The sequence below is a fragment of the Rheinheimera soli genome (assembly GCF_021290985.1).
Classification (GTDB): Bacteria; Pseudomonadota; Gammaproteobacteria; order Enterobacterales; family Alteromonadaceae; genus Pararheinheimera; species Pararheinheimera soli.
Window position 1 is genome coordinate 1 of record NZ_JAJOYU010000016.1, and the last position, 110,764, is coordinate 110,764.

The window sequence follows — 110,764 nt, forward strand, 5'->3', positions numbered from 1 at the left end:
AGTGATCGAACGGCTGCAACTGGAAAAACGATACTGGGAAGATAAACAGATACCATGGGCTATCATCACTGAGAAGGAAATCAGCAAAGAGGTGGTGATGAATATTCAGTGGCTTTATCCTGCAGAAAGCGAAAAGGTTGCTGAAGACGAGTTGCACCACCAATTCCAACTGTTTCAAAACCAGTTTGATAAACAACCAAACGACTCAATTATCAAAATAGCTCAGCAGTTGGACCTTGCGTATAACCAGGAATCCGGTCAGGCCCTGTTTTGGTTGCGCCATCTACTGGCCAGACGTTATTTCCAGTTTGATATTAATCTGCCCTACCGAAAGTTAATTGCAGCAAATCTCATCGCTACTACCTTTGAAAAGGAGATCACGGAGGCCAACTATGTTTCCGGTTAATCAGGTTTTTAAACGTGGTGAGTTGTACTACCGGCTGTTGTGGCTGGATGGCGAGCTTTCATTCTGGATTGATCTGTATTCGAAAACTGCATGGCCAGAGCAGATTGCTGTAACTGGTATTGAGCAATTATTAATTCTGCAGGAAATAACCCGGGTTGATGACCCCTGCTTCAGTCTTGTTGCACGCAGCGTAGAAGAAGGCTCGACTGACAGGCAAAAGCGCGAGTATGCCTGGTCTATTATCAAAGATGAAATTGAAAATACTGCCCTGTTTTATCCTCGAGAGCGCGGCGCTGCTGTAAAACGTATGATGGCCGTCAGTGGTGCCACTCACCAGACGATAAACCGTTTTATTCGTCGCTATTGGCAGCGTGGTATGTGTAAAAACGCATTACTACCGGATTACGTAAACTCAGGCGCTAAAGGCAAACCTCGGCAGTCTGAAAAAGCTAAGTTGGGCAGGCCAAGGACTGTACGGTCAGGTGTGGGTACCAACATTACACCTGTGATCGAAAGAGTATTTCACCAGGTTATTACCAGCAAATTACTCATCGAAAAGAATACGGCCGTAAGCCAGGCCTATGCCAGTGCGTTGAATTTGATTGGCGCACTGATGCCAGAGCTCCAACCTGAAGAACTGCCAACACCTGAACAGTTCCGATACTTCTATCAAAGCCGATATGCCAAAACGCTGGTTGTTGAAAAGCAGCATTCAGCGGTTAAATTTGCCAAAGATATCAGGCCATTAAAAAGCACGTCGACAGCAGAAACCTTTGGCCCGGGCCACAGGTACCAGATTGATGCCACCATTGCTGATGTTTATCTTTTGTCTGAGCATGACCGCCGCCGGATTGTTGGCAGGCCAGTGATCTACATAGTGCAGGATGTATTCAGCCGGATGGTTGTTGGCCTCTATATTGGCTTTGAAGGGCCTTCATGGGTTAGCGCGATGATTGCGCTTGCTCATATAGTTGAGGATAAAGTGGCGTATTGTCAGCGGTTTGGTATTGAGATCTCAGAAGAGGATTGGCCCACCAAAGGTTTACCTGCAGTCATTCTGGCTGATAAAGGGGAAATAAACGGTACCAAGGTTGAAAAGTTTGCTGAGGCTTTTGGAGTTCGTATTGAAAACGCTACTGCCCGTCGTGGTGACGCTAAAGGCATTGTCGAACGAGCCTTCAAAACAGTTCAGGACGAATTTAAACCCTACACTCCTGGCGTTGTTGAAGCGGTTATGAGTACGAAACGTGGCGGCCATGATTATCGTCAGGACGCAACGCTGAACCTACCAGAGTTCACCCGAATTATTCTGGCCTGCGTGCTTTACCACAATACCGCTAAAGGTTTGGAAGGATATGACCGTACTGAGAATATGCCGACTGACTTACCCTTAATTCCTATCGAATTGTGGCGCTGGGGTGTGTCGAATCTGACTGGCAGGCTTCGCACTGCGCCAGAGCAGTTGGTCCAGATTAACCTGATGCCGCACTTTGAGGCGACAGTTTCAGAACTTGGCGTCAATTTGTTCAACTGTTTCTATACTTGCCCTGAATTGATTAAAGCCGGCTGGTTACATCGCTCCGGAACCAAAAGGCCTGACAAGGTATTGGTCGCCTACGATCCAAGAACAGCAGATCATATCTATATCAGACCTTCTTCCGATTTAAGTGAATACTGGGTTTGTGACCTTACCGATCGCAGCAGGCGTTTTCGTGGTTTGTCATTTTGGGATGTTTGGCTTATCACCAAAGAAGAGCGAAAAACCGATGCCAAGGTGCGGATGAGTACTGCAGTAGCTAAAGGGAAGTTGATTCAGCAGATTGAAAATATTGTGGCTGAAGCCGATGAAAAACGGACTGAAATTAAGCGGCCAGGAGTTAAAAAACTGGGGCAGCATATCAGGCAAAACAAGCAGTTAGAAAAATCAGTAGAGCGACAGGTGTCAGCGTTCAGACCGGAACGAACTGAAACCAGTACGCCAGCACAAGTGGTGCCTATTCGTAGCAATGCTAATGAAGATTGCCGCTTCCCAGACATGACGGATTTGATTTTTGGGGAAGACACAGGCAATGAATAACCCAGTGCAAGGCCGCATCCCTCATGCTGAATATATAGACCCTGGCTTGCCAGAGTATCGAGATAACCCTCTTATTTCTGCTTTGCCGCCAATATATGATGTCAAACAAGTAGTCGAAAAACTGCGGCTTAAACCTTTGTTTGATGCTGCAGAGCGAAATCTGGATGGACGGCTCAGAGTTCATACCATAGCCCGATTACTGAATCATTTCTTTCAGCCGTTGAATCACCATCTGGAGCTCGAACAAAAAATATCGCTGATATTGCGCCAGGGCTATCTCAGTAGAAATCCTGCGCAGGGTGCTTATCACCTTCACCTGCAAAATGGATACAAACGGGTTCAGGACGAAGACCTGGATGCTTATGTGTTTGACCAGGTTCGTTCCAGTGCAAATAGCTTGTCATTATTTGGTTGCTCAGGATGCGGTAAGTCCGAAACCATCAATCGAATTTTTTCGGTCTATAAGCAAGCCATATTCCATCCCGAATACAACATAACTCAACTGACCTATCTGAAAGTGGAATGTCCGGGGGACGCTGATCTGGATGAACTCTGTCTGAGCTTTTTTAACGAGGTCGACCGGGTTTTGCATACTCAATACAGTATTTCTCACGGGCGGAAAAAACTGGGTACCAAGCGGCTGATGGCCAGCATGTGCCAAATCGCAAATCTGCATGCACTAGGGGTTTTGGTGATTGATGAGGTGCAAAACCTTAATGAAGCCAGGTCGGGTGGTGCAGAGAAGATGCATAACTTCTTTGTGTCCCTGGTGAACACTATTGGTGTGCCGGTGATCCAGATTGGCACTCATCGAGCTCGTAAGTTTTTCCAGCGAACTTTTCGCGCTGCGCGGCGTATTTCAGGGTTTGGCAGTTTGCTTTGGGACAGGTTACCCAAAGACAAGCAGTGGCAGTTGCTCCTAAAGCAACTCTGGGAATACCAGTGGTTGCGCAAGGCCGAGCCATTCACTGATGAACTCGGCAATGTAATGTACGACCTGACACAAGGCGTCATGGACATAGTAGTTAAGCTTTATGTGTTGGCCCAGGTCAGAGCTATTGTGACTGGTATGGAACGTATCACTGTTCAGTTGCTGAAGCAGGTATATGACGACGAGTTTAAACCTGTTCATCCCATGTTAGCCGCGCTTCGCAGCAATGATCCGAGCTCAATAGAGCAGTATGATGATCTGCTGATGCCGGATATTGAAGCACGGATGTTCTCCATGACGTCGTCACTGGAAAAGACAGTTCCTGAAAATATTCGCTCAGAAGTATCTACTGATAAGAGCAAGAAGCTGCTTGCGCTGTTGTTGCAAATGGACATCCCTGAGGATATTGCTATTCCGCTTGTTGATCGGATTGTTCGGCAGCATCCTGAGCTGTCAGTGGCCGCTTTGGTGCATAAAGTCACTGAATACACCGCAGATGTCAGTAAAGAACCACCAAAAATCAACCGGATAAAAAGAACTCAATGGCTGGAATTACCAACCAATGATTTACGTTATTTGTACGCCAGTAGTGATAAAAACAATGTATATCAGCTATTCAAAGAGCAGGGGCTGATTTACGACCTTAAATCAGTCAGGGACAGGACTGGCTAGCTATGCTGGCTTACTTCCCCAAGCCTTATCCGGACGAGCTGTTGTACAGCGTGCTCGCCAGATGTAAGGTTCACATGGGGATAGAGAGCCCTAAGCATTTGCTGGATCTTCTCTACCAAAAACGCACCGTCATTGCTGTACCAGACTTACCAGCTCAACTGCAGTTGTTGTGTAACAGTCTCCAGCATGTACAGCAGCTAAACGCTAAACAACTTCTCTACCAAAGAACCCTGTTCCCGCTGTATGCCTCTTTTATTCCCGAAAGCCGTAAGCAACACCTGACAGATTTGCTGGTCAATAGTGACGGCTCTGCTGTGTATGTGGAGATAGGTATGAGCGCTGGTACGGTAAAGCTACCAGCGTTTTTTCGATATTGTCCTTTGTGTATGAATGAGCTGCAGCAAGAGTATGGCGAGTTTGCCTGGTTACGGCGTTGGCTGGTACCTGGTTATCAGGTGTGCCATATCCACGGTTGCGAGCTTTGTGACTCTATACTGCCGCTGAGATCTATCCATAGGCACGAATATTTGGCAGCATGCCCTCAGTATTGTGAAGAGTTCGCTCTAAACACAAATCGCAGTTCTAAGTTGGTACAACTTTCTTCCAGTATTATGGAGTTGTTGGCCATAACCGAAAACCAGAGCCCTACATATCACCAATGGACGTTGTTCTATCGAGAACTGGCTGCTGAAGCCGGTATGCAAAATGGGATGCAGGTTTCAGGTACTGAGCTTCACAGCAACTTCAGGAGTTACTGGCCGAATTCATTTTTAGTGCCACTGAACCTTGTGCCTGTGGGCCCCAGTTCCTGGTTATTAGCTATGTTTCGCAAACACCGGAAGTCTTTTAGCTACCTGCAGCATTTACTGGTTTGGCAGGTACTGAAACCTCAACTCTCAATATCTCAGGTACTGGCTTGCGTGCACTCATTCCCTGAATCGGCCAGCAACTCACAAAAAGTGGTAACGGAAGGGCCAATTAATCAGGCTGACCGTGATCGCTGGCTTCAGTTGTTGCAATCTGGTCTTAGCGTAAAGCAAGCAAGAATTCTGTATAACAAAGCCTTGTATGCCAGATTGTATCGACATGACCGAACCTGGTTGCTAGAGACTAACAAGGGCTGGTATTTAAAGAGGACAAATCACAGCAATACAAACTGGCATGCCAGAGATAGGCGCTATTTACGCCAGTTGTATCAGGTGTTGGCGTTAAGGGATTTGGAGCTTAAAACGCCAAGGCAGAGCCGGAATTGGTTTTTAAAGCAGCTCACGAGATCATCGACCGCTGAAAAACATTTATCAAAGTTACCCCTTTGCCAATCCTTCTTAAATAGGTACAGTGAGACTGTTGCTGAATTTCAAATACGGCGATTAACCTATCAGGTTTTGTTGGATCGTCAGAATAATCAAAGCCATCTGTGCTGGGAATTAGAGCGGTTGTGTGGATTAGCCACTGGCCGTACTCGACCGCTGACATTGAAGTTTATGGAATTGTTAGAAAGGGAAGTCTTGTAAATCAATGCAGAAAAAGCTCATTAAGAAAATTCCGGTTAATGCCCGATTAGTTGGTTTGGGTAATCAATTCCGCAGAGATGTCCCGTCTGATTTCTGGCATTTTTCTGCATACTTCAACAAAGAAGACGGTACAAGCCACAGCGACAACTTCGATCTGGAGGCGATGTGCTTAATGGGCCTTGGCCGCACTTTTACTCAGAACGAGCACTTGTTTACCTCTGGTGGGTATCGGAAAGCATTAAAACTGCCGCCTGTAGAACAGTGGCAAGAAGCCAGACTTAGCAGCTTTCAGCGATTATCTAAGAAGTTATCAGGCACGAAAGAAGTCGCAAATCAGCGTTGTTTTCTATTCCGGTCAGATGGTTTAAAGGTCTGGTTGCCCAAGCTGGAATTAGCCAGAAAGTTGTTTTTCCACGCAGGCTTTTTGGTCCGGGCAGCTTACCAGCCCAATGCTCTTGATCTGATGTTCAACGTGAAAAGCTGGGAGTTTGATACCACTTATCTTATTGAAACCCTTGATGCAAACGGAGCTCCTGTTGAGTTTATCCGTCAACCTGTCTATCGGTCGTTTTTATCCTGGCTGTTATTAAACAAGGATATTCGTCAGTCCTTTAACTCAATATGGCAATGCCTCAACCAAGAACAGTTCATTGCTAATGGTTATTGCAGATGGGCGTTTAATTTCATTCCGCCAGCAGGTTTGTCAGGCTTGGATATGGATGTTCATGGCGTTTTCAACGAAGAAAAAAATGAGTTGTTGGTTTGGGAAATCAATTCCATCAAGGTATTACCAAATACGGTATTGGGTGAAACCCTTTTTAGCCACCCGAAACTAAAAAATCATGTACGCACTCCAGGTAGCAAGGGCGGTGGCTTTGGCGGCCAAGGAGGAGAAAATCTTTTAATAGATACCGAGCTTGAGCCTTCGACAGATACGACCAAGATTTTGCTGGATTTGCTCTCGGAAGGTTTGCAGATAAACCATCCAATTCAGACGAAGGTGAAGTACGCTGGCGAGAGATCTTCTGGTTATGGTAAACCGAATCAGGACGATGACGACTCTAGTAATACTCAGCAGGTTGTTGGCACCAAAGATGATGTAGAGGGCGGACAGGGCAAAGCTGCTGATTTTGACGCATTACAAGAGTCGGATAATGATACCGAGCGATTCAAAGACCGCTTTAAAGTGTTTATCGACTTAATCAAACAGTTGGCAAACGAACCGGATTTAGAACTTATCAGCCTGGTTGTAAAACCTCTCCCAGAGGTAAAGCGTTGTCACCTTCACCTTATGGCTGACGGAACAGAACGCTGTTATCTACTGGCAAAATTTGTGGTTGGAGAGCAGGTTAGATATGTCTTGGAAGTTGATACATCGGATAACAAAAGGCAGATATCCACGAGAATATTTAGCCTTAGAGATGAGTTTTTTGAAAACGAATTTGTCAAACTGGCATTAGGTCTACTACTAAAGCGTTCGCTTAGCTGGCCAACTAATGTTTTTGATAAACATTGTCTTAAAGTATTTCGCGTAAAGCATCCAAGCTCGAAAGAACACTATTTCGGTCGATGGGTTAAACGTCTAAATCACGGGGTAAGGTTTTTGTTTACAGGCTCGGAGCTATGACATAGTTATATTTAACAGTAGATATCTTTGCAATTGAATGAACGCTCATGTACCTTGTATTTATACAGCCTATACACAGATCCTTGACTTATATAAGGATCTAGAACACACTTGGATAGTGTGTTTTTATACAGTGGTTATGTCATGGATAAACTGAAAAAACAGATTGAAGACATGCTGTCAGCATTCTGGGATGAGCGAGCTTTGGTTGGCGACACGTCTCAACAGGGAGAGGTTGGTATTGAGTCAGTGATTGTTCCGCTTGACTCGTTTTCCGCTGTGGAAATCTTAGCTGAATTGGACGCATTTTTGGGCGTCCATACACCTGATTCGGTTATAAAAAATGGTGGTTACACAACGAAAGAAGAATTCGTTAATAATCTGTCTGATCAGGTTATGTGTTTTCTAGTGAGTATTGACCATGAATAAGCATGTTTCACAGAGACTCAAGGATGGCCGTGAATATCTTGGATATTCGGTCGACGAAATAGCTCAAATCATAGGTATCGATGATTGTTTGCTTCGACAGATTGAAGCTGCTTCAGCTGAGGTAAGCGAAGCTGATCTGGATAGACTTTTAGCGTTTTATGGACTGAGTAAAGAGTGGCTTTTTAATGGCGGGGATATATCTTCAAAGGCTCAATTCTTAGCAAGATCCAAGGTCGGTTTGTCAGCGAAAGATTTTGAGGAAGTGAACCGGTTTGCGAGTTATCTACAAAACTCAAATAAAGGAAGTCGTTGAATCGTGGATAGAAGTACTGCTACAGCGGTAAGAAAAGCTTCTGAATTGATTATTGAGATGGATCTCAAAAATGCTCTTCATAAGAATAATAGGACAAGGATCAATCCTTTCTATATTGCTGCGACGCGTGGAGTAGAGGTTTTATTGAGGCCTTTGGACAAGCTGTTGGGGGCTTTTCTAAACGATTCTGTGCCGGGAATACTGATAAACTCTGAAAGGCCAGCCGGTTTAATAACTATGACATGTGCTCATGAGTTAGGTCATTTTTTCCTAGGCCATGAAGCCGCTTTTGACTTCGAAATAGATTATTCTCCCTCTGCATTAGAGATTGAAAGGCTCGCTGATACTTTTGCATATTCTTTACTAACGCCTTCTTGGTTAATTCCATATATATCTAACATCAAAGGATGGGGTGTTTCTGATTTAAATAATGCAGAACACATTTATCAGTTGTCTCTTCGTTTAGGCATTAGTTACACGGCAACAGTCCTCGCCTTAGTTCGTCAGAAGATAATTACCCAATACTCCGTCAAAGAGTCTTTACTAAAAACTTCTCCCGCATCAATAAAGCAAAGAATCATTTCTGGGTACTCTACAGATGGCTTCAGTGTTAAAGGAGACATTTGGCTTGTTGATGATCAAGATAAGCATTTTGTTATAGAGCCAAAAATTGATGATGTCATTTTGGCAAAATTAAAGAATAAAAGTAGCTCTGGATTCATTTGGAGTTTGGAATGCAGTGTTGATGCCGGTTTTCAAATAGAGCCGTTGCTGATTCCTTTCGACGAAAGTAGAAAAAACCACTTTAACGAAGATTCAGCTGTTGGTGAAGGTGAAGATGTCCTTATGAGGATAAAAACAAACCAACATCCAAATGTCGGAGAGTTGTTTGAGTTTTCAGTGTATGAAGACCGCATATTTCAAAGAAGTGGAAGTGTTACAAATAAAAAAATATACAAAACAGAGTTTCATTCTTTTTATCCGGGTTTAGAAAAATCGTCGAAAGATAGAAAATGTGAAAGGATCTCTCAAAAAAATGATTAATGTTGTAAATAATCTTTCGAAAAGTTTTGGCTATGCAAGAGATCAGGGAGCGCGGCCAACTTGTTTAGCATTTTCAATCTCTGACATTAATATGTTCGCAAATTCATTAAGTGCATACTTAAGTGTGGAATATTTGTGTTTCCACGCAGCTCGAAATATGGTTGGCTGGAAAATTGAGCAACCCTTTACGTGTAACGCCGTTATGAAAGCTGCAAGAGAAGCTGGTCAGCCTGCTGAGGTAAGCTACCCTTATGATCTCAATGACCAAAGCAAACCTTTAATGGAACCTCCGTCGTTTGGAGAGTTAAAAAAAGTAGATTGCCATTATGGGGTGGGTGATGTAAATGATGTTATTGATGCAATAGTTGTTGGAAAACCTATCATCATTATCATATCCCTAACTCAGAAATTTATGAGTCCGGAAGGCGGGGTTGTGGTTGATGAACCGAAGCCTGAGAATGTCTATCCGGGACTTCATGCAGTCCTGGTTGTTGGACACGGCAAGATGGCCAAGAGCAATGAGCAATACTTTTACATAAGAAATAGTTGGGGTACCGAATGGGGTGAAAACGGTCATTCCTGGGTTTCGTATACTTATTTGTGTAGACATCTGGCAGGTGTCATAGGGATATAGAAAATGGCGTTTCTGATTTGCGAAGATGGAATTGTGAGTGCATGGCTTCGGGCTGTAGAGTATTTAAATAAACAACCCAAGAAAGAGTCTAACAACATCATATTAGATGTTTCCAACCCTTGTAAATTAAGCGCATCCGCGAAGTTAACTATAGATACGGTAAGTAGAAAAATTAATGCCGTTGATAGTTCAAAATCAATATCAACGGTAGCAAATACGATTTTCCCTCAGAACTTATATGACCGATATGGGCGTCCAGCTTTTTATAATAAATTTCACCAATGCTTTGATAGAGCAAAGGAGAAGGGTACATGGGGTACTTATTTTGAGAGGATGACTAAAATCGGCCGGGGGAAAAACGGTTCACCAATAAACCAGTTGGAATTAACAATAAGAAAGTTGACGGAGCAACGTAAATATAAAGCCGCGCACGAGGTTTCTATTTTGGACATCGAAAATGACTACTTAGTGGAAGGTAGCGAAATCGCGATTTATGAGCCGTTAAGATTTGGTAATACGTTTATGAATATGCCGTGCTTAAGTCACATATCGTTTAAAGTGTCTTCACAAAAACTGGATATGACAGCAGTGTATAGATCCCATTACTATGCGTCTAAAGCTCTTGGTAATCTAGTTGGACTGGCGCAGCTATTGAACTATGTTGCACGAGAAAGCCATATTGAGTCTGGACGATTAACATGTGTTTCAACACTAGCTAAGCTTGATCCACGTGCTTTAGGTGGCGTCAAACACATACAAGAACTGCTACAGCCACCTTTACCTGTTTAGTTATTGCATTTTAATGGCGTAAAGTTCTTTAATCCCGCTCCTAAATTCATTTACTCCTCCATAACTGGGGTGCCGAACCTTTTCCACACTAATACCAAACCTAGATGCATATACTGCGGCATCATTGCCAATGGCAATTATACGTTTTATACCAAGCCCCTTAATTAAGATTGCATTGATTTCTTCTGCAACACTTAACTCCTTTGCCGTAAATTTCCTGTTTGAAAATTGGTTCCCTGCTTCGTATGGATGAAAAGGAAACACATTCCACAGCAGTGGAGGCAAATTTAGTTTAGGTAGCAAGCTCCAAATTTCGTCAGCTGTTCTTTCTTTAATCGACGGCCCAGTAGTGGATTTCTTGATGACACTACCTGGATAGACTTCGCAAAAGGAAGTTAAGTGTCTCTCATCCGTAAGTGCTAGACCCGTTCTACGACCACCTCTGTACCCCAAATCTCTACCCATCCACATTGTTTCAATACCGAGAAGAGCTGATACTCTGATGAACTCTCTTAAATTATTTCTTCTTATTACAGCAGCATCGACCTCGTCATACTGATCACATTGATCTGCGTATGGGTTGAAGACGTTTGTCAGTTGTACCGAAGAAATATCAGTAACGAAGCTATCGATGTTCATATGGGCTGCCCGTGTTTTGTAAAAGTTATAGTTCTATTGTTCAGATCAACCTTAATTGTTCCTGCTCTGTGCTGGACCAGCGAACGATACATTTTAAAACCATCTAAAATGGCCATTTCCCATTGCCACAATGGACATTTTTCAACCTCACAACCTTTTACTAAATTTGCGACTTGCTTCAAGAGTGAATATTCCAATTTCCCAACTTCAACATTGTCGTAAAAGTTATTTTCACCATCTCGAGCATGGTTGAATATCCATGTGGATATCCCTTCTTCAATGATTATAGCCCTTGCTCCATCCTCATTTTCATCAGTCGCCGGGTTGGACTTTCGTTTAACCTTAAGTAAAGCTCTCAGAACAGGCGACCAACCTAAATGGGTAAGATAGGCAAGATGGAAGACATCATGAAATTTATAGTCATCTTTTTGGTGGTTGTTATCTGTGAGTCGATCACCAATATTGACCCCATTCATCGTAATGAAACAATATACTTTGTTGTTGACAGTTCGTTCTTCAAACACCATTTCGAAACTACGTGAAAATCTCTCGTTCTCAGGGGATGACTCATCAAACAAAGGGATGTAATTTCTGTCCTTTTCTGAGGGCCAGCGGCTTGCATTTTTTGTGAGGTTTTCTTCAGCCACGTCCTCAATCGTTAGATCCAAACTCGCAGAGGTGATTGCCAATTTAGAAAGCGCTTCAGCTAAAATGTCTTCCCTATCATTAGCTTGCGTTGATGGTTTGATTTCCATGATTTTGTTTACAGACGCAATCATCTTTTTGATTACAGATGATCTGTCGTTTATGTCATGTTTCGCGGGGTCGGCCTCGATTTGAGCGTGTATTACTCTAAATGTTGGAGTTCCATTTTTTCTGCCGCCGAGAATTTCCAGGCATTTATTCCCGATGGTTGATGGCGGTATTTCAAACGCCCGGGCTAACGCAAATAAGTACCAAAGTGCATCTCCGAGCTCCTCACCTGATATATGAGCCTCTTTTGGACTTAGGGTATCTCGTTTCACCTTTTTAATAGCTGATAGTAGGCTGCCTATCTCACCGTAGATGCCGTACAACAGCATCTCAAATTCGTGTTCATTTTGCTGCAGGCGGTCAGTCTCCCCGGAGAGCGTTGAGTACTCGTCTAAGGTTTTGGGTTTACTCTTAGTATTTAAAGGTGCCATTTTCTTTCCTTGAATAAGTAAGTACCTAAAACTAGATAACCACTACTTAGATAGCATTTCAAGCTTCATTTTTTTTGCGCACGAAATCATAGTGATCCTGTCTCCTTCCCGTGCACCCAATCTCAGTGCTTTCGTCCTTACCGATTTTGTCACGTCGTAATGAGGGTAACTCGCCTTTGCTTGAAACCATTGCCTTTTAAGCCCTAGCTCAGTAGCAAAACCATGCAATTCGTCTAATGAGTCTGCAACTAAGTGACACCATACCTTCCCTTTCCAAGGGATCTCTACGTTATCAACATACACAGCCATATCTCACCTTGCTTTTTGCAAATTTTATTGCAAAAATATACGTGAAATGAGCAAAAAATTCAAGCAAGATGAGACAGAAATTATAGGTTTGTCTCTCAAGGAATATAGACAATCACGGGGGCTAACACTCCGTGAAGTGTCTGATTTATCAAAAGTTCATACTAGTCAGATCTCCAGGATTGAGAACGGGATTTTTAAATTTGGCTCAAAGAATTTTGATGAAATTTGCAAATTTTATGGTGATGAATTTGCAAAATATCATCAAAGGAAAGACATGATTGCAATTCGAGCTAGTAAGATTGCTGCCCGCTCTCCGAAGCATTTGGAGATTATGTTGAAAATTTTAGATTTGCTGGATGACACAGAGACGCTACGGTCCTAAAAGTCGTTGAGCGGTAGTTGTTTAAAATCGCGATTAGTTCTTGAAGACGTTAACCGATGATGAAACTTTATTTTCGAGTCTGAGCGGGGGGAAATCTAGTCTGGTAACGACATGATGAAACTTTAGTTTTGTCCAAGGCCACCCCGATTTATAAGGATTGGGGTTGCAGGCGGGGTCACGTTAAATCTTTATTTTTAAACGACATTTTTATAAAGCCTGGGTTTTCCCAGGCTTTTTTATTTGGTGCGCCAGGCATGGCGCGTTGCGCGTAAGCGCAGCCAGATTGACTGTGGTAGTCAAACTGGTGACTTGGAGGTGTAAGTCCTCTACACACCCGGCAAGGGGAAGTGTTAGCTGAACGGCAAGGGTGTTCATCGTGAGATGAAATCTGAAGGAAGCTGAAAGCAAAATGCTGGCCTGACGAACAGGAAGCGGCTTAGGCGCTGTAGCAGGGTAAGGTGGCAAATATCACTAAAGCCCAATACTTGCACGGAATGCTACAACGTAAAGTCGACAGGTATAAGCAGGAAGGTCGCGCGAATTACCCTGGGAGGTCTGAACACCTGCCACAGTGCTACTGACATCGGGAGGTGTTGGGATGGAGGTTCAGAAGTCAGCCGAGGCCGTAGTAGTGCTTTTAACCGATAGCATGAAGGGCTGAACATAGTTAACCGTGATTAGGACAGTGGACCTCGATGTTGATTGATGATGCACAAGCGCAGGCGACTGCGGCCATGAACAGAGGACGCGAACAGAATTCGCCGGTGCTGATTGATGGTGTTGAAACCAACACGGCGGCCAGTGGGCGAACGAAAGCGGAAATGTCGTTAACGATAGATGCAGTGATAAGTCGCGAGAACCTGATGCTGGCGTATCAGCGGGTGGTGGAAAACAAAGGTGCGGCGGGGGTGGACAACCTCAGTGTGCTGGAGTTAAAACCATGGCTGAAACAGTATTGGCCGAGCGTCAAAAGTACACTGACGGCAGGCAGTTATCTGCCACGGGCAATCCGCAAAGTGGATATCCCAAAGCCAAATGGCGATGTGAGAACACTGGGCATCCCAACCGTGGCAGACCGATTGATTCAGCAAGCGATAGCACAGGCATTAACACCTTATGTAGAACCGACGTTCTCAAAATCCAGCTACGGCTTCAGACCCAACCGCAATGCGTGGCAAGCGGTGCGCCAAGCACAGCAGTTCATTCAAAGCGGCAAACGTTGGGTTGTGGATATGGACTTAGAGAAATTCTTTGACCGTGTGGACCACGACATTCTGATGTCGAGATTGGCACGGACTATCAAAGATGAGCGGCTCCTCAAACTCATCCGCCGTTATCTGGAAGCAGAAATGGTGGATGGAAAAGAGGTGATAAAACGCGATAAAGGCATGCCGCAAGGTGGCCCATTGTCGCCGCTGTTATCGAATATCCTGCTGGATGAACTGGACAAAGAACTGGAAAGGCGAGGCCACAGCTTCTGCCGCTACGCCGATGACTGCAACATTTATGTCAGCAGCCAAAAGGCGGGTGAACATCTGCTGAAAGACATCAGTGAATTCTTAGTGAAAACACTGAAACTTCAGGTGAATGTGCAAAAGAGTGCAGTGGCAAGACCATCAGAACGGAAGTTCCTTGGTTATAGCTTCACATGGCACAAAGTGGCCCGACTGAAAATTGCAGCCAGTAGCGTGGCGAGACTGAAAGAGAAAATCAGAACGCTCACCACAGGAAATGGTTCAAAATCAGTGGCAAAAGTTATCAGTGAACTGACACCGGTACTGCGCGGGTGGATAAGCTACTTCCGATTGACCGAAATCAAAGGTGTGCTGGAAGAGTTAGATGGCTGGATAAGGCGCAAACTACGTTGCCTCTACTGGCGACAATGGAAACGAGCTTTTACCCGAGCCAAACAACTGATGAAAGCAGGTCTGGATGAAATCAGAGCATGGAGTTCAGCTTGTAACCAACGGGGGCCGTGGTGGAACTCCGGTGCCAGCCATATGAATCAGGCTTTAAAGAAGAACGGGTTCGAGAGGCTGGGACTGGTATCACTGCTGGATTGTCACCGACAGTTCCAGTGTTAACATGAACCGCCGTATGCGGAACCGCACGTACGGTGGTGTGAGAGGACGGCGGGAGTGATCCCGCCTCCTACTCGATCAGCGAAAAGCTCCTTGTCTCTGACTTTTTGCTGTTATCTACTCTTGTTTTTTAGTGTTCACTAATATATCTAAATGGTATATGCTTATATCCATAATTTAGTTTGTTGGTTGCAAAATCAGCAGCTCTATAACTTCAGCACTATTAAGCAAAGAGGGTATTTATGATTGACTGGACCCATTTTACGCCGGAGTCGGCTTTAGTGGGCGGGCTAATGATTGGGCTTGCTTGTGCTTTGTTGTGGTTATTGAATGGTCGTATTGCTGGTATCAGTGGCATTACTGCCGGAACTTTTATCTCCGCAGGTACTGAACGAAACTGGCGGCAGGCTTTTGTTTTGGGTTTGGTGTTGTCGTCCTGGTTGTGGCTGATGATGGCGCCTTTGCCTGTGGCTGAAGTCACGGGCAACTATGGCTTATTGGCCGCTGCCGGTTTATTGGTCGGCATAGGTGCACGTTTAGGTTCGGGCTGCACCAGTGGTCATGGCGTTTGTGGTTTAGCCCGTTTATCTATGCGTTCGCTCGCCGCCACCCTGACGTTTATGGGCGTGGCAGTGGTCACTGTTTTTATCGTCCGTCATCTGCTGTAAGGGGATCATGATGAAAAATTGGCAGGATAGACAATTTTCACAGCCGCAGGCTGCCCTTCAGGGTGCGGCACATGGAGGTGCCGCATGAAAAAACACTGGTTTTTATCCTTAAGCGCTTTTATCTGCGGCTTGTTATTTGGCTTGGGTTTATTAATGGCTGGTATGGCAAATCCGGCCAAAGTGCTGGGGTTTTTAGATATAGCAGGTCTTTGGGATCCGTCTTTGGCTCTGGTGATGATTGGCGCCATAGCCATTGCTTTTGTTGCCTTTTGGTATAGCAAAAAAATGCCACAGAGCCTGTTAAAAACCAAATTCAACTGGCCTGATGCCACTGCTATTACCCGGCCTTTATTGGCTGGTAGTGCGTTGTTTGGTTTAGGTTGGGGTTTAGTCGGGTTATGCCCTGGCCCTGCTTTAGTGCTGGCTGGCACAGGCTCTGTTGAAGGTCTGATTTTTATAGTCTTTATGCTGATTGGTTTTCGATTGGTGGATTACTTTCAGGCGAAGTAGAGTTCTTAGATCTTGCCTGATACTACTTTATTTACAACGCAAATCCGCAGATTAGCGTTGTAAATAGCCTTGAAAGTCTTCCGCCGACAAAGGTTTACTGAAAAAGTAGCCCTGACCCATCTGGCAACCTAACTCCAGCAGTTTGTCTTTTTGTGCTTCGAGTTCGATGCCTTCTGCTATGAGCTGTAAATTCATCGACTGAGCCAGAGAGATCACCGCTTTAACTATTTCCATATCGCCTTTGTCGGTCAGCATTTCATGCACAAAAGATTTGTCGATTTTCAGCACATCGACCTGAAATTTTTTCAGATAAGACAAACTGGAATAACCTGTACCAAAGTCGTCTATTGAAATACAAATACCGGCCGCTTTCAGCTGGCACAACATGCTTTGGGTTTTGCTGACATCCAGCATTAACGCACTTTCGGTCACTTCCAGTTCTAATAAGTCGGCTGGCATCTTCAGTTCAGCCATCAGGCTGTTGATTTGTTTTACTAAACTGGGATCGGCAAACTGAGCTGCGGCAATATTGACCGACACAGGCACCTGATACCCCAGTTGTTGCCAACGCAAACACTCCAGGCAGGCTTGACGCAGCACTTGTTGCCCCAGTTCGCCAATCAAACCCGTTTCTTCAGCCAGCGGAATAAATTCAACAGGTGGTACCCACTGGCCCTGATGGTTTTGCATACGGGCTAAAGCTTCAGCTCCTAATAGCTTACCTGTTTCTAAACAAAGTTTTGGCTGGTAATACACCTGCAGTTGGTGATTGGCTAAGGTTTCGCGCAACAGCAATTCCAACTGATGGCGATGGATAATTTGCTGTTCCAGTTCTTCGGAGAAAAAGCTGGTTCTGTTGCGGCCTTCAGATTTGGCTTTAAACATGGCGACATCGGCATGGCGCATGAACATTTCTATGGTTTGGGCATCGTCCGGATAAATACTGACCCCTATACTCACGGCTATCTGGTACTTTTTGTGTTCCAGTACAAAAGGCTGCTGGAACTGGCTATGCACCTGACTGCTGAACAAACCCACTTCGTCGATAGACCAAAGTTCGGGCAATACCAGCACAAATTCATCTCCGCCTAAACGGGCCAGCGTAGTGTCTGCACCACAAATTGACAGTAAACGCTCTGAAGCTTGTTTGATCAGCAAATCACCGAGGTTATGGCCTATGGAATCATTGACGTATTTAAAGTGGTCCAGATCAATCAGTAACAAGGCCGACTTGTGGCGCAACTGCTCTGCTCTTTTAATGGCTTGTTCGATACGGTCATATAACAGCACGCGATTGGGTAAGTTGGTTAAAGGATCATGATTGGCCAAGTGGCTCATTTTAAGCGCCAGCGCGGTACTTTCACTGACATCATGAAACACCACTATGCTGCCAAGGCACATGCCGCTGCTGTCGATAATAGGAGCTGCTGAATCTTCCACCTGATACAGCTGGCCTGTGCGTGACACCAGCTGACAATTCAGCGCCATAGCTACAACACGTTGTTCTTTTAACGCAAAATAAATAGGGTTCCAGTGTGGCTGCAATGTGTGGGCATCACGTAATTGCATCACTTCTTCTATAGGACGATTCAGGGCATCTTTAGCGAACCAGCCTGTCATTCGTTCGGCTATGGGGTTCATAAAGCTGATTTTTCCACTCAAGTCTGTGGCAATGACGGCGTCACCTATAGAACAGAGCGTCACCCGCAGCCATTCTTTTTCTGCTTCCACTTGCCGGCTGTAACGGCTTAAATCCAGCAGATTTTTGATGCGGATACGGCTGGTTGCCGCATGCAAAGGCTTACGTAAGAAGTCGATGCCTCCTTCGGATAAAGAGGATAATTCGTGTTCTGTATCTATATGGGAGGTAATAAATACTATGGCGATATCACGGGTTGCAGGGTCTGCTTTTAAGGCTCTGCAGACTGCAATGCCATCCATATCAGGCATTTCGATATCCAGTATGATCAGTTCAGGATGGTGTCGACGCGCCAGATCCAAAGCTGTAGCGCCATCTGTTGCAAAATACAAAGTCGCCATGCCTTGCAGCAGTTCGCGAAGCAGCATCAGAGATGAAGCCTGATCATCAACTAATAAAATTTTTGCTGCCGTGAGGTTGGATTGAGTGATATGCATCTGGCACTTCCCTGTTTTTTGCCCACGTTTTTAGTGTAGATGGAAAAATTAACCAGACAAAATTAACTGGATAAAGCGCGGGATTTTTCAGCCAAAGCCTATTATGCTGTGAGAAAGCGTCAGAGTGGCTCAATATGTTGTTTAATTTTAGTGTGCTGGAACAGTTAATGGGCTTTTCTAAAGATGCTTTTTTGCATTTGTCTCCGGCTGTTACTCAATTAATTGCGTCCACCCCTGTTGAAATACAGCAACTTACTCAGGCATACCAGCAACAAAATCATAAAGCTGTGGAGCATACTTTGCACAAGCTGCGGGGAAGCTATGCAACTTTAGGCGCCATAGATTTACCTGAATTATCACGGCCGCTGGAGCAGGCTTTGCATCAGAGTGGCCAGTTGCCCTCTGCCACTGACTTTGCTTTGTATCTGGATTGTCTGGAACAAACGTCAGTCGCATTAAAGTTATGGATAAGCCAGTTTGAACAAAGCACAGACAGCAGTTTGCCTGATGTTCAGCTTTATATTCAGTACCTTGAAAATTGTGATATGCAGGCCTATAGCTTATTTCAGCAACAAAGAGCGGGCTGGATCCGTTATCTGGGGCCAGACGAGTTTGTACTGATGGAGCAGGATATGATGGCGTTGGATTTTACCGCTGTGGCAAAACGCTTAACACATAAAGTAAATCACAAGGAACCCGGATAATGGCATGGCTGAAACGCAACCTGAAACAGCTGATTGCAGCTTTATTGCCGATGCTGTTGTTTGCGGCAACAGGATTTTGGGTTTCTGACTATTTGCAACAGCGTCAGCAAGAGCAAAATCAGCAGCGAATTCAGCAAAGCTTGGAGGTAAAAGCCAATCAGCTTGCAGATGCAATAGTCGAAAAAATGACCATTTACCAATATGGTTTACGTGGGGTACGTGGCGCTGTGCTGAGTGCTGGAGCTGAGCATTTTAGCTACCCGAATATACTGGCGTACAGCCAAAGCCGTGACATGACCACAGAATTTCCGGGAGCTCGTGGTTTTGGCATTATCCGTAAAGTGACACCTGCCGAGCTACCGCAGTTTTTAGTAAAGGCTGAAGCTGAAAATGGCGATGCTTTTAGCTTTCGTCAGCAAAATAGCCATAACCATGATTTGTTTGTGATCCAGTACATAGAACCTATGGCAGAGAACGAAGAAGCCATAGGTTTTGATATTGCCTCAGAACAACTGCGTTACCAGACTGCATTAAAGGCAGTACGGGAAAATAAAGCGGTGATCACGGAACCCGTAACTTTAGTGCAGGCGCAAAACAAAAAATCTCAGGGGATTTTGTTGTTAATGCCCATTTATCTGCAAGGGAAAGCACCTGAAACTGCTGAAGCCCGCTATCAGCAGTTGTATGGTTTGGCTTATGCGCCTTTAACCATAGATGAAATCTTATCCAGTATAAAAATGGTGGGTGCAGAGGAAGTGCAACTGGAGGTGATCGATATTGATTTTGATCCTCTGCAAGCTTTTTATACAAAAACCGTAACAGCTGTTGTTTTACCTGATTATCAGGCTGAGCATAACTTGTCTGTTTTTGGCCGCAACTGGCAAGTGCGGCTGCAGGCAACACAGAATTTTGTCGATGGACTGAAGTTACCAAAGCCACAAAATCTGTATTACATCAGCCTGAGTATCACTGCTTTGCTGATTGTCATCTTTGCTTTTGTGCAGCTCACACTGTCGAGGCGTTTACAGCTTACCAGGCACAGAGCAGTGCTGGCGGCCATAGTAGAAAACGCCAATGAGGCGGTGATCGGAACTGATCCGCATGGTTTGATCAGCAGTTGGAACCCTGCGGCAGAACAAATGTTTGGTTACACCGAATATCAGGCTATGGGCCGCACTATCAGCCAACTTATAGTGCCGGCGACACATCTGGATGAACAACAACATCTGGAACAAGAAGTACGTAAAGGTCAGAAAATCCGTTATATCCAAAGTGTGCGCCAGCATAAATCAGGTCTGTTGTATCCGGTCTCGCTTAATCTTTCGCCTATTCTGGACGAGGCAGGTCAGTTTATAGGCTGCGCGCTGACGGTTAACGATATTAGTCATATCAAACAGGCCGAACAGAAACTGCAACAAGCCAATGAAGAGCTGGAGCATCAGGTTGAATTACGAACCGCTGAAATTGAGCAGGTATCAGCCTTGCAGCGCAGCATTCTGCGTAATGCCAACTATGCCATTATTACCACTGATCTTAATGGCATGATTACCTCCTTTAACCCGGCAGCTGAAACTATGTTGCAGTATAAAGAAGCCGAAATTATTGGTCGCTATGGTCCTGCTATCATCCATGATCCAGTGGAGATGGCGGAGTATTCCCGGCAATTGACCACAGAGGTGGGCCATCAGGTGGACGCTGATTTAACTGTGTTGGTTGAAAAAACCAAACAAGGCCAAACCGATAACAGAGAGTGGACTTATATTCGTAAAGATGGCAGTCGTTGCCCTGTGCAGGTTGCGGTAACTGCTTTATTGGACAAGCAAAATCAGGTGGTAGGTTATTTAGGTATAGCCCGGGATTTAACGCTGCAAAAAGAGCTGGAATTTGAATTGGCGCTGGCAAAAGTGTCGACAGAACAAAGCCCGGACTTAGTGTTCTGGTTAGACGATACATCGCACGTGATCAAAGCTAATCCTGCCGCTTTGGCGTGCTGTGCCGGGCATTTTAGCCTGGCTGATCTGGCGCTGCAGTTAGTGGGAGACCGGCTGCAACAGTTGATCCAAAGTACAGAACGAAAACGCAGTGTGCAGTTTGAAACCCAGTTTGAAGACGCTGGAGGGGACGCCATACCTTTATCTGCGACTTTGTCCTGGATCCGTTTTGAGCAGCAGGATTATTTTTATCTGGTGGCGCGGGACCGCTCTGAACAGCATAAAAGAGAGCTGGAACTGGCACAGGCACGACAACAGGCCGATGCGGCCAATAATGCGAAGTCTGCTTTTTTGGCCACTATGAGCCATGAAATCCGTACGCCGATGAATGCTATTTTGGGCATGTTACAACTGGTGCAGCAAACCAGCTTAACCCGTCGTCAGGAAGATTATATTCGTCAGACCGAAATAGCGGCTAAGTCTTTACTGGCCATTCTGAACGATATTCTGGATTTTTCCAAAGTAGAAGCCGGCAAGCTGGAAATGGATAGCCACAGTTTTGAGCTGGCTATTTTGATGGAAGATTTGGGCACTATTTTATCGGCTAATCTGGGCAGTAAAGATCTGGAAGTTCTGTACCAGTTTGATGAAGATTTACCCCAATTAGTGGTAGGCGACAGCCTGAGGCTGAAGCAGGTGCTGTTGAACCTGACGGGCAATGCCATTAAGTTCACCGAAAAAGGAGAAGTTGTTGTCAGCCTGGAAGTGACAGAGCGCACGGCGGAGGCGGCCAAAATTAAGTTTAAAGTGAAGGACACCGGCATTGGCATGACAGAACAACAACTGTCTTTGATTTTCCAGAGCTTTAGTCAGGCAGAATCTTCGATTAGCCGTCGTTATGGTGGCACAGGTTTAGGTCTGGCGATCAGCAAAGGCCTGGTAGAGCTGATGGGAGGCCAACTGTCGGTAGACAGCAAGTTGGGCTCTGGCAGCAGTTTTGAGTTTGAACTTTGGTTTAACTGTCTGAGCCTGAACGCTGCTCAGGCAGATTTATCTTTATTACAGGATTTAAAAGTGCTGGTGGTGGATGATAACCAGCAATCACGGCAGATCCTTTCTGAAGTGATGCGCCATTATGGCTGTGAGGTTGATTTAGCCCACAGCGGTGAGCAGGCGCTGGAGCTGCTGCAACATAACAACAGCTATAAACTGGTGTTGCTGGATTGGCTGATGCCGGGCTTGGATGGTTGGCAAACGGCAGAAAAAATTCGCCAGATTGTGCAAGGCCCGGATATGCCAGTGGTAATTATGGTCACTGCTCATGGTCGCGAATGTCTGGCGCAAAAACAGCAGGATGAACAAAGTCAGCATCTGCTGAATGGTTTTATTGTCAAACCTGTCACCCCAAGCCGTTTATTGGATGCTGTGCTGGATGCGCTGGCGGGCAAACAAATGTTTTCCAATGCGCTGCAGGATGCTGCGCCACGACAAAGCCGTTTAAACGGATTACAACTGCTGCTGGTGGAAGACAATCCTACCAATCAGATAGTCGCCTCTGAGTTATTGGCCCATGAAGGGGCTTTAGTGGATATAGCGCCTGGTGGCACTTTTGCCCTGGCGATGCTGGAGCAACAGCCTGATAAATACGATCTGGTGCTGATGGATATTCAGATGCCGGATATGGATGGTTATGAAACCACCAGACGTATTCGCAGCAAAGCCACTATGCTGACTTTACCTATAGTGGCCATGACCGCCAATGCGATGCAATCAGACAAGCAGGCTTGTCTGGATGCTGGGATGAACGATCATGTGGCCAAGCCCTTTGCCATAGATACCTTGGTCAATACCATTTTAAAGTGGTCAAAAGCACCGGTCGACGCCAATTTACCTGTCGAAGAAAAACAACTGCAGTTGCTCAACCCGGCTTTGGTTGATGCAGCTTTACAACAAGGTGTGCAACTGACATCGGCATTAAACCGCTTAGGTAATTCGGTGGCTGTGTATCATAAAACGCTGAAATCTTTTGTGATGGAGCTGGATGCCGCGCTGGTCAAACTACAGGCTGAAGCTTCTCCTTTGACAGAAAAAGAGCTGTACTTGCTGGCGCATTCGCTGAAAGGTTCTGCCAGTTCTTTAGGTATTGTTTGTTTATCTGAACCCGCAGCAGCTATTGAGCAATCCATTAAACAAAAAACGGCGCTGGATTTACCCAGAGCGCTGTCGAAGTTTGTTGCTGACGCGCAAGCTTTTGCTGCTTTTGCTCCTGTGTTGTTAGCAGAAACTGCACCAGCAACAGAAACATCTTCAGTTGCTGTGATGCTGACAGAAGCAGAACTGACTGTGCAACTGGAGCAACTGCAACAGTCGCTGCACAGCTTTAATATGAGTGCTTTGGATCAGTTTGCTGTGCTGAAAAATATGCTGCAAAACATCGATCCAAGGCTTTCAACCCAACTGGAAAGCGCTTTAGAACAATTAAATTTTGCCCAGGCGCTGCTGTACACTGAACAGTATTCCGCTCAACTAAAAGGTGTGTCTGATGAGTCCTGAGCCGTTACAACCCAAAGCAAAAGTACTGGTGGTGGATGACCAGCCGGTGAATATTCAGATCATTCATCAGATGCTCAATGCCGACTATCAGATTTTTATGGCCACCTCTGGTGCTCAGGCGATCAGCCTTTGTCAAAGCAATCCTCCGGATTTAATTCTGTTGGATGTGGTGATGCCAGAGCTGGATGGTTTAGCCACCTGCCGCTTGCTGAAACAGCAGCCTGAACTGGCACAAATTCCGGTGATTTTTGTCACTGGCTTACAAAGTCAGGAAGAAGAAACCCAGTGCTGGGAAGCTGGTGGTGCAGATTTTGTGATCAAGCCAGTGAACATAGTCACTTTAAAACACAGAATAAAAACTCAGCTAAAACTGAAACAACAAGACGACCTGTTGCAGCAACTGAAAAACAATACCCCCACTTAAGACAAGCTGGAGTACAAAGCTAAAATGGCCTGACTTTGTTGGCGCATTTCTAGTTTTAGTGCTTCCGGAGCCAACACTTTTGCGGCTATGCCAAGGGACAGCAACCAACAGGCTAATGAAGGCCAGTTGCTGCAGTTCAGCGTCATCACTACGCCTTCCGCGCTTTGTTGCTCTGCGGTTATCCCTTGCCACCACTCTCGCCTGGCTCGGTCTGCTGCTGTATGGGCAAATGCCACTTGTGCAGTCAGTTGGGCTGGAGCTGTGCCGTGCTGCAAAAAGTCTTTGGCATCAAAGTTGGTTCTGGCCTGAAACTTGTCGCTGTGTAATTGCAGGTTCTGCATGCGGTCAGTGCGAAAATCACGGAAGCCTTGTCGTAGCCTGCACCAGGCAATCAGATGCCAGCGGCCAAGGTAAAACACCAAACCCGCCGCTTCTACTTGTCGGCTGCTTGGGGTTTGGCTGACGTTCTGGTAGTCAAAACTCAACAGCTGTTGCCGTGCTATGGCTTGTTGCAACACCGACAAATCTGCCTGTTGTGGATGTTCTGTATGGGGTGTTGCCATGCCTTTGGCCAGAACTTCCAACCTGTGTTTAGCTTCATTAGGTAATACGGCTTTAATTTTATCCAAAGCGGACTGCATTTTTTCGTTATAGCTATGGGTGGTCATGCGTTGCGCCAGCATTACGCCTGTCGACAGTGCATAAGCTTCTTGTTCTGAGAAATTCACCGGTGGCAGCAAATAACCTTTCATCAGGCTATAGCCAACCCCGGCCTCCGCCAGAATAGGCACTCCAGCTTCACCCAAAGCAGCAATATCACGGTAAATAGTACGTACACTTAAACCAAAATGTTCTGCCATGGCTTCGGCTGTGCAGGTACGGCGACTTTGTAAATACAATATCAACGCCAGCAGGCGATCAATTCGGTTCATCAGTTTCTCTTACTATCGGCGCGTTACAGCTATAACTAACGGATCATCAGACGGCTGATTTTGCCATCCTGCAAGGCAAATATATAGTTTAGCTGTATTGGGCTGTCCTGGAACTGGCCTGATACTTGCGTTTTTACCCAGACTTCACCATAACTGCGTTGTGTTGCCAGCACCTGCACCACGGGCTGATATTTTTGTTGGGTATGTTGTAACCAATGCCTGATAGACTCCAGCCCTGTCAATTGCTGGCCTTCGTCAAACACACAAGCGTCTGGATCAAAACACTCAGCCGCCAGTTGATTATTTCTGGTATTAGTCGCTGAAAAATAACGATCAATTGCAGTATCTAACATAGTCATGATGCGCTCCTTTTACTTGACCGCTTGAGGTTAGCAACCCAGACTGACAACTGTATGTCAGTAGCCTGATTGCTGAATGCAGAAAAAATCTGTTAGCAGATACGCCGTTAGCTGTTTGGGGTTAAAAACCTGATGTCAGGAGTTATTCAGTTGATCCTTTTGCCTTTCATCGCAGTAAAAATACTTCTGACCGAATGTCAGGCCATCTTTACTCAATCTTGACATTCACTTCGTTGCAGCGCTTCACAGGCTGAATTAGAGTAGGCGCGTTTTACTAAACCTAAATTTTGTTACAGGGATTTATCGTATGTCTTTGCTTAAAAAGCCTTTTGTTTTAGCTGCTGGTCTGGCTGTTGCCGTTGCTGCTGTGTATTGGTTCTGGCCTGGTGCTGAATCTGCTGCTGCGGGCAAACCTGGCGCTGGGCAAAGACCTGGCGGCGCTCGTCCAGCAGGGGCTGGTGCTGCCAATAATCCCTGGGCTATGCCTGTGCCTGTAAGGGTGATTGAAGCGGGATCCACAGATTTAAAAGTGCAGATTAAAGCCATTGGTACAGTAACCCCACTGAATACTGTGTTGGTGCAAAGCCGGGTGTCTGGGCCATTGCAGCAAGTGTATTTCAAAGAAGGTGAAAAAGTGGAAGCCGGTCAGCTGTTGGCTCAGATTGATCCGGCCGATTACAAGACAGAACTGGCTCAGGTACAAGGTCAGAAAGAGCAAAATGTCGCGCTGCTGAAAAGTGCGGAACAGGATTTAGAGCGTTTTGCCAAACTCAAAGAGCAAAACACCATAGCTGCCCAGCAAATGAATGCGCAGCAAGCCTTAGTGAATCAACTGAAAGGCGCCATTAAATCGAATCAGGCTGCTATTGATGCCGCCGCTTTGCAACTGTCTTATACCCAGATTAAAGCTCCTATCAGTGGCCGTTTAGGTTTACGTGCTGTCGACCCTGGTAATTTAATTCAGGCGAATAGCGCTGAAGGTTTAATCACTATCACTCAAAGCTCGCCTATTGCTGTGGTATTCACTATTCCTGAAACTCAGTTGCAGCAAGTGCGTACAGCATTTCGTGCAGGAGTTGCTTTGTCGGTGGAAGCCTGGGACAGAGCAGAGCAAATGCCGTTGGCCAACGGTACTTTAACCACTTTGGATAACCAGATTGATATAGCCACTGGTACTTTGAAGTTAAAGGCAGAATTTGCCAATCAGAATGAAGAGTTATTCCCGAATCAATTCGTCAATGTGCGTTTAAATGTGGCGGTGCAAAATGCTGCTGTGACCATTCCGCAAGACGCTGTGCAATATGGTGCTCAGGGTACTTATGTGTATATGGTAGACGATAACAACAAAGCGCAAATCCGCGTGCTGAAACTAGGCGCAGTGGATAATGGCTTAGTGGCTGTGGAAGAAGGCTTAAACGCAGGCGATAAGGTGGTGCTGGAAGGTTTAGATCGCTTACGGCCTGACCGTGAAGTTGAGGTGATCCAGGACGCGTCTAAGGGGTAAATGATGAACCTGTCCCAGCCTTTTATATTACGCCCTGTTGCCACCTCATTATTGATGCTGGCTATTTTAATTGCCGGTATTTTAAGCTGGCGTTTATTGCCTGTGGCTGCTTTGCCTCAGGTGGATTACCCTATTATTCAGGTGTTTAGCTTTAACCCTGGGGCAAGTCCAGACATTATGGCGCGTACTGTCACAGCGCCTTTGGAGCGGCGTTTAGGCCAAATTCCCGGCTTAAAACAAATGTCGTCCAACAGCTCTGCTGGTGCTTCTGTGATTACCTTGCAGTTTGCCTTAGTGGTAGACATGGGCGTGGCAGAGCAGGAAGTACAAGCCGCTATTAATACCGCATCTTCATTATTACCCAATGACTTACCTACGCCTCCTGTCTATCGCAAGGTCAATCCGGCCGATGCGCCTATTCTGACTTTAGCTGTCAGCTCCGATACTTTGCCTTTGCCTGCGGTTTACGATTTAGTGGACACCCGCATGGCGCAAAAGTTAGCTCAGCTGACAGGTGTAGGTATGGTGAGCTTAGCGGGTGGCCAGCGTCCGGCTATTCGGATCAAAGCCAATCCCGCGGCTTTAGCCAGTCTGGATTTAAGTGTGGAAAGTTTGCGTTCTGCTATAGCCGCAGCCAATACCAACCAGCCCAAAGGCAGTTTTGATGGTGCATTTCGCTCCACTATGCTTGAAGCCAATGATCAAATTCGCAGTACAGAGGAATACAAAGAACTGATAGTTGCCTACCGCGAAGGTGCGCCTATCCGCTTAAAAGATGTGGCTAAAATCGAAGATGGTGCCGAAGACCGTTTTCTCGCCGCCTGGGCCAATCAGCAAGCTGCGGTATTGGTCAATATTCAGCGCCAACCCGGTGCTAACGTTATTGATGTAGCCGACAGAGTGCAGGAGTTGTTACCACAATTGACCGCCACTATGCCGGCGGCTGTGAAGATCGAAGTTTTAACAGACCGTACCCACAGTATTCGTGCTTCAGTGCGTGACGTACAAAAAGAATTAGTTTTTGCCATAGTGCTGGTGGTCTTGGTTACTTTTGCATTTTTACGCAGTATTCCGGCTACTATTATCCCCAGTCTGGCTGTGCCTTTATCCTTGATTGGTACTTTTGCCGTAATGGTGTTGCTGGATTTCTCCGTCAATAACCTGACCTTAATGGCGCTGACCATAGCCACTGGCTTTGTGGTGGATGACGCCATAGTGATGCTGGAAAACGTGGCGCGGCACCGTGAACAAGGCGCTTCTCCTATGGAGGCAGCACTGAAAGGTGCCAAAGAAATAGGTTTTACGCTGATTTCACTGACCTTTTCGCTGATTGCCGTGCTGATCCCTCTGCTCTTTATGGCCGATGTAGTAGGCCGGTTGTTTTTTGAATTCGCTGTCACCTTGGCAGTCGCTATTTTAATTTCGCTGGTGGTGTCTTTAACGCTGACGCCTATGCTCTGTGCGCGTTTATTAAAAACTCTGCCGGAACATCATGATCAAAATGGTCTGATGGACCGCATTATTGCCTCTTATGGCCGGGGTTTGCAGTGGGTGTTACGCCATCAAACCTTAGCCATGTTCAGCATGCTGGCAACTGTGGCTTTAACAGCTCTGTTGTATCTTGCTGTACCCAAAGGCTTTTTCCCGTTGCAAGACAGTGGTGTGATCCAGGTGGTGACAGAAGCACCGCAGGATATCTCGTTTCAGGCTATGGCTTCACGCCAGCAGGAATTGGCAGAAAATATTCTGCAGCATCCGGATGTCAGCAGTTTGTCGTCTTTTATTGGGGTGGATGGCAGCAATACCAGCATCAATAGTGGCCGTATTCAGATCAATCTGAAACAACATGGTGAACGTGAGTTGTCGGCAATGGAAGTGATCCGCCAGCTGGAGCAACAAGTCTTGGTTGTGCCTGGTATCAAAGGCTGGTTCCAGCCGGTGCAGGAATTGAGTATTGAAGACCGCGTCAGCCGGACTCAGTATCAATTCAGCTTAACCACGCCGGATCAGGAGGTGCTGAATCAGTGGCTACCGGATTTAGTCGAAGCCTTGCAGCAACGGCCGGAATTATCTGAAGTAGCCCATGATTTACAGCAACAGGGCCTGCAGGCCTATATCGACATAGACCGCACAGCCGCTGCCCGTTTAGGTATTAATGTGTCGCAAATCAGTACTGTGCTGCAAAGTGCTTATAGCCAGCGCCAGGTAACCACCTTATTTACTCAGGCCAACCAGTATCGTGTGATTTTGGAAGTAGACCCGGATCAAATTAACGGTGTCGATGCGCTGAATAAACTCTATATCAGCTCAGGCTCTGGTACTCCTGTGCCTTTATCTGCTGTGGCCAAAGTGACACAACGACCTGCTAAGTTACTGATTAACCATCAGGGCCAGTTCCCGTCCGTGACTTTGTCTTTTAATCTGGCAGAAGGTTATTCGCTGGGTGAAGCAGTGGCCGCTATTGAAGAAGTGCAGCAGCAATTGCAACTGCCTGCCGAAGTGGAACTGACTTTCCAGGGCGCTGCTGAAGCCTTTCGGGCGTCGCTGAGTAATACGCTTTGGCTGGTGCTGGCCGCTGTGGTCACTATGTATATAGTGCTGGGCATTTTGTACGAAAGCTTAATTCACCCAGTCACCATATTGTCGACTTTGCCTTCAGCCACTGTGGGCGCTTTGCTGGCGCTGCTGATTGCTGATCAGCCGCTGGATTTAATAGCGGTGATCGGCATAGTGCTGCTGATAGGGTTGGTGAAGAAAAACGGCATTATGATGGTCGACTTTGCGTTGGATGCGCAGCGTAATCAGGGCTTGTCACCTCGAGATGCTATTTACCAGGCGGCTTTAATGCGTTTCCGACCTATTTTAATGACAACTCTGGCTGCGTTGTTTGGTGCAGTGCCATTGTTGTTGGCCAGCGGTTCAGGTGCTGAATTACGCCAGCCTTTAGGTTTGGTGATGGTTGGTGGTTTATTGGTCAGTCAGGTGCTGACACTCTTTACCACTCCTGTGGTGTATTTATGGTTTGATCGCCATTTCAGCGGTACAGAAAATGGCAGAGAAAGTGTGGCGGCAACTGAGGCTAAAGCGCTATGAATTTAGCTCAGCCTTTTATTCAGCGCCCTGTAGCCAGCGGCTTAATTGCCACGGCCATTTTGTTGCTGGGCATGTTGTGCTGGCGCTTATTGCCGGTATCTCCTTTGCCCGCTGTCGATTTCCCTATGATAGTGGTTACCGCCAGTTTGCCCGGTGCCAGCCCTGAGAGTATGGCCTCTACTGTGGCGACTCCACTGGAGCGGGCTTTGGGTAGTATTGCCGGTATCAACCGTATCAGCTCCAGCAGTAATCAAGGCTCAGCCCAGATCCGACTAGAGTTTGATTTGGACCGCAATGTAGATGAAGCTGCCCGTGAAGTGCAGGCGGCTATTAATGCAGCCCGCAGCCAGTTGCCATCCGGTATGCCCCGTAATCCAAGTTACCGTAAATTTAACCCGTCACAAGCTCCTGTGATGGCGCTGGCGTTGAGTTCTGAGCACCTCGCATCCAGCGCTTTATACGATGCCGCTTCTACTGTATTGGCGCAAAAACTGGCCGCTATTAATGGTGTGGGCGAAGTGGAAGTGACAGGGGCTTCATTGCCTGCTGTACGGGTACAGCTCAATCCAGGCATGTTGACTCAATATGGTGTGGCTTTGGATGAGGTGCGCGCTGCTATCAGCGGTGCAAACGCTGCTGTGCCTTTGGGTGTATTGGAAAGCAACGATCAGCGCTGGCAACTGGCAACCAGTCAAACCTTGCGTCAGGCTTCGGATTATCAGTCTTTAGTAGTGAAGTACGTCAACGGCGCTCCTATTCGTTTATCGGATGTGGCTTTGGTCACCGACTCCACCGAAAACCGCTACAGCGCAGGTTTTCATAACGATAAAAACGCGGTGATTTTACTGATCAGTCGTCGCACCGGTGCCAATATTGTTGAAACCATAGATGCCATTTATCAGCAAATGCCGCTGTTGCAGGCGCTGATACCAGCAGACGCTGATTTAGCTGTGGTGATGGACCGAAGTCCGGTGATCCGCGCAACTTTAACTGAAGCTCAAATCAGTTTGCTGATTGCTGTGGTGTTGGTGGTGCTGGTCGTTTGGGCTTTCTTAGGCAGCCTGCGCAGCGCATTAATTCCAAGCCTGGCTATTCCAGTGTCTTTGGTTGGCTCCTTTACCGTGATGTATCTCTGTGATTTTTCACTGAATAATTTGTCGGTGATGGCACTCATTGTTGCGACAGGTTTAGTGGTGGATGACGCCATAGTGGTGGTCGAAAACATTAAGCGCCATATAGAACGCGGTTTAACGCCTCTAGCGGCAGCGAGACTAGGCGCATCTGAAGTGGGTTTTACCCTGCTGGCAATGAATCTGGCTTTAGTGGTTATTTTTCTGTCGATTTTATTTATGGGCGGTTTGGTTGAGCGTTTATTCCGCGAATTCTCTATCACCCTGGCTGCTGCTATGACGATTAGCCTGGTAGTGTCTTTAACTCTGACTCCCAGCCTGTCAGCGCTGTTGCTCAAAGCAAAAAAAACGGGGGAAGGTGAAAGCGGAGCTTTCCATAAATTTCAGCACAAGTACCATCAAAGTGTGAATTGGAGCTTAAGTCATTACCGCTGGTTTTTGGCTGCATTGGTGCTGTTGTTTGCAGCTAATGCCTGGTTGTACAAACAGGTTCCTACAGGTTTACTCCCGAATCAGGATACAGGCCAGTTAAATGGTTTTGTTCGTGGTGACGATGGTTTTTCGTTTCAGATTATGCAGCCCAAAATTGAGGCTTTTCGCCAGCATATTTTAAAAGACCCTGCTATAGCCGACGTAACAGGTTCCAGTGGCGGTGACACAGGTATCAGCAATAGTTGGATGCGGGTGCGGTTAAAACCTTTGGCTGAGCGTAAAATCTCTGCTCAGGAGGTGGTCGACCGGATCCGGGCCACAGCACCTAAAGTACCGGGTGGCATGGTGTTTTTAAATGTCGATCAGGATATTCGATTGTCTTCGCCTTTTGGCCGCAGTGACTACGAACTGATGATGTTATCCGGCGATCTGCAATTGCTGCGTAAATGGAGCAAACAAGTTGCCGAAAAAATGCAGGAACTACCAGAGCTGGTGGATGTAGACACGCCCAGTGGTGAAGATGCGCAGCAAATCTCCTTGACGATAGACCGCGAAGCGGCGCAGCGTTTAGGCGTGGATATGCGTACTATTGCCACCTTGCTGAATAACTCCTTTTCGCAGCGTCAGGTGGCGACTTTGTATGATGAGATGAACCAGTATCGGGTCGTGATGGAATTGACGCCCGGCTACACAGCTCAGCCTGAAGTATTAAAGCAACTGCAACTGGTGACAGCTGATGGCAGCAGGGTGCCCTTGTCCAGTATTGCCAGTTATCAGTACAGTCTGGCCAATGATCGTATTCGCCGCGATGGTCAGTTTGCTTCTGTGGGCATAGGTTATGGCTTAGCGCCAGGCGTGACTTTGCAACAGGCATCAGCCGCTATTGATCGGGTGCTGGCTGTGGCTATGGTACCAAGCGGTATTCATACCATCAATGGCGAAGATCAGCGTAACGCTATGTTTAAAACCGGCGATCAGCTTTGGTTGATTATTGGCGTGATTTTAACTGTTTATCTGCTGCTGGGCGTGTTGTATGAAAGTACGATCCAGCCGATCACCATTTTATCTACCTTGCCTTGTGCTGGTTTAGGCGCTCTGCTGGCACTGTATGTCAGTAATACCGACTTTAACCTTATAGCCTTGCTGGGGCTGTTTTTGCTGATTGGCATAGTGATGAAAAACGCCATCTTGCTGGTCGATTTTGCCTTACATGCTGAACGCGATCTCGGCTTATCACCCAAAGAGGCGGTCGCTTTGGCGGCAGCACAACGTTTGCGTCCTATTTTAATGACCAACTTTGCTGCCTTATTAGGCGCTGTGCCTTTGCTGTTTGGTATGGGCGAAGGCTCAGAGTTACGCCAGCCTTTAGGCATTACCATAGTAGGTGGTTTGCTGGTCAGTCAGTTGCTGACGCTCTACAGCACACCAGCTGTGTATCTGGCATTAAGTAAATTCCGCAGGAAAACAGCAGAAGACCTGTTGATGCCTGAGCATAGCAACGAAAAAAAGGCTGAGGTTTAGCTCAGCCAGAGGCGTTAAAAAAGGCAAGGCCAACCGGGATGCAGTCGCAACAACGTTCCCGACAGTTGCGACATACCGTCCATCCATGGACATATGCCTTGCCCCGGCTTGCGCCTTAACTGGTTACTTTGCGACTGCGTAAACCGAAGTAGCAAATATAGATGTAGCAAAATATCGGCAGAATAAAAGACAGCGCCAGACCATAAGCGTCGGCCAGCATGCCCTGAGCTACCGGCACTAAAGCGCCGCCTACTATGGCCAGACACAATAAACCTGCACCCTGACTGGTGTATTTTCCTAAACCATGTAACGCCAGACTGAAAATAGTCGGGAACATAATAGAGTTGGCGATACCTATGGCCAGCAGTGCCAGTAAGGCCAGTTGACCCTGACCTGTAATGACCAATACCAACAACGCAATAGCGGCCGCAGCGTGAATAGCCAGTAATAAACCTGCGTTAATACGCTGCATTAATAAAGCACCGACAAAACGCCCCACCATAGCTCCACCCCAATACCAGGCGACATAGTGGGCTGCTTCAGCTTCTGCCAGCCCTGTAATTTCAGGCAGAGCAATAAAGTTGACCATCACTGAACCTATAGCCACTTCAGCGCCAACATACATAAATATGCCTAAAGCACCCAGCCATAAATGCTTGTATGGCAGCAGGGCTTTAATGGAGATTTTTTCTGCTGCTGTGGTGTTTTGAACTTCAGGTAGTTTCAAGCGCGCAAATACAAAAGCCACGGCAAATAAGGCTATGGTCAGCACCAGATAAGGCAGTTGTACCGCATCAGCACCTTCAGTACTGTCGAGCTGGCTAAGGATCAACGCTGCACCAATCAGAGGTGCTACAGTAGTACCTAAAGAGTTAAAGGCTTGTGTCATGGTCAGGCGGCTGGCTGCTGTTTTTGGGTTGCCCAGTATGGTGACATAAGGGTTAGCGGCCACTTGCAAAATAGTAATGCCGGATGCCAGCACAAATAAAGCCGCTAAAAACCAGGCATAACTGTGAAAGCTTGCTGCCGGAATAAAGTTCAGTGTGCCAAAGCCAGCAATAGCTAAACCTATCACTATACCTTTCTGGTAACCCAGCTTATTAATCAAGGCTCCTGCAGGTAAAGACACCACAAAATAAGCGCCAAAAAAGCAGAACTGGATCAACATGGCCTGAGTGTAAGTCAGATCGAAGACGGCTTTTAAATGCGGAATTAAAATGTCATTCAGACAAGTAATAAAACCCCAGATAAAAAACAAAAAAGTAAGAGCAGGTAAAGCCCAGCTACTGACTGGTGTGCCGGAACCCTGCACTTCGGCGTTTTGAACAGTTTGCATTCTATCCCTCATCAGGCCGCAGCTTGACGGCCTTTCTTGTTATCAGATTGTGGTTAAAAAACTATTGAGCCGCAGGGCAGCTCAGATCGGCCGTTGCTGTGGCAGGGGTCAGTCGGATATTGGAAATACTTAACTGATAAGCTGCTTCGCTATGTAATACAAAAGGCTGCTGTAGATGATTCAGTGCTGCGCCTTTGGCAGCAAAACAGCTTAAATCAATCACGACTTTGTGCCACTGGCCTGCGGCTTTGCCGCGGATCAGTTCAGCCAAATCCAAAGTGCCACCACAGCCTGAACCACAGGATTGAGCTAAAGTCACAGCTGTTGTAGGTGCTGTATTCCATTTCATATCTACCACCAACTGACCATAAGCACTGGCATCCAGTGGCACTGCAGCCTGCAGCACCAACTTAGCTTTGGAATTCGCAGCCCAGTCGAGCAATAAGGCATCTTCCTGCTTTTGCCAGTTTACTGCGGCTAAGCTCAGGCTTTGGTCGGTACTCTTGGCTTTGTTGCCTGTGACTGTGACCAGACCTTGTTCATCCTGCAGCAACAGGCTGTAACCTGAAGCCGGACGGCGCTCAAATAAACTTAAGCTTTCATTGCTGGCGCCGGTTGCACTGTTGATTTGTTCGGATAAATCATTGGCGATAGTGGTGTTGTCCTGATAGGTCAAGCCATAACCAAAGGAAAAAAGCGGATCGTAGTTGCTATCCCCTTGATTTAACGGTGATTGATCCGCTGTTTTAGGCCAGGAGAATGGCAGTTTGCCCTTAAAATCATACTGAATTTCACCAGCTTGAGTTTTAAATAAAACGTCAGCCACCGCCTGACCTGCGGTACCAGGTAACCAGGCCGCAACAAAGGCATCGGACTGATTCAGCTCAGGGTTCACCCATAAAGGCCGGCCTGTTAAAAATACAGTGACTACAGGAATGCCGTCCGCTTTGAGTTTTTTCAGTAATTCCAGATCGGTATTTTTACCAGCCTGATAATCCAGAGTACGGATATCGCCATCAAATTCGGCATATGGGTTTTCACCTATCACTACAATAGCGACGTCAGGCTTTTGCTGATAACTGCCATCGACGCTCAATTCGACTGTGCCCTGAGCTGCTTCAACCTGTTGTTGTATGCCTGAATAAATGGAGCGCCCATTCGGGAAATCGGTATTGGTGTTGCCTGTACCTTGCCAGGTTAAAGTCCAGCCACCACTTTGTTTACCAATATTGTCGGCACCATCGCCTGTCACCAGCACCTTTTGCTGAGGTGCTAAAGGCAGTAATTGATTGTTGTTTTTCAACAGCACTAAAGATTCACGCACGGCCTGGGCTGCAATAGCCTGATGATCAGCATGACCTATCAGTTCTGATTTACCAGCCAGTTCCGACTGCGCCGGATTGCCGCGTTCAAATAAACCCGCACGGATTTTCACTCTTAAAATACGGCTGACGGCGTCATCCAAACGAGCTGGCGAGATATCACCGGCTTTGGCCTGAGCCAGAGTATTTTGATACAGCAGTTTCCAATCTTCCGGCGCCATTAAAATATCCACACCTGCATTGACTGCAGCGGCGCAGTTATTATTGGTGCAGCCCGGAATTTGGCCGTGACCGTTCCAGTCTCCTACCACTAAACCATCAAACCCCATACGCTCTTTTAAAACAGTAGTAAGCAGGTAGTGACTGCCATGTATTTTCTCGCCATGCCAGCTGTTAAAGGTGGCCATCACGGTTTGCACACCTGCATTCAGGCTACTGATATAACCCTGAGCATGTAAGCGGACTAAATCGGCTTCGGTGTTCAGGTTGTTGCCCTGATCTTTACCATTTTCAGTGCCGCCATCACCCAGATAATGTTTAGCTGTGGCTATTAAGCGGCCGCTGTGCATAAAGTCAGAGCCCACATTGCCCTGAATACCTTTGACCAATGCTGCGCCTAATTCTTTTACAATAGTCGGGTCTTCTGAATAACTTTCATAACTGCGGCCCCAGCGGTCATCCCTGGCTACAGCAACTGTTGGGGCAAATATCCAGTTGATACCAGTGGCAGCCACTTCAGCTGCTGTGGCTTTGCCTATCGCTTCCACCAATTGGATATTGTTGGCGGCACCTAAACCTATATTGTGTGGAAAGACGGTAGCGCCAAATACATTGTTGTGGCCATGCACAGCATCTGTGCCCCAGATAGGTGGAATAGAGCTGCCGTCTTTACTTGAGTCCACGCCTGCATCGTAATAGGCCTGAGCTAAAGCCACCCAATCTGCTGCTGTGGATTTTTTATTGTCCTTTGGATAAGCACCACCACCATTTAAATACGAACCAAAACCATACTGGCGCATATCTTCTGCTGTCATCCAGCGGATATCTGGCTGGATCAACTGAGCTACTTTTTGCTCAATAGTCAGAGTGCTCAGCAGTTGCTGAACTTTTTGTTCAGTATCAGTGTTCGCTAAAGAGCTTTTTAATTCAGGCCACAGAGCAAGGCTTTCGGCAGTTGTTGTTTTAACTTCTGTTGCTGTTTCAGTTGTGGCCTTTTGTTGACCGCAACCAGACAAAGTGGTGAAAAGTGCAGCACTGCACAACAACGCCAATGGGGTGTGTCGAAACATAATTATTATCCTGTTGAGCTCTGTTTGCCTTTGTGTCCGCTTTGGTTGGAAAGTCAGACCTTTACAAAGTATCAACAGAGTTTTTATCGGCGGGGCTGGCAGGCAAATCAGCATTTTTGTTTAAGCAAAAGCATACAAAAACCCTGATGGGTGCTTGGTGTTCTGTCCCCGTGTCCTCCGGGCTTATTAAAAGCTCCGGTATGCAAATCTTTGATTTGCTTATTATTGTTTTAAATTTACATCACATTGTTTCAGCAAAGGAAAACACAACACCTTGATATGCTTGGCTAGAATGCAATTGTAAGCGGTTTCATTTTTAACTGATAAAGTCAGTATTGCCAACTGTTTTTTAACCAAAATGTAAGAATTAGTTTTTCTGTATTGACGAGTTAAAAAAAATCACCTAAGTTTGTGAAAGCGCTTACAGTTAGTTTTGGGGAGTAGTTAAGCTATCTGTCCGGCGTCACAATAATTTTCTTATAAAAGTAAAAAGCCAAAAAACAGTCGACAGGGAACTAAGATGAAATCCAAAACATTCAAAAAGACCAGACTCGCCACCAGTCTGTCATTAGTGCTCGGAGTAGGCGTTGCTATGCCTGCTTTTGCGGATGCCGCACAAGAGCAAAACGCTAAAGCTGAAGAAAAAATTGAAGTGATCAGCGTGACCGGCATTCGCGGTAGTCTGATTAAATCCATGGATACCAAACGCTCTTCTACAGGTATTGTGGATGCTATTTCGGCGGAAGATATAGGTAAATTCCCAGATACCAACCTGGCAGAATCTCTGCAGCGTATCAGCGGTGTTTCTATTGACCGTGTCAACGGTGAAGGCAGTCGGGTTTCAGTCCGTGGTTTTGGTCCGGATTTTAACTTAGTGACACTGAACGGTCGTCAAATGCCTGTGACTACAGGTTCGCGTTCTTTTGATTTCGCTAATATTTCTGCTGACACTATCAGTGGTGTTGAAGTAAACAAAACTAGTTTTGCTTCAAACCCAACAGGTGGTATCGGCTCAGTTATTGATGTGCAAACCTTAAAACCTTTAAGTGCTGGCGGCGAAAAAGCTGTATTTAGTGCGGCCATGGTAGATGACAGATCCACCGAAGAAGGCAGTGCTACTCCGGAATTAGCAGGTTTGTACTCCACAACTTTTAACGATGATAAATTTGGTGTGTTAGTGTCAGCCAGTTATCAGGAGCGTGAAAGTGGTAGTCAACAAGCCAACGTAGGCACAGGTTGGCGCAGCTTCCCAGGTTCTGTCGATATCACTTCTGGTCAGTGGGGTAGTATCCCGAATGATAATCAGGTGAATCGTCCTGGTGCCAATGATGTGTATTCTGTGCCACAAACCACCATTTACAAATTTGAAGAGCAACAACGCGCCCGCACCAACGGCCAGTTAGTGCTGCAATATGCTCCTACTGACAATCTGATCGCATCCTTAGACTATACCTATATGCGCAATGATATCGACACTCAATACAACGATGTGTCTGCCTGGTATACCTATGTTCCTTCACAAAGTGTCTGGACTGATGGCCCTGTATCTTCACCGCTGATTTATTCAGAAGACTATGGTAATAGCTTTGCCGATTTGTCTATGGGTGCTGGTGACTATGGTGTGCGTAACCAAAGCGGTTCTCTGGGTTTGAATCTGGAATGGCAAGCAACAGACAACTTAAAATTGAGTTTTGATGCGCACCAATCAGATGCTGAATTCAAACCAAACCATGCTTTAGGCTCAAACAATACCTTAAGTACAGCCGCCTTTGTTCGTCAGAGTGCTGCAACAGACTTTACCGGTGAAATGCCTTTGCTGGCTGTTGAAGGTGGTAATGCTGTTCGTCCTTCCGACATGATAGTAACAGGCAGCGTATTCGGTAATTCGACCAACAAGTCTGAAATTGATCAGTACCAGTTTGATGGAGAATACGTGCTTGAAAACGCGGGCAGCATAGATTTTGGTATTGCTATCACAGACGTTGATAACCATTCAAAATCAGTGAACGTGCAACGAAATGACTGGGGTGGTGTAGGCCAGGCCGGTGATTTTGACGATTCTTATTTCCCGGCCGGTACTATCCATGACAAATTTAACGCGGGCAAAGGTGATTTCTCCTTAATGCCGGATCGTGATTTTGAAGTTCTGGATACTATTTTCTTCTGGGATTTCAATACAGTACGTGCCCGTGCTGAGCAGCTCTATACCCCAGCTGGTTTTGTTGGCGCCGGTGATTGTGGCACCAACTTCTGCCCTTCCACCGATTACAACAGTGACGTAAACCGTTACACCAAAGAAGAATCGCGTTCTGCTTATGTGCAGTACAACTATGAAAAAGAAATTTCTGGCATGCCGTACGATGTTCATGTCGGTGTACGTTATGAACAAACAGACGTTACTTCAACGTCTGCAGTCGCTGCCTACAATGGTGCTCGTTGGGTAGCGGACACTGAAATTGTATTACAAGCCAGTGGTCAACGTGAGTTTCAAACGAAAAGTGGTGATTACGATTACATCTTGCCTAACTTAAACTTCAATATTGAAGTAGTGGATGACGTGATGTTACGTGCCGCCTACAGTGAAACTATAGGTCGTCCGGACTATGTTGCCATTCAGGGCGGTACTGTAGTGGCTACTATAGCCAACCGTGCCGGTGGTGGTGGTAATGCTGGTAACCCAAGTCTGTTGCCTTTGGAATCCAAAAATATCGACTTGTCGGCTGAATGGTACTATTCACCATCTAGCTACGCCTCTATTGGTTATTTCCGTAAAGACACCAGTAACTTTATCAGCAACTCTATTGTGAAATCGACTATCTACAACATTCCTAACCCGGTAGATGGTAAAAAGTACGATGAAGCAGTGGCGGCTGTTGGTAATGATGCCAGTGCTATTCGGGACTGGATTTTTGCCAACTATCCAAATGCTCCGGGCGTGAATGTAGCGGCTGGAACTATTGATGGTGTTGCTGGTGAAGATGAAGATTTAGTATTTGATATCAATACACCTTCCAACGGTACTGACTCTGAAGTGATTGATGGTTGGGAATTTGCGGTCCAACACGCATTTGGAGAAACAGGTTTTGGTGCTATAGCGAACTACACCATGGTGGATAGTGAAACAGGCTATAACAACTTCCTGTTGCAGGACCAGGCGGCTGTAATTGGTTTAAGTGACACAGCCAACGCCATTTTGTTTTATGAAATGGATGGTTTTCAGGCTCGTATCGCTTATAACTGGCGTGATCAGTTCCTGAACTCCAGAGGCCAGGATACAGGAGCTCATCCAAAATACACTGAGGCTTATCACCAAATTGATATGTCTGTCAGTTATGACTTACCACAAGTGGAAGGTTTAACAGTTTATGTTGAAGCCCTGAACGTGACTGATGAGCATATCCGTGTTCACGGCCGCGCCAAAGAGCAGGTATTAAGTCTGGTTGAATCCGGTGCTCGTTACAGTATCGGTGCTCGCTACAGCTTCTAAGCTGGACCAGGGCCATAAGGATATGGCCCAATCTCTACTGGCATCTTCAATCCGGATTGAAGATGCTATATCTTGATAAATTCTGCCCTATAAAGAAGTAATAAACAGCAGCCTTGATGGCAGCTCACAAACTTCAGACAAACTATAACTAAAAATACAGACAACAGACCGGGATACAGTATGAGTCACAATGTTTTACTGAACAGTGTTGAACACCGAGACCTGAAGGTGATTACGGCCAGAGGCGAGGATTATGGCGATGCAGTCTGGTTTGCCATCACTTTTCCACAAGAGTTCCGTACCGTTCAGGCTCATTACCCTATTTTTTTTCACAAAGACAATCACAGCAATCAGTTTTTTGCCGTCGCTCTTTTTGGTTTTCAGGATCAGGAGAATCTGTTTTTACAGCAGGATAACTGGCGTGGTTGTTATGTGCCGCTGATGCTCAGGCGTCAGCCGTTTTTAATTGGTCAGCAACTGGTGCGTGAAGACGGTATTGAAACCGCACAGCGTGTTATTCATATAGATTTAGACAATCCGCGAGTCAGCAGCACTGAAGGCGAAAGCTTATTTTTGCCTTTTGGTGGCAACAGCCCTTATCTGGACCAAGTCGCCAGTATGCTGGAAACTATTCATTTCGGCATGCTCGACAGCAAGGCTTTTATTGACCTGTTGCTTGAACATCAATTGCTGGAATCTTTTACTTTGGATCTGACGTTCAGTAATGGCCAAAAACAGCAGCTGGCAGGTTTTTATACTATTCATGAAGAAAACCTTGCCACCTTATCGCCAGAGCTGTTGGCGCAACTGCATCAAAAAGGTTATTTGCAGGCGATTTATATGGCCATAGCTTCTCAGGCTAATATCCGGCATTTGCTGCAGTTAAAAAACAAGCAGTTTGAGTAAAACCTGATGAGCATGTTGAATAAGCCATTAGCACAAGTAAAAACGCTGGAAGGATGCGACCTGGCGGATGCCTTGGCGTTGATCACAAACGCCAGCCAGCCGCTGGTGTTTAAAGGCTTATGTAAAGACTGGCCTTTAGTTCAGGCTGGTTTGGTTTCAGCCTCTGCTGCTGCCGATTATATTCGGCAGTTTTATCAGGGGAATCCTGTCAGTGCCTGTTATATCGAGCCCGATCAGCAAGGCCGGGTCTTTTATAACGCAGAGCAAAATGGCTTTAATTATCAGGGCGGAAAAATTGATTTTAATCAACTGATTGAGCGTTTATTTGCACTGAATGGTCAAAAAGAAGTACCTACTTATTACATGGGCTCTACTGAAATCAACCATTGGTTTCCGGGTTTAGCAGCACAAAACAGTCTGGCTTTGGATGGCGTCAATCCGTTAACCAGCGTCTGGTTAGGTAATCAATCCAGAATAGCCGCTCATTATGATTTTCCGCAGAATCTGGCCTGCAACGCTGTCGGACACCGTACTTTCACCTTATTCCCGCCAGAACAAATTGCCAATCTGTATCCAGGCCCAATGGAATTTGCGCCTGGCGGCCAGGATGTCAGTATGGTGGATTTTGCCGCGCCTGACTTTGAGCGTTTTCCTCAATTTGCAGAAGCCTTGCAGCATGCGCAGGTGGCCCATCTTGAACCTGGTGATCTGTTATTTATTCCCAGTATGTGGTGGCACCACGTCGAAGCAAAAGATGCTTTTAATGTGTTGATCAGCCATTGGTGGCGAGACACTCCAGCCTATTTAGGCCGCCCGAATAATGCCTTGTCTATGGCTGTGCTGAGCTTACGTAGTTTGCCTAAAGCGCAGCGTCAGGCCTGGAAGGCCATTTTTGATTACTACATTTTTGAGCATGATGAGGTATCGCAGGATCATATTCAGCCAGAGGCTTTAAAAATGTTAACCAAGCCGCTGGATGAGCTAAACGCGCGTCAGATCAGAGCTGATTTACTGAATAAATTAAAACGCTGAGTACAAACTACAACTATAAAAGCACCAATCAACAGGGTGAACAGATGAATAACGCACAACACAGAATTAAAAAAGTGGTGATAGCCGGTGGTGGAACAGCGGGCTGGATGACCGCGGCTGGCCTGACTAAATTACTGGGTAAAAATCTTGAAGTGGTCTTAGTTGAGTCGGACGACATTGGCACTGTGGGCGTCGGAGAAGCCACTATCCCAACTCTGCATATTTTCCACCGTTTACTGAATATCAAAGAGTCCGAAGTGATGGCGGCCACCAATGCCACCTTTAAACTGGGCATTCAGTTTGAAAACTGGAAAACGCTGGGCGAAGACTATATTCACTCCTTTGGCTTTTTAGGCAAAGACTGCTGGGCTTGTGGTTTTCAGCATTTTTGGGTCAAAGGCAAACAAAAAGGCATAGCCAGTGAAATTGGTGATTATTGCGTAGAGCATCTAGGTGCCCGTCAGGGCTGTTTTGCCGTCTTGCCGAATCAAGATCTGAACCACGCTTATCATATGGATGCGTCCTTATACGCTAAGTTTTTGCGCCGTTTGTCCGAACAGCATGGCATTAAACGTATTGAGGGCAAAATTCGTGAAGTGCAGCAGCATATGGATGGCAACATCAGTGCTCTATTGCTGGAGTCCGGCGAGCTGATTGAAGGCGATTTATTTATCGATTGCACTGGCTTCCGTGCTTTGTTGATTGAACAAACACTGAATACCGGTTTTGAAGACTGGAGTCACTGGTTACCTTGTGACAGTGCTTATGCAGTGCAAACCAAAACCACGCAAGAGCCTGTTGCTTATACCCGCGCTATAGCCCGTGATGCTGGCTGGCAATGGAAAATCCCGCTGCAAAGCCGGGTTGGCAATGGCCTGGTGTTCTGTAGTAAATTTATGACAGAAACTGAAGCCAAACAAAGGTTGATCGACAATGTCGAAGGTGAAATGCTGTTTGAGCCACGGCTGATTAAATTTAAAACCGGCACCCGCCGTCAGCATTGGAATAAAAACTGTGTGGCCATTGGTTTATCCAGTGGTTTTCTGGAGCCGCTCGAGTCGACCAGTATTCATTTGATCCATCGCAGTATTATTCGTCTGCTGCAGATGTTTCCGTCCAACGGCATAGCCTCTGCTGATGTGGATGAGTTTAACCGCCAGACTAAAATCGAAATGGACAATATCCGCGACTTTATCATCCTGCACTACAAAGCGACCGAACGCACCGATACCAAGTTCTGGCGTTACTGCAAAGATATGCAAATCCCGGACACTTTGACTCATCGTATGGAGCTGTTTAAACAATCCGGTAAAGTTTATAAGTTTGCGCAGGAATTATTTGGCGAAAGCTCCTGGTTGCAGGTGCTGATTGGTCAGGGCTTAATGCCGCAGCAGTATCATCCTATTGTGGATTTAATGCCGGATTCGGAGCTGAATGATTTCCTGATGAGCATTAAACACAATGTGAAACGCACTGTGAGTCAGTTCCCGACTCACCATGAGTTTATTCAGCATTACTGCAAGTCGTCTTTGGTCTGAGCAGGCGATGATGGACGCGCTGAATTATCAGGTGAATAGCAGCATCAGGCCCGAAATTATTTATCTCGGGCAGGAAAAAACGCCACTGATCATGATTGATGACTTTGCTGTGGATTTGTCTGGCCTGCGCCAACATGCACAGCAAAGCGATTTTATGCGGGAAAATCAAACCTATTACCCGGGACAGCGCGCTGTATTGCCAAAAGACTATGTAGCCGCCAGTTTAAATGCTTTGTATCAGTTGATTTATAAAGTCTATCAGGTGCCAGAAAAGCTCAGATTAAAACCACAGATGCTGTTTTATGCGCTGATCACTCAGGCCGAAAACAGCCTGCATCCACTGCAATGTATGCCACATTTTGATACCAGTGCCCCTTATTATTTTGCACTCTTGCATTACCTCAATGACAGTCCTCATGGCAGCACAGGTTTTTTCCGGCATAAACCTACAGGTTTTGAGCGGGTGACCGATCAAAGGCGGCAAGAGTATTTCCAGTCAGCGCAAAACTTTATTGATACTCATGGTGCACCACCTCAGCGTTATCAGGTGCAAAGCAATGAGCATTATGAGTTGTACCACCAAGTCCCTTACCAGGCCAACAGACTGATTATTTACCCCAGTAATTTGTTGCACTCTTCACTGGTAGACAGAACAACAGACATAGATGGCTCGCCTGTTACTGGTCGTTTAACCGCCAATATGTTTATTGATTTCGTATAAGCCCAAACAGCCCTGAACAATAACAAATAAGGATTTGAGTATGGTCAGCACAACACAAAAAATGAAAGCGATTACAAGTTTGGGCCAGTTTTGAACAAGCTACTTTTACCCTCTAATTTTTAAAGATGAAAAGAAGATAACGATGAATTATGAACTGCCGAAAGGCTCGAGATTGCTGAAAAAACAATTTACTTATGGGGTTGCTACCTCATCCTTTCAGATTGAAGGTGGCATAGAACAGCGCTTGCCTTGTATCTGGGATACGTTTTGCGCCACACCGGGTAAAGTGAAAGATGGCTCGAACGGCGATTTGGCTTGTGATCACTACAACTTATGGCGTGATGATATAGCCCTGATCAGCTCACTGGGCGTAGATGCCTATCGTTTTTCTATCGCCTGGGCCAGGGTAATGAATAAAGACGGCAACCTGAATCAGCAAGGTGTTGATTTTTACATCAATATTCTGGATGAGCTTAAGGCAAAAAATATTAAGTCTTTTGTCACCTTATATCACTGGGATTTACCCCAGCATATTGAAGATCAAGGCGGCTGGCTGAACCGCAACACCGCTTATTTGTTCCAGGATTATGCTGACAAGTTAAGCAAAGCTTTTGGTGATAGAGTCTATTCTTATGCCACTCTAAATGAACCCTTTTGCAGCTCCTACTTAGGTTATGAGGCTGGTATTCATGCGCCTGGACTGACTAAAAAAGCCTATGGCCGACAATCGGCGCATCATTTACTGTTGGCGCACGGTCTGGCCATGCAAGTGCTGCAGAAAAATAGCCCAAACAGCATGAATGGCCTAGTGCTGAACTTCACTCCGGCTTATCCATTGACCGACAGTGCGGCAGATATAAGAGCGGCCCAGCTTGCCGACGACTACTTTAACCAGTGGTATATCAAACCTGTGTTTGATGGTGCCTACCCTGACTCTTTTGCCTTACTGGCCGATGAAGACAAGCCGATGATTGAAGCTGGTGATTTTGACATTATCAAAGCGCCACTGGATTTCCTTGGTGTGAATTTTTACACCCGCACTGTGTATAAAGCCACAGAAGGCCGCGACTTTATCGAAGTGGATATGGTCGATGCGCCTAAAACAGATATTGGCTGGGAAATTTATCCACAGGCCTTTACCGATCTGTTAGTGTCTTTGCATCAGAAATACAAACTGCCTCCGGTTTACATTACCGAAAATGGTGCTGCGGCGGCCGATCAACTGCACAATGCTGAAGTCGATGATCAACTACGCTTGTCCTATTATCAGCTGCATTTAAATGCAGTGCATCAGGCGGTTGAGCAAGGTGTGGATATTCAGGGTTATTTTGCCTGGAGCTTAATGGATAACTTTGAGTGGGCCGAAGGTTACTTAAAGCGTTTTGGTATTGTGTATGTCGACTACGACAGCCAGCAAAGAACTGTGAAAAACAGCGGTCTGGCTTACAAACGATTGATCAGTAATCGTTAATTTATAAAAAGTAATAATTTCAAATCAACAGCTTATAATAAAGGTGCGCTCACCATGGTTAGTGTAAAGGAGAAAATTGCTTACGGCCTCGGGGATACGGCAAGCAATATAGTGTTCCAGACCGTCATGTTGTTTCTGACGTTTTTTTATACCGACATTTATGGCATATCGCCGGCCTTTGTTGGCACCATGTTTCTGGCTGTGCGTATCATAGATGCAGTCACAGATCCGCTGATGGGCGCTCTTGCTGACCGTACTCAAAGCAAATATGGCAAGTTCCGGCCTTATTTGCTTTGGTTTGCCTTACCTTTTGGTTTGATCAGTGTATTAGCCTTTACTACGCCGGATTTTGGCGAAGAAGGCAAAATGATCTATGCCTTTGTCACTTACACCTTGCTGATGCTGGTCTACACCGCCATTAATATTCCTTATTGTGCTTTGGGGGCCGTGTTAACTGCCGATCCAAAAGAGCGGGTGTCAGTGCAGTCCTATCGTTTTGTATTTGCCATGCTCGGTGGCCTGATGGTGACCTCTTTAACTTTGCCGCTGGTGGAGTTTTTTGGTCAGGGCGACAGAGCCAAAGGTTATCAACTGACCATTATGGCGATGAGCGTGCTGGGCGTATTGATGTTCCTGGCTTGTTTTTATGGCACCAAAGAGCGGATTAACCCACCTAAAGAAAGCTTTAGCCGCAGCTACATGGACAATTTCCGTCAGCTGTGGAAAAACGATCAGTGGCGTGTTCTTGCACTAGTGGCCTTATGCCTGCTGAGTGGTTATGTACTTCGCACAACCCTGGCTATTTACTATGTGAAGTACTATCTGGAAATGCCGGATAGCATCACCCTGTTTATCACTTTGGGTATGCTTGGCAGTATGGTGGGCTGTATTATTGCGCAGCCTCTGGCCAAGCGTTACTGCAAGGTGAAGCTCTATATTGGCATACAGATTTTGGCCGCAGCCCTTTGTGCCAGTAGCTATTTTGTCGCAGCAGACAATGTCACTTTGGCCATAGGTTTGTATGTACTGTGGAATTTAGTATTCAACACTGGAACACCGCTGCTTTGGGCGAAAATGGCTGACACAGTTGATTATGGCCAATGGCTTACTGGTGTTCGCACTACAGGTATGGTGTATTCATCGATCATTTTCTTTATCAAAATGGGCATAGCTATAGGTGGTGCTTTAGGTGGCTGGTTGTTGGCAGGTATGGGCTATCAGGCGGATGTGGCTCAAACTGAAGAAACCAAAGCAGGCTTGTTGCTGGCTTTTAGCTTGTATCCGGCTATAGGGTCGTTGATTGTGGCTTTTGTCATGGGTGCTTATAAGCTAAATACGCAAAAAGTTGATGAAATCACCCTGGAATTGAAGAGAGCTGCAGAATAAAAGCTGCTAATATGACGGACTACAGGGCATTTCAGTCTTTGCTGAATTACTCTGTAGTTCCCGATTTTCTTAGACTTAACCAGAAGTGACAGCACTATTTATGGCGACTATTTACGACGTTTCTCAGCTTGCAGGTGTATCTCTGGCGACTGTCTCCAGAGTGATGAATAAAAACACCAATGTCAGTGAAAAGACCAAACAAAAAGTGCTGGCCGCTATGGCTGAACTGGGCTACAGGCCCAACACTTTTGCTCAGTCTTTGGCGTCAAATTGCTCGAATAGTGTTGGGGTATTAGTTTCTCAGCTGGATGGTCCTTATTACGGTCCTATGATGGCGGAAATAGAAGCTGCACTGCGAGCCGATAACCGTCACGTCATTATTGCTGTAGGACACAGCGACGCCGCTCAGGAAATAGACAGCGTAGAGTTTTTGCTGAGCAAAGGCTGTGACGCTTTGATCCTGGATGTGGAAGCTATTTCCGATGAATACCTGATTAAGCTCAGCAAAAGTTCTACTCCTATAGTACTGATCAACAGATACATAGCGGAGATCAGCGACTGCTGCATTTATTTAAACAATGAGCTGGGGGGTTATATGGCGACCCGGCATCTGCTTGATTTAGGCCACAGAGAGATTGCCTATATTTCAGGCCCATCAAAAAAACACGATGCCATAGAGCGGCTTGAAGGCCATAAAAGAGCTTTGGCCGAAGTGGGTATTTCTTACGATCCGGCGTTGTGTTTTGAAGGTGACTACAAAGAAGACAGTGGTGTGGATGGGATGAACTACCTGTTTAGTCAAAACAAAACTTTTACTGCTGTAGTCTGTGCCAACGACCAGATGGTGTCAGGTGCTATTTCAGTCTGCCTGGAACGGGGTATGAAAATTCCGCAGGAGTTGTCTTTTGTCGGTTACGACAATATTCCTTTTGCCCGATATGTTTCACCTAAACTGACCACAGTGAACAACCCTATTCATGAAATGGGCAAAATGGCTGCTTTGTGGTTACTGAAGAATCTGTATAAAAAGGATGTTGAAGTAGCCAATGTTTTTGAACCAGAACTGGTGGTACGTAACTCAGCTATCCGGATCTAACCGTTGAGGAAGAACAGCCTCTGTGCCAAAAACACAGAGGCTCAGTCACAGACTTAAGGTAAAGTCGCTTCTAAAGTTAAAGTTAAACCTTCACGGATTTGATCCGCTAATTCAGAGTCGGCTTTAGCAGAATACGAAGCCTCAATCAAAAATACGCCTGCTTCAACAGGGGTGTAAGTAAACTGGCCGGTGGCATCAGTTTTATGCTGAACACGGCCTGCTTCATCACGGTAACGCTCACCTTCATAGGACACTTCCAGCTCAACACCAGCCTGGGCTTTACCGTTAACTAAAAAGGTAAAAGTGACTGGCTCACCCGCCACTATGTCAGCTGGGTGAACTGAGCTTTTAAACTCCAAACCTTCGTTTTTCAGTGCCAGCACTTCAGAGGTTGGTTTGTTGACTGTGATAAAAGCCACGGAGCGGCTGCGGCTTTGGCTGGTCACTACGTCAGTCGCATTAGCCGGCAGTTCTTTAGCGCGGCTCTTTTTATCGGCCATCAGGCGTTTACGTTCATCACCAACTTTGTACATAGTGTTAAAACGTGCCGGGCCAGCTAACTCCAGTCTGTAAGTGCCTTCAGCATTCAGCTCTGCATCGACCTGAGATTTACGTTTGCCTTGGTATTTATGTTCAATCGCCTGTTTTTTGCCATCTGGCGTATACAAAGCTACGTTGTCTACCGGAATACCTTTGTCTGCCACAAAAGTCATATTGGCGGCACTGACATCGGCAGACACCCAGCTACCAGTTTTAGATAATACAAAGTGACTTGGTACTACCCATAAGGTATGAGCCAAAGCCGGAGCGCTAACCGCAGTGGCAAGCAGTAATGAGGCCAGAATAGATTTTTTCATAGGACTAGTTTCCCTGTACTGAAGTAAGTTTAATTTTTCCCAGCTCAGTGCTGGCTTTTATTTCGATCTGAACAGCGCTGCCGTCCCAGGTGAATGCTTGCTTCGCCAGATTGCGTCCGCCTTGTTCACGGGCAGCTTCGACGAAAAGAACATAGTTACCTGCAGCCACGGCTTTACCTTGTTCGTCTTTGCCATCCCAGCGTACTTTGTAGCTACCAGGACCTTTGGTGGCGCCTGTTCTTGCATCCACTAATTGCGGCTCACTACGGCCCAATTTGCGCCAGAAACGGCGTAAGTCTTTAATCCAGTCAGGCTTGTCTAACCAGGCTTCAACTAAGCGCACTGGTTGCTGTTGTTCGTTTTCTATCCATACAGCCACATAAGGTCTGTGGTAAGTACCTGTCTCAATTTTTGGCAGCTCAACCTGAACTTCCAGTTCTGCTTGAGCCATAACAGTGCCGCAGCAAAACAGCATCACAGCGACTAAATACTTGTGCATAATTTTCCCTCTTAATGAAACGAAGCTATATAAGCCAACAAAGCTAATACCAAACCAGCTACAGCCGTGGCATTGCCAAAATATCTTCTGTTGGGCTGACGCCACAATAAGTAAAAACCGGACAACGCAAACAACACACAAAACACTGCAGTAATATCAATCAGCCATTTCCAGCTGCTGCCTGCATAACGGCCTTTATGTAAATCGTTGGCCAAAGCCAGGTAACCACCAAACTCAGCGTCAAGTTCTGCAGTGCGCTCTGCTAAATCAATCACCACTGCGGCATAACCGGCAGGGCGCTTAAAATCAACTTCTAATAGTTCATCTTCTGGCGAAAAACTCAGGTTATAGCCGCCCTGTAATTGGTGCTCCTGCTTTAACCAATCGACATACAAGGCCATAGCTGCTTGTTGCTGATCTTCAGGAGTATTCAACAAATCAGGTAACTGTTCAGGCAGTTCCAACTGCAGCTGCTGGCTGGTTTTGCCCAGACTGCTGCTGAGTTCGGGGTGGTTTAAGGTGATACCCGTGATGGCAAAAAATAACAGCAGTAACAATACCAACATTGCGCTGTAGGTATGTAACCAACGCATCCAACGAGCTAAAGCTGAACTTTTCACAACACCCCCATAAAAAACTTTCGCTATGCTACTGAGAATTGTTCTTGTTTGCAAGCGATCTGCAAGTGATTGATTTTGCTGTTCGTCTCAAAAGCGCTCTTGCATGGCTTATCACGACAACTGCAATTGCAAATGGTTCGCAATTGCTATTGATCTTTTAATGAGAATCACTATCATTGGCGACCATTGCCCTTTCATTGCGTTTCTTTACATAGTCCGGGTGTTGGTTTTATCCACTTTGTTGTGGTGAGCTGCCCGAATAACAGGAGTTTTTATGTTCAAGTCCCGTCCGGCCAAACTGGTAGTCGCAACTCAACTTGCTTTAGGTTTAATTGTTACGGCGCAGGCAGAAGATGCTGCTGCAATTCGAGATAACAATATTGAACATATAGTCGTTACGGCTTCAGGTTTTGAACAAAAACTGGTGGAGGCACCTGCCAGTATTTCAGTGATTACGGCAGAAGAGCTGCGCTCTCGTCCTTACACCACTTTGCTGGATGCGGTTCGGGATCTGGAAGGTGTTGATATTGGTGAAACCCGCGATAAAACCGGTCAGGGTACTATCAGTATGCGTGGTATGGGATCGGACTACACCTTGATTTTGGTGGATGGTAAACGTCAGAACAACCATGGTGATATTTATCCAAATAACTTTGGTGGTAACCAGTTTGGTCATATGCCGCCACTGGATACCATAGAACGTATTGAAGTGGTGCGTGGCCCGGCTTCTACCTTGTATGGTGCTGACGCTTTAGGTGGTGTCATCAACATTATTACCAAAAAAGTTACGAATGAATGGGCTGGCTCTGTCAGTCATAGCCGCACCGCACAAACAGATGACAGATTTGGTGAAGAGGTCACGACAGACTTCAACGTCATGGGGCCGTTAATACCAAATGTTTTGGGCATGTCTGTTCGTGGCAGTGCTTACAACCGTATGGCTTCAACCCCAACCTATTCACCTGTGGTTTATCCTAACGGCGAAGTGCTGAATCGCTCTTTGGGTTTTGGTTCTGGCGGTAAAACTGTAGATAACGACAGTTCAGTATTAGGTAGTCGTTTGAGCTGGACCCCGGTTGAAGGTCAGGCAATTTGGTTTGATATCGAAACATCCACTCAGGAATACGATAACAGCCCCATCATCAACGACGATGGCAGCCGTGAATATCCGGTAGGTACAGTCGACAATATTCAGAGTATCTGGGCTGCTGGTAACTTCTGCCGGGGCGCAGCTGGCACCAATGCTAACGCTTGTGCCACTAATGGCGGCACCTGGACCCGTCGTGCCAACCCACAGGTTGGTTATAGCCCAACTCAGGAATTTAGCCGTGATACCTGGTCTTTAAGCCACGAAGGTAAATGGGATCTGGGTAACAGTTTTATGTCGTTATCTTATGTCGATACACAAAACCATGGCCGTACTTTACCTTTTACTTTGGCTGAACGTGCCCAGTTATTGACGATGATCGATGGCACTGGTGCTTATGCAGGTTTGTCAGTGGATGATCGCAGAGAGTTAGCAGCACAAACCTTCCTGCCAAGAGCCAAACGTAAAATGGCCAGCAATCAATATACTTTTGACGCCAAAATGGATATGCCATTTGAACTGGCGGGCCAGCACACAGCCATAGTGGGTACGCAAGTGATCCGTGGTGAACTGGAAGATGGTGTATTTGGTATGGAAAGCGGCACTCCAGGTGAAGTGCAGGAGCACAATATGTGGTCCATTTTTGCTGAAGATACCTGGGATGCAACACAGGAATTCGCATTAACTGCAGGCTTGCGTCGTGACGACCACGAAGTCTTTGGCAGTGAGATGAGCCCACGTTTATATGGTGTGTATACCTTAAGCCCGGAATGGACTATCAAAGGCGGTGTCAGTACTGGTTATAAAACGCCAAAAACCACTCAGCTGTATGACGGCGTAGTTGGTTTTGGTGGCCAGGGTACATCCCCAATGTTTGGTAACCCGGATCTGAAACCAGAAACCAGTACGTCCACTGAAATTGCAGCCTATTGGGAACACCCGGATAACCATAACTTCAACATCACTATTTTCAATAATGAATTTGAAGACAAGATCGCCTCTCAGCCTTGTGGTACAGGCACTGCTTTGGTCTGTACTAACACAGGGGAATATGCTGAATTGGGTTATGCCACCAGCAGCAAAACGGTCAATATAGATAAAGTAACGATACAAGGCGCTGAGCTGGCAGGACGCTGGCAGATTATCGACAATGTCGCTTTCCGTGCTAACTACACTTACACCGACAGTGAGCAAAAAAGTGGTGCTAATGCAGGACAACCCCTGACCAACACCGCCAAACATATGGCCAACCTGACGCTGGACTGGGCTGCGACTGATGATTTGAAAGTGTTTCTGACCTCAGAAATGCGCACTAAGCGCTACCGCACCTGGGACACTATTAAAGACGAAGCTCTGTACTTTAAAGCGTACGAAGTGCTGCACTTAGGTGCCAGCTATGAAGCCAGTGACACTGTCACCTTCACGGCCCGGATCAATAACTTAATGGATAAAGACTTCACCACCTACGACCTGAACTTTGTTGAATGTGACAGTGGTACCAACTGTGTGTTTGATGCCAATGGCGAAAATGGCTACATAGGCAGCTACACTGACCATTACAACAACAAAGACAAAGCCCGTAACTTATGGGTGAGTGTAAACGTTCGCTTCTAAGCTTGTCTGCAGGCTAACCACAGAAAACCGCAGATGATCTCTGCGGTTTTTTTTGCCTGCATTAATTGTAGATACTGATTTGATTCGTGGTGTGCATACCCTGCAGCACAATCTCAGAAAAAAAGTAAAACTGAAACTAAGTTTATCTGCCATCTGCAGTGCTTTGGTTGCGCTAACAATGCTACATTGTTGCTTTTCCAACCAAACCCTTTCCAACCAAACAAAGGTGACAAGGATGCGACATAGTTTAACGCTGCTTTTTTTTATATCGTCTCTGGCTTTTGCCAATCCATCCCCTATTCCAGCCAACCCGGTACAACAACTAAAACCAGAGCTTGCTCAGGTGATTGCTGCCGATGCTCAGTTAGAGATACTGGCTGAAGGTTTTCGCTGGGCTGAAGGCCCTGTAGCTGAGCCCAAAACAGGGGATATTTTGTTTTCTGATGTACCGGAAAACAAAGTTTGGCGTTGGAATACGAAAGACGGTTTAACTTTGTATCTCAGCCCGTCAGGCCATACAGGTTTTGTTGACGAACCTTCTATCAAAGAAGGTGCTAATGGCTTGATTTTTAATCAGAACAATCAGTTGGTGCTGGCACAGCATGGTGACAGAAGACTGGCTGTATTGACGTCAATCGATGCCAAAGGCCCGGTATACCAGAGCTTGACCACCAGTTATCAAGGCAAGTTGTTTAACAGCCCTAATGATCTGGTGCAACACAGCAATGGCAGTTATTTATTCACCGACCCGCCTTATGGCTTAAAAGATGCGGACAACTCCAAACAAAAGCAGCAGACCTTTAACGGTGTCTATTGGCTTAAAGGCAATGATGTCACTGTTGTCACAGAGAAACTAACCCGCCCTAACGGTTTGGCGTTATCGCCGGATGAACAATGGCTTTATGTTGCCAACTCAGATCCACAAGCTGCACAGTGGTGGAAATACCCTCTGGCAGCAGATGGCACCGCAGGTGAAGGTCAGCTATTTTTTGATGCCACAGCCTGGGTGAGCAGCAAGCCCGGCTTACCAGATGGGTTAAAAGTACTGCCATCTGGCCACTTGCTGGCGACTGGTCCTGGTGGTGTGCTGGTGTTTAACGCTAAAGGTGAACATTTAGGCACTATTCAAACCGGAGTGGCAGCGGCCAATGTGGCATTGAGTTTGGATAAACAGTATTTATACATTACCGCTTCCAGTTACTTACTGCGGATTAAACTGAAAACAGCAGTGTAAGCAAAGGGCTGTGTATAGAAATGTAAAGCTGCTCTATTACTGAACAGCTTAAGGTTAAACTGCGGCCAATTGAATCCGGAGTACCAGCCCTTGAACCCTTTATTGCTGATAGATGATGACCAGGAACTCACCTCCATATTAAGCACTTACTTACAGCGTGAGGGCTTTGTGGTGCAGGTTGCAAACGACAGCCAGCTGGGCCTGCGGCAAGCCATTTCGGGTCAGTATGAATTACTGGTGCTGGATGTGATGATGCCAGGCTTAGACGGCATCTCTTTGTTACGCCAAATACGTCAGCATTCCAAAGTACCGGTCATCATGCTTACAGCTAAAGGCGATGACATCGACAAAGTGCTGGGGCTGGAACTGGGCGCTGATGACTATGTCGCCAAACCTTGTTTGCCGCGCGAATTAGTGGCACGTATTCGGGCTATTTTGCGTCGGGTACAACAGCAGCAGGCTGAGCCAACCGAAGTGAAGGTAGGGCCTTTAACACTTGAACCTGGTGCACGTAAAGCCTGGGTCAATGGTCAGTTGATTCAGTTGACTGGCGCTGAATTCAGCGTGCTCTGGGTTTTAGCTTGTCAGGCCGGGCGACTGGTCAGTAAAGCCGAATTATCCTTACAGGCTTTAGGCAAAACCTTAACTCAATATGATCGCAGTCTGGATGTGCATATCAGCAACATCCGCCAAAAACTGGGCAAAAGAGAAGACCAACAAGCCTGGATTGAAGCCGTGCGTGGCAAAGGCTATCAACTGATGCAGCGAATTTAAGTTATGGGCCAGGTGTTCTGGAAGTTTCTATTGGCCTTTTGGGGCGCGTTAATTCTGGCAGGCACTCTGGTTTGGGCTGTAAACGAAGTAAGCCGTTCTAAGGACGATGAGCCCAAACCTGTCTGGATAGGCCCACAGCTGCGTTTGGTGTTAGGTTCAGCTCAATTGATGATGGACTCTGGTGGTATTCAATTGCTTGGCGACGTATTGCAGCGCTGGGAAGAAGATCCTATGTCGCGCGATAAAATTTTGCTGCTCAATCACCAGGGCGAAGATTACTTACAGCGTGACGTGCCCGAAAACTGGGCAGAATTATTGAAAGAACAGCCCGAATACAAAGTGCAGGACAAAACTGGCCAGAGCTGGTTTTTGTTAGCTGTACCCCGCCATGAGTTTTTATTGGACTGGCTGCGCAGCGGCAGAGGTATTATGTCCAGCCGCTCTATACCGGCACAACGTATTGATGTTCAACATTCACAACCGGCCAGACCCCATGGTCCTCCGGCATCAGGTGATGCTGTAGAGCCTTTTGGTCCTACTGGTTTTGGTGATAAAGGACCGCCCCCTGAAATGCAGGGTGTAGCTGTCAGGGCCACTATGCCTATGCCACCAGTATGGTTTCACCCGGCATTTTTACTGGCTGCTATTTTGGGTACCAGTTTATTGGTCAGTTTCTGGCTGGCCTGGTATTTCGCCTCTCCGGTACGCCAATTAAAACAAGCTTTGCAGTCGCTGGCATCCGATCACTGGCTGACTCAGTTGGGTCCCAAAGTCACAGGGCGGCGTGATGAATTTGGTGCTGTGGCCCGCAGTTTTAATCAGATGGCTCAAAGTGTCGAGCAAGCCATTAGTGGTCAGCGCCGCTTATTGCATGATGTATCTCACGAATTCCGCTCGCCCTTAGCCCGCTTACAAATACTGGTTGGACTGGCGCGGCAAACTCCGTCAGAAAGCGCCATGGTATTGGATAAAGTGGAAGCTGAAACTCAGAAACTCAATGCGTTGGTGGAAGAAATTCTGACCTATTCGCGACTGGAAAGCGGTGCCGCCGCAGTCAAGTTGCAGCAAGTGGACTTGCTGGAGCTTTTGGAGTCTGTAGCTGAAGATGGTCGACTGGAAGCTTTATCGCAGCATAAACAATTGCTGGTAAAAGCTGATGCTGTAGTGCTGGTGCACGCTGACCCGGACTTACTTTATCGGGCTTTGGAAAACCTGATCCGTAATGCCATTAAATTTACCCCGGCAGACACGCAAGTGACTGTTGAGCTACTGCGGCAGGAACAGCAGGTACAAGTCAAAATTTCTGATCAGGGGCCTGGTGTGGCATATGATGATTTAGCCAAACTTTTTACTCCGTTTTTTCGTGGTCAAAGCAAAAAAGACGGTGTGGGGTTAGGTTTAAGTATTGCTAAACGAGCAGTGGAAAGCTGTGGCGGAGAATTGAAGCTGCATAACCTTTATGCAGCTTCCGGTATAGCCTGTGGTTTTCAGGCGGTGATTAGCTTACCGCTGAAATAACAGGAACAACCCTAAAGACCAAAAAGCCCGAACCAGGCGGGCTTCTTTTGGATGTTTAAGGCACAGTCACAGTTATAGCTAAAGGCGTGCCATCGGTAACGCCTAAAGTGATAGTCGCTCTATCCCCTGAAACTCCACCCGTGGTCGTTATGCTTAATTCACATTGACCATTTAAGTCTGTGCGACGGCTGCCTGTGGCTAAGCAGCTACCAACAAACACCTGCAGATTACCTATATTGTCGTCATCGTAACTAATACCCGCTTCAAAATTCAGGAAAGGTAAGCGCACTAAGCCCTGATCCCGGATTTCCAGACTCAGAATAGTATTGCCGCTGATATTGGTTATACCCGATGTAATAACAGCTGGGCTGATATAGGAAAAACAGGCCCTGTCATCAATGGTTGTAGCGCTGCTGCCGCTTGCTTCAGCAACAACCCACACCTGAGCCGAACCCCGAGGGGAGTGACGTGTGTCTAAGCTGGATGAAACACAGCTGGTTAAAATGGTGTCCTGATTAGCCGGGTAAGTCAGAAAAAAGCTGGCCGCTCCGTCCTGGGTAACCGCCTGACCACTGACCAGACCTTCTTTAGCCGGGTCTACACCTGAAACCTGCATACCTAACAATGAAGCTCCAACCAGATATTCCAGCCCAGTTTCTGTATTCAGGTAGTTTTTGTTCACTGTCACTGTAGTGGCCTGATTAGGTAAGGCGGCGACAAAACGACTTTTATCTTCAGCTTGCGCGTTAAAAATAAGCACCCTGTCCTGGGCCTCAATAAAACGAGAGGTATTGTTTCGGGTAATGACAGCGCTTTGAAACAACGCATTGCTTAAATCTGTGAATACTGTCGAATTGGCCGTAGTGGATGCATTGCCATCAATGACAGTACTGCCAAAACCATAGTTAATTTGTGGTGCTCTGTTAGACAACAACACACTGTCAATAACACCCAGGTTGATCACAGTGCCATCTGCCACAGGATTACCGTATCTGTCGGTGACCAGCAAACCACCTTCGCGGCGGTAAGTACCGTTGTTCATATTCTGAATACTTGCAGCTACCGGATAACTGAACACAATAGAGTGAGCAGGGCCAGAAGCTATGCTAAGTGCTGACGTAGTGGTTTGAATCACTGGATCGTAACTTTGCCCTGAAGCATTTAACGCTTCTGCCCGTAATTCGATCACGCCGGGTAACTGGCCTGAACTCAGAGTTAAAGTAGCAACACCGTTGGTGGTGGCAACATCCAGAGTTCTGGTATTTTGTACCAGTTGGCCAGAAGCCTGAGTGCCCAACAGCATTTCTCCGCCGTTTGGTTGAGTTGTAAAACTAACCCGCACATTATTTACTCCGGCCGGAGCATCTTGCGCAGCGCCACCTGTAGATGTGAGTAAACGTACTGTAATAGTACTGCTTTCCATTTGACCTACACCGGCCACATAAATGGCGCGCTCACTGGCGGCAATGCTGATACTGGCTGGTACTGGCCGTTCAGGTTCTACAGCAGTTCCGGTGATAGTTACAGTAGTAGTGGTCTGCACACCATTTACATAAGCAGTGACAGTAGCGGAACCTGCACTTTGGCCCGGGTATAAGCGAACAGCTGCTACACCATCCCCTGCGTCATTAGAGCCACCCCGGCCTGTTTCAGCTGTAGTGCGTGTCATCACTTCTGTGGCACTAAAACTACCCAAATTGGTACTGAATTGAACTGTGGCGTTACGCAACAGTGCGCCATCTGCATCCCGGACTATTGCGGATATAGTGGTAAAACGCTCTGGAAAACCAATATCCAGACTGGCGGTGCTGGCACTGACAGTCACTGCAGTAGCATCTTCGGTTTTATCTGAACCACCACAGGCTGCTAAGAACAACAGAGGTAAGACTAAAAACAGACTATGAAAAAAACGTGGCAACACTGTCATACATCATCCTTGTAACCAGATCGTTAGCTTATGTAAAATTTTGCAGATTTTACTGAATTCTAAAGAGGTACGTTGCTTTTGTATAGACGTCAGTCGAGTTCTTCAGTCGTCATTTGTTGTTTGCTTGTGGTTTGTTGCAGAACAGCGCATGCTGAAGCTTCATTCATCCGGAATATCAGATTGTTATGTTAATCACTTTTAAATCCATAGCCGCAGCGCCAGTACAGATGTTTGGCAATGTCGCTTTGCAGTTGCTGGAACTGATGGGGCGTTTACCTAAAGCACCAGGTGCTTTATTTGCTGACGATGTAGCTGAAGCTTTGGCTTTGTTGCAGCAAGGCTTATCAGAACTGGAAGCCCGGGAAGAGGCAGAATTACTTGAAGATTCAGCAGATAAAGACCAGGAAAAACCCAATGCGATTCCGCTGAAACACCGCGCAGTGCCTTTAATTGCATTAATGCAGGCGGCGATACGCGAGAAAAAAGGCGTAAGCTGGGAGTAACTTTTTCCCCGTCGTACTTGAAACTGCAGCTTTTTTTGACCGAGCTCCAAATGTGGTAGTTGGTATATTTGGGAATGCGATATGCGTTGGTACTTGGCTGCTAAATTGACTGCCGCTATACTAAGCCGCAACAACACCCCTCCAGCTACCCGTCAGATCAGCTCCCTGTGAGGGGTTACTAATTTAGCCTTCTTCTAAATTAAACTTGCCTGCCAATTCCAGAATATCGTCAATTTTCTCTAATATTGTATTTTTGTCATCGAAGAATTTTGAGTAGTGAATGCCTTGAATTCTTTCATGGCTCATGTAGTTTTGGGATTGATATTTACCTGTTTTTGCCTCCATAATTTTGGTTGAAAGTTTGAAAATCCGGAGTGCCAGATCTCTATACGTTAGGTATTCGCTTTGCTTTAGCGTCTCATGCCAGCTTTTGGCGTTGCCAAAAATATCCTGCCTTATTGATTGGTTTATCCTCCTTGAATTGACCTCTTCAACGAATAGTCTGTTCATCTGCTGTTGCAATCCATCTTCATCTAATTTGTGTTTACTAATATTTTTGTATGCTAAGGCATCTTTCGCCTGAAGTGCTGCGGCTAGAAGGATCGGCATAAATGGTAGCTTCTTACTTTCTACATCAGAGAGTTTAAGCGTGACTTCAAGTCGAGATAGCCATTGTTTAATGGTTCTTAAGTCGAATGCCAAATCGTGCGCAAGATCCGCAACAATTGCTGCATAACCTGATTCGTCTGCCTTATAGTAGATATCACCATCTGAGCTGTAAGCGTCAAATACAGTTTTAAATTCTGGTTGCGCCAGAATAAAGTTTTTTGATGTTGGTATGGCTAACTGAAAACTGGCATCAAAAAAGCGTTTTAGGTAGTTATAGCTGCCAAACTTTTCACCGTAGACAGCATTTATCGAATGCTGCAGCTGCTCTGAGTCGGTGGCAATTACAAAAAATATCTGAGGAATACCAAATACATGCTTAATAGCCTCGAGCATTTCAATCGCAAAGGTTGGACGGCAACGATCCAGTTCATCCACAAAAATAAATAGCGGGTAAGTGAGTTTTGTTTTTTTAACTTCACTTACTATGCCGTCCAATAGCTCGGCAATGGCCATTTTGAGCTCATCTACTGCCACGGTTTCTTTGCTGATGTTATCCAACAATAAAGCTGTAGTTTTTGAAGCTAAATCATCAACAGCTGATTTTTCTGCTTCAAACTCGCCTTTTTCCCGTATTTTTTCCAAATCAACCCGAAACATGGCTTTCACCAACTCAGGCCCTAACACTTTGGCGGTAGAGAATAGTTTTGATGCTCTGAGCTTTTCGCTCAGGCTCTTATCTCTGGTCGACTGCTTTTCTAAAGCGTCGATTATATGCTGCAAAATAATCAGTAAAGGACTGTCGTTGTGATCGTACTTCCAAGCGTCTATATACACCACGGGATGCTGGTTTTGCAGCGTTAAAAGCCAGCGTTTTAAAAACCATGTTTTGCCTGTACCCCAGGGGCAGTTCAGGTTTAGCACGTACCCAGCTTTTTTGAGTTTGGCCAACTCAGTTAAGAATTTCGCCGTATCAGCCCTGTTGAGTTGATCGATAGGCAAAACTTCAGGTTCGGTTAAACCCGCAACTGCCGGTGTTGGGCCGTCAAAAGCAAAGCTTTGTTTAGGCTCATCGCCCATAGGCCAGCACACTGCTTTTGACCAATCAAAATTTAACTCTGTATGTTCTGCCATTGTCTGTCCCTGATTTGCTTTTCCTCAGTGTGCCTTTAGGTTGCTTTACAGCCTGCACTGTGGGCCCAGCTGTCTACCAACAGTAAGATCTTTTTATTGCTAGTAAACCGGGGCCATGCCCTCGGTTTACCCTCATTCGGTCTAGCCAGCCACTGCGGCCGGGTCCATCCAGAAGAACTCCCAGATATGACCATCTAAATCCAGCACGGAGCGGCCATACATAAAGCCTAAATCCTGTTTTGTGTTGATATCAGCTGTACCGCCCGCTTTAGTCGCAGCATCACACACCTGATCCACTGCTTCTTTATCTTCACAACTTAAGGCCAGCATCACCTCGCTGCTGCCTGAGTCTGGTATTGGTCTTTGAGTAAAACTTTGCCATTTGGCATGAGTTAATAACATCAGGTAAATATGTTCACTCCAGACCATACAAGCGGCAGTGTCGTCGCTGAACTGCATATTCTGGCTAAAGCCCAGCGCCTGATAAAATTCGATAGCAGCAGTTAAGTTGCGGCAGGGTAAATTAACAAAAAGCATTTTGGCCATGGGCCCTCCTGTTGATATGAACTGAGCAGCGGTTTCACTGTCTTTCACACCTTAGTCGGTTCAGCCTTGACACAATCGACAAGAGATGCGGACTTTTTTAATTTCTGACCCTTTTTTTACCCGGCTCCGAGGTTTTTTCGTGTCGATTCAGTTGTTGGTAATAAGCAAAAGTCAGGCTAAAGCAGGTGCCTTTACCCAGTTGTGATTCAAAGTCGATGCTGCCTTGCATCATTTCAACCAGGGTTTTACTGATATTTAAACCCAAACCAGACCCCTGATTACTGCGGCTGTCAGAGCTGTCGGCCTGAGCAAACTTCTGGAAAATTTTGCTGCGAAAAGATTCAGCTATACCAGCACCCTGATCTTTTACTTTGATCACAAGGTATTGATCCTGCAGCTGATAACTTAACTTCACCACAGAGTGACTGGGGGAAAACTTAATTGCATTAGAGATTAAGTTCGACAAAATTTGCAGCAAACGGAATTTGTCCTGATACAAATAGACTGGAGTTGTGTCTGCGGGAGCTACTAAATCCAGCCGGACTAAGTATTTATCGGCATAAGCCTGATTTTGCAGTTTGGCTTCTTGCAGTAAGGCCAAAACTTCCACTTCTGCAGGTTGCAGTTTCAACTGACCGAACTCCAGCTTTTCAATATCCAGAATATCGTTGACCAGCCGTGCCAGTCTGTCCGTATTGGTTTTGGCAATCTGCACCAACTGTTGTGCCTGAGGAGGTAATTCACCAACCACACCACCGGCCAATAAACCTAAAGAACCGTTGATCGAGGTCAGCGGCGTGCGTAGTTCATGACTGACAGTGGAGATAAACTCACTTTTCATTCTGTCTATTTTTTTGCGTTCACGTAAATCGTGCAGCATCAGGGTATACAAATGCTTATCTGCTATATCTACCCTGCTTAAGCCCATTTCCAGCGGAATTTGCTGGCCGTCCTGGCTTAAGCCTGTCACTTCAACTGTGTGGCCCACCCATAGATTCAGTTGGTCCACTGTTAAAGGTTGCAGCAATTGATGATTTTTATGTTCAGGTAAACAGGCCAATAACTTACTGACAGGCTGGCGTAACAAGGAATGCATGGCGTAACCAAACAGCACAGAGGTTTCTTTATTCACCCGCTCAATCAGGCCTTGCTGGTCGACTATCACTATAGATTCAATGGCATTGTCCAGAATCGAGCTCAGTTCCTTAGTACGCTGGGTGATCAAATGTTCAATACGAGCTGAACGACCGGTCAAAACCAGTAGGAATATCCCCAGCAGGCTACATAACACCAGGCCACCTGTTAACACATACCAGCTTTGCTGGCCTGAATTGAGGTTCAGCATGGCTGTACTGGGAGCCAATTGCATTTCCAGTGAGCGCCCTGCGTGCGACCACTGGCGGGTCCAGGTCAGATACTTCGCCTGAGGTGACAATTCAGGTAAAGAACCGTAATAAGATAGCCCTGTGCCTAAATCTCTGATTTGCAGATGAAACTCAGAGGTATTGTATTGACTTAAACTGGTTCTAACCAGTTCTGCTGTTTCAAAAATGCCACAAACAAAACCACGAATTTGTGTGCGTTTTTCATCTAGGCTTTTTGGAACCTCCCCCTGCTGATAAACAGGAATAAAAAACATCAAAGCGGCATTGCCACTTACCAGTCGCACCGGAGCCGTGATGCTGATACTGCCCGAATCCCTCGCATAATCCATAGCATCTTTTCGCACCGGATCTGCAGCTAAATCCAAACCTGCCAGAGATCGGTCGCCAGAAGCCGAAGCCATGTAACGGATCACGCTGTAGTATGGGCGTTGTGCCGCCAGCCTTACTCCGGGGTTGGCATACTCCTTAAAATCGGTTTGTAGCTGCGCTTCCACCACAGCGCGTTGTTGATGCGGTACGAGTTCAACCCAATCAAAAAACAAGACGCCAGCTTCTTTCCACGGATAACCTTGCAGAAACTTTAGAAACATACCTTCTGTGACTTCAGGTTGAGTGGCAAACAGCCGTTCAAGCATTTGCATTTGCTGCAGCACTTTACTGACTCTGAACTGAAAAGTGGCGCTGATTTGTTCTGATTGATCAAAGAACTTTTGTTGCAGGCTCTGGTGTTGTTGAAAACGGGCAAGCACAAACAGAGCGACTACCAAAGCAGAACAGACCAATAAAGGTAAACCCACAGTCAGCCAGCGTGAACGCCATAAAGGGCGGGGCTTAGCAAATAACATAAATACCAGAGGAATGGCGATCATCACGCCAATCATGTCGCCAACCCACCAGGTAAACCAGTTTAATCCAGCGTTATCTGGTGTCACTATGTCAAATTTACACAAGACTAAGGTGGATAAAGCCGAGCTGATTAAACAAGCCAGAGGACCAGCCAGCAAAAACAGCCAAAGAATACTTTTTTCAAAGGTCAAAGCACTATGAAAGCTGGCAAAACGACGTACAGACCACAACGCAAAAGTCACAGTCAAAGCTGTGATGGCAGCCATGCTTAAGCTGTAGACTATTTTATCTGACCAGGTTAAAGCAGTTGGCCAGTCGGGCTGAACCAGCTTAAAAACCAGCGAACCTAAAAAGGCACCGGCGAGCATCGGGTAACCCCATAACAATGCTGCCGCAATAGCTATACCCAAGGAAGGAAATACAGAAGTCGCCATACCTGGCGCTACGGCCAGCAAAATAGCCAGTTGGCCGAAAACGAAATAAGTAATGGCCAGCAGAACGATGCGCAACAGCGTCAAACTTGTAGTTGAAATTTTAATCAATGCTGACACTTCACCAAAGCAGGCACCAGTTTATCCCGGCAAAACCTTAGCTTACTCTGTGACTGGCAGAAAACAAATGCTCCAGCCTTTGCTTTTTTGGGAAAACTGCGGTTAAATTAACTGTTTTTTCATACAGTGTTTTGTTGGGCTTACAGCATGCGTCTATTTATAGCAGAAAAACCCAGTATGGCCCGTGCTATTGCCGATGCCTTTGGGCCACATCAAAAGCAGCAGGGTTATCTGCAGCTCAGTAATGGCGATAAAGTCAGTTGGTGTCTTGGCCATTTATTAGAGCAGGCCGAACCTGAAGCTTATGATCCGCTTTTTAAAAGCTGGCGGCTGGAGCATTTACCTATTCTGCCCGATCAATGGAAACTGGTACCTAAAGCACAAAGCAAAGCTCAGCTGAAAATACTGACCCAACTGATTAAAGAAGCCACTGAACTGGTGCATGCTGGCGATCCGGATCGGGAAGGCCAGTTGTTGGTGGATGAAGTGCTGCAGCACAGCAAAGTCAGTCAAACTAAACTGAAACAAACCAAAAGGCTGCTGTTAAACGATTTAACCCCAGCCGCTGTGCGTTTAGCTTTGCAGCAGTTAAAGCTGAATTCCGAGTTTGCGCCTTTGTCGCAAAGTGCCTTGGCCCGCAGCAGAGCTGACTGGTTGTATGGCATTAATTTAACCCGTGCTTATACCTTGCATGGCCAGAGGCAGGGTTATCAGGGCGTGCTGTCGGTGGGCAGGGTGCAAACTCCGGTGTTGGGTTTAGTCGTACAACGCGACTTACAGATCGAAAACTTCGTCAGCCGCGATTTTTATCAGGTAAAAGCGCATTTAACGGGGGCCGACTGGCCTTTTAGCGCCATCTGGCAACCCAGTGAAGCTTGCGCTCCTTATCAGGACGAAGAAGGCCGTGTGCTCAATCGTGAGTTGGCTGAACTGGTGCAACGCAAAACAAGTCATCAACCCGCTGTGGTGGAACAGGTGCAGCAGCAACCGAAAAAACAGTACGCGCCTTTGCCTTTTAGTTTGTCGGCTTTGCAAATTGAAGCGGCAAAACTTTATGGCATGACAGCACAACAAGTGCTGGATACCTGTCAGCAATTGTATGAACGCCATCAACTTATTACTTATCCACGTTCGGATTGCAGGCATTTGCCAGAGCAGCAATTTAGCCAGTCTGCAGCTGTATGCCGCGCTGTAACAGCCAACAGCCCAGAGCTGACAGAAATGCAGCAGCAGGCCACTATGAGCCTGCGTAGCAAAGCCTGGGATGACAGTAAAATCACAGCTCACCACGCTATTATCCCGACCGACAAAGCCTTGAAGTCAGCCAGTCTGAATGCGTTTGAGGCCAAACTCTATTGGCTGATAGCGCGGCAGTTTTTATGGCAGTTTTTCCCGCCATACTGCTATCTCGAGCAGCAAGCGCTGATTAAAATTGCCGGAGGTTTGTTTAAAGCTCAGGCACGCCAGGTGCAGTCCTTGGGCTGGAAAGCTTTTTATAAAGCCAGCCAAAAAGAAGATCAGGACGAAGATGCAGACGAGCTGCAGACATTACCGCCTTTAACTAAAGGCCAACCATTGCAGTCGGGTCAGTCTGAGTTGCTGTCAAAACAAACTCAGCCGCCGGCTTATTTTACTGATGCTACTTTATTGGCTGCTATGACGGGGATCAGCCGCTTTGTAACCGATCCAGAGCTTAAACGTATCTTAAAAGAAACCGCAGGTTTAGGTACTGAAGCCACCCGTGCCGGTATTCTGGAGCTGCTGTTTAAGCGCGGTTATTTGCAGCGACAGGGTAAACAAATTCGCGCCAGTCAGTTGGGGCGTGTTTTTATTCAAAGTTTGCCACAACGTATTACAGCACCGGATTTAACTGCGTTGTGGGAAGCACAGCTGGAACAGATTTGCCATCAGCAACAGGATTATCCGCACTTTATGGCGCAGTTGCAGCCAGAAATTACCAGGCTGGTGCAACAGGCACAGGTGTCTGCTGAAATAGCCAAAACTGCGGCCCCACAAAAACCAGCTTATAAAAATACCAGACGAAAAACAGCGCAGGGGAAAGCTGCACCATACACAAAACGAACAAAGGTTAACAAAGTTGTTTAGTTCGTAACTAAGTGTAATGGGGCTGGATTGCTGAGCCCGACTGAATTAAAGTCGGGTGACTTTCTTTCAGGGATCCTTGTGATGTTTAAAAAAACTATACTAACAACCACTTTTGCCGCCGCTTTAGCTTTTACCAGTCAACAGGCTGACGCCACCATCGTATTGGTTGAAACCAATATGGGTGATTTTGAAATTAACCTGTTTGACCAAACCACACCAAAAACTGTGGCTAACTTTCTGTCCTACGTTAATGACGGGTCGTATAACAATGCTGTAATCCACAGGTCAATAAAAGACTTTGTGGTACAGACAGGTCAACGCTACAGCGGCAATAACACAACACCTTTAGTTGATATTCCGCAACGCGCCCCGGTAGAAAACGAACCAAAATTGTCTAATGTGCGTGGTACTGTCGCTATGGCGAAATTGGGCGGTCGCCCAAACAGTGCAACGAATCATTGGTATGTGAATGTCGTCAATAACTCCAGCCATCTGGACAGAGACAATGGTGGTTATACTGTGTTTGGCGTCGTGACTGGCACAGGCCTTTCGATTATTGAAAGTATTAATAATCTGTATGTACCAGGTGGATCTGGCCCTTTTGGACAAACTCCGCTGCGTAACTACAGCGCCACAGATTTCGGCAATAATATTGCTATCACCGCCAACAACCTGGTTGTGATTGAAAAAATTACGGTGATCAACGACAGCCCAACTACAGCTGCTAACCTGAATCCGACGCCAAATACTTTGGCAGGCCAGGAGACTGACAGCAGTTCTTCAGGCGGTGGCTCAATGGGTTCAGCTTTATTGCTGGCGTTAGCTGGTCTGGCGTTTTGGCGTCGCCGTAAAGTTTAATCTGAATAGATTAGAAATTCTGTTGGATTAAAGACGGGCGCGGATAAACCGTGCCCCTACAGTTCTGTGGAATCAGGCAGGTTGTTGTCGTAAGTGACCGGTTAATAACTCACCTGCCTGCTGAATATGCTGTTGTAGTAAAGCTACAGCAGCATCCAATTGCTGCGTTCGCAGTAACTCAAGCAGTTCCCGGTGTTCCTGATGACTGGTATCAGCATAATTCAGACTTATTTCCTGAAAACCTAAATAGCGCTCCACTTGCTGGTGCAGACTATGCAGCAAACGCAGCAAATGTGGGCAATGGCTGGCCTGATATAACATCAGATGAAACTGCCAGTTGAGTGCGCCTCTGTCTGCTGCAGATAAATGCTGATCCTGTTCAATCTGCTGTAATAAATCTTCAGCCTGGCCAAGCAGACTAAAAGTGAGCTGGGGAAAAGCACGGCGCAACGCCATAGGCTCGAGCTGTAAGCGAATTTGATACAACTCTTCAGCTTCTGAAGCCGTTAAAGGCGGCACCATTAAGCTGGCTTTGCCCGCCATCACCAGCAAGGCTTCAGCTTTTAATTGCTGCAACGCATCGCGCACCGGAATACGGCTGACCTGATAATAATCCGATAATTTTTGCTGATTCAGCACTGCACCTGCTGGCCAGATGCCCTGACGAATATCTTGTTTTAACTGCTGGTATAAACTGGCTTTGGTCATATTAACTGGCCTTTTTTTGTGGCAGTTTTAACATGAGTGCACAGCATAAACCAGCCACTAACCCCCAAAAAGCTGAGGCTATGCCAAAAAAGCTGACGCCTGATACTGTCACCAGCAAAGTGACTACTGCAGCTTCTCTGTGTGGCCCGGTTTGTGTGGTTAAAGCCAGATTCGTTCCTATAGTGCCAAGCAAAGCCAGGCCGGCCAAAGCTGTGACTAAAGTGGCCGGGAAAGCCGCAAATACAGCCACCACAGCTGCACCAGCCAAGCCAGTCAGTACATAAAAAATACCAGCGGCCACACCAGCACTGTATCTTTTTGCCGGATCAGCATGAGCTTCAGGGCTGGCACAAATGGCTGCAGTAATAGCGGCTAAATTAATAGAAAAGGCCCCTAAAGGTGCCAGCACTATAGTAGTCACAGCGCTGGCGTTAATCAGTGGTGATACCGGCAGGTTGTAACCGCTGCTTTTAAATACAGCTAAACCCGGAATATTTTGTGAGGTTAAAGTGACAATAAAAAGTGGTAAACCTACACCTATTAAAGCGCTGACAGACCACTGGGGCCAAATCCAGACCGGAGCTGGCCAGTCAAAATGTACCTGAGCAAGATTCAACTGGCCTTGCAGGCTGGCATAAAGCACTGCCACCACCAACACCAATGGAATAGCATACCGGGGCAAGTACTGTTTACTGATCAGATAAGTAGCGCACATCAGCCCCACCAGCCATAAATCCTGCTGTAGCGAGGTAAAAATCGACAAACCAAAGTTAAATAAAATACCGGCCAGCATGGCAGAGGCTATTTGTAGCGGAATTTTATTGCTGAGTTTTTCAAACCAGCCGGTAAGACCAAGCAATAAACTTAAAGCGGCAGCGAAAATAAACACGCCCACAGCTTCGGCTAAACTCAGGCCCTGTAAGCTGCTGACTAAAAGTGCTGCTCCTGGCGTGGACCAGGCCGTTAGCACTGGCGCTTTGAAATACAAGGACAAGCCAATACAGGTGAAGCCCATGCCAAGGCCCAAGGCTAAAATCCAGGACGCCATCACGGCCTGATCCGCGCCCGCCGCAGCTGCAGCCTGAAAGACAATAGCCACAGAGCTGGCAAAACCAACCAATACAGCCACAAAACCAGCAGCTATGGCTGATAAGCTAAAGTCGCGCCACATAAAAGGTCACCTGAAAAGACATTGATGAATACATTAATTTAATTTGTATACAAATTTCAAGAGGAGAGCATTATTTTAGCGACTTAGGTGGATTTTTTTATGGACGGCTTGAACAACAAATCAAATTAGCTTAAGAAAGTAACCGGGACAGCCGGATCTCTGGAGTATTGATGGGCATTAAAACTGTATTACTGGTTGAGGATGATGAACTGATCGGCAAGTTGTTAGTTTTTATTTTGCAACGTGATGGTTATCAGGTCGAATGGTTGAAAGACGGTCAGCAGGCACAGGATTTGGTGTTATCTGGTCGAGATTTTAGTGCTGTAGTACTTGATTTAATGCTGCCATTTTTTGACGGCTTATTTTTACTTGAATTGATCCGAAATCAATCCAGCATGGCTAAAGTGCCAGTGTTAATTCTGACGTCCAAAATGGGTGAAGAAGATATAGCTCTTGCGCTGAAAAAAGGTGCAGATGATTATTTGGTTAAACCATTTCAGCCACCTGAGCTAAGTGCTCGTTTGCGTCGTCTTATAGGAAAGCAAGGATGATCAAAAGCTTAGTTTTAGGGCTGGCTGCCTTAGCGCCATTGGTTTGTATCGCAGCTGAAAGTTATCAACTTGAAACAGGGGCAGGTTATGAGCAACTGTCGGACAGTTTTGCCGATGGCTCATTTTATTATGCCGGATTACGTCATGCCGCTACGGATTATGGTTGGGGCGCTCGCTGGCAGCGCAGCAAGCGTTTTGACTTAAAGGATCAGGAATGGCTGACGGATGGTTATTATAAAATCAGTGACAACCTGACCTGGTTGGGACAAGCCGCTTATAGCCCCCAAAACCGAGTGCGGCCCGAACTCTCGATAGGCAATCAGTTGGCCTGGCAATGGATGAAGGGCTGGGTTGTGACGCCCGGGGTATCTGTTTCTAATGACGATCAGCAAGACAGCCGCAGCTATAGCCTGATGAATGAACATTACAGTGGTTCATGGCGTTATGCTTACACCTTGTATCACTCCAGACCTGAAGGTACTGGCTCAGCCAATACTCATGTACTGCAAGCGAGCTATTACTTTAACGATACGGATTCACTCACTGCCTTGTTGGTCAAAGGTAAAGAACTGGAACGTTTGCCTAACCGTGTGTTGGTGATGGAGGTTAACCGCATTGGCTTATTTGGCCAATTCTCTTTTGCCACCGACTGGAGTCTGTTGTACAACCTGAGCTGGTCTGAACAAGATGTGTTATACAAAAAAACCGAGGTGGGTTTAGGTGTCCGATACACACTCTGATGTGATAGTGCAGCTGGTTTGGTACAGCAGCGCTGTGTTATTGCTGATAACACTTTTGCTGCTGGTGCTGACTTTATTCATGCATTACGAAAGACGGCAGCGCGACAAAAGCCGCCAGCAGGCCACAGAACAATGGACACCTATACTGTTTTCCTGGATTTATTCGCCGGACGAAAATACAGGGCCCTTGCCACAACTGACTGCCGAAGGTTTTGGTTTTGTAGTGCAGTTATGGTTGCAACTGGAGCAAACCGTCAGGGGCAGCGCATCCAGCCGTCTGGCCGGACTGGCACAACAACTGAATTTAATTCCTGTGATGAAGCAATGGCTGCATGGCTATAGCACAGATAAAAAACTCACTGCCATTATGGCGCTGGGCATAGTGCAGGAGAAATCTGCTTTTGCCGATTTGATCCCTCATGTACTGGACAAACGGACTATTTTTTCTTTGGTGGCGGCCAGAGCTTTATTGGCTATAGATCCAAAACTGGGTTTACCTGTGATTTTGAGTCAAATTCATCGGGACGATTGGTCGGTCAGCCGACTGGCAGGTTTGCTGGTGCGCTTGCCTCATGATTTGATGGTAAGGTCTATTACAGACTGTGCCGAAAAGGCGACAGCCAAAGAGTTAAGACGTTTGATTAAGCTGATGCATATCTTATCGCCCATCGACAGTCAGCCGCTGATCCAGCAAGCCTTAGAGCACTACCCGAATGAAATGGAGTTGTTAACTACAGCTTTTGCCAGCGCTGTGTCACCTGACTTATTACCATTATTACGCCAGCAGGTCGACAATCCGCAGTGGGAAGTCCGCGTGCAGTTAGCCAAAGCTTTAGCCCGGCTAGGCGACAGGTCTGATGCGCCTTTATTGCTAAAGATGTTATCGGATTCCAACTGGTGGGTGCGTTATCGTGCGGCGCAAAGTTTGATTGCCATGCCTGGCGTTGAGGATGAGCAGCTACAACAGTGGCAACAACAACTGACCGACCCTTTTGCTATCGCTATTTTGTTGCAAGTGAAGGAAGAACAACAGCGTCAGCAGCAAGGGAGAACCTGATGGCGAATGACTGGTTACAACAGAGCATAGAGTGGATGCATCAGTGGATACAGCAGTTGGATCTGGCACCCTGGCTGGTGCCTTTGCAGTGGCTGTTGGTGGGGTATTTTGTTTGTTTGTCTGCGGGTTACCTGATCCTGAATTTAGTCGCCTTGCTGGTGATGCGTAGCCATATTCAGTCAGCCCGCACTGAGCTGTTACCAGCCAGCTACGCCAGTTTTTTAACTCCTATTTCTGTGTTGGTGCCTGCCTACAACGAACAGGAAACCATTGGTAGTTCAGTCTTGTCTTTATTGCAACTGACTTACCCTGAGTACGAAGTAATAGTCATCAACGATGGCTCTAAAGATGAAACCTTACAGGTGCTGAAAGACAGTTTTGCTTTAACCTTGTCCTCAGCCACTTGCCCATTACGTTTACCTTGTCAGCAAATTCGCGGTATTTATCAGTCCAGCCGTTATCCGAATTTAAAAGTGATAGATAAAGCCAATGGCGGTAAAGCGGATGCCTTAAATGCCGGGGTGAATTTATCGCGTTTTCCGCTGTTTTGTGGTGTAGACGCCGACTCTATTTTGCAACGCGACAGCTTATTGCGCATTATCCGGCCTTTTCTGGAAGATCCTACCGCCATTGCAGCAGGCGGAACTGTACGTATCGCGAATGGCTGTCAGGTGAAAGATGGTTTGTTATTAAAAGCCGCTTTACCCAATAAAATATTGCCGCAACTGCAAATAGTTGAATACCTGCGTGGTTTCTTGTTTGGTCGTTTGGGCTGGTCGTCCTTAAATGCATTATTGATCATCAGTGGTGCTTTTGGTTTGTTTAGAAAAGACCTGGTGATTGAAGTGGGTGGTTACCGGCATAAAACCATAGGCGAAGATATGGAGCTGGTAGTGCGGATGCACAAACATATGCGGCTGAATAACCGCAAATACCGCATTTATTTTATTCCTGACCCTGTGTGCTGGACTGAAGCGCCGGAAGATCTGGCTACGCTTGCACAGCAGCGTGTACGCTGGCAAAGGGGGTTGCTGGAAAGTTTAAGTGCCAATATGTCTTTATTATTTCATAGGAAATCTGGAGCTGTCGGCTGGTTAGCTTTTCCTTTTGCTTTGCTATTTGAAGCCTTAGGTCCGGCACTGGAAGTGCTGGGTTATCTGTTCATGTTATTTACCTGGCTGGCCGGTTGGTTAGATCCGGCTGCTTTATTAGCCTTTTTAGTGGTCACTATAGGTTTTGGCATACTGATTTCTGTAGTAGCGCTGGTGCTGGAAGAAATGTCGTACCCTGTATATCCGGGCGGGCGCAGCATTATGCGGTTGTTTTTAATGGCAGTGCTGGAAAATTTCGGTTATCGCCAGTTGAATTCCTGGTGGCGTTTAAAAGGTTTATGGCTGTGGGCCCGTAACAGCAAAAGCAGTTGGGGCACAATGAAACGCTCAGGTAAATGGCAAAATACCAAATAACACTGTGTGATTATTGAGGTTTAAATTGTTGTACAGGCTTGGCCTGTTCTACAAAGCGCTTGAAACAGCCAACACAAATGCAGCTATTTTGATCCGGCACCTGTGCCAGCAGCTCAGCCGGAAATTGCTTCGCCATACACCAGCACTGGTTCTGCTCAGCAGTGCCTGCTTTACATAAATTAGCTTGCTGACATAAAGGGCAAAGTTGCTCGGACATAAAAATGCTCTGTTTTGGTTTAGCTTTACTATACCTCAATCAGCTTTTTGATGTTCAGGTACAGCTTTGTCTGAATAGTGCTTCAATGTGGGCCAAGAATATCAGGTGTGCTGAATATATCCCTTAGAGTTTTACAAAAAACCAGCAATGGACAGGCAGGTTGCAAAGAAGTATTTTATTTGTTGAATTAGTGTTTTGTAGGCGGCGTTTCTTTGAAAAGATCTGTCGGTTTTGCTTTAGAAAAAAGTCGCGATATGGATCTATGGTGCCCGCCTCCCAAGATCAATAATTATTCCAAAACCAAGGACGATGAATGAAATCCATTATTAGCTTACTTATGGCCTGTAGTTTGTTACTGGCTGGTTGTGGCAAAACACCGGATGTAGACGAGCTAACCCAGCAATTTTCCCAGCATCACACCCAGTTTAAGCAGTTGGCTAAGATGTCATGCGACGTGAAGGCAAGTCTGAATACAACATTTCATCATCACAAAATAAATGCGCCGCTAGACGACTATCCAGAACATATAGCCAATCAGCTTCAGAAAATAAATACCTTATTGAACGACATTGATGCGGAAGGTATATCACTCAGTCAGAAAGGTGAGCCAGAGTGCTCACTTTTTATCACACAATGGTCCGTCTGGTTCTATGGTGAAGGTGCTTACATGGGCTATAGCTACCAGCCAGCAAAAATTAGTGACTATAACCCGGCCATTCATCAGGAAGACAAGCGTGATCCAAAAGCGCCTCTGCATTTTACCAAAGCCCTGGCCGATGGTTGGTATATCGAATACGTCAATATACCCTGAGTGTCGGCAGCGTTAAGGTGGGTGTTAGCCTAAGCTGCAGGTGGTTACAGTTTTCAGCTTGCTTACCAGCTCCTGAACCCGCTTAAATCATTAAGTGTTGGCAGATGATTTTTGTTATGCTCTTGCACATTAAATCAAGGAGCTGCAGATGAGCCAGATAGGAACCCCGGGTGCCGCCAACGCCACTAAAGTGCTGTTATTAGGTAGCGGTGAACTTGGTAAAGAAGTATGTATTGAACTCAAACGTTTAGGCTGTGAAGTGATAGCGGTCGACCGTTACGCCAATGCGCCTGCTATGCAAGTGGCCGATCGCCATTATGTAATTTCGATGCTGGACGGTGCTACTTTGCGCCAGATTGTGATCAAAGAAAAACCAGCGCTGATCGTACCTGAACTGGAAGCTATAGCCACCAGCACGCTGGTAGAGCTGGAGCAACAAGGTTTTACTGTGATCCCAAGCGCCAAAGCGGCCAACCTGACCATGAACCGCGAAGGTATTCGGCGTTTAGCGGCTGAAGAGTTACAACTGCCTACCTCGCCTTTCCGTTTTGCTGATGACAAAGCCAGCTACTTAGCAGCTGTGGCCCATATTGGTTACCCTTGTGTGGTGAAACCTATTATGTCGTCCTCCGGCAAAGGCCAGTCAGTGCTGAAATCCGACGCCGATTTAGAAGCAGCCTGGGCTTATGCTCAGGAAGGTGGTCGTGCCGGTAAAGGCCGGGTCATAGTCGAAGGTTTTATCGACTTCGATTACGAAATCACGCTGCTGACAGTTCGTTCCATTTCCGGCACTCAATACTGCGAACCTGTTGGGCATCGTCAGGAAAAAGGTGATTACCGCGAATCATGGCAACCTCAGGCTATGTCGGCGGCTGCATTGGAAAAAGCCCAAAGTTACGCCGCTTTAGTCACTGAAGCTTTAGGTGGTTTTGGTTTATTTGGTGTGGAGTTGTTTGTGAAGGGCGACGAGGTGTGGTTTAGCGAAGTATCACCCCGGCCACACGACACTGGTATGGTGACCTTAATTTCGCAAAACTATTCCGAATTTGCGCTGCATGCCCGCGCTATTTTAGGTTTGCCTATTCCGGTGATCCGCCAATACGGCCCAGCAGCTTCAGCTGTGTTATTAGTGCCTGGTAATTCCCAGCAAATTGGCTATGGCAACTTAGCTCAGGCCTTAATGCAACCCGACACCGACCTGCGCCTGTTTGGGAAACCCGAAGTACAAGGCGAACGCCGTATGGGCGTAGCTTTAGCGTTAGGAGATAACGTCGATCAGGCCAAACAAAAAGCACTGGATGTGATCGCCAAAATTAAAGTGGATGTGTTGTAGGTTTTTAAGCTGACAATTCATTTTTAAATGTGAAAACAAGGGCCTGCGGGCCCTTTTGTTGTTTTTGATACCTCATAAAACCAGCTACTTAGATTAAAATCTGCCTGAAAATTAAGCAGGTGAATTTTTATACAAAAAAGTTATATAAATCATTAGCTTGCATTAGGGTATTCTAACTGATGCCATAATTAAAAACCCTTACAATTCACTTATTTAGGTAATTAATTAACTTTTTAGGTAAAAAAGTGCTTGAAGTGTTTTTTTTTGTTAATGTAGTTTTTGTTTAAGCAACTTATTTACCTATATTGGTTTGTCTTTTGGTTGCATTGGAGTTGTTGTGTCACAGGGATTATTTCGTCAGTCAGCTATTAAACATCAGTCGGCCCGCCTTGACGGCGAGGTGGTGATTGCTCAGCCTGTATCGTCCAGTGTATTAACTGGCGCTTTGGTTCTGGTAGTGACTGCACTGGTGATTTTTTTAGTCTGGGCCTCCTTTGACCGCAAAGAAACCGTCTCTGGTTATTTAAAACCCAACCGTGGTTTAGCCAAAATTACCGCTCCCCGTGCCGGTGTGGTTAGCGAAATTTATATTGAAGATGGCCAGCAGGTAGCGGCCGGTCAAAAGCTGTTAAAAATTTCAGTGCAGGACCAACTGGCTCAGGGCCAAAGCTTAACTTTAAGTTTAACTGAAGCTTTGGATACACAAGCTCTGTTGCTGGAGCAACGGCGGCAGCAAAGCAACCAGCAGTATCAGCAACAACAAGCTGAGCTGAACTCCCGTTTAGTGTCCAGTCAGCAATTAATAGGCGAAATAACTACACAACAGCAGATGCTGCAACAACGGCTGGAGTTAAATCAAAAACGTTATGCAGATTATCAGGCGTTAAGCCAACAAGGTGCTGTCACTCAGGACGAGCTGGACAAGCAAAAAGAGCTGCTATTGAACTTGCAACAATTGTTGGCTGAACAAAAAGCCAGTGAGCAGGCGCAGCTAAATCAAGTGCAACAAATTCAGGGCCAGCTCGCACGTTTACCTATGGAACAGCAACAACAGCAGGCCATTCTGGCTACTGAGTTATCGCAGTTGCAGCAGCAAAAAACTGAATTGCAGGGCCGTGGTGAACTGGTATTAACAGCCCCTGTGGCAGGGCGTGTGACTAATTTAGTGGCTGAATTAGGCAACAGCATAGCGGCCGCTTTGCCACTACTCACCATAATGCCGGAACAGGCTGAATTATTAGCAGTGTTATTAGTGCCGACCCGTGCTTATGGTTTTGTCCAGCCGGGGCAGCAGGCAAGGTTACGTTTTGACGCCTTTCCGTACCAGCGTTTTGGCAGTTACGAAGGGCAAGTAATAAAAACGGCGCAGGCTATAGTGCTTCCAAATGAAGTAGATATGCCTGTCGCCTTACAGGAGCCAGTGTACCGCGTTGAGGTGCAACTGGAATCGCAACAAATCCGCGCTTTTAACAACAATGTTCCGCTGCAATCGGGCATGTTGTTAAGCGCAGATATAGTGCTGGAACAACGCAGCCTGATGGCCTGGTTGTTTGAGCCGATCTTAAGCCTGAAAGGCAGGCTGTAATCTTTAATCATCTCAAGGAGAGATCATATGCAAGAGTTAACATTTGAGCAAGTGGAAGAAGTGAGTGGTGGTCTAGTGTTTTTAATCCCTCCTGCAGTTGGTGGCGCGCTGAAAGCCGCAGGTATGATAGGTGGGTTCATGGGCGGTGTTGGTGCTGGTTATACTTTAGCCAATGAATTGATTGGTTTTTATGACAAAGTAATGACACAGTGAAGGTTGATTAATTATGCAAATCGTACATGAAGATAGAAATTTAGTTGAGCTTTCAATTGAAGAATTGACTGAAGTTAATGGTGGTGCATCAAATAGATATGTAGCAGCTGGCCGCATGATCGCGAATGGAGCTCGTATAGCCGGACCCTGGGGAGTTGCTGCAGGACTAGTCATAACCATTGGTCTTGAAATTTACGAGCGAAGCCAAGAATAAAAGGGCATAGCTCCCTTTTGTGAAGTTTTTTTTGAGGTCAATATGGCATTTGAGAAAATATTTTTTTCACTGGGTGTGTTGCTTGGGGCATTAGTAGGCGTTGCACTTGGGCATTTTTTGATTCGGAATGCCTTTGAGTTTTTCGATCGACTAATTGCAGTATTTTGAAACAAAAATGATCTACCAATCGTAAGCCGCTGAATGCGGCTTACGATCAATTAGGTCTAGTCTTGCACTTTGCCCTGAATTATTATTTGTTCATGAACTTTATCTAATTTTCTGAAACAGGATTATACATAGTAAGGATCGAGTTACTTGCGCCTAAATCTTTTTGATGGAGTATATTTATACAAAGTTTCCTTGCTTCGTTTATGGCATTTTCCAGTATTTGACGATTCATTCACAGAACAAGAGTATTTTTGCAAAAAATAGTGTTCATGATAGAGCGCCCGAGACGATTAGGTTTCATGGGCTAAAGGCAAGCATTGAATCATTGTTGATAGTGACTTGCAGCGAGAGTTGCCATCAATATTGGTCGTGAGATGTATGAGCGGGCACAGTAAAAAGGAGGTCCTTTTTGTGAAACATTTTTTGGAGTTTGATGTGCTGTTTGAAAAAATATTTTTTTCTTTAGGTGTATTGTTTGGGATAATAGTAGGCGTTGCACTTGGTCATTTTTTGATTCGGAATGCTTTTGAGCTTTTTGATCGACTAATTGCGGTGTTTTGAAACAAAAATGATTTACCAATCCGAAGCCGCTGAATGTGGTTTAGCCTGTGTGGCTATGGTGGCCAATGATCATGGTCATCAACTTGATCTAACCACCTTACGTAATCGCTATAGCGTATCGCTCAAAGGCGCTAACTTGCAGCAGTTGATGCAACTTGCTGGTCAGTTGGGTATGGCGCCTCGTGCCTTAAAACTGGATTTAGCCGATTTAAAAAACTTGCGCTTGCCCTGCATTTTGCATTGGGATATGAACCATTTTGTGGTGCTGAAAAAAGTTAGCAACAAAGGCATTACCATTCTTGACCCTGCTATGGGTGAACGTGTTGTGGCATTGGCTGATGTGGATAAATCTTTTACTGGCGTGGCACTGGAGCTTAGCCCCACTACTGAATTTCAGAAAATTGATGAACGAGTCAAACTGGGCCTTACGGCTTTTTGGAGCAAGGTGCAGGGCCTGGTGCCGTCCCTTGTTAAGCTGTTTATTTTGTCTTTGTTGTTACAGCTTTTTGTATTGGCTGCACCTTATTACACTCAACTGGTGGTGGATGAAGTTTTAGTCAGTCACGACACGCCGCTGTTGGTAGTGCTGGCCTTAGGTTTTGGTTTATTGATGCTTGTGCAAACCCTGACTCAAACTTTAAGAGGTTGGGTGGTATTGCATTTAGGCTCCGTGATGAGCCTGCAAATGGCCACTAATTTATTCCGCCATTTATTGCATTTACCACTGAGCTTTTTTGAAAAACGCCATATGGGCGATATTGTCTCGCGCTTTGGTTCACTGAATTCAGTGCGCGAGCTATTAACCACAAGCCTGGTGGAAGGTGTGATCGATGGCGTAATGGCCATTACTGTGCTGGTGATGATGTATTTATATAGCCCACAGTTGAGTATGGTGGTGCTGGCCGCCGTGGTGATTTACGCCCTTATTCGCGCCATGTTGTACCGGCCTTTGCGGCAGCGCACTGAAGCTAGCATAGTAGCCAGCGCCAAAGAGCAAAGTAACTTTATGGAAACAGTGCGCGGCATGCAAAGCATTAAGTTGTTTGGTCAGCAAAGCCAGCGCTTAAATATCTGGCAAAACCGTTATGCCGATGCGGTGAATCAAAACTACCGACTGGGCAAATGGCAAATTTCTTACAGCACGATTAACCAGTTATTATTTGGTATTGAAAACACGCTGGTGGTGTATTTGGCGGCATGGGCAGTGCTGGATGGCAATATCAGTGTAGGTATGTTGTTTGCTTTTATGGCCTATAAAAACCAGTTCACCAGCCGGACAACTGCGCTGATTGATAAAGTGATTGCAATTAAAATGACGCGGCTGCACTTAGACAGGTTGGCTGATATAGCGCTGACTGAAAAAGAACAGGAAGGCGAAACCGCACAGCAACGTGAGATCAGCGGTGCTCTTAGTTTAAAAGATGTGGCCTTTCGTTATGCCAGTAACGACCCTTTATTATTTAACGGCTTAAACCTCGAAGTTAAGGCTGGCGAAAGCGTGGCTATTATTGGCCCTTCTGGTACTGGTAAAACGACCTTGTTAAAACTGATGTTGGGTTTATTGCCATTAGAGGCAGGTAAAGTAGAAGCCGATGGTGTGGATATAAAGCATTTGGGCTTAAGGCATTATCGGCAGCAAATTGCAGCAGTCATGCAGGAAGATGCTTTAATGTCGGGCACGCTGGCGGAAAATATCAGCTTTTTTGACAGCCAAATGGATATGCAAAAAGTGATGGCCTGCGCTCAATTGGCTGGTATTCATCAGGATATAGCCGCTATGCAAATGGGCTACAACGCCTTAATTGGTGATATGGGCAGCAGTTTATCCGGCGGCCAGAAGCAGCGGGTATTATTAGCCCGGGCTTTGTACCGCCAACCAAAAATTCTGTTTATGGACGAAGCTACCAGCCATTTAGATATTCAGTTGGAGCATTATGTCAACGAAGCCATTAGTCAGCTGCCGATGACCCGCATTATTATTGCCCACAGACCACAAACCATTTTAAATGCCGACCGTATTATTCAGCTGCATCAGGGCCAGTTAACGGATGTAACAGAAGCTTATAAACAGCAAATGCTGCCAGCGAAGACGGCTTGAGTGTAAATAGCTCCGAAGTTCTTTTAAGGAAATCGGCAAATGACGCCAAACAAAAAGCACTGGATGTGATCACCAAAATTAAAGTGGATGTGTTGTAGCTTTGATATTTTCACAAGCAGGGGCCAGCAGGCCTCTGCCTGGTTTCCCCCTTGGATTTCAGCTTGATCTCCTCAGGTTTTACCCCTAAAAATCTGCAAAATTAAATTTCTTTATTCATCAAACTATTAAAGTCTGATCCCCCATTTTGGTCTGGCTATCGCTTGTTTTTCTTTATTGTTAAATTATATTTAATTTAAAGTAAAATTTGTGTTTTTTGTTGTTTGGGAAGCGACAAATCCGTGCTTTTAGCAACACTGTTCCGCTTCAACCGGGCATTGTTGCTAAATGCGGATGTAGTGCTGAAACAACGCAGCCTAATGGCTTGGTTATATGAGCCGCTCTTAAGCCTTCAAGGCAGGCTGCACTCGTTAATCAACTCAAGGAGAGATAAAATGCAAGAGTTAACATTTGAACAAGTGGAAGAAGTGAGTGGTGGTGTATCACAAGATATGGCTATTGGTGGCAATCTGAGCATCGTTGGGATTGGTGTTGGAATTGCTGTTGCTGGCTCTGCTCCAGTATGGTTCCCTGTTGCAATGATAGGTGTCAGTATCGGATTGACGGCATCATATTTTTATAGCGTACTAGCAGAGTAGTTGAATTGGGCGCATCACTGATGCGCCCTTAAGATCCTCGTCAAATTGAGAGTGATATTATGAGCTGGAAACCGAAATTTACACTTTGTAAACGGAGTATGGTTGTAGGTCTTAGTTTTGGCATCGCGATTGGCATATGTGTCCAAATAATGATTCAACAATTCTTTGGCTGAGGATCAATGGGGTCAAATCTTTCCCATTGCTCCGAATGAGTGCTTGGCCATGAACTTTATATAATTTTCTGAAATAAGATTATGCATTGCCATGAGCGAGTTTCGTTCGCTTCCATCTTTTGATGGAGTATGTTTATACAAAGTTGACCTTGCTTCGTTTATGGCATTTTCTAGTACTTGAAGGTTCATCCACTGATCGAGAGAATTTCCCCAAAGTAGGGTTCAAGATAGGGCGCCCAAGACGATTACAGCTCATGGGCGCGGGGCAAGACTTGACCACATTAGTGATAAAAGTATGAAACTCGCTGTATTACTATCAATAGCTGCATCATTTTCTATCTTTTTTATGTCTCTTGGTGACCCATATGCTCAGGTAACTATCGGTAGTGTTGCATTTGTTATAGTTAGTATGTTTCTTTTTTATGAAAAAAATGATGCTTTCACGCCTCTTGGTAATTTTAAGGTTTTTTTATTTAAGTTCCTACTAAGTTTGTCTGTTGCCATACCGTTAGTGTCTTTAACTGTTTGGCTATCCCATTACTTTGGGGGGTGAATTTATTTAGCTATTTATATGAAATTTTATTTTTATATAAATCTCTAGTTCAGTGGTTTTCTCACTTATATTCGCTGAGGAAATTAAATGACGGCGCATTTCTTTTCTGAGAGATGAACATCATGTTTGACGTTCAATGTCCGCATTGTAAGAAAACGCTCACGATCAGGCAGAGGAAAGGGCTTATCATTCAGCCATCAATTCGCTGCATTTTTTGCCATAAGAGTATAAAAATCAGCGAGAACGCAACGTTCTTAAATTCTTGGTTTCTGGGGACTATCCTTGGCATTAGCATGCAGTTATTTTTGAACAGTTCATTAGCTTTTATTATCTGCACTGCGTTGTTTGTGTGTTTTTTTCTACAACCATTTATCGATATTTTTTACTCTTTGGAACCGGCAGAAGATGACTTCGATTTCTGAATGCAGAGGCTTGCGGTGCTGATCACTGCTGCCTGAACTCTTCCAGCTTCGGATATTGCCTTAACACATCACAAGCCCTTGTCATGGCGTCGCCAAATAAGGCCGGATGAAAATCACCGTTTTGGCAGTAGTCGCGGCGAAATTGCAGCAGGTTGGTGATGTTTTGTGCTGCTTTGGCTAACGCTTCCTGCTGGCCTGTGCCGTAATCCTGGCCTATAGCATAAAAAGCTTTTTGAATTTTACGGGTGACCATGGAATCAGACTGAGCGCCAGGCAGTGAAATATGTTCGGCTAACCAGTCCAGCACAGGTTCTGAATAAGGCAACATTCGTGGATGGTCATAAAAGGTCAGGGTGCTGACTATCAGCAAACACAACAGCAAAAAATTGCGCATAATTTGTTACCCCATTTATAACTCTATTGTTTATAACACAGCAAGAGCAGCATGACACTGTCAATCAGGCTACCAAAATATGCGGCACTGTAAACAAAGTTGACACATCTAAATTGAGCTTAAGATGAAAATTCAATATGGATCATAGTGTTATATACTATTGGCCTTTGGTTCGATTATTGCAGTAACACATAGGGTTATAACAGAAAGCAGTAGAGGCCAGGCTTCAGCACCCTAAACTACTATGCCAAAAGCAGACTGGCACAGTGGTCACGGATTGGTCAAAACAAAGCTGGGCTTGTCCTGTATCAACAAGCTGCATTAAACAGCCTGCTACACTGAATACTGGGTAGCAGCACGAGGAATGGGCGTGGATAACAAGATAGATATTAAAAACATTCCGGTAGAGGTGCATCAACCCAATCCGGACAAAAAAGCCAAATACAACCCAAGAGACCGCATTTACATTCGGGCTGTGAAGGGCCTGCATCAAAGCTTAAGGCGTAATATTGGCTTTGTGTTTATGGGTCTGTTTATGTTGTTGCCATGGCTGGAATTTCATGGTCAGCAAGCTATTTTGTTTGATTTAGTTGAGCAAAGGTTTTATATCTTCGGTATGACCTTGTGGCCACAGGATTTCACTATTCTGGCTTGGATTTTTGTCATTGGCGCTTTTGCGTTGTTTTTTGTCACCACTTTTTATGGCAGGGTCTGGTGTGGTTATTTATGTCCGCAAACCGTATGGACCTTTATTTTCATGTGGTTTGAAGAAAAAATTCAGGGCACCCGTAATCAGCGCATGAAGCTGGATCGGGACCCCTGGAGCTTCAGCAAAGTGATGAAAAAAGGCCTGACCCATTTCAGCTGGCTGGCATTTTCTGTACTCACAGCATTGATTTTTGTTGGCTACTTTACCCCTGTTGATCAACTGTTTATCCAATTTTTTACACTAGAAGCCAGCTTCTGGGCTGCGGTTTCAGTCTGGTTTTTTGCTTTCTGTACTTATGGCAATGCAGGCTGGATGCGTGAAATTATGTGTACTCACATTTGCCCTTATGCCCGCTTCCAGTCGGCCATGTTTGATAAAGACACCTTTACCGTGACTTATGATGCCAAACGTGGCGAAAACCGGGGTCCACGCGCCCGTAAAGACACAGACTACAAAGCCAAAGGCTTAGGCGATTGTATCGACTGTAATTTATGTGTGCATGTTTGCCCTACCGGCATTGATATTCGTAACGGCCTGCAGTACGAGTGCATTAACTGTGGCGCCTGTATCGATGCCTGTGACGACACTATGGATAAAATGGGCTATGCCAAAGGCTTAATCAGCTACACCACAGAACATAGTCTGGAAGGCAAAACCACCAAAGTCGTGCGTGGCAAGTTAGTCGGTTACTTTATGGTACTGGTTGCTGTGTGTGCGGCCTTTGCCTGGACCTTAGTGGTGCGTAAACCTGTGGTGATGGACATAGTGCGCGACCGTGGCGCTTTGTACCGTGAAACCGACGAAGGTTTAATTGAAAACACCTACACCTTAAAAGTGATAAACAAATCGCAGCAGGAACAAACTTACCAGTTGTCTGTGCAAGGCCTCGATGACGCACAGTGGTTGGGTGAGAAAGAGCTGACTATCAAAGGTGGTGAAACTGCTAACCTGCCGATCAGTTTGTCTTTGGATCCTGTGGATGCGAAAAAACCTGTGCTGGATATTGAGTTTGTATTGCAGGATAGCGACGAGCCTGACATTCGCTTAACTCAGGGCAGCAAGTTCTTTTCCGCCCGTTAAATCAGTAAAAGCGTTAGACTAGGGAGCTTCGGCTCCCTATTTTTTTGGCAGCAGCATCGACTAAACGGAATTCCATGAGCACTTTTGACTTTTCTACTTTAAGTCCGGATTTAATGCTGGATGCCTTATTTCATTATGGCTTTGATGTCAGCTCGGGTTTATTGCAACTCAACAGCTTTGAAAACAGAGTCTGTCAGTTTAGAGATGACGATCGCAAAAGCTGGGTGGTGAAGTTTTACCGGCCAGAACGCTGGAGTTTTGAGCAACTGAATGAAGAACATCAGTTTGTTGCTGAACTGGCAGAGATTGAAGTGCCAGTGGCCGAAGCTGTGGCGCGGGATGGTCAGCAGGTGTTGTCCTATGGTGGCTTTTATTTGTCTGTGTTTCCCAGTCGTGGTGGCCGTACTTTAGAGCCGGATAACGATAATCAAATGCTGCAATTGGGGCGTTTTTTAGGCATGGTACATCAGGTAGGCGCTGCCCGGCCTTTTGTACACAGGCCAACCATAAACCATCAAACCTTTTTGCTCGACAGCCAGCAAAGCTTGTTGCAGTCGGGCTTGATTCCGCCTTCGCTGGAAAAAGATTATCAGGCGATGATGCAACAGTTATGCGATAAGGTTGGTCCTTTGTATAAGCCGGAAAAAATCCGCCGGGTGCATGGCGACTGCCATATAGGTAATTTGTTGTGGCATGACGACAGGCCTTTGTTGCTGGACTTTGACGACAGCCGTAACGGCCCTGCGGTACAGGATTTATGGTTGTTGCTAAACGGCGACAGAGTGGAGCAAACCTATCAGTTGTCGTTATTGCTGGAAGAGTATGAGCAGTACTGCGATTTTGACCATAAAGAGCTGCGTTTAATCGAACCTTTACGGGCTATGCGGATTTTGTCTTATATGGCCTGGATCGCAAAAAGGTGGAGCGATCCGGCGTTTCCGAAGAACTTTCCGTGGTTCAGCACAGACCAATATTGGCAGCAACAATTAAGGGCGCTGGATGAACAGCTGAAATTCTGTGACCAGAGCCCACTTTCTTTGATGCCCCAGTGGTAAGTTTTTGTTAGAGTAGTGGCAGTTTTATTCCAAGGAACATTTGAATAATGAAAAAGTTAACAGCGTTGTTAGTAGGTGCTTTGTTATTACCTGTTGCAGTTTTTGCTGCTCAGTTTGAAGAAGGTAAACACTACGAAGTGATTTCAGAGCAAGCCACGGCCAAGCCTGAAGTAAAAGAATTTTTCTCTTTTTATTGCCCTGCTTGTTTTGCCTATGAGCCTAAAGTGCAGGCCTTAGCTAAACAATTACCAACAGGTGCTGAACTGAAAAAAGTACATGTCGACTTTTTACAACATGCATCTCCAGAAATTCAGGTCACCTTGGCCAAAGCCTACCTGGTTGCGAAAAACCTGGGCAAAGGCGACGAGATTGCCAGCGCGCTTTTTAATCATATTCATGTAGACCGTAAAAGTTTTGCTAACGATGACGAGATCAAAGCCGTTGTTGTTGCCAATGGCATCGATGCAGACACTTACGACAAAGCGATTAAAAGCTTTACTGTAGCTGGTGGCGCCAAGCAAATGAAAAAAGAGCAAGAAGCTTTATCAGCCCGCCGTGTATTAAGCAGTGTGCCAACCTTTATCATCAACGGTAAATACAAAATTCTGAGCCAGGGTTTGAGCCGTGAAAATCAGGATGAAGAGTTTAAGCAGTTAGTTAATTTTTTACTGACTCAATCTTAATTAGAAGGCGTTCCTTATGTTGAAAAAATTACTGGTTGCCTTGGTATTTGCCCCTGTTATGGCCTTAGCTTCTGCAGCTTCCCCTGTGCAGTATCAGGAAGGTGTGCATTACGAGGTGATCGCAGAAAAAGCGACAACTAAACCAGAAGTTCTGGAGTTCTTTTCGTTTTATTGTGGGCATTGCAAAGCCTTTGAACCCTTTGCTCAGGCTTTGGATAAAAACCTGCCTACAGGTGTCAGCCTGACCAAGCACCATGTCGACTTTTTACGGGTGGCACCGCCTGAGCTACAGCAGTCTTTAGCTAAGGCTTATGTGGTAGCCAAAAATGCAGGCCAGGGCGATCGTATTTCAAATGTGATTTTCGATTATTTACATAATCAGCGCGCTACTTTCAGTTCAGAACAAGATATTCGTAACCTGTTGGTGGTGAATGATATTCCGGCTATGTTGTTTGACTCAGGCATGGTCAATCCGGAGGTCGTTGCTGAAGTCGCTGTTATGAAAAAAAGTCAGGATCACTACTCTGAAGCCAAAGTACTGCAAGGTGTACCTACACTTTTGGTCAACGGCAAGTACCTGGTGAAGTTCTCTGGTTTAAGTCAGCAAAATTTCCAGCAAGATTTAAATGCTGTAGTCACTTATCTGTTAGCGAAAAAAGACTGACAGCATCCATTCAGTACAAAGTAAAAAAACCGGCTCAGTTGATGAAGTGAGCCGGTTTTTGTTTTGTTACGCTGACGCTCAAAAACTACATTTATTCACTCCAGCATTAGCTATCACATGAGCTTTCACTTCATTAGTGGGTAATAAAGCGAAGCTGTACGGCAGATTTAATACTGCATTCGGCTGTACATTGGGTCCTGCAATCACACCCTCAGATGGCATCGCCTGCCAGGTGGTATTGCTGAACTGATTGCCTCTGGTATCCCAGTACCCCAAAGCGCTGGAATAAAACGACACTATAGGGTTAGTGGTGTTTTCAAACACATTGTTTTCAATACGGATCACCGCGCCCATTCTGCTGTTAATGCCAGTGTCCTGCACTTCGGTGTAGTAATTGTTGTAAATATGGCCCTGGCCAAAACGGAATAACGGCAGGCGTGAATTGACTCTTTGCCAGTAGTTATGGTGAAAGGTAATACGGCGGTTGAAGTTGTCAGAATCGCTGTTGCCCCATAACGAGGTTTTCCAGCTGTCGTGCAGATAGTTGTATGAAATCGTTACTTTATCTACGTCTTTTTTGCCGCTGACTAACTCGTCGTAATAGTCTTTCCCTACATCCAGGCTGTTGTAAATTTCGTTGTGATCGATCCAGATATTGCTGGCTGGCCCTTCCAGCGTAATAGCATCTTTATCCCCTGTATTGACATAACGCAGCTTTAAATTGCGCAGAATCACGTTATTGGCGCGGAAGACTTTAATGCCTATACCATCAAATAAGGCGTTGTTGCCCACCCCAATAATACTGACGTTATTCATATCTTTAATATCAAATTTACTGACGCCACCTGAGTTGGCTGTGGTAATAGTGCCATTGACTCTGATGGTTAAAGGGCGGTTTAAATCCCTGTTGGCCAAAGCGGCCTGAATTTCAGCTCCTGTGGTTGCTGTGACAGTCACCGCATTGGCACCTGCGCCTCCTGTGGTGCCTCCATCCAGCGACGCAAAACCTTGTGGGCTTGTGCTGCAGGCCGTAACTTCACCTGTTGGCGGCGGGTCAGTCGGGTCTGTAGGGTCAACTGGCTCTGTTGGATCCGTAGGGTCCGGATCTGTGCCGCCTTCTGTATTCAGATAGACTTCAAATTCGGCAATACGGGGTGCTGAGCTGGCGCTGATAATTTCCAGATTCAGCTTTTTACTGCTGATGGTGCTTAAATTCAGCACTTTATTGCCGCCAATACTGCTGCCGCTGGCCAGTTCAGCACCATTGTCGTTATTGACTAAACGCCAACTGGTGACTGCAGAACCAGTTTCTTTCAGCACCACCTGATTCAGTTGAACGGCAGAGCTCCATTTCACCGATACCCTTTGGTTTGAGTTACTGGAAGGCTGCCAGTAGCTTTGTAAGTCGTTGTCTCTGACATCTGAATAACTGATACCGCTGGCTTTACTGGAACCGTCAGCTGCGGCACCCGGGCCTGTGATCGCCAGATTGTTGGCATGCACCGCAGCACTGACGGCACAGCTTATGGCTAAAAGTGGGAATAGCAGATTTTTATGTTGCATCTATTTGTCCTCAAATTGCTGTTATTTTTTATAAGTAGTCCGGTCCTGATTCAGGTCCTGACCGGCACAGCAGAGTGTGGACCAACATTTTAGGGACAGCCATTTCACATCTGGAATTACAGCCTGATTATGGATTTGACAAATTTCATCGATTTTGTTGCGAACCATTCGCAATTGAAATAGTCTAGATGATATAAATTCTCAATTGGAATCATGGCATGGATAATTGGCAACAGATCATTGCTCAGGGCAATCAGGCTTTTAGCGAACGGCATTTGGCGGCTGCGGCGAGCTTTTACCGTCAGGCTATTTCTGATGTTTGGCCTGTCTGGTATCACTGTGCTTTTGTTTGCTGTCCGCCTGAATTAAGCCGGGAAGAAGCTTCGTTGCCCACTTTCTGTTTGTCGATTTCCATTCAGAATCTGGCGGAAACTTATGCGCAGCAACAAAGATGGCGGCGTTGTCAAACCACATTAAGGCATGGCTTAAACTGGTTTGAACAAATGCTGCAGCGTTTAGATGGTGACCATCCGGCCAGTATTGCTGTGCTGCAGGAATCCGCAAAACTCAGAGCTGAATACAAAGCGGTTTGTCAGAGATACAAAGTGTGGCAGTTGTCGCGTTTACCAGTCAGCCAGCAGTATGTGCACTAAAGCGAAAATGGCTCCAGCCAGGGGTTCAGTGATTTACAGCAGTTGCCATGTCCCTTGCCGCAGTTCAAGGCTTTGAAGTTTCTGTTCTTCCTGGCCATTGTGATGATGCAGCCGGATAAATTCTGCTTTTTCCGGACTCACCCAGCGCACATCCAGTGGGTTCCAGGGTTGTATTCTGTTGTCGTCACCGCTGAGTACCAGTTCGGCCTGTAGCTTGTGGTTACGGATCTGGTAAATCACCACCAGATTGGCGTTTTCCTTATCTGAAAGCCCCTCGGAATACACCAGTAAACGTTTGTTGTCCGGAGATAACAAAGGAAAGCCATTAATCTGGGTTTGTAAACCGGTCTGAGTATTCACCAGATACACACTGCGGCCACGGTATTCAAAAACCCAAATCACGGCCAGTTGCACAGCTGCTAAATAAGACACCAGATAAGGCTGGGTATCTTCGTCGGTTTTTTCTTTAAACACAGGGAAAGCCAAAGCTCCGGCCTTGGTTTGCAAATGCAGAAAATTGCTGTTGCGTTGTACCTCAAAAGGCACTTTGGGTAACAGATCTTCCTCCAGCTCTTCAGCGCAAGAGCGTTCAAGTTCCACTTCAAACTCACATGCCATTGCAGTCGTCGCAATAGCACTGCAAAATAGCCAAAACAGGAACGACAGCGCTGTTTTTTGCAGTAAGCTGATGTTGGGCATCAGAAGTGTTCCTCGCCTGAGTGGGATCTTCGGGTCGTCTTGTGGCTTAGTGTAGGTAAATTTGCGCTGCACTTCGTAGAATTTCATCTGAACATGCGAATAAAATAGGGTGAATGGATAAATGGTCAGTTATCAGGGAGCGGAATATGGCACAGCAACAAAAAACAGTGCTGATCACAGGTGCAAACCGGGGTATAGGTTTTGCTATTGCTAAAAGTTTGATAAAGCAAGGTGGTTTTCAAGTGCTGTTGGCGGCCAGGCAGCAAAAAGATGCGGAAGAGGCGGTGTCTTTGTTGGGGGCTGGTATAGCGCTGCGGCTGGATTTAACTGATCCCTTATTGCTGGAACAAAAAGCGCTACAAATTGAGCGTCAATATGGTCCTGTAGATGTGCTGATCAATAACGCTGCCATGCTGCATTCCACTGATGTACCGCACACTCAGGCTGAAGATTTAATCCACAGCTTGTCGGTCAATACTGTGGCACCTTTTATACTGTGCAAAGTCTTCGGGCAGTTGATGAAACAAAGGGGCTATGGCCGAATTGTTAATCTTTCATCCAGTTGGGGCAGTTTTTCCGAAGGTTTGGAAGGGCCTGCTTGTTATGCCATCAGTAAAGCGGCGCTAAATGCCGTTACTGTTAGTTGTGCCCGTGAATTTATGCCGGAAGTGAAGGTGAATGCCGCTTGTCCTGGTTGGGTTCGCACCCGTATGGGTGGAGAAGCCGCCGATTTAAGTCCGGAGCAAGGAGCGGAAACACCAGTCTGGCTGGCCACATTAGCTGAGGATGGCCCGACCGGTGCATTTTTCCGCAATAAAACTCAGATTGACTGGTAGTTGGTGGTGCAGGTTTAGAAGTCCTGCACAGTAGGGCGTAGCACTATTTCGTTAATATCTACATCCTTTGGTTGTTCTATCGCATAGGCCACAGCCCGTGCCACTGAATCCGCCGGAATAGCGATTTGATAGAAGTTACCCACAAATTCAGCACTTTGTTGATGGCTGCTGCCGTGTTTCAGTTCTGAATCTACCGCACCTGGCAAAATAGTCGTAGTGCGGATAGCTCCACCTACTTCATGGCGCAAACCTTCGCTGATGGCTCGTACCGCAAACTTAGTACCGCTGTACACTGTGCCGCCCGGGCTGAATACTTTAATACCAGCCACAGAGGAAATATTAATAAAATGGCCGGATTGTTGTTGTTCAAATACAGGCAGCGCTGCTGCAATGCCATACAACACACCTTTGATATTGATGTCGATCATTCGATCCCATTCATCAATTTTTAATTCACTGATAGGGGCAATAGACATCAGGCCTGCGTTATTCAGCATGACATCCAACTGACCAAAACGACTGACAGCCAGATCGACCAGGGCTTTTACCTCGTTGGCTTTAGTCACGTCTGTCACCAGATATGCCGCTTGTCCGCCTTTGGCTTCAATACGTGCTGTTATCTGCTGCAGTTTGTCTTCGCGACGCGCACCCAATACTACATTGGCGCCTAAGCTGGCCAGATGGTAAGCCGTGGCTTCACCTAAACCGCTGCTGGCACCTGTGATCACTACCGTTTTTCCTGCAATATTCTGACTCATGGCTATATTCCCGTTCAGGTTAAACAAAGTTAATTTCGACCTGCTCAGTATGAAGTGATAGACAAATCCAAAAAATGGAAATATTTTGATTTTTTAATTCCAATAATTGGAATAGTTAATGCTCAACAAAGTCGAATTATTGCGAATTTTTTGTACTGCGGCAGAAAGTGACAGTTTTAAAGCAGCAGCTGTGCGGCTGGGCATTTCACCTCAGGCTGTAACCAGAGCAGTGCAGCAATTGGAGCAAAGTACTGGTGAGGTGTTGTTCCATCGCAGTACCCGTCATATCCGGCTGACCCGTTTTGCTGAAGGTTTTGCGATTCAGGCGAAACATAGTCTGCAGCAATTGGATGCTTTGTTTCAGCAGCATCAGGCTGTTTCAAATAACACTATTGCCGGATTAGTGCGGGTGGCCGCTCCGAAAGTGATTCGGCCTATACTGATGCCTGTGCTGAGTGCTCTGGCACAGCAACATCCAGCTTTGCAGCTCGATTTACGTTTGTCGGATCAGATTGCGGATGTAGTGGATGAGCAAATTGATGTTGGAGTGCGGATTGGACTGATCCGGGACAACAGTTTTATTGCTCGTAAAGTATCTTCTGTGGGTCTGTTTCTGACCGCCAGCCCTTTGTTGCTGTCAAAATACCAGGTGCCGCTGGACTTAGAACAACTGGCCGAGCTGCCGACAACAGCTTTGATGGACAAAGCAACAGGCCGGGCCTGGCACTGGTATTTTCAAGAGGGCCAGCTATGGTCTCCGAAAAAAATCAGTTTTGTAGCAGATGATTCCGAAACGGAAGCCGATGCAACTCTGGCTGGTCTTGGTGTATCGCAACTGGCATCTTGTATGGCCATTCCTCATCTGCGCACTGGTGCTTTAGTTCGTTTGCTGCCCGAACTTGATCCCAAACCCTGGCCTTTGTCTGTGTACAGGCCCCAACGTGGCCCTGTACCAGACAGGGTCAGGTTAGTATTTGATGCGCTGATTACAGCACTAAGTGACAAAGAGATATTTCCTGAATCGCCTTAATGTTAAAGCAAGATGCCTTGAGTTTACTCGGGCACATGAATTCGCGCTTTCACGTACTTCAGCTGAGCCACTATGGTGAAGGTCATAATGACCAGCAGGGACCAGGAGCTCCATTTGCCAACATGCACCACAGACCAGGCGCCAAGCTGGTTTGGATAACTCCACAAGCCCATAAAAGTGCTGATGTTTTCTGCCAGCCAGATAAAAAATCCAACCAACACAAAACCAAGCAACAAGGGCATTTGCCGTTCCTTATCCAGCGGATAGTAGAACACCATAGTTCTGGCATACAAACCTAAGGTAATAGCCGCCAGATACCAGCGGTAATCACCAATATAATGATGGCTGAAGAAGTTAAGATAAATCAGAGACGCAATCAAAGCAGCCATCCAATAAGGCGGATGATGACGCACTCTTAACTCCATAAGCCGCCAGATTTGAATAATGTAACTGCCGACCGCCGCATACATAAAACCGGCAAAAAGTGGCACGCCGAACACTTTGCTGAACGCCGGATCCGGGTAGCTCCAGGACTGAATAGCACCAGAGGTTTTAAAGACTTCCAGCGCAAAACCAACGACATGAAACAAGCTGATGGCTTTGGCTTCATCCCAGGTTTCCAGTTTGGCCCAGACCATCCAGATTTGGATCAGCAAAGCCAGTAGCAACAGCAGATCATAACGGCTGACACCCGCTATACCTTCGCGTGGTACTAGCAGCACAGACAGAAAAAACAAGCCAACAAATAAGCAGGCGCGGGCCTGTTTAATACCAAAAAATAAAAACTCCCAGCAAAAGCGCTGTAGTGCCGAACTGTCTGCTGGCGCTTTAACAGACATAAGCCATTGATCGAACATATTAAGTTGCAGAGCCATCGAATAAACAATCCTTTGATGAGGGCGAATATGAAAGATGAAATCCAAAGCTCACTTGTAACATTGCTTTTGGTTTGGCTCAATTCTATGACTGATAAATTTTAGCTTCCGGTAGCTTATTCAGCTGAATTGGTCGCTTAAATTGTTCAATTTAACCGGATTTAGCTTGTTGTTCGTCGCAGCTTTGGTCACTCTCTGCTGCACTACACTTAAAAAGGAAACACCCCTATGAAAACAGTGATGACCAGTCTGGCCACTTTGCTCTTGTCCTACTCTGCTGTAGCCGCAGTTCCGGCTATTGAAATGAACCAGAAGGCTGAACTGGATGCCGATACACTGGTGCTGCTGGTCAGCCCGGAGCAACTGACTCAATCTTCTTCTGCAGTGTTGCAACACAAAGCCATACAGCACGCTATTAAAACCGCAGACTTTAAAGCCAAAAAAGCCGCTCAGCTGGATGTGCTGGCTGAAGTGGCTGGTTACAACAGAGTGGTTCTGCTCGGTACAGGTGAACCTAAAGATCTGACTGCTGCCACAAGTAACAACCTGGGGGCAGACATTGCCGCCTGGATGAAAAAAGACAAAGCCAACTCTTTTACGGTAGACACTGCTGGTCTGCAATCGGCTTTAAGCAATGCTGATTTTGCGGCTCAGTTGGCGCATGGTATTGAATTACGTTCTTACAGCTTTGACCGCTACTTCACCAAAAACAAAGCAGAAAAAGCCAAAAAGCTGGAAATACTGGTGACAGATGAACAAGCTGCAGATCGCCAGTTCAGCAAGCTGCAGGCTGTTACTCAGGGCGTGTTTTTAGCCCGAGATATGGTGAATGAACCTGCCGCAGGCTTAACACCAGAAACTTTTGCTGAGCAAGCAAAAACACTGGAAAAGTTGGGTGTCAAAGTACGGGTGCTGGATGTGCCAGCAATGGAAAAACTTGGTATGGGTGCATTATTGGCTGTGGGTAAAGGCAGTCAAAGACCTCCCCGTTTAGTGGTTGCGCACTGGCAGGGCAGTGAACAGAAGCCACTGGCCATTGTAGGCAAGGGCATTACTTTTGATACGGGCGGTTACAATCTGAAAACAGATTCCGACTCTATAGTGAGAATGACCAGCGATATGGCAGGTGCAGCAGCGGCTTTAGGCACGATCAAAGCATTGGCGCTGCAAAAAGCCCCTGTCAATGTGGTCGCTGTGATGGCAATGGCCGAGAATATGATTTCGGATAAAGCCATGTTACCAGGCGATGTGTTGAAATCTGCTGCGGGTTTAACTATTCAGGTCACCAATACCGATGCCGAGGGCCGTTTAGTCCTGGCCGATGCCCTGTGGTATGCCAATAAAGAATTCCAGCCGCGCGCTATGGTGGACATTGCTACCTTAACAGGTGCCAAAGTTGGGGCTGTAGGTACTTATTATGCCGGTTTGTTTTCAGAGCAGCAGTCGCTGGTGGATCAACTGACCTTAGCGGGTGAAAAAGTAGATGAGCCAGTCTGGCGCTTGCCTTTAGGTTCGCAGTTTGCTGATGAAATCAAAAGTGATATTGCTGATATGAAAAACACCGGCAGCAGCACTGGTGCTTCCACTGCGGCCTGGTTCTTAAAGCAATTTACCGGTGATACACCCTGGGCTCACCTGGATATCGCAGGCAATGCGTTAAGTAGAACAGATAACGAAGTGAATACCAAAGGTGCAACGGGTTATGGTGTGCGTTTACTGACGGAATGGGCTTTGCAACAGCCATAAGGCTTTTGTGATCAGCAATTCAGTATTGTTTGTCATAAATGCAGGAACATGGCCCTGTCTGTTTGCTGGCTGAGGTAGAAACCCAGCCAGCTGCGTTTGACGGCTGATCCCTGCTGCGGGAATGCCGTACACTAAAAACATCTTGGTATGCAGGTTTAAAATTTAACAGATGACTTTGTTTTTGAGACTCTTTTTCTCTGCTGTTTTACTGCTGCTGGCGGCTGGCACTGTTCAGGCTCAAACCAGTGGTTGGGTCAAGGCCAGCCATTTAAAAGCAGAGCTGGTCAGCGATCATCAGGACCTGATGCCCGGGCAGACATTTAAACTGGCGCTGCATTTTATTCCGGATGACCATTGGCATACCTATTGGCAAAACCCCGGAGATTCCGGCTTAGCCACCAGTATTGACTGGACTTTGCCCGAAGGCGTGACAGCTGACGATATCCAGTGGCCGGCTCCTATGGCAATTGCAGTACCCCCACTGGTCAATTACGGTTTTGAAGGCCCCACTATTTTAGTGTCGGAACTCACTATTCCTGCCGATTTCAAACAGTCTCAACTCCCCATCAAAGCCAAAGTGGACTGGTTGGTGTGCAAAGAAATTTGTATTCCGGCAGAGGCCAGTTTTGAGTTGAATTTACCTGTCACACAAACCGCTATTGAAGCACGTGACTACAAACAACTCTTTGAGCAAGCCAGCCAGAAGCAACCAAAGCCAGTGTCGCTGCAAGGCCGTTATGATGTGCAAAATCAGAAGTTTTCCGCTGTTGTGCAGATGCCGGAAGACTTAAAAGTATCGGCTTTTTTTGTCTCAGCACCCGAGCTGGTCGATCATGCCGCGCCACAGGAAATGGATTGGGTTGACGGCGAATTGTTATTACGCCAGCAGAAAAACACTTACTTCAGCCAGACGCCAGCCCAGTTTGAACTGGTGTTAAATACTGTGGCAGGCCCTGTATTGCTGCAGCTACAGCACGAAGGCGTGCCAGTTAGCTCAGAACTCAGTCTGGCCAGCTTCAGCCTGCTGGATTGGTTGGCAATGTTGCTGCTGGCCGCTTTGGGTGGTTTGATCCTGAACCTGATGCCGTGCGTATTCCCCGTGTTGTCATTAAAAGCTTTAAGTCTGGCCAATGGCCAGAATTCGACACCGCAGATCAAAGCTGAAGCCTTATGGTACAGCGCTGGTGTCATCATTAGTTTTGTGTTGTTAGCTGCGGTACTGTTGCTGTTCCGGACTGCAGGTCAGGCTGCTGGTTGGGGCTTCCAATTACAGAATCCGTTGATCGTAGGCCTGTTGGCTTATCTGTTGTTTATTTTAGGTTTAAGTTTATCTGGTGTGATGCAACTGGGCTCAGGCTGGATGAATTCAGGCCAGCAACTGACGCAAAAGCAAGGTCATAAAGGTTCGTTTTTTACCGGTGTGTTGGCTGTAGTAGTGGCCAGCCCTTGCACAGCGCCTTTTATGGGCACGGCTTTAGGTTATGCCGCCACTCAGCCTGCGTTGGCGGCTTTGGCTATTTTTGCTGCGTTAGGTTTGGGTATGGCGTTGCCTTTCCTGCTATTGGCCTGGTGGCCTGGTTTTGCTGCTGTGCTGCCTAAACCTGGGCTTTGGATGGAAAAGCTAAAGCAATGGCTGGCCTATCCTTTGTATTTAAGTGCGGTCTGGCTGTTGTGGGTTTATGGCCGTCAGCAAGGTTTAGATGCCTTAGCTTTGGCTTTGGTAGGGCTGGTATTAATGGGTGCGGCGTGCTGGTTGTGGGGGCAGCAGCAACTGCAACAAGCCGGTAAAGTCAGCAGTCTGATAGCCTTGTTTCTTGTGGCTGGCTCCGTGGCTTTACTCTGGTATCCACAGCCTGCGGCTCAGAAGATTACACAAACTGATCATGCCGAAGCCTGGTCAGAACAACGCTTAAAGCAACTGGTGCAGGAGGGAAAACCTGTACTGGTGAACATGACAGCCGACTGGTGTATCACTTGTTTAGTGAATGAACGTGTGGCACTCAACACAGACAGCAGCAAAGCGGCTATGGCATTGTATAACCTGACTTATTTAAAAGGCGACTGGACTAATAAAGACCCGGCCATTAGTGCCTACTTACGCCAGTTCCAGCGCGATGGTGTGCCTTTGTATGTGTTGTATTGGCCAGGACAGCCGCCGGAAATTTTACCCCAAATTTTAACGCCGGATTCATTGCGTCAGGCGTTAGAGCAATTGAGCAGTAAACAACCCTTAATTACTAGTCGATAGCCACAGGAGTTAAACCATGAAACTCAAGCTTGCTTTAAGTTTATCTGCATTATTTTTTGCAGGCACTTTGTTTGCCGCACCTCAAGTCGGTCAGGCCGCACCGGCATTCAACCTGACTGACAGCAAAGGTCAGAGCCATTCGTTAGCCGACTTTGCTGGCAAAACTGTAGTGCTGGAATGGACCAATCACGATTGTCCTTTTGTGGTTAAACATTACAGCGGCAACATGCAGGGCTTACAAAAACAGTTTGGTACTGATGATGTGGTCTGGTTGACAGTGATTTCATCAGCTCCGGGTAAACAAGGCCATGTGACTCCAGCTAAAGCGGATGAGCTGACCAGCAGCCGTAATGCAACTCCGGATGCCGTTTTATTTGATGAAACAGGTGTCACAGGTAAAGCTTATGATGCCAAAACCACACCTCATATGTATGTAATTGATAAAAAAGGTGTATTGCAATATATGGGCGGCATCGACAGCATTCCGTCAGCCAAAGTGGATGACATTGCTAAAGCCACACCCTATTTTTCTGACGCCTTAACAGCTGTATTGGCAGGTAATCCGGCCAACCCGGCAGTGACTAAGCCTTATGGTTGCAGCATTAAGTACTAATTGAACTTTCCCTCTGAAAAGCCGCCTTAATCAGCGGCTGTTTCTTTGCCTTGATAAAAATCCGGATTTACTCTTTTACCCCTGCGTTAAACAAGGTATAAGTGCGCAATGAAAACTCCAAAACGCATTCAGCCGCTGATCGACGAAGGTCTGGTGGATGAAGTACTCAGGCCACTGATGAGTGGCAAAGAAGCCTCCGTATACGTGGTACGTTGCGGGGACGATATTCGCTGCGCCAAAGTTTATAAAGACGCCAGTCAGCGCAGCTTTAAAAAAGCAGTGCAGTATCAGGAAGGGCGTAAAGTACGCAGTTCCAGACGAGCCCGGGCTATGGAAAAGGGTTCGAGCTTTGGGCGTGAACAAGCCGAAGAAAGCTGGCAAAACGCTGAAGTTGATGCTTTGTACAAACTGGCCGACGCTGGTGTACGGGTGCCTGTGCCTTATGGCTGCTTTGACGGCATTTTGCTGATGGAATTGATTTTAGATGCCGAAGGTGATGTTGCCCCTCGCCTCAATGATATTCAGCTGACCGCCGAACAAGCTCGTCGTGACCACAAAACCATGATGCAGGATATTCTGCGCATGTTGTCCGTAGGTTTAGTGCATGGCGACTTATCCGAATTTAACGTCCTACAGGACCCACAAGGTCCTGTCATTATCGACTTACCGCAAGCCGTAGACGCTGCTGCCAATAACAATGCACAGTGGATGTTGGAGCGGGATGTGAATAACATTACCCAGTATTACGCTCAGTTTGCACCTGAACTTGCCGCTACCAAATATGCCAAAGAAATCTGGGCTTTATTTGAAGCTGGTAATTTAAATCCAAATACCGAACTGACAGGCGAATTCGCTGAAGCAGAACAGGCCGCTGATGTCGGTGCTGTGCTGGATGAAATCAACGCCGCTTTTGCTGAAATGCAAGAGCGCAAAGAACGGCAACAGGCCGCCAATGAACCGGATTAACAACGCCTGATACTTCAGGTGGGGAGCAGGATATGTTGGTGAAGCAAAGTGATAGTCTGGTTCTGCTGATTGATATGCAGGAAAAACTGGCTCCTGTGATCGATCAAGGCAAAGAAGTAGAACAAGCTGCTGCCTGGGTATTACAAATTGCTGTGCAGCTTGGCGTGCCAGTGCTTGCTACCGAACAATATCCACAAGGTTTGGGTGTTACCTTGGCTGCTTTAGCTGAGTTAGTGCCTGAAGACCATGTGATGGAAAAAATCCATTTCAGCGCCTTGCGTGAACCTCTGATTGCTGAGCGTTTAAAGCTAAGTGGCAAAACGCAGTTGGTGATTATTGGCACCGAAACTCATGTGTGTGTGCTGCAAAGCGCTATGGATGCCTTAGCTGCCGGTTATCAGGTGTTTATAGTTGAGGAAGCTGTCGGCTCCCGTACTGAGCAAAACCGTCAACTGGCGTTATTGCGTTTACAGCAAGCTGGTGCACAAATTATCAGTAAAGAAATGCTAGCCTTTGAGTGGCTGGATAAAGCCGGTACAGATAACTTCCGTACCATCAGCAAAGGCTGGATCCGCTAGAGCGGTAACTCAGTAAAGCGGTAAAGTTGTTATGTTAAAGCTGCTGACAGTGTCTTTCTGGCGTTTATTGGCCTGCATTAGTTTACTGCTTGGTTTAATAGGTGTGGTGCTGCCTGGTTTACCCACAGTGCCTTTTTTATTGGTGTCTGCCTGGTCTGCAGGCAAAGGCTGGCCCCGTTTAGAACTCTGGTTATTGGCGCATCCCAGTTTTGGTCCGCCATTAAAGCGCTGGCGTGAACATGGCGCTGTACCTCGTAAAGCCAAATATATGGCGCTAGGCATGATGTCGTTGTCTGTTGTTATGTTACTGCTATCCCCTGCTCCTTTTTTGCTCAAACTGCTGTTACCACCTTTTCTTTGCTGTGTTGCTATTTGGTTGTGGCGTCGACCGGAAGTCTGATTGTTCCTTTTAAATCAACAATTTAAAATTTGACAGCTGCATCATTGCGCACTAGTTTGTTTACATAATGTTAAACAAGGAGTGTGTGATGGAACTTACTTTAAACCAGCTTCGGCAGGATTTTGAACAGCGCAGTAACAAGTCAATGTCTATGCCCTTAGCTGGCACAGTGTTTTGGTCAGTGGTGCTGGTGCTTAGCCTGCTGTTGCCTTTTAACACCGTATTGCTGGTGATGTTGTTTGGTTCAGGCGCTATTTTTCCGCTGGCATTATTGTTTGCCAAATGGCGCAACGAAGATATGTTTATGAAAGGCCATATCTTGGGCAAGCTGATGCTGACAGGTGTCATTATGGCCAACTCACTCTGGGTTTTGCATATTATTTTGCTGTTCGCTCAACCCAAACTGGTGCCTTTTAGTCTGGCTTTAGCTTTAGCCATTCACTGGCCTTTATACGGCTGGATCATCCAACACAAGCTGGGTTTACAGCATTTATTGATGCGTGCTTTTGGCCTCTTTGCTGCTTTTTTATGGTTGCCGCTGAATTCCATTACCTCTGCCGCTTTAGTCACAGTCATCTGTTATTTAATCACGCTGGTGCAAATGCAGCGCCGGGTGGTGGATGTCGGAGACGCTGCGTAGTCATGGCTGCGGGCGACCATAAAGGTCGCCCCTACAATAATTCTGATTAAAATCAATAAGTTGTAGGGGCGGGGTTTATCCCCGCCCGTCCGTCCGTTTACGTTAGATGGCTGTAAAACTGCATCTTCACCCTCTGCTCAGGTTCAGTCCTGGACTTAGTTCATCACTTGCTATACTAATTTTTTACGATAAACATAAAAAAATAGTTGATCATCATAAAATTGTCGGCTAGATTCAACTTCTATGAACATACAAATTAATCTCGATATAGAACTGGCGAAAAAGAAGATGTCGCTTACCGAGTTATCGCAACAGGTTGGGGTGTCCATGACCAATCTGTCATTGCTAAAAACCGGCAAGGTAAAGGCTATCCGCTTTAGTACGCTGGCCGCCATTTGTCAGGCTCTGAGCTGTCAGCCTGGCGATATTTTGCAATATGTTGCCGATGACTCTGCGAAAGACAAAAACGGCATTTGAGTTAAACAGGAGGTTTTATGCGAAATCATGAGTATCTGTGGCCCGGCATTGCGGCTTTGTTGTTGGCGCTGTGTTTTCCGGTGTACTGGTTATCTATTTTTCATCTGAGTTCAGAGAACTTTATGGAAGTCTATAAAGCGGACCTGCTGAAACTCAGCTGGTCAGATTTGGCTTTTGTGCTGATAGGCGCACTTGAGGTCTATGTGTACCTGAGTTTACGTCGTAGTTTTGCAGAACGTTTGCAGTCGGGGTCGGCAGCTGTGTTGTTACTTGTGATGACCTTGCTGGTTGTGGCCTTTCACGCCACAGTAGTGGTAGATCTGGTGATCGTGTTTTCAGGTGGCGTGATGCCGGATGCACAACTTAGCATGATCGCTGAAACTACAGTGGCTGTGGCACTTGGTATTTTGTTCGCCTATGCCGTAGTTGCATTTGTGTTGGCTATTGTGTTGTTGTTAAAGCGAACCGCGGCTTCTGGCCTGTTAAAATGTTTTGCCGTGGTGCTGTTGGTTTGTTGTGTTTTGCAGTTCAGCGTTTTCTTAAGCCCAGGTACTATTTTTCTGTTTCCTGTGGCTCTGTTGTTGCTTGCGTTCTATTTTTTGAAAGAGCCGCAAGAACTGGAACTGGTGTAAAGCTAAAAACATGGAGCGGGCCTGGTGCCCGCCCGTCTATTCGATAACGCTTTAAAACTCAGGCTGAAAATGAAAGGCCACTGCGATACGGTTCCAGCTGTTGATGGTGACGATCAGCGCCGTCAGGTTCAGAATTTCCTGATCTGAGTATTCTGCTGCGACAGTGGCATAATCCTGATCCGACACCCCTTTACCTGCCACTAAAGTTAAAGCTTCAGTCCAGCTTAACGCTGCTTGCTCACGGGCTGTAAAAGCAGATTTCACTTCCTGCCATGACGGCAATACATCCAGCCGATGTTGTTGTTCACCATCTTTTCTCGCTTCATTGGCATGCATATGCTGGCAAAAAGCGCAGCCGTTTAACTGGGAAGCACGAATTTTCATTAAGTGGATCAGGCTTTTATCCAAACCAGAATCTTCGGCTGCTTTGGCCAGACCGACCAGATGCTGCACTATGGCTGGCTGACCTTGATACACAGCAGTACGACTAATACGTTTTGACATAAACACCTCCGTTAGTTGAGGTGTTTAGTGTACGAGCCAACGATCAGGCTGAATTGGAGAATTGCGACATCTTACGTTTTTTATACTGACCAGGGGTTTGGCCTGTGATGCGGACAAAATGCTGATGCATATGAGCCTGATCATAAAAACCAGCTTGTTGCGCCACACTGGCTAAGTCAATAAGCGGGTTGTTGCTGATTAAAAATCTCGCCAGTTTTACTTTAAACAGCAGCTGTAATTGCGCAGGTGATAAACCTGTTTCCAGCTTAAATAAGCGTTCAAATTGTCGGCGGCTTTTTGGTAGTTGGCTGTACAAGTGCTGCAAATCGGCGGCTGGTTGCTTCAATAGTGCCAGACTTTTTTGCACCAAAGTTGCATTTGACACTCTCTGTTCGGCCAAATGTAATAACCAACATTCAATAGCCGTAAGCCGGGCTGGCAGATTGGGGCTGTTCGCCAGTTGATCCAATAACCAGTCCAGGCCCACCAGATTGCACAAGCGAATATCCAATGCTGCTTTCGTCAGCTCTGCAGGACTCACGCCCAATAACTGAAAAGCTCCTGTGGCAAGGAAACGCACACTCAGCAGATGCTGGCCTGGCAAAAATGAACTATGGTTTAATTGCTGGCTATAGTGGAGATAGGCCGAGGGTAGCTGGTTTGGCAGGAATTCAAAGGTCAGATTGCTGCCGCCATCCGGATATTGTGGATAAGGTTGTGTGATATCTATTTGTTCTGGAACCTGTATGGTCCAGTACTGCTGCACCCAGGGTTTTAGCTGCTCAGAGGGCAGATGCTGGCTAAAGCCCAAAGCCATCAAGCTGCTGTTGGGCTGAAAATGCAACTCTTGAGTGCTCATGTTCGTTCCGGACGACCAAAAAGGTCGTCCCTACCATTATTAATCTGCAATCTCAACAGCGACAGGCACTAACTGATACAAAGTGATGGCTTCAGTAACGCTTGTTGGATCAAAGGCTTCGCCTTGTTCTTCGGCTTTATGCGCCAAGTATTCGCGGGTTGATTCTAAATCCATTTCGATAGGGTCCAGCTTGCCACTGGCGTAAGCAGTTTTACCTTTGGCGCTGACCGGAAACACCATATCGCCGTCTCTTACTTTAATGCGAAAAGTCGGCTGATTAGCATCGGCCGCAAATTGCATCCAGCAGCCTTTTTTCTTGCAGACCGCTTCCACAGTGCCTTTGACCGTTACTTGTTGCTGCAGGTAACTTTGTGGTTTCGCCAGAATATCAGCAACCTCAACCAGTTTGGTTTTATCGACAACACCACCAAAAGTGCTTGCTGAAGCGCTAAAGGTAAGCAGTGTCAGTGTGGTGCTCAAAAACAGCTTTTGTAGTAATTTCATCATTCACCTTATTAAGCTTATTTATTGGATAACCTGATAATTTTTCAGGATTAGCTGTTGAAACTCGGCCGAAATATCATGCCAGTCCACCAGATCGACCTTAAAAGGTAAGTCGGATTCTTCCAGCGCATCCTGCAGTTTAAATAGTTGTTGTGGCGGCAAAACCTGCTTCGCTACGAGAGCTAAGTCTAAATCAGACCATGCTTTGGCCGTACCTTTGACTCTGGAACCAAAAGCCCAAACCCTAACATCAGGTACATGGTTGCTGAGCAATTGTCGCAACAACGACAACTGAGCATCTGACAGATTAAGCATTACGCTGCTGCAACCGCTGCAGTACAGATAAAGCCTGAGTCTCAAAATTCAAAGCGGCCTGATACACAACTGATGCTTTGTCCTGATCATAAGTGTGAGACGTGATATTGCGTTGCCGCCTGAATTCAAACCAGAGTTCAGGGTCGTCCAACAAACCTTTTTCCATGGCGGTACGAATCAAATCCCGAAAAGAATACTGGTCTATATCGCTTAAAGCCGCTGCGTCCTGCTCCAGTTGGCGTTTGATCATTTTGACGCAAAGCTCATAACAAAACTCAAAGTTCTGGATAACTCCAGCCACGACCAGACGTTTCTGGCTTTCAGATAAGCCAGCAATAAAACTCTGATTTTTGCTGTCCTGCACTGCTTCAGACAAGGACTTGCAAGCCAAAGCTAAAGCGGATAAATCCAGAATTTCCATAACAGCCTCGCCTGAGTCAAGATAAAAGCATTACAGCAGCTACACCCTGTTTTGGCAATATTGCCGATAAGAGGTGTCTCAGCCTCTGAGTTCAACCTAAGTACTTAAAACCTGTTGCCAGAACCATTTGGCTAAATCTCCTGTGATATCGGCTTCGGCATTGGTCAGCAGCACTAAACCTATGTCCTGCTCTGGTGAATACGCGATGTAAGGCCGGAAACCATCGACGACACCACCGTGATAAAACAGTTTGTTTTCATCGTATTGGATCACACGCCAACCACGGCCATACCAGCTTGATACCTGCTTGAATTGTTGCCACACCGGCCAGCGAGGTTTGCCGCGTAACTTCACCATAGGTTGTTGCAACTGAGCTAAAGCTTCAGCGCTGAATACGCCGGGTTTATGCCCCAACATCGCAATCAGGTACTTGGCCATATCATTGACGCTGGCATTCACGCCGGCGGCTGGATTGACCCAATAAAAGTTCGGGTCGATTTTGACAGGACGCCAGCCTTTGCCGCCTCTTTTATGTGGCATGGCCTTGTTTTCAGTGGCTAAAAAAGGAGCATAGCCCACCGAAGCTGTGCTCATTTGCAGAGGTTTAAAAATACGTTCGGGCAATAATTCTTCGTAGCTTTGACCTGTACCACGATTGAGAACCTGATCCAACAAAGCAAACACAATGTTCTGGTAGCTGTAACAAGTACCGGGTTTACAGCCTGGGTCAAGTTCCCGAAATTTAGGTAAAATTTGCTCCGGCGTTTGTTTGTCTTCCAGCATATTTTCATAAGCATGAGGCATTAATCCCGTGCTTTGGCTAAGTACCTGATCTACTTTAATTTGCCGGGTAGCAGCAGCGGTTTTTAATTTAAATTCAGGTACATAATTAATCAGCGGCAAATCTAAATTTACTTTACCTTGCTGCGCCGCCAATACGCTGATGCCCCCGGTAAAGGTTTTCGATACTGAGGCCAGCCGGAACACAGTATCTGCATCAATTTTGTCCGGTTTGCCCATAGCCCGTACACCATAACTGCCGGTGGCAATAATCTGGTTGCCACGCACTACAGCATAAGCTCCGCCCGGCACTTTGGCTTTATTCAGTTGCACACGAAATTGCAAATCCAGCCCTTGCAGCAGTTCGGTTTGTTGAAACTGTGCTGAGGTTGAAAAAACGCAAAGCAAGAGGCTGCATAAGGTAGTTTTTATAAATAATTTCATCAGGTTGCCTTAACTGCTACAACTTTAAATAAGGAGTTGGATCTTGCTGTTTTCCGTCAACCAGCAATTCAAAATGTAAATGTGGCCCAGTCACCCGGCCTGTAGAACCCACTTTGCCTATAGGCTGGCCTGGTTCTACCGTCTGGCCTGGTTTTATATAAAAATCATCCAGATGGGCGTACAAGGTTTGATAACCGTGACCATGGTCAATCAACACAGTTTTGCCATATCTGTCATGTAAGCTTTTGTCGTCGGCAATCAGTACTTTGCCTTTTTGCGCTGCTTTTACTGTGGCACCACGTTTGGCGCCAAAATCCAACCCCTGATGTGGGCGGTTTTTGCGAAACGGGTGTTTTTCACCATAAAACGAATTGATCGGCACTTTACCAACGGGCAATACCCATTCTTCAGGCGGTGAGCTGAAGCTAAGCTGAGCGCAGCCCACATTCAGTAGTAAAGCGGTGCTGCATAACGCAGCTGTAGCGCGCCATTTTTGCCAGAAGGACAGCACAGGAGCTGGCTGAAATAACTGCTGCAAACGTTGTTGGTAAAAACTTTGGCTTGCTTGGTTTTGAATAAAACCCGGCATCAGCGCAGGCATCTGCTCTGCCTGACTCTGCTTTAAACTGCAAAGCAGAGTTTGGCCATACAACAGCGCTTGCTCTGGCTGCTTTTTAAGTACAGCTTTGTCCACTGCCAACTCCATACTGCGGATAAAGGCCTGTTCAATCAGCCGTAGTATTGGGTTAAACCAACATAAAGCCACCAGAATACGCAGTAGTAAAAGCTGTTGTGGGTCGCGTCGTTGCAAATGAACCAGTTCGTGTTCTATCAATAACTGGCGCTGCTGTTCAGACATAGTCTCTATATAAGCAGGTAGCACCAACACTATATGCTTCCAGCCGCTAATAAAAGGTGAAACAGCAGCCTGGGTTTGGCGAATTTCAAAACGCTGAGGCAAGACTTCAAGCTGTGCTTGGCTTAGTAATGACGCTGTATCTACCTGTTCTGCCTGAGCGATCAGGTGCTGTACCTGCTGCCATTGTTTCACTAAGCGCCATAGCAGTAACAGGCTGACAATACATACAAAACTCAAGGTGATATACCAATAAAGCGCGGTATTCACCGCTGGTTCCACTAAGCTGGGATGTTGCGGTTGCGCAGCTAAAACCTGCACTGAAGTCAAAGTATCTTGTAGCAGTACAGACGGAATACTCCAGTGTTGATAAAGCTCTGGCATAGGCAGCAGAGGTAAAAAACTTAAAATCAGTAAGCACCAATACAAAGCAGGCCAATGCTGTAAAGCGCTGAATTTCTTCAGTAAAGGCTGAGTTGCAAACCAAAGCAATCCGGACCAAAGGCTGCAAAGCAGTAAAGAAAGCAACAATTGTTCAGCCATCTTAAGCCTCGCCGTTTTTGTTTGGCGCATTTTGCTGCTGGGCTAAATCGGCCAGCAGTTTTTCTAAGTCAGCTATTTCATCCGCATTCACCAGCTTGCTGTTGGCAAACATAGCCACAGGCAAAGGACCATTCAGTTCAAATACTCTGCGGCCAAAATCCTGCGCAAAAGCCGCCAGCGTGGGCATTTTATCCAGTAGCGCTCTGTAGCTGTTTTTATTGCCCAAAGTTTCACAAGCCACAAAACCTTTTTCGCCCATCCGCTCCAAAGTTTTGCGGGTAGAGGAATAACCCCAGCCCAACACAGACTCCAGTTCGTCATGCAATTCACGGGCAGTAAGAGGTTGCTTTAGCCAAAGTAACTTCAGAATTTCCAGTTCAGGAGCAGTAGGTTGGTGCATAAAATTGAATCTGTGATTTCACTATGCCTTTAGAGTGCGACAAATGTCACACCAAGGTCAAGTAAAATCTGCGACATTTGTCGCGGAAAAATAATAACTTTGGATTGGATCTATTGGTCTTTAACGGTATATTTCGCATCTGTATGAACTACATGTGCTGGATACTTATAAGGTGTTTGATGAGGGAAATTCATCTCAAAAAAATTGTTTTGGAGTATTTTCTTAAGTCATCGAAGAACCTTAATGGAATAGGATTCGAGATCGCAGTTGATCATCGGGAGACTCGTGCTGATGTGGTTTGCCTGCTAAACAAGCGGCTACATTGCATGGAAATAAAAAGTGCAAGAGATAGTCTTGATCGTTTATATAATCAATTAGCAAGTTACAGTAAATACTTTGATTATGTTTCGATAGCTGTGGAGGAAAAACATTTAGAAAAGGCAACAGAGTTAGCACCTGAACATGTAGGCATCTACCTATTCTTGAATGGGAGGCTGATCAAAAAAAGAAAAGAAAAAATCATTAAGAGTCTTGATCCAAAATCAATATTATCAACAATAAATGTTAGGCACTTAAAATCTATAAGCACTACTGTTGGAATAAAATCAAATGGGTTGATGAAAGAGGAGCTTGTTGATGCTTTATCTAATATCTTAACCTTAAAAAATGCACTGTTTCATTCGAGAATGCAAATATCGCTAGACCTCGAATCCCGATTAAAAATTTTCGAGAGAGAAAAAGGTCAAATTGTCACACCAGATGACATAAGTTTATTATCAAAAAAAGCAATGTCTAATATCAGTTCTTTCTTAATCTGACTCTAGAAGTAATGTAATAATTTACCCTAATAGCTAACCAGTATGCGGGGCTTTTACCTTCGGGCTCAATTAGCGCTTTTGCTATTTGTTCATCAGCCCAGCAGTTCAAGCTCGTATATTCGGAGTTATGTACAATTTCATTTGCACACCGTTTGTATCCGCCTATTCCATCTTCTCCTCTTCGATATCGTCTGTAAATAAATCTATCTTTAAGTGATATATCTATGCGCGGGACGAAAGTTCCACCTTTCATCTCAACTTGTTTTGGGCAAACAGAGCCATAATCACCATACTTTATTTCTCTAAATTTGTTTTGAAGAGTGGAAAAAATTATCTCTTCATATATAGGGAAACTACCTTTATCATCATCTCCTAGATCAGCCGGCACTAGTGGGAAGGAGCTTCCTGTCATTATGTGGTAGATGCTACATGTGTGTTCGCTTATGGAATTGATACTTCTAGATATGTTTTCCGCAAACTTAGAGTAGTTTGATTGTGTTATTAACTTTTCTTCAATAGAAGTGTCCCATAACAAGTGTAATGTACATTTACTTGGCATTACTCTAGTTATTTCAGAGACAATTTTGTCGGGATCGTCTAAGTCTATAGGTAGTCTGAGTGAAAAATCATTATAGCTTGTAGACATCTGCTGTATAAATTTGACTACTTCAGAGAAGTCATCTTCGGAATAAATGTGTAATGCAGGTATTATTTTTAAATCGGAATATGCTTTCAGAAATTGCTGCCATTCATAAAAGCCATGATCTGGAACTAGTAATTGCTCCAGTTGCACATTCAAATATTTTGGGCTGGTACATATATCAAGAATGAACTGTCTATCTCCAACTGCTTCAGAGACTTGCCGCATTCGTTTATGAATATCTCCATCAGGATTTGTCTTTTGTGAGATCCTAGAGCGCGTCAATTCGAAAACTGGAATTATGCAATCTTTTACATCATCCCTAAGGTTTCTTATGCCTTTTATTTCCGCATCTCTTGTTTTAACTAATGGATAATATATTTTTTTACTCATTAAGCTCTCTCAGCTAAACCTAAGCTTTTAGCTCGAAGCTGAACCGCTTGAGCTGACACATGAAAGTGGGACGCTATATCCTCTATCTTGCTAGATATATTCTTTATATACGCCATAAATTTTTCCCTAGGCATCAATACTTCAGAGGCAAAGCTATTTGCTTCTTTTTCCATTGCATTAAGTTCAGAATTTCTGAAAAACTCTGAATCATTAAACTCAGTACTGTCTTTTCTATGAAGAATATAATGTGCTACTTCATGTGCTATTGTAAATCGCTGCCGATTGGGGTGATGCAACGAGTTGACCTTTATTCTCCAATATCCATCAATCTTATCTTTGTATAGACTGCCAGATACATCATTTTGTAATGGTTCAAATGTCAGCTTCAAACCCAAAATATTAACTATCTCATTAAGGTCAAGAGGCTCCATCTGAATTCCCTTACTTTCAGCAAACATTAGCATGTCATCAACGTTACTAATTTTTGAACTCTCAAGTACAACTCGTGATGGAACATCTTTTTTACTCGCACCTCTAATAAATGCCATTATTTAGCCTCTGATGCAATTTCAATCTCTCCTTCATTTACTGGCTCACTGTTCAATGATACAGCTTGAGAAATTACTTCTATATGCAAATTTATTTTGTTTATTGACTCGTCATGGCTTTCAATCTTGGCACTGATATCATCTATATCGTCTCTAAGGTAACCCAAGTTTCTCATTAACGAATCATCAATAACGCTGCTAAATGAAGATGTCTGTAAATATCGTTCGAGATAAATTTCTGTAGATTTTCTCGTCTCTTCGATTGCCGCAGCTTCAGACGATCTTTTAATTATAAAGTATATAAATACACTCATAAGAGCAATTATAGACAAGAGCAAAGTTATTATTGTTCCGTACAAAGAGTTCTGATGCTCAATTATTGAGTTTATAGGAATTATATGTCCGTCTCTATGCAATTTGTTTAGTGATGCTATATTTCTGGCGTCAGGTTGCTCATCAAACTCTTGAATTGCGTATTTGTTCTCGTATTTCTTTAGCAAATTATCTTTATCGGAAGCTACAGCGTGAAAGATCGCTAGTGATATAAGCAATGTAAAAATGGCAGTCAATCCAACATACCACTTAGCTAAGAGAACGGTTTTCATCATGATGTTGGTGTTACCCAGATTTGTCGATCATTCATAGATATTTGTGTCCAAGACATATCTGATGTCTTAGCGTAAGAATAAAATCTACTTGTGTATGAAGCAAGATTAGCTAACAAAGTTATTCCTCATTTTTGATGCTGAAAACCCTAAAGGAAACATACTTGGTCATACCAAAGCGCAATGTAAATTTTCCGTGCCCTGATTTGCCGCAGTGTCCAACAAGGATAAAGTCGGCACCTTGCAGGTCGTCAATGTCCTTGAGTTTGAAGTTGTTTAGTAAGTTTCGTTTTAAGTCGTTGTCGAGCAAAATGCTGGGCTCTTTGCGGTAGTCGCCCATGTTCAGCCACAGTTCTTCTTCTGTCTCGTTTACGTTGTTAATTCTTCCCCAGAAAATATGTAGTGACTCCAAATGTGTGTCTGCAATTTCTGTTACGTGAACCAGTAGTGTTTTTAACTCACCTTCCAGCAATACTCTGCCGGAGTCTGCAACTATCTTGATGGTTTGACCAGCATCAGCAAAGTTAGCATTGCGACAAAGATGGGTTAAAAGTTGCCTTAATGATTTGTCGGTCGGAAAGCCACTTGACCCAATTACTTGTTGGCCTTTTGTATTTTTCCAGGGTGATGGTTCTTCGTTGTATTTCTCGGCAGATTCAGCAACAAGAATTGAGCCGCCTTTATTTTTGTCTAAATCGACTCTGTAGGTTGAATTGTCTGGCTGATCTTTCTCATCGTCATCTGTGGTCAGTACAATGGTCGAGGCATTACAACCTTCTTTATGGTGAGCAGAAAAATAAGCAGAGCGTTCACGATCGCCAAAGATATGGCTTTTAACAAACCAGGCTTTCTCTCTACACTCGTCGCAGATAATCAAACCACGATACTTGTCGGGCTCATCGGCATACTGCTGGGTAGTACG

At 45.9% G+C, this 110,764-nt stretch carries 100 protein-coding genes; 65 read left to right on the forward strand and 35 right to left on the reverse strand.

All coding sequences use genetic code 11. The features are described from left to right. The 10 genes from LSG37_RS12230 to LSG37_RS12275 form a co-directional block, all read left to right on the forward strand. A partial coding sequence (locus LSG37_RS12230; protein ID WP_233080138.1) for a TnsA endonuclease C-terminal domain-containing protein occupies positions 1–406 on the forward strand: 406 nt, incomplete at its 5' end. Beyond that, entirely contained in the window at positions 393–2,483 is a 2,091-nt protein-coding gene (locus tag LSG37_RS12235) for a Mu transposase C-terminal domain-containing protein (protein ID WP_233080139.1), read from the forward strand. The genes LSG37_RS12230 and LSG37_RS12235, both read left to right, overlap by 14 nt. Then, a complete protein-coding gene (locus LSG37_RS12240; protein WP_233080140.1) occupies positions 2,476–4,086 on the forward strand; it encodes an ATP-binding protein in 1,611 nt (536 codons plus the stop codon). Before LSG37_RS12235 ends, LSG37_RS12240 begins: the two co-directional genes overlap by 8 nt. 2 nt (positions 4,087–4,088) lie before the next feature. Continuing rightward, positions 4,089–5,600: a TnsD family Tn7-like transposition protein gene (locus LSG37_RS12245; protein ID WP_233080141.1), complete on the forward strand. Its 1,512-nt coding sequence runs from the start codon at positions 4,089–4,091 to the stop codon at positions 5,598–5,600. A 4-nt stretch (positions 5,601–5,604) separates the two neighbouring features. Further along, positions 5,605–7,227: a Tn7-like element transposition protein TnsE gene (locus LSG37_RS12250; RefSeq protein ID WP_233080142.1), complete on the forward strand. Its 1,623-nt coding sequence runs from the start codon at positions 5,605–5,607 to the stop codon at positions 7,225–7,227. Between the two features lie 144 nt (positions 7,228–7,371). After that, positions 7,372–7,656 carry a hypothetical protein gene (locus LSG37_RS12255; protein ID WP_233080143.1) on the forward strand — a complete coding sequence of 95 codons (285 nt, stop codon included), beginning with the start codon at positions 7,372–7,374 and terminating at the stop codon, positions 7,654–7,656. Further along, entirely contained in the window at positions 7,649–7,969 is a 321-nt protein-coding gene (locus tag LSG37_RS12260) for a helix-turn-helix domain-containing protein (protein WP_233080144.1), read from the forward strand. The genes LSG37_RS12255 and LSG37_RS12260 overlap by 8 nt, the downstream gene beginning before the upstream one ends. 3 nt (positions 7,970–7,972) lie before the next feature. Beyond that, the gene (locus tag LSG37_RS12265) at positions 7,973–9,013 is read left to right on the forward strand and encodes an ImmA/IrrE family metallo-endopeptidase (RefSeq protein ID WP_233080145.1); all 1,041 of its coding nucleotides are present in this window, start codon (positions 7,973–7,975) and stop codon (positions 9,011–9,013) included. Then, complete coding sequence (locus LSG37_RS12270; protein ID WP_233080146.1) at positions 9,006–9,647, forward strand: C1 family peptidase; 642 nt, start codon at positions 9,006–9,008, stop codon at positions 9,645–9,647. The genes LSG37_RS12265 and LSG37_RS12270 overlap by 8 nt, the downstream gene beginning before the upstream one ends. A 3-nt stretch (positions 9,648–9,650) precedes the next feature. Next, positions 9,651–10,436: a thymidylate synthase family protein gene (locus LSG37_RS12275; RefSeq protein ID WP_233080147.1), complete on the forward strand. Its 786-nt coding sequence runs from the start codon at positions 9,651–9,653 to the stop codon at positions 10,434–10,436. On the opposite strand, the gene LSG37_RS12280 is transcribed toward LSG37_RS12275, so the two are convergent. From LSG37_RS12280 to LSG37_RS21410, 3 genes are read right to left on the reverse strand one after another with little or no spacing between them, the layout of a single operon-like run. Continuing rightward, positions 10,437–11,075 carry a uracil-DNA glycosylase gene (locus LSG37_RS12280; protein ID WP_233080148.1) on the reverse strand — a complete coding sequence of 213 codons (639 nt, stop codon included), beginning with the start codon at positions 11,073–11,075 and terminating at the stop codon, positions 10,437–10,439. It abuts the gene before it with no gap. Continuing rightward, entirely contained in the window at positions 11,072–12,259 is a 1,188-nt protein-coding gene (locus tag LSG37_RS12285) for a nucleoside triphosphate pyrophosphohydrolase family protein (protein WP_233080149.1), read from the reverse strand. The genes LSG37_RS12280 and LSG37_RS12285 overlap by 4 nt, the downstream gene beginning before the upstream one ends. Before the next feature lie 42 nt (positions 12,260–12,301). Beyond that, complete coding sequence (locus tag LSG37_RS21410; protein WP_366515561.1) at positions 12,302–12,568, reverse strand: DUF4031 domain-containing protein; 267 nt, start codon at positions 12,566–12,568, stop codon at positions 12,302–12,304. A gap of 46 nt (positions 12,569–12,614) precedes the next feature. On the opposite strand from LSG37_RS21410, the gene LSG37_RS12290 reads away from it, so the two are divergent. From LSG37_RS12290 to LSG37_RS12305, 4 genes are all read left to right on the forward strand, one after another. After that, the gene (locus LSG37_RS12290; protein WP_233080150.1) at positions 12,615–12,950 is read left to right on the forward strand and encodes a helix-turn-helix domain-containing protein; all 336 of its coding nucleotides are present in this window, start codon (positions 12,615–12,617) and stop codon (positions 12,948–12,950) included. A 695-nt stretch (positions 12,951–13,645) separates the two neighbouring features. Then, the gene (ltrA, locus tag LSG37_RS12295; RefSeq protein ID WP_233080151.1) at positions 13,646–15,034 is read left to right on the forward strand and encodes a group II intron reverse transcriptase/maturase; all 1,389 of its coding nucleotides are present in this window, start codon (positions 13,646–13,648) and stop codon (positions 15,032–15,034) included. 239 nt (positions 15,035–15,273) lie between these two features. Continuing rightward, positions 15,274–15,699, forward strand: a complete 426-nt coding sequence (locus LSG37_RS12300) for a YeeE/YedE family protein (protein WP_233080152.1) — start codon at positions 15,274–15,276, stop codon at positions 15,697–15,699. A gap of 84 nt (positions 15,700–15,783) precedes the next feature. Further along, on the forward strand, positions 15,784–16,209 hold the full coding sequence (locus LSG37_RS12305) for a DUF6691 family protein (RefSeq protein WP_233080153.1): 426 nt from the start codon (positions 15,784–15,786) through the stop codon (positions 16,207–16,209). Positions 16,210–16,260: 51 nt separating this feature from the next. On the opposite strand, the gene LSG37_RS12310 is transcribed toward LSG37_RS12305, so the two are convergent. Beyond that, positions 16,261–18,345 (reverse strand): putative bifunctional diguanylate cyclase/phosphodiesterase, encoded by a 2,085-nt coding sequence (locus tag LSG37_RS12310; RefSeq protein ID WP_233080154.1) that lies wholly within the window; start codon positions 18,343–18,345, stop codon positions 16,261–16,263. A gap of 134 nt (positions 18,346–18,479) precedes the next feature. Here LSG37_RS12310 and LSG37_RS12315 point away from each other — a divergent pair, with 134 nt between their 5' ends. Genes LSG37_RS12315 through LSG37_RS12325 form a run of 3 tightly spaced genes read left to right on the forward strand, consistent with a single transcriptional unit; the run spans position 18,480 to position 23,957 of the window. Next, positions 18,480–19,049, forward strand: coding sequence for an Hpt domain-containing protein (locus LSG37_RS12315; protein WP_233080155.1), 570 nt, complete (start codon positions 18,480–18,482; stop codon positions 19,047–19,049). Continuing rightward, positions 19,049–23,533, forward strand: coding sequence for a response regulator (locus LSG37_RS12320; protein ID WP_233080156.1), 4,485 nt, complete (start codon positions 19,049–19,051; stop codon positions 23,531–23,533). Before LSG37_RS12315 ends, LSG37_RS12320 begins: the two co-directional genes overlap by 1 nt. Continuing rightward, positions 23,523–23,957 (forward strand): response regulator, encoded by a 435-nt coding sequence (locus LSG37_RS12325; protein WP_233080157.1) that lies wholly within the window; start codon positions 23,523–23,525, stop codon positions 23,955–23,957. The genes LSG37_RS12320 and LSG37_RS12325 overlap by 11 nt, the downstream gene beginning before the upstream one ends. Here the strand turns inward: LSG37_RS12325 and LSG37_RS12330 are convergent. Continuing rightward, complete coding sequence (locus tag LSG37_RS12330) at positions 23,954–24,889, reverse strand: helix-turn-helix transcriptional regulator (RefSeq protein ID WP_233080158.1); 936 nt, start codon at positions 24,887–24,889, stop codon at positions 23,954–23,956. The two genes, LSG37_RS12325 and LSG37_RS12330, sit on opposite strands and share 4 nt — an antisense overlap. Positions 24,890–24,924: 35 nt before the next feature. Then, positions 24,925–25,248, reverse strand: a complete 324-nt coding sequence (locus LSG37_RS12335) for a nuclear transport factor 2 family protein (protein WP_233080159.1) — start codon at positions 25,246–25,248, stop codon at positions 24,925–24,927. A gap of 307 nt (positions 25,249–25,555) precedes the next feature. Here LSG37_RS12335 and LSG37_RS12340 point away from each other — a divergent pair, with 307 nt between their 5' ends. From LSG37_RS12340 to LSG37_RS12350, 3 genes are read left to right on the forward strand one after another with little or no spacing between them, the layout of a single operon-like run. Further along, entirely contained in the window at positions 25,556–26,752 is a 1,197-nt protein-coding gene (locus LSG37_RS12340) for an efflux RND transporter periplasmic adaptor subunit (protein ID WP_233080160.1), read from the forward strand. Beyond that, positions 26,753–29,845, forward strand: coding sequence for a multidrug efflux RND transporter permease subunit (locus tag LSG37_RS12345; protein WP_269836576.1), 3,093 nt, complete (start codon positions 26,753–26,755; stop codon positions 29,843–29,845). It begins immediately after the preceding gene. Further along, positions 29,842–32,928 (forward strand): efflux RND transporter permease subunit, encoded by a 3,087-nt coding sequence (locus LSG37_RS12350; RefSeq protein ID WP_233080161.1) that lies wholly within the window; start codon positions 29,842–29,844, stop codon positions 32,926–32,928. The genes LSG37_RS12345 and LSG37_RS12350 overlap by 4 nt, the downstream gene beginning before the upstream one ends. A gap of 115 nt (positions 32,929–33,043) precedes the next feature. On the opposite strand, the gene LSG37_RS12355 is transcribed toward LSG37_RS12350, so the two are convergent. Both LSG37_RS12355 and LSG37_RS12360 read right to left on the reverse strand, forming a co-directional pair. Continuing rightward, the gene (locus tag LSG37_RS12355) at positions 33,044–34,264 is read right to left on the reverse strand and encodes a sugar MFS transporter (protein ID WP_233080162.1); all 1,221 of its coding nucleotides are present in this window, start codon (positions 34,262–34,264) and stop codon (positions 33,044–33,046) included. Between the two features lie 61 nt (positions 34,265–34,325). Next, positions 34,326–36,875, reverse strand: a complete 2,550-nt coding sequence (locus LSG37_RS12360; protein WP_233080163.1) for a glycoside hydrolase family 3 protein — start codon at positions 36,873–36,875, stop codon at positions 34,326–34,328. Positions 36,876–36,907: 32 nt separating this feature from the next. Here LSG37_RS12360 and LSG37_RS12365 point away from each other — a divergent pair, with 32 nt between their 5' ends. The 9 genes from LSG37_RS12365 to LSG37_RS12405 all read left to right on the forward strand — a co-directional run bounded on the left by LSG37_RS12365 (position 36,908) and on the right by LSG37_RS12405 (position 48,512). Next, positions 36,908–37,153 (forward strand): hypothetical protein, encoded by a 246-nt coding sequence (locus LSG37_RS12365; protein ID WP_233080164.1) that lies wholly within the window; start codon positions 36,908–36,910, stop codon positions 37,151–37,153. A gap of 242 nt (positions 37,154–37,395) precedes the next feature. After that, positions 37,396–40,362, forward strand: coding sequence for a TonB-dependent receptor (locus tag LSG37_RS12370; protein ID WP_233080165.1), 2,967 nt, complete (start codon positions 37,396–37,398; stop codon positions 40,360–40,362). Between the two features lie 180 nt (positions 40,363–40,542). Then, complete coding sequence (locus tag LSG37_RS12375) at positions 40,543–41,268, forward strand: SapC family protein (protein ID WP_233080166.1); 726 nt, start codon at positions 40,543–40,545, stop codon at positions 41,266–41,268. A 6-nt stretch (positions 41,269–41,274) separates the two neighbouring features. After that, the gene (locus LSG37_RS12380; RefSeq protein WP_233080167.1) at positions 41,275–42,300 is read left to right on the forward strand and encodes a cupin-like domain-containing protein; all 1,026 of its coding nucleotides are present in this window, start codon (positions 41,275–41,277) and stop codon (positions 42,298–42,300) included. A gap of 44 nt (positions 42,301–42,344) precedes the next feature. Beyond that, entirely contained in the window at positions 42,345–43,838 is a 1,494-nt protein-coding gene (locus tag LSG37_RS12385; RefSeq protein ID WP_233080168.1) for a tryptophan halogenase family protein, read from the forward strand. Beyond that, the gene (locus tag LSG37_RS12390; RefSeq protein WP_233080169.1) at positions 43,798–44,559 is read left to right on the forward strand and encodes a DUF6445 family protein; all 762 of its coding nucleotides are present in this window, start codon (positions 43,798–43,800) and stop codon (positions 44,557–44,559) included. Before LSG37_RS12385 ends, LSG37_RS12390 begins: the two co-directional genes overlap by 41 nt. Positions 44,560–44,701: 142 nt before the next feature. After that, positions 44,702–46,030: a GH1 family beta-glucosidase gene (locus LSG37_RS12395; protein WP_233080170.1), complete on the forward strand. Its 1,329-nt coding sequence runs from the start codon at positions 44,702–44,704 to the stop codon at positions 46,028–46,030. 54 nt (positions 46,031–46,084) lie between these two features. Next, positions 46,085–47,416, forward strand: a complete 1,332-nt coding sequence (locus LSG37_RS12400; protein WP_233080171.1) for a glycoside-pentoside-hexuronide (GPH):cation symporter — start codon at positions 46,085–46,087, stop codon at positions 47,414–47,416. A gap of 100 nt (positions 47,417–47,516) precedes the next feature. After that, entirely contained in the window at positions 47,517–48,512 is a 996-nt protein-coding gene (locus LSG37_RS12405) for a LacI family DNA-binding transcriptional regulator (protein ID WP_233080172.1), read from the forward strand. A 53-nt stretch (positions 48,513–48,565) separates the two neighbouring features. Here LSG37_RS12405 and LSG37_RS12410 read toward each other — a convergent pair whose 3' ends face one another. The 3 genes from LSG37_RS12410 to LSG37_RS12420 are packed head-to-tail and all read right to left on the reverse strand — an operon-like array spanning position 48,566 to position 50,488. Next, positions 48,566–49,369 carry a DUF4198 domain-containing protein gene (locus LSG37_RS12410; RefSeq protein ID WP_233080173.1) on the reverse strand — a complete coding sequence of 268 codons (804 nt, stop codon included), beginning with the start codon at positions 49,367–49,369 and terminating at the stop codon, positions 48,566–48,568. A 4-nt stretch (positions 49,370–49,373) separates the two neighbouring features. Further along, the gene (locus LSG37_RS12415; protein WP_233080174.1) at positions 49,374–49,868 is read right to left on the reverse strand and encodes a DUF2271 domain-containing protein; all 495 of its coding nucleotides are present in this window, start codon (positions 49,866–49,868) and stop codon (positions 49,374–49,376) included. An 11-nt stretch (positions 49,869–49,879) separates the two neighbouring features. Continuing rightward, a complete protein-coding gene (locus LSG37_RS12420; protein WP_233080175.1) occupies positions 49,880–50,488 on the reverse strand; it encodes a PepSY-associated TM helix domain-containing protein in 609 nt (202 codons plus the stop codon). A gap of 274 nt (positions 50,489–50,762) precedes the next feature. Between LSG37_RS12420 and LSG37_RS12425 the strand changes: the two genes are divergently transcribed. The 4 genes from LSG37_RS12425 (at position 50,763) to LSG37_RS12440 (ending at position 56,715) form a co-directional block, all read left to right on the forward strand. Beyond that, on the forward strand, positions 50,763–53,189 hold the full coding sequence (locus tag LSG37_RS12425; protein WP_233080176.1) for a TonB-dependent receptor domain-containing protein: 2,427 nt from the start codon (positions 50,763–50,765) through the stop codon (positions 53,187–53,189). A 235-nt stretch (positions 53,190–53,424) separates the two neighbouring features. After that, the gene (locus LSG37_RS12430) at positions 53,425–54,423 is read left to right on the forward strand and encodes an SMP-30/gluconolactonase/LRE family protein (RefSeq protein ID WP_233080177.1); all 999 of its coding nucleotides are present in this window, start codon (positions 53,425–53,427) and stop codon (positions 54,421–54,423) included. Positions 54,424–54,513: 90 nt separating this feature from the next. Then, positions 54,514–55,197, forward strand: a complete 684-nt coding sequence (locus LSG37_RS12435; RefSeq protein ID WP_233080178.1) for a response regulator — start codon at positions 54,514–54,516, stop codon at positions 55,195–55,197. A 30-nt stretch (positions 55,198–55,227) separates the two neighbouring features. Then, entirely contained in the window at positions 55,228–56,715 is a 1,488-nt protein-coding gene (locus LSG37_RS12440; protein WP_233080179.1) for a sensor histidine kinase, read from the forward strand. A 55-nt stretch (positions 56,716–56,770) separates the two neighbouring features. Here the strand turns inward: LSG37_RS12440 and LSG37_RS12445 are convergent, their stop codons facing one another. Beyond that, complete coding sequence (locus LSG37_RS12445) at positions 56,771–58,642, reverse strand: Ig-like domain-containing protein (protein ID WP_233080180.1); 1,872 nt, start codon at positions 58,640–58,642, stop codon at positions 56,771–56,773. Between the two features lie 185 nt (positions 58,643–58,827). On the opposite strand from LSG37_RS12445, the gene LSG37_RS12450 reads away from it, so the two are divergent. Continuing rightward, positions 58,828–59,145 (forward strand): DUF1840 domain-containing protein, encoded by a 318-nt coding sequence (locus LSG37_RS12450; protein ID WP_233080181.1) that lies wholly within the window; start codon positions 58,828–58,830, stop codon positions 59,143–59,145. 183 nt (positions 59,146–59,328) lie between these two features. Here the strand turns inward: LSG37_RS12450 and LSG37_RS12455 are convergent, their stop codons facing one another. From LSG37_RS12455 to LSG37_RS12465, 3 genes are all read right to left on the reverse strand, one after another. Next, entirely contained in the window at positions 59,329–60,885 is a 1,557-nt protein-coding gene (locus LSG37_RS12455) for a KAP family P-loop NTPase fold protein (RefSeq protein WP_233080182.1), read from the reverse strand. A gap of 141 nt (positions 60,886–61,026) precedes the next feature. Next, the gene (locus tag LSG37_RS12460) at positions 61,027–61,431 is read right to left on the reverse strand and encodes a VOC family protein (protein WP_233080183.1); all 405 of its coding nucleotides are present in this window, start codon (positions 61,429–61,431) and stop codon (positions 61,027–61,029) included. 97 nt (positions 61,432–61,528) lie between these two features. Beyond that, on the reverse strand, positions 61,529–64,204 hold the full coding sequence (locus tag LSG37_RS12465; RefSeq protein WP_233080184.1) for a CHASE domain-containing protein: 2,676 nt from the start codon (positions 64,202–64,204) through the stop codon (positions 61,529–61,531). Between the two features lie 156 nt (positions 64,205–64,360). Between LSG37_RS12465 and LSG37_RS12470 the strand changes: the two genes are divergently transcribed. Together LSG37_RS12470 and LSG37_RS12475 are read left to right on the forward strand one after the other, a co-directional pair. After that, complete coding sequence (locus LSG37_RS12470) at positions 64,361–66,319, forward strand: DNA topoisomerase III (RefSeq protein ID WP_233080185.1); 1,959 nt, start codon at positions 64,361–64,363, stop codon at positions 66,317–66,319. An 81-nt stretch (positions 66,320–66,400) separates the two neighbouring features. Continuing rightward, the gene (locus LSG37_RS12475; RefSeq protein ID WP_233080186.1) at positions 66,401–67,177 is read left to right on the forward strand and encodes a peptidylprolyl isomerase; all 777 of its coding nucleotides are present in this window, start codon (positions 66,401–66,403) and stop codon (positions 67,175–67,177) included. A 72-nt stretch (positions 67,178–67,249) separates the two neighbouring features. Here LSG37_RS12475 and LSG37_RS12480 read toward each other — a convergent pair whose 3' ends face one another. Both LSG37_RS12480 and LSG37_RS12485 read right to left on the reverse strand, forming a co-directional pair. Then, positions 67,250–67,885 (reverse strand): GntR family transcriptional regulator, encoded by a 636-nt coding sequence (locus LSG37_RS12480; protein ID WP_233080187.1) that lies wholly within the window; start codon positions 67,883–67,885, stop codon positions 67,250–67,252. A 1-nt stretch (position 67,886) separates the two neighbouring features. Further along, positions 67,887–69,056, reverse strand: coding sequence for a benzoate/H(+) symporter BenE family transporter (locus LSG37_RS12485; RefSeq protein WP_233080188.1), 1,170 nt, complete (start codon positions 69,054–69,056; stop codon positions 67,887–67,889). Between the two features lie 170 nt (positions 69,057–69,226). Here LSG37_RS12485 and LSG37_RS12490 point away from each other — a divergent pair, with 170 nt between their 5' ends. The 4 genes from LSG37_RS12490 to LSG37_RS12505 are packed head-to-tail and all read left to right on the forward strand — an operon-like array spanning position 69,227 to position 72,870. Then, a complete protein-coding gene (locus tag LSG37_RS12490) occupies positions 69,227–69,607 on the forward strand; it encodes a response regulator transcription factor (RefSeq protein ID WP_233080189.1) in 381 nt (126 codons plus the stop codon). Beyond that, positions 69,604–70,347 (forward strand): YaiO family outer membrane beta-barrel protein, encoded by a 744-nt coding sequence (locus tag LSG37_RS12495; protein ID WP_233080190.1) that lies wholly within the window; start codon positions 69,604–69,606, stop codon positions 70,345–70,347. The genes LSG37_RS12490 and LSG37_RS12495 overlap by 4 nt, the downstream gene beginning before the upstream one ends. Further along, positions 70,328–71,404: a HEAT repeat domain-containing protein gene (locus LSG37_RS21415; RefSeq protein ID WP_233080191.1), complete on the forward strand. Its 1,077-nt coding sequence runs from the start codon at positions 70,328–70,330 to the stop codon at positions 71,402–71,404. Before LSG37_RS12495 ends, LSG37_RS21415 begins: the two co-directional genes overlap by 20 nt. Next, positions 71,404–72,870, forward strand: a complete 1,467-nt coding sequence (locus LSG37_RS12505; protein ID WP_233080192.1) for a glycosyltransferase family 2 protein — start codon at positions 71,404–71,406, stop codon at positions 72,868–72,870. Before LSG37_RS21415 ends, LSG37_RS12505 begins: the two co-directional genes overlap by 1 nt. A gap of 10 nt (positions 72,871–72,880) precedes the next feature. Here LSG37_RS12505 and LSG37_RS12510 read toward each other — a convergent pair whose 3' ends face one another. Continuing rightward, positions 72,881–73,087: a cysteine-rich CWC family protein gene (locus LSG37_RS12510; RefSeq protein WP_233080193.1), complete on the reverse strand. Its 207-nt coding sequence runs from the start codon at positions 73,085–73,087 to the stop codon at positions 72,881–72,883. A 313-nt stretch (positions 73,088–73,400) separates the two neighbouring features. Here LSG37_RS12510 and LSG37_RS12515 point away from each other — a divergent pair, with 313 nt between their 5' ends. From LSG37_RS12515 to LSG37_RS12550, 8 genes are all read left to right on the forward strand, one after another. Next, on the forward strand, positions 73,401–73,898 hold the full coding sequence (locus tag LSG37_RS12515; RefSeq protein WP_233080194.1) for a hypothetical protein: 498 nt from the start codon (positions 73,401–73,403) through the stop codon (positions 73,896–73,898). A 148-nt stretch (positions 73,899–74,046) separates the two neighbouring features. Then, the gene (gene purT, locus LSG37_RS12520; RefSeq protein WP_233080195.1) at positions 74,047–75,231 is read left to right on the forward strand and encodes a formate-dependent phosphoribosylglycinamide formyltransferase; all 1,185 of its coding nucleotides are present in this window, start codon (positions 74,047–74,049) and stop codon (positions 75,229–75,231) included. A gap of 337 nt (positions 75,232–75,568) precedes the next feature. Next, a complete protein-coding gene (locus tag LSG37_RS12525; protein ID WP_233080196.1) occupies positions 75,569–76,816 on the forward strand; it encodes an HlyD family secretion protein in 1,248 nt (415 codons plus the stop codon). Positions 76,817–76,843: 27 nt separating this feature from the next. Beyond that, a complete protein-coding gene (locus LSG37_RS12530) occupies positions 76,844–77,029 on the forward strand; it encodes a hypothetical protein (protein WP_233080197.1) in 186 nt (61 codons plus the stop codon). Between the two features lie 13 nt (positions 77,030–77,042). Next, on the forward strand, positions 77,043–77,243 hold the full coding sequence (locus LSG37_RS12535) for a hypothetical protein (RefSeq protein ID WP_233080198.1): 201 nt from the start codon (positions 77,043–77,045) through the stop codon (positions 77,241–77,243). Between the two features lie 579 nt (positions 77,244–77,822). Continuing rightward, complete coding sequence (locus LSG37_RS12540; protein WP_233080199.1) at positions 77,823–77,972, forward strand: hypothetical protein; 150 nt, start codon at positions 77,823–77,825, stop codon at positions 77,970–77,972. Between the two features lie 7 nt (positions 77,973–77,979). Beyond that, positions 77,980–80,070, forward strand: a complete 2,091-nt coding sequence (locus LSG37_RS12545) for a peptidase domain-containing ABC transporter (protein ID WP_233080200.1) — start codon at positions 77,980–77,982, stop codon at positions 80,068–80,070. Between the two features lie 491 nt (positions 80,071–80,561). Beyond that, positions 80,562–80,765 (forward strand): hypothetical protein, encoded by a 204-nt coding sequence (locus tag LSG37_RS12550; protein ID WP_233080201.1) that lies wholly within the window; start codon positions 80,562–80,564, stop codon positions 80,763–80,765. A 1,170-nt stretch (positions 80,766–81,935) separates the two neighbouring features. Here the strand turns inward: LSG37_RS12550 and LSG37_RS12555 are convergent. Continuing rightward, positions 81,936–82,307 carry a hypothetical protein gene (locus LSG37_RS12555; protein ID WP_233080202.1) on the reverse strand — a complete coding sequence of 124 codons (372 nt, stop codon included), beginning with the start codon at positions 82,305–82,307 and terminating at the stop codon, positions 81,936–81,938. 364 nt (positions 82,308–82,671) lie between these two features. Here LSG37_RS12555 and ccoG point away from each other — a divergent pair, with 364 nt between their 5' ends. From ccoG to LSG37_RS12575, 4 genes are all read left to right on the forward strand, one after another. Continuing rightward, positions 82,672–84,096, forward strand: coding sequence for a cytochrome c oxidase accessory protein CcoG (gene ccoG, locus LSG37_RS12560; protein WP_233080203.1), 1,425 nt, complete (start codon positions 82,672–82,674; stop codon positions 84,094–84,096). Between the two features lie 74 nt (positions 84,097–84,170). Continuing rightward, entirely contained in the window at positions 84,171–85,151 is a 981-nt protein-coding gene (locus LSG37_RS12565; RefSeq protein ID WP_233080204.1) for a serine/threonine protein kinase, read from the forward strand. A 47-nt stretch (positions 85,152–85,198) separates the two neighbouring features. Then, positions 85,199–85,834 carry a thiol:disulfide interchange protein DsbA/DsbL gene (locus LSG37_RS12570; RefSeq protein ID WP_233080205.1) on the forward strand — a complete coding sequence of 212 codons (636 nt, stop codon included), beginning with the start codon at positions 85,199–85,201 and terminating at the stop codon, positions 85,832–85,834. Positions 85,835–85,850: 16 nt separating this feature from the next. Then, on the forward strand, positions 85,851–86,498 hold the full coding sequence (locus LSG37_RS12575; protein WP_233080206.1) for a thiol:disulfide interchange protein DsbA/DsbL: 648 nt from the start codon (positions 85,851–85,853) through the stop codon (positions 86,496–86,498). A 78-nt stretch (positions 86,499–86,576) separates the two neighbouring features. Here LSG37_RS12575 and LSG37_RS12580 read toward each other — a convergent pair whose 3' ends face one another. Next, positions 86,577–88,061 carry a pectate lyase family protein gene (locus LSG37_RS12580; RefSeq protein WP_233080207.1) on the reverse strand — a complete coding sequence of 495 codons (1,485 nt, stop codon included), beginning with the start codon at positions 88,059–88,061 and terminating at the stop codon, positions 86,577–86,579. 218 nt (positions 88,062–88,279) lie between these two features. On the opposite strand from LSG37_RS12580, the gene LSG37_RS12585 reads away from it, so the two are divergent. Continuing rightward, positions 88,280–88,714: a hypothetical protein gene (locus tag LSG37_RS12585; protein ID WP_233080208.1), complete on the forward strand. Its 435-nt coding sequence runs from the start codon at positions 88,280–88,282 to the stop codon at positions 88,712–88,714. Positions 88,715–88,747: 33 nt separating this feature from the next. Here LSG37_RS12585 and LSG37_RS12590 read toward each other — a convergent pair whose 3' ends face one another. Beyond that, a complete protein-coding gene (locus tag LSG37_RS12590; protein WP_233080209.1) occupies positions 88,748–89,500 on the reverse strand; it encodes a hypothetical protein in 753 nt (250 codons plus the stop codon). A 59-nt stretch (positions 89,501–89,559) separates the two neighbouring features. On the opposite strand from LSG37_RS12590, the gene LSG37_RS12595 reads away from it, so the two are divergent. Continuing rightward, positions 89,560–90,249 carry an SDR family NAD(P)-dependent oxidoreductase gene (locus LSG37_RS12595; RefSeq protein WP_233080210.1) on the forward strand — a complete coding sequence of 230 codons (690 nt, stop codon included), beginning with the start codon at positions 89,560–89,562 and terminating at the stop codon, positions 90,247–90,249. A 14-nt stretch (positions 90,250–90,263) separates the two neighbouring features. On the opposite strand, the gene LSG37_RS12600 is transcribed toward LSG37_RS12595, so the two are convergent. Next, positions 90,264–91,007, reverse strand: coding sequence for an SDR family oxidoreductase (locus LSG37_RS12600; protein ID WP_233080211.1), 744 nt, complete (start codon positions 91,005–91,007; stop codon positions 90,264–90,266). Between the two features lie 118 nt (positions 91,008–91,125). Here LSG37_RS12600 and LSG37_RS12605 point away from each other — a divergent pair, with 118 nt between their 5' ends. Further along, entirely contained in the window at positions 91,126–92,037 is a 912-nt protein-coding gene (locus LSG37_RS12605; protein WP_233080212.1) for a LysR family transcriptional regulator, read from the forward strand. 23 nt (positions 92,038–92,060) lie between these two features. On the opposite strand, the gene LSG37_RS12610 is transcribed toward LSG37_RS12605, so the two are convergent. After that, positions 92,061–92,912 (reverse strand): DUF817 domain-containing protein, encoded by an 852-nt coding sequence (locus LSG37_RS12610; RefSeq protein WP_233080213.1) that lies wholly within the window; start codon positions 92,910–92,912, stop codon positions 92,061–92,063. A 228-nt stretch (positions 92,913–93,140) separates the two neighbouring features. On the opposite strand from LSG37_RS12610, the gene LSG37_RS12615 reads away from it, so the two are divergent. The 9 genes from LSG37_RS12615 (at position 93,141) to LSG37_RS12655 (ending at position 101,212) form a co-directional block, all read left to right on the forward strand. Next, complete coding sequence (locus LSG37_RS12615) at positions 93,141–94,658, forward strand: leucyl aminopeptidase (protein WP_233080214.1); 1,518 nt, start codon at positions 93,141–93,143, stop codon at positions 94,656–94,658. Between the two features lie 169 nt (positions 94,659–94,827). Continuing rightward, positions 94,828–96,906 (forward strand): protein-disulfide reductase DsbD family protein, encoded by a 2,079-nt coding sequence (locus tag LSG37_RS12620; protein ID WP_233080215.1) that lies wholly within the window; start codon positions 94,828–94,830, stop codon positions 96,904–96,906. A gap of 16 nt (positions 96,907–96,922) precedes the next feature. Continuing rightward, complete coding sequence (locus LSG37_RS12625) at positions 96,923–97,519, forward strand: thioredoxin family protein (RefSeq protein ID WP_233080216.1); 597 nt, start codon at positions 96,923–96,925, stop codon at positions 97,517–97,519. 108 nt (positions 97,520–97,627) lie between these two features. Further along, positions 97,628–98,485 (forward strand): PA4780 family RIO1-like protein kinase, encoded by an 858-nt coding sequence (locus LSG37_RS12630; protein ID WP_233010909.1) that lies wholly within the window; start codon positions 97,628–97,630, stop codon positions 98,483–98,485. Positions 98,486–98,517: 32 nt separating this feature from the next. Beyond that, positions 98,518–99,063 (forward strand): isochorismatase family protein, encoded by a 546-nt coding sequence (locus tag LSG37_RS12635; protein ID WP_233080217.1) that lies wholly within the window; start codon positions 98,518–98,520, stop codon positions 99,061–99,063. A gap of 31 nt (positions 99,064–99,094) precedes the next feature. Further along, positions 99,095–99,463, forward strand: coding sequence for a YbaN family protein (locus LSG37_RS12640; RefSeq protein ID WP_233080218.1), 369 nt, complete (start codon positions 99,095–99,097; stop codon positions 99,461–99,463). An 88-nt stretch (positions 99,464–99,551) separates the two neighbouring features. Next, positions 99,552–100,103 carry a DUF7010 family protein gene (locus tag LSG37_RS12645; RefSeq protein ID WP_233080219.1) on the forward strand — a complete coding sequence of 184 codons (552 nt, stop codon included), beginning with the start codon at positions 99,552–99,554 and terminating at the stop codon, positions 100,101–100,103. A 243-nt stretch (positions 100,104–100,346) separates the two neighbouring features. Then, positions 100,347–100,580: a helix-turn-helix domain-containing protein gene (locus tag LSG37_RS12650; protein ID WP_127685227.1), complete on the forward strand. Its 234-nt coding sequence runs from the start codon at positions 100,347–100,349 to the stop codon at positions 100,578–100,580. A gap of 17 nt (positions 100,581–100,597) precedes the next feature. Further along, positions 100,598–101,212: a hypothetical protein gene (locus LSG37_RS12655; RefSeq protein ID WP_233080220.1), complete on the forward strand. Its 615-nt coding sequence runs from the start codon at positions 100,598–100,600 to the stop codon at positions 101,210–101,212. Between the two features lie 51 nt (positions 101,213–101,263). On the opposite strand, the gene LSG37_RS12660 is transcribed toward LSG37_RS12655, so the two are convergent. From LSG37_RS12660 to LSG37_RS12695, 8 genes are all read right to left on the reverse strand, one after another. Beyond that, entirely contained in the window at positions 101,264–101,716 is a 453-nt protein-coding gene (locus LSG37_RS12660; protein ID WP_233080221.1) for a carboxymuconolactone decarboxylase family protein, read from the reverse strand. A gap of 43 nt (positions 101,717–101,759) precedes the next feature. Beyond that, positions 101,760–102,575: a helix-turn-helix domain-containing protein gene (locus tag LSG37_RS12665; RefSeq protein ID WP_233080222.1), complete on the reverse strand. Its 816-nt coding sequence runs from the start codon at positions 102,573–102,575 to the stop codon at positions 101,760–101,762. 39 nt (positions 102,576–102,614) lie between these two features. Continuing rightward, positions 102,615–103,079, reverse strand: a complete 465-nt coding sequence (locus tag LSG37_RS12670) for a DUF4920 domain-containing protein (protein ID WP_233080223.1) — start codon at positions 103,077–103,079, stop codon at positions 102,615–102,617. 21 nt (positions 103,080–103,100) lie between these two features. Further along, the gene (locus LSG37_RS12675) at positions 103,101–103,394 is read right to left on the reverse strand and encodes a nucleotidyltransferase family protein (protein ID WP_233080224.1); all 294 of its coding nucleotides are present in this window, start codon (positions 103,392–103,394) and stop codon (positions 103,101–103,103) included. Beyond that, on the reverse strand, positions 103,387–103,815 hold the full coding sequence (locus tag LSG37_RS12680) for a nucleotidyltransferase substrate binding protein (protein WP_233080225.1): 429 nt from the start codon (positions 103,813–103,815) through the stop codon (positions 103,387–103,389). Before LSG37_RS12680 ends, LSG37_RS12675 begins: the two co-directional genes overlap by 8 nt. A gap of 96 nt (positions 103,816–103,911) precedes the next feature. Next, positions 103,912–105,039 (reverse strand): serine hydrolase domain-containing protein, encoded by a 1,128-nt coding sequence (locus LSG37_RS12685; protein ID WP_233080226.1) that lies wholly within the window; start codon positions 105,037–105,039, stop codon positions 103,912–103,914. Between the two features lie 16 nt (positions 105,040–105,055). Beyond that, a complete protein-coding gene (locus LSG37_RS12690) occupies positions 105,056–106,438 on the reverse strand; it encodes a M23/M56 family metallopeptidase (protein ID WP_233080227.1) in 1,383 nt (460 codons plus the stop codon). Position 106,439: 1 nt separating this feature from the next. After that, positions 106,440–106,838, reverse strand: a complete 399-nt coding sequence (locus LSG37_RS12695) for a BlaI/MecI/CopY family transcriptional regulator (protein WP_233080228.1) — start codon at positions 106,836–106,838, stop codon at positions 106,440–106,442. A gap of 179 nt (positions 106,839–107,017) precedes the next feature. Here LSG37_RS12695 and LSG37_RS12700 point away from each other — a divergent pair, with 179 nt between their 5' ends. Further along, positions 107,018–107,656, forward strand: coding sequence for a sce7726 family protein (locus LSG37_RS12700; RefSeq protein WP_233080229.1), 639 nt, complete (start codon positions 107,018–107,020; stop codon positions 107,654–107,656). Here LSG37_RS12700 and LSG37_RS12705 read toward each other — a convergent pair. The 4 genes from LSG37_RS12705 to LSG37_RS12720 all read right to left on the reverse strand — a co-directional run. Continuing rightward, entirely contained in the window at positions 107,637–108,689 is a 1,053-nt protein-coding gene (locus LSG37_RS12705; RefSeq protein WP_233080230.1) for a beta family protein, read from the reverse strand. The genes LSG37_RS12700 and LSG37_RS12705 overlap by 20 nt on opposite strands. Next, entirely contained in the window at positions 108,689–109,237 is a 549-nt protein-coding gene (locus LSG37_RS12710) for an ImmA/IrrE family metallo-endopeptidase (RefSeq protein WP_233080231.1), read from the reverse strand. Before LSG37_RS12710 ends, LSG37_RS12705 begins: the two co-directional genes overlap by 1 nt. Beyond that, positions 109,237–109,845: a hypothetical protein gene (locus LSG37_RS12715; RefSeq protein WP_233080232.1), complete on the reverse strand. Its 609-nt coding sequence runs from the start codon at positions 109,843–109,845 to the stop codon at positions 109,237–109,239. The genes LSG37_RS12710 and LSG37_RS12715 overlap by 1 nt, the downstream gene beginning before the upstream one ends. 118 nt (positions 109,846–109,963) lie before the next feature. Next, the coding region (locus LSG37_RS12720; protein WP_233080233.1) for a hypothetical protein at positions 109,964–110,764 on the reverse strand (801 nt) is incomplete at its 5' end.

Coding starts and splice junctions, on each gene's coding strand:
- ltrA (WP_233080151.1), top strand. CDS start 13,646: ATGTTGATTGATGATGCACAAGCGCAGGCGACTGCGGCCATGAACAGA.
- LSG37_RS12555 (WP_233080202.1), bottom strand. CDS start 82,307: ATGCGCAATTTTTTGCTGTTGTGTTTGCTGATAGTCAGCACCCTGACC.
- LSG37_RS12585 (WP_233080208.1), top strand. CDS start 88,280: ATGGATAATTGGCAACAGATCATTGCTCAGGGCAATCAGGCTTTTAGC.
- LSG37_RS12235 (WP_233080139.1), top strand. CDS start 393: ATGTTTCCGGTTAATCAGGTTTTTAAACGTGGTGAGTTGTACTACCGG.
- LSG37_RS12290 (WP_233080150.1), top strand. CDS start 12,615: ATGAGCAAAAAATTCAAGCAAGATGAGACAGAAATTATAGGTTTGTCT.
- LSG37_RS12445 (WP_233080180.1), bottom strand. CDS start 58,642: ATGACAGTGTTGCCACGTTTTTTTCATAGTCTGTTTTTAGTCTTACCT.
- LSG37_RS12700 (WP_233080229.1), top strand. CDS start 107,018: ATGAGGGAAATTCATCTCAAAAAAATTGTTTTGGAGTATTTTCTTAAG.
- LSG37_RS12550 (WP_233080201.1), top strand. CDS start 80,562: ATGCAAGAGTTAACATTTGAACAAGTGGAAGAAGTGAGTGGTGGTGTA.
- LSG37_RS12710 (WP_233080231.1), bottom strand. CDS start 109,237: ATGGCATTTATTAGAGGTGCGAGTAAAAAAGATGTTCCATCACGAGTT.
- LSG37_RS12630 (WP_233010909.1), top strand. CDS start 97,628: ATGAAAACTCCAAAACGCATTCAGCCGCTGATCGACGAAGGTCTGGTG.
- LSG37_RS12570 (WP_233080205.1), top strand. CDS start 85,199: ATGAAAAAGTTAACAGCGTTGTTAGTAGGTGCTTTGTTATTACCTGTT.
- LSG37_RS12605 (WP_233080212.1), top strand. CDS start 91,126: ATGCTCAACAAAGTCGAATTATTGCGAATTTTTTGTACTGCGGCAGAA.
- LSG37_RS12545 (WP_233080200.1), top strand. CDS start 77,980: ATGATTTACCAATCCGAAGCCGCTGAATGTGGTTTAGCCTGTGTGGCT.
- LSG37_RS12690 (WP_233080227.1), bottom strand. CDS start 106,438: ATGGCTGAACAATTGTTGCTTTCTTTACTGCTTTGCAGCCTTTGGTCC.
- LSG37_RS12680 (WP_233080225.1), bottom strand. CDS start 103,815: ATGGAAATTCTGGATTTATCCGCTTTAGCTTTGGCTTGCAAGTCCTTG.
- LSG37_RS12270 (WP_233080146.1), top strand. CDS start 9,006: ATGATTAATGTTGTAAATAATCTTTCGAAAAGTTTTGGCTATGCAAGA.
- LSG37_RS12595 (WP_233080210.1), top strand. CDS start 89,560: ATGGCACAGCAACAAAAAACAGTGCTGATCACAGGTGCAAACCGGGGT.
- LSG37_RS12410 (WP_233080173.1), bottom strand. CDS start 49,369: ATGAAAAAATCTATTCTGGCCTCATTACTGCTTGCCACTGCGGTTAGC.
- LSG37_RS12455 (WP_233080182.1), bottom strand. CDS start 60,885: ATGGCAGAACATACAGAGTTAAATTTTGATTGGTCAAAAGCAGTGTGC.
- LSG37_RS12320 (WP_233080156.1), top strand. CDS start 19,049: ATGGCATGGCTGAAACGCAACCTGAAACAGCTGATTGCAGCTTTATTG.
- LSG37_RS12495 (WP_233080190.1), top strand. CDS start 69,604: ATGATCAAAAGCTTAGTTTTAGGGCTGGCTGCCTTAGCGCCATTGGTT.
- LSG37_RS12345 (WP_269836576.1), top strand. CDS start 26,753: ATGATGAACCTGTCCCAGCCTTTTATATTACGCCCTGTTGCCACCTCA.
- LSG37_RS12600 (WP_233080211.1), bottom strand. CDS start 91,007: ATGAGTCAGAATATTGCAGGAAAAACGGTAGTGATCACAGGTGCCAGC.
- LSG37_RS12575 (WP_233080206.1), top strand. CDS start 85,851: ATGTTGAAAAAATTACTGGTTGCCTTGGTATTTGCCCCTGTTATGGCC.
- LSG37_RS12530 (WP_233080197.1), top strand. CDS start 76,844: ATGCAAGAGTTAACATTTGAGCAAGTGGAAGAAGTGAGTGGTGGTCTA.
- LSG37_RS12380 (WP_233080167.1), top strand. CDS start 41,275: ATGAGCATGTTGAATAAGCCATTAGCACAAGTAAAAACGCTGGAAGGA.
- LSG37_RS12400 (WP_233080171.1), top strand. CDS start 46,085: ATGGTTAGTGTAAAGGAGAAAATTGCTTACGGCCTCGGGGATACGGCA.
- LSG37_RS12240 (WP_233080140.1), top strand. CDS start 2,476: ATGAATAACCCAGTGCAAGGCCGCATCCCTCATGCTGAATATATAGAC.
- LSG37_RS12325 (WP_233080157.1), top strand. CDS start 23,523: ATGAGTCCTGAGCCGTTACAACCCAAAGCAAAAGTACTGGTGGTGGAT.
- LSG37_RS12350 (WP_233080161.1), top strand. CDS start 29,842: ATGAATTTAGCTCAGCCTTTTATTCAGCGCCCTGTAGCCAGCGGCTTA.
- LSG37_RS12485 (WP_233080188.1), bottom strand. CDS start 69,056: ATGTGGCGCGACTTTAGCTTATCAGCCATAGCTGCTGGTTTTGTGGCT.
- LSG37_RS12430 (WP_233080177.1), top strand. CDS start 53,425: ATGCGACATAGTTTAACGCTGCTTTTTTTTATATCGTCTCTGGCTTTT.
- ccoG (WP_233080203.1), top strand. CDS start 82,672: ATGGGCGTGGATAACAAGATAGATATTAAAAACATTCCGGTAGAGGTG.
- LSG37_RS12665 (WP_233080222.1), bottom strand. CDS start 102,575: ATGAGCACTCAAGAGTTGCATTTTCAGCCCAACAGCAGCTTGATGGCT.
- LSG37_RS12355 (WP_233080162.1), bottom strand. CDS start 34,264: ATGCAAACTGTTCAAAACGCCGAAGTGCAGGGTTCCGGCACACCAGTC.
- LSG37_RS12715 (WP_233080232.1), bottom strand. CDS start 109,845: ATGATGAAAACCGTTCTCTTAGCTAAGTGGTATGTTGGATTGACTGCC.
- LSG37_RS12255 (WP_233080143.1), top strand. CDS start 7,372: ATGGATAAACTGAAAAAACAGATTGAAGACATGCTGTCAGCATTCTGG.
- LSG37_RS12645 (WP_233080219.1), top strand. CDS start 99,552: ATGGAACTTACTTTAAACCAGCTTCGGCAGGATTTTGAACAGCGCAGT.
- LSG37_RS12685 (WP_233080226.1), bottom strand. CDS start 105,039: ATGAAATTATTTATAAAAACTACCTTATGCAGCCTCTTGCTTTGCGTT.
- LSG37_RS12285 (WP_233080149.1), bottom strand. CDS start 12,259: ATGGCACCTTTAAATACTAAGAGTAAACCCAAAACCTTAGACGAGTAC.
- LSG37_RS12505 (WP_233080192.1), top strand. CDS start 71,404: ATGGCGAATGACTGGTTACAACAGAGCATAGAGTGGATGCATCAGTGG.
- LSG37_RS12280 (WP_233080148.1), bottom strand. CDS start 11,075: ATGAACATCGATAGCTTCGTTACTGATATTTCTTCGGTACAACTGACA.
- LSG37_RS12565 (WP_233080204.1), top strand. CDS start 84,171: ATGAGCACTTTTGACTTTTCTACTTTAAGTCCGGATTTAATGCTGGAT.
- LSG37_RS12660 (WP_233080221.1), bottom strand. CDS start 101,716: ATGTCAAAACGTATTAGTCGTACTGCTGTGTATCAAGGTCAGCCAGCC.
- LSG37_RS12450 (WP_233080181.1), top strand. CDS start 58,828: ATGTTAATCACTTTTAAATCCATAGCCGCAGCGCCAGTACAGATGTTT.
- LSG37_RS21410 (WP_366515561.1), bottom strand. CDS start 12,568: ATGGCTGTGTATGTTGATAACGTAGAGATCCCTTGGAAAGGGAAGGTA.
- LSG37_RS12510 (WP_233080193.1), bottom strand. CDS start 73,087: ATGTCCGAGCAACTTTGCCCTTTATGTCAGCAAGCTAATTTATGTAAA.
- LSG37_RS12590 (WP_233080209.1), bottom strand. CDS start 89,500: ATGAAATTCTACGAAGTGCAGCGCAAATTTACCTACACTAAGCCACAA.
- LSG37_RS12310 (WP_233080154.1), bottom strand. CDS start 18,345: ATGCATATCACTCAATCCAACCTCACGGCAGCAAAAATTTTATTAGTT.
- LSG37_RS12315 (WP_233080155.1), top strand. CDS start 18,480: ATGTTGTTTAATTTTAGTGTGCTGGAACAGTTAATGGGCTTTTCTAAA.
- LSG37_RS12535 (WP_233080198.1), top strand. CDS start 77,043: ATGCAAATCGTACATGAAGATAGAAATTTAGTTGAGCTTTCAATTGAA.
- LSG37_RS12670 (WP_233080223.1), bottom strand. CDS start 103,079: ATGAAATTACTACAAAAGCTGTTTTTGAGCACCACACTGACACTGCTT.
- LSG37_RS12515 (WP_233080194.1), top strand. CDS start 73,401: ATGAAATCCATTATTAGCTTACTTATGGCCTGTAGTTTGTTACTGGCT.
- LSG37_RS12635 (WP_233080217.1), top strand. CDS start 98,518: ATGTTGGTGAAGCAAAGTGATAGTCTGGTTCTGCTGATTGATATGCAG.
- LSG37_RS12245 (WP_233080141.1), top strand. CDS start 4,089: ATGCTGGCTTACTTCCCCAAGCCTTATCCGGACGAGCTGTTGTACAGC.
- LSG37_RS12580 (WP_233080207.1), bottom strand. CDS start 88,061: ATGCAACATAAAAATCTGCTATTCCCACTTTTAGCCATAAGCTGTGCC.
- LSG37_RS12395 (WP_233080170.1), top strand. CDS start 44,702: ATGAATTATGAACTGCCGAAAGGCTCGAGATTGCTGAAAAAACAATTT.
- LSG37_RS12390 (WP_233080169.1), top strand. CDS start 43,798: ATGAGTTTATTCAGCATTACTGCAAGTCGTCTTTGGTCTGAGCAGGCG.
- LSG37_RS12490 (WP_233080189.1), top strand. CDS start 69,227: ATGGGCATTAAAACTGTATTACTGGTTGAGGATGATGAACTGATCGGC.
- LSG37_RS12405 (WP_233080172.1), top strand. CDS start 47,517: ATGGCGACTATTTACGACGTTTCTCAGCTTGCAGGTGTATCTCTGGCG.
- LSG37_RS12300 (WP_233080152.1), top strand. CDS start 15,274: ATGATTGACTGGACCCATTTTACGCCGGAGTCGGCTTTAGTGGGCGGG.
- LSG37_RS12695 (WP_233080228.1), bottom strand. CDS start 106,838: ATGCACCAACCTACTGCTCCTGAACTGGAAATTCTGAAGTTACTTTGG.
- LSG37_RS12260 (WP_233080144.1), top strand. CDS start 7,649: ATGAATAAGCATGTTTCACAGAGACTCAAGGATGGCCGTGAATATCTT.
- LSG37_RS12650 (WP_127685227.1), top strand. CDS start 100,347: ATGAACATACAAATTAATCTCGATATAGAACTGGCGAAAAAGAAGATG.
- LSG37_RS12470 (WP_233080185.1), top strand. CDS start 64,361: ATGCGTCTATTTATAGCAGAAAAACCCAGTATGGCCCGTGCTATTGCC.
- LSG37_RS12250 (WP_233080142.1), top strand. CDS start 5,605: ATGCAGAAAAAGCTCATTAAGAAAATTCCGGTTAATGCCCGATTAGTT.
- LSG37_RS12615 (WP_233080214.1), top strand. CDS start 93,141: ATGAAAACAGTGATGACCAGTCTGGCCACTTTGCTCTTGTCCTACTCT.
- LSG37_RS12375 (WP_233080166.1), top strand. CDS start 40,543: ATGAGTCACAATGTTTTACTGAACAGTGTTGAACACCGAGACCTGAAG.
- LSG37_RS12370 (WP_233080165.1), top strand. CDS start 37,396: ATGAAATCCAAAACATTCAAAAAGACCAGACTCGCCACCAGTCTGTCA.
- purT (WP_233080195.1), top strand. CDS start 74,047: ATGAGCCAGATAGGAACCCCGGGTGCCGCCAACGCCACTAAAGTGCTG.
- LSG37_RS12340 (WP_233080160.1), top strand. CDS start 25,556: ATGTCTTTGCTTAAAAAGCCTTTTGTTTTAGCTGCTGGTCTGGCTGTT.
- LSG37_RS12330 (WP_233080158.1), bottom strand. CDS start 24,889: ATGAACCGAATTGATCGCCTGCTGGCGTTGATATTGTATTTACAAAGT.
- LSG37_RS12705 (WP_233080230.1), bottom strand. CDS start 108,689: ATGAGTAAAAAAATATATTATCCATTAGTTAAAACAAGAGATGCGGAA.
- LSG37_RS12425 (WP_233080176.1), top strand. CDS start 50,763: ATGTTCAAGTCCCGTCCGGCCAAACTGGTAGTCGCAACTCAACTTGCT.
- LSG37_RS12675 (WP_233080224.1), bottom strand. CDS start 103,394: ATGCTTAATCTGTCAGATGCTCAGTTGTCGTTGTTGCGACAATTGCTC.
- LSG37_RS12620 (WP_233080215.1), top strand. CDS start 94,828: ATGACTTTGTTTTTGAGACTCTTTTTCTCTGCTGTTTTACTGCTGCTG.
- LSG37_RS12385 (WP_233080168.1), top strand. CDS start 42,345: ATGAATAACGCACAACACAGAATTAAAAAAGTGGTGATAGCCGGTGGT.
- LSG37_RS12275 (WP_233080147.1), top strand. CDS start 9,651: ATGGCGTTTCTGATTTGCGAAGATGGAATTGTGAGTGCATGGCTTCGG.
- LSG37_RS12625 (WP_233080216.1), top strand. CDS start 96,923: ATGAAACTCAAGCTTGCTTTAAGTTTATCTGCATTATTTTTTGCAGGC.
- LSG37_RS12610 (WP_233080213.1), bottom strand. CDS start 92,912: ATGGCTCTGCAACTTAATATGTTCGATCAATGGCTTATGTCTGTTAAA.
- LSG37_RS12360 (WP_233080163.1), bottom strand. CDS start 36,875: ATGTTTCGACACACCCCATTGGCGTTGTTGTGCAGTGCTGCACTTTTC.
- LSG37_RS12460 (WP_233080183.1), bottom strand. CDS start 61,431: ATGGCCAAAATGCTTTTTGTTAATTTACCCTGCCGCAACTTAACTGCT.
- LSG37_RS12475 (WP_233080186.1), top strand. CDS start 66,401: ATGTTTAAAAAAACTATACTAACAACCACTTTTGCCGCCGCTTTAGCT.
- LSG37_RS12655 (WP_233080220.1), top strand. CDS start 100,598: ATGCGAAATCATGAGTATCTGTGGCCCGGCATTGCGGCTTTGTTGTTG.
- LSG37_RS12640 (WP_233080218.1), top strand. CDS start 99,095: ATGTTAAAGCTGCTGACAGTGTCTTTCTGGCGTTTATTGGCCTGCATT.
- LSG37_RS12335 (WP_233080159.1), bottom strand. CDS start 25,248: ATGACTATGTTAGATACTGCAATTGATCGTTATTTTTCAGCGACTAAT.
- LSG37_RS12305 (WP_233080153.1), top strand. CDS start 15,784: ATGAAAAAACACTGGTTTTTATCCTTAAGCGCTTTTATCTGCGGCTTG.
- LSG37_RS12480 (WP_233080187.1), bottom strand. CDS start 67,885: ATGACCAAAGCCAGTTTATACCAGCAGTTAAAACAAGATATTCGTCAG.
- LSG37_RS12415 (WP_233080174.1), bottom strand. CDS start 49,868: ATGCACAAGTATTTAGTCGCTGTGATGCTGTTTTGCTGCGGCACTGTT.